Raw genomic sequence first — 111,689 nt, forward strand, 5'->3', positions numbered from 1 at the left:
GTGCGGCGCGAGCGTGCCGCCGAAGACCACCAGGAACGCGACGAGACCGAGGACGGCGAACGCGAACCGGCAGCTGGGGATGGCCCAGAGGGCCTTGAGGGTCCTCATCGCGCCCCCTTCGCCGCGGCGTCAGACGTACGACGAGCGGCCGGGTCGAGCGCCGTCTGCGCGACGTTCACGACGAGGCTGGCGATGACGACGACCAACGCCGTCACGAGCAGCGTCCCGAGCACCACCGGCACGTCCCCCTTCTCGGAGGAGTCCAGCGCGAGCTGGGCGATGCCCGGCAGGCCGAAGAGCTTCTCCGTCATCACCGCGCCCCCGACGACCAACGGGATGGCGAGCCCGATGACCGCGAGGGTCGGAGCGGCGGCGTTGCGGAGCACGTGGCCGAAGAGCACCCGGCGGCGGGAGAAGCCGCGCATCTGGGCACCGATCGCGTAGTTCTCGCGGAGCGCGCCGACGAGCGAGGTGCGCAGCTGGCGCGCGATCGAGGCGGCGACATCGAGGCTGAGGGCCAGCGACGGCAGGGCCGCGAACCGCAGCCACTGGGTCGGCGACTCACTGAAGGGCACGTAGCCGCCCGCCGGCAGGAGGTGCGCCTTGACCGCGAAGAGGACGATCAGCGCCATCCCGATGACGAACGGAGGCAGGGTGCCAAGGATCGAACAGACCACTGTCACGGCGCGGTCCAGGACGCCGCCGTTGCTCAGCGCCGCGCCGATCCCGGCTGCGCCGCCGATGAGGATGGCGAGGACGACCGCGAAGATCGCGATCGACAGGTCGACGGGCAGTGCCTGCTTGATGCTGTCGGTCACCGGGATCGTCGTGAACCACGAGACCCCGAGGTCGCCGCGGACCGCGTGGCCGAGCCAGTCGACGTACTGCGTCACCAGCGGCCGATCGAGCCCGAACTGGTGGTTCATCCGCGCGATGTCCTTCGGTGTCGCGGTCTCGCCGAGGACCGCCGCCGCCGGGTTGGTCTTCGCCATCGCGCCGAGCGCGAAGGTGATGACCGACGCGAGCAGGAGGACGACGACGGTGATCGCGAGCAGGTTGAGGAACCGGCGAGCCCAGCCGGTGACGCTGCCCGTCGTACGGCCGCCCGCCGCCCGGGACGGTGCCGCCGCGGGGACCGCGGTGTCGGTGGTGGCCTGGGCGACGCTCATGACGTCGTCACGCCCTCGAAGCGCTGCAGGCTGGGCAGGGCCGGGAGCGCCGAGACGCCCTTGCGGGCGATGACCCGGGGCGCGTCGTACAGGAAGGTGTTCGGGTAGGTGGTGACGGCGATCTTCGTGGCCTCTTGCAGGAGCGTCGGGTAGCTCGGGTCGTCCGTCGGCGTGGCGCTGACCTTCTTCAGCTGGGCGTCGAGCTTGGGGTCGTCCTGACGGTCGGGGTTCATCAGCCCCTCCTTCCCGAACAGCACCTGGAAGGCCTGGACCGGCGACTCGCGACCGGCGAAGCCGTCGTAGGTCAGTGCACGGGAGTGGTCGATGTAGACGATCTGGGTGTGCTGGGTGCTGGGGATCGTCTTGATGGTGAGGTCGATCCCGACCTCCTTGAGCTGCGCCTGGATCAGCTCGACCGCCGCGCTGTTCTGCCCCGAGTCGGTGAAGATGCCCGTCACGCCGCCGGAGAGCCCGGCGTCGGCGAGGATCTTCTTCGCCTTGTCCGGGTTGTACTCGTAGATCCCCTCGAGCTCGGGGTTGTAGCCGACGTACCCCTTCGGGAACGGCTGGTAGTTCACGTCGCCGATGCCGAAGTTGGCGACCTTCTTGATCTTCTCCCGGTCGATCGCGTACTTCATCGCCTCGACGACGGCGGGATTGTCGAACGGCGCCATGCCCGCGTGGACGTCGAGCACGTTGACGTACATCGAGTCCAGGATCTGGACGTCGAGACCGGCCTGCTTCGCCTGCTCGACCTGGGCGCCGCCGATCCGTACGACGTTGTACTGCCCGGACTGGACGGCGGCGATCGCGGTCGCTGCGTCCGGCTGTGGGTAGAGGTGGAAGGAGCCCACCTTGATCTGGTCGGCGAGCTGGTAGTTGGGGTTCTTCACGAGCTCGGCGTGGTCGTTCGGGACGTAGCTGGTCAGACGGAAAGGACCTGAGCCGGCGGGCTTGGTCGCAAGCGACTTCGCGTCCTTCTCGAAGACCGCCGGGTTGACGACCATCCCGGTCTTGCCCGCGAAGAGCGCAGGGATCTGGTAGTCGACCGAGGAGAGCTCCAGAACGACATCGACGTCGCCGTCGGCGGTGGCCTTCTTGATGGAGGTCATCTGCGGTGCGATCAGCGAGCCCTCCTCGGTACGGCCGCGCTCGATCGACTTGGCGACGGCCGTCGCGTCGAGCGGGGACCCGTCGCTGAACTTCAGCCCCTTCTTGAGGGTGAACGTCACCTGCGTGCCGGCCTTGTTGTAGGCCCACTTCTCGGCGAGCCACGGGACCGGGTTGCCCTTCTCGTCGAGGCCGGTGATGCCCTCGTAGGTCAGGGCGAGCATCTGCACGTCCGAGCCGGCCGAGGAGGTGACCGGGTCCCAGGTGGTGGGCAGCTGCCAGGCCCAGGTGATGCGCCCTGTCCCGCCCGCCCCGCCGGCTCCGGTCGACGAGCCGCCGCACGCCTCGAGCGCGAAGACGAGGGAGGCGCCGAGCCCGATCCCGAGGAGGCGGCGCCGGCCGAGCGCGGGATCGATGCTGGAGCGGGTGGAGCGGGCACCCTCGCGGGCGCGAGCCGTGTTGGCCATGTGGGTGGTGATCCTTTTCGTGCGGGGGATTGCTGACGAGACCCGAGACAGAGGAGGTACGCCGCTCAGACGGCCTGGGCCGAGGTGCGGCGGGCCGCGGTGTGGCGGTTCTCGGGGATCGGGAGTCCGAGGTGACCGCGCAGGGTGGTCGCGTCGTAGTCGCGGCGGAAGGCCCCGCGCTCCTGCAGGATGGGCACGACCTCCTCCACCACGCGGCGGAAGTTCGACGGGTGGTCGACGCCGACGTTGAAGCCGTCGCAGGCGCGCGCCTCCCACCACTCGACCAGCTTGTCGGCGACGGTGGCGGGCGAGCCGACGAACTCGCTCTTGCGACGCTCGCGGGTGGCCTCGACGGCCTGGCGCAGCGTCCAGCCGTTCTCCTGTGCGCGCTGCGTGATGCGCTGGGCCTGGGTGTAGAAGGAGCGCTCGCCGTACTTCAGGGTCTCGACGGGGAAGGGCGCGTCCAGGTCGTACTGGGTGAAGTCGTGCCAGCCGAACGGGCGGCCGAACTCCTCGAGGGCGGCCTGGAAGGTGTGGTCGCGGTCGTTGTTGGCGGCCTCGATCTCGCGGGCCTCCTCGTCGGTGTCGCCGACGACGATCTTGACCCCGGGCATGATGATCAGGTGGTCGGGGTTCCGGCCGAACCTCGCCTGTGCCCGGCCCTTGATGTCGTTGTAGAACGCCTGCCCGCTCGGGATGTCCGGGGCGTGGGTGAAGATCCCCTCGCCGACGCTCGCGCCGAGGTTGCGACCCTGGTCGGAGTCTCCGGCCTGGAAGATCACCGGGTGACCCTGGGGCGAGCGGACGAGGTTCAGCGGGCCGCGCACCGAGAAGTACTCGCCCGCATGGTTGAGCACGTGCTGCTTGCTGCGGTCGAGGAACACGCCGCTCTCCCGGTCCCGGACGAAGGCGTCGTCCTCGTAGGAGTCCCACAGCGCACGGGCGAGCTCGACGTACTCCTGCGCCCGGCCGTAGCGGGTGTCGTAGTCGTAGTGCTCGTCGAGGCCGTAGTTCGTAGCCGTGCCGGCGTCCCCGGTGGTGACGACGTTCCACCCCGCGCGGCCGTGCGAGATGAGGTCGAGACTGCCGAACCGGCGCACGAGGTTGAACGGGCTGTTGAAGCTCGTGGTGGCCGTCCCCACCAGGCCGAGGTGGGTCGTCTGCGTCGCGAGGGCGCTCAGCAGCGTGAAGGGCTCGAGCCGGTTGAGGTAGTGGGGAGGGCTGTACGGCGTGATGAACTGACTGTCCACGATGAACATCAGGTCGAACTTCCCCGACTCCGCCAGCCGGGCCATCTCGATGAACCAGTCGATGTTCACGCTGGCGTCGCCGGGGATCTCGGGGTCGAGCCACAGCGTGTGGCTGCCGGGCCCGCCGGTGCCGTACGGCACCGCGCCGAGGTGCATCTGCCGTGTCGCGGTCATCGACCCGCTCCCCACTTCGTCCGGCCACTTCTCTTCGCGTCCATTGTCGATCAAGATAGTCGTATTAACGATGCGACTCCAACGGCGGTTCGTGATGCCGACCGATCACGCTGCTTGATTAGTCGCGTAATCTGATCGACATGCCCAGGACCCTCGACATCGCTCCTCTACGCAGCCTGGTGGCGGTCGCGGACCGGGGCGGGTTCCAGCACGCCGCCGCGCACCTCCACCTGAGCCAGGGGGCGGTGAGTGGGCACGTACGCCGGCTCGAGGCGGCGGTCGGCCGGCCGCTGGTCGAGCGGCACGGCCGGGGGTCGCGGTTCACCGCCGACGGCGAGCGGCTCCTCGGCCAGGCGAGGCGCATCCTCGCCCTCCACGACGAGGCGCTCGCCGGCTTCGGCGTGGAGACCGACGAGACGATCGTGATCGGCTCGACCGAGCATGCAGCGGCGCAGCTGCTGCCGCCGCTGTCGGCGGCGCTGGAGCGGTCGGCGCCGGGCTACCGGTTCCACTTCCGCATCGACCGCGGGACGAAGCTGCGCGAGGGGCTCGCCGCCGGTCGCGTCGACCTCGCCCTCCTTCTCAACGTCACCGACGATCCCGACGCCGTCCCGGTCGGGCAGCTCGACCTGACCTGGTACTCCTCGCCAGCGTGGCAACCACCGCGGCCCCCGCAGCCGGTGCCGGTCGTCGCCTTCGACAACCCCTGCGCGCTGCGGACCCGTGCCCTCGAGACACTGGCCCGCCGGTCGATCCCTGCGGCGATCGGCGCGGAGGCGATCCAGCTCGCCGGCGTACAGGCGGCCGTCAGCGCCGGGCTCGGCGTGGCCCTCATGGCGACGCTGGGACAGACCCCGGAGGGTCTGGTGGCCAGGAACGACCTCCCTCCGCCCGAGCCGCTGACGCTCTACGTGTGCTCGCGGCCCGGGCTCTCCGATACCGCGGCACGGCTCGCCGCCGAGGCCCTGCGCCCGCTGCTCGACGGCCGGCGGGTCACGGTCGCGCAGGGCGTCTGACCGGCGGGGTCAGGCGGCGTCGGCCGCCTCGGCGGGCGGGGTGTGGGTGTGCGGCACGTGGATGAGGTCGATGGCGGCGTACAGCCGGTTCTTGAAGAAGTACGCCGCACCCACCGCGAAGCTGAGCGCGATGAAGAGGACGGCACCCCAGCGCAGCCACCAGGTCTCGCCGGTGAGGTCGTAGATCTCCGTGCGCGGCCACGCGAGGTTGACCGCCATGATGCCCTGGAAGACGACCGCGACGAGGTTCAGCGGGATGCCCCAGCGGCCGAGGGAGAACAGTGGCCTGCCGTCCTCGTCCACGCCGGCGGGGAAGCGGTCGGTGCCCCAGTGCCGGATCCGGGTGATGAGCAGCGGCAGCGTCACCCCGAGGTAGGCGATGTAGAGCATCGCGATGCACAGGCTCGACAGTGCGGTGAAGATCGTCGTGGAGTTGATGTTGACCATCAGCGCGATCGCCGCACCGGCGCCGACGACGATCGAGGTGTAGATCGGCGTGCCGGTGCGGGGCGAGACCTTGCCCAGATAACGGTGGAAGGGGAACGCCCGCTCCCGGGACATCGAGTACATCATCCGGGCGCCCGAGGTCTGGACGGCGAGCGTGCAGGCGAAGACGGCGACCGCGACGGCGCACAGGAGCAGTCGCCCGAAGACGTCGCCGAGGCGCTCGGTGATGACCCACGACAGGCCGCCCGCGGAGAGGTTGCCGTCGGTGAGGCTCGGCGCAGCCATCAGGGCGCCGAGGATGAGTAGGCCGCCGCCGATCCCGGAGGTGGTGAGCGCCCGGATGATCGTCCTCGGCGTGGTCTTGCGCGGGGCATGGGTCTCCTCGGCGAGCTCGCCGGCGGAGTCGAAGCCCACCATGACGTACGCCGCCATGAGCGCCGAGGCCAGCCAGGCGAACGTGTAGTGGCCGCCGCCTTCCCAGCCGGTGTGGTGCAGCACGACGCCGGGGCCGCGCTCGGAGAGGATGAAGAGCACGGCGATGAAGCAGACCACGCCGACGATCTCGACGGCGACCCCGATGCTGGTGGTCGCGGCCATCTGCCGGATGCCCAGGATGTTCACCACGGTGGTGAGGGCGAGCATGATCACGCCGAGGACGACGGCGTTCTTCGCCCCGGTCGGCGAGAGCACCGACGGGTCGGCACCGCTGCCGCCGACGAGCTGGAAGCCGGACCAGATGCTCGGCAGCACCGCCTGGATGGCGATGGCGGCGACCGCCACGGTGAGGATCTGGCCGATGATCATGATCCAGCCGGTGAACCATCCCCACGTAGTGCCGGCCAGGCGGCTCGACCACTGGAAGATGGCACCGGACACCGGCCATCGTCCGGCGAGCTCGGCGAAGCAGAGCGCGACGCACAGCTGACCGGCGAAGACGACCGGCCAGGCCCAGAAGAACGACGCACCGCCCAGGAAGAACCCGAGCCCGAACAGCTGGAAGACGGTCGTCAGGATCGAGACGAAGGAGAAGCCGGCCGCGAAGGACGCGAAGACGCCGACGCCGCGGTGGAGCTCCTGCTTGTAGCCGATGTCGGACTCGTCGATCGATTGACTCCCACTCATGGAGACCCTCCAAGGAACTGGATGAATCTCCCGGGCTTTTGTCCCGCCGTGGAACGGTCGGCCACCTCGCAGACCGCCTGTGTCTCTCGGACCAGCCCGGTGCCGGAGCACCGGCGGAACCCTAGACACGCCTCACCCGCGTGAGTCGCCCATCAGCGAAACCGCCGGCCGTTTCGAGGGCCCGCGCGTCGGCGTAAACACCTCGTTAAGGAGCGGCCGGGTCCCTGGACACCGGCGTACGACGCTTCCCAAGATGGCGGGCAGGAGCCGGTCATGGGCTCCCCGGACGAGGCGCGTCGTACCCGGCCTGCGACAAGACGACGCGGTGAGGAACGCTCATGACCGACCAGTCCCCCGACCCCGCAGGGAACTCCTTCGAGGGGGTCAACGACGAGGGCTACTGGGCCCAGCAGGCGGAGGGACGTCTGCCCGACCGGCGGCATCGCGAGGAGATCGAGCGGGGGCACGCGTACGGCCTGGAGGCCGCGCCGACCATCAACGACCGCAGCATCTCGACCTTCGTACGTGGTGAGCTGCCGCACTTCGCCGGCGAGACCGGCACCTTCTTGAAGAGCCCCTTCCTCGAGGACGTCCACGACGTCGGCGACGCCGAGGTGGCGATCTTCGGGGTCCCGCTCGACAGCGGGGCGACGTACCGTCCCGGGACGCGGTTCGGGCCGATGGGGATCCGGCGCTCGACCAACCTGTTCGGCACCTACTCCTACGAGCTCGGCGTCGACCTGCGCGAGCAGCTCAACATGGTCGACCTCGGCGACGTGTTCACGATCCCGGGGAACCTGGAGAAGTCGTTCGACCAGATCAGCCAGGCGATGGCCCATGTCGCCCAGAGCGGTGCCATGCCGGTCGTGCTCGGCGGCGACCACTCGATCGGCTTCCCGACCATCCGCGGGCTGGCGCCGTACATGGACGGCAACGTCGGCATCATCCATTTCGACCGGCACGTCGACACCCAGGAGACCGACCTCGACGAGCGGATGCACACCACGCCCTGGTTCCACGCGACCAACATCAAGAACGCGCCCGCGACGAACCTCGTGCAGGTCGGGATCGGTGGCTGGCAGGCGCCCCGCCCGGGCGTGAAGGTCGGCCGCGAGAGGGGTACCACGGTCATCTCGGTCGGCGACGTCGAGCGGGTCGGCATCGAGAAGGTCGTCGAGACCGCCCTCGAGGTGGCGTGGAAGGACGCGAAGGCGGTCTACCTGTCCTTCGACATCGACGTCTTCGACGCCGGCTTCGTGCCCGGCACCGGCTGGCCGGAGCCCGGTGGCCTGCTGCCGCGCGAGGGGCTGAACATGGTGCGGATGATCGCGGCCGAGGGGCTGGCCGGCATCGAGGTGGTCGAGTGCTCGCCGCCGTACGACTGGGCCGAGCAGACCGCCCTGCTGTCCTCCCGGGTCATCCTCGACAGCCTCGCGTCCATGGTGCGGGCCGGGAAGCTCGGCACCAAGGCCGCCTCGCTGGACCGGAAGGCCTGGGGCCCGTAGCCGCCGGCCCTCCGCGCCGGCCGGACGCGCCGAGAAGCAGAGAACCCGGGCCCAACCGGGCCCGGGTTCTCCTGCGATCGGTGGACCTGACAGGACAACTATCGAACCCCTCGCCTGAACTGGCCGGTTTGCTCAGAATCGAAAAGCCGCAGGTCAGACCCCATCTGCCCGAGGAGAACCGCCCCAAGCCGAAGCAGAAGCAAGTCCGCCTGTCGGGACAGCAGCAGAGCGAACTGGCGGATCGCTACCGAGCGGGCGCGCTTCAGCGAGAGGTGGCCCAGGCCTACGGAATCCACGTCGAAACAGTGCGGGCGATCATTCGTCGCTCAGACCGATCCTGATGACCTCCGACAGCGGCCCAGTGTCTCCCACGGTGCGGGCGACGTGGCAGGCACCGTGAAGCTGCCCCGTCCCGACCCTCTCCCACGCCATCCGTCGCCCCGTCTCCGCCAAGAGCTGGACGAAGAACTCGCGCTGCGTCCGGCCGTTGCCCTCACGGAACGGATGAGCGAAGTTGAGGTAGTCGTGCAGATACGTCACCTCGGCGACCAAGTTGTTGGAGTCGACTCTCCTGAGCCTGTCGCTCTCGGCGATCCGCGCAGCGACGTGGGCCACAGGGCGCTCGATCTCGAACGGCGGCATGAATGAGGTGTCCTCCCCCTCGCCCTTCGCAAGCCCGACCGTCCGCAAGTCGCCAGCCCACTCGTAGACGTCCTGGAAGAGCTGACGGTGGAGGGCCTTCAGATGGCCCAGCTCGTACGTCCGGGCCACGAGTTCCGGACGCTCCCGAAGCTCGGCGAGGCGGTACTCCAACAGGTCGTTCTCAGCGGCCCGCAGCTCCTCGACGGTCGTCGCTCCAACCTTGTTGCGGAGCACCTTCGAATTAGGCTCGATGAGGTAGCCGTCCCAGCGTGCCTGGGTGGTCGCCGACCTCCCACGGCCGCGGACCGCTCAAGCCAACCCGTACCGGGCGCGCACCCGCTCGCCAAGCTGATCGATGTCGATCTCCCCACGCACGTACGCATCCTGATCCGCACGCGTCGCATCCGTGCTCCGGGCACCCTCAAGCTCAGACGTGCGTCGCGCATCCGCGATCGCACGCTCGCGATCCGTGACCCGCACCCCTCGTGTGCCCATGGCCCCATCGTAGATCGCCGTGGGGACACTGCTCGGCATCCGCGACGCCCCGCGTCACATCGCGCAGTTCGACGCTCACCGTGGCCAGATGCGAGGCTGCGTCCGATGCCTTGTGATGCGACCTCGAGTGCCGCGACCACACGAGCCCGCGTGCGGCGTAGGTCAGCACCCACATGCGGGCCGGGTACCTGGTGCACGGGTTCCCGCAACGCGTCTTCGGCGACCGGATGCCACCGGGTGACCCGGACCGCGGGCGGAGAAGTCTCCGCCCGCGGCCTCCCTCATGTGCTTCGGGTGGTCGGGTCAGTGGATGCTGATCGTCTGGTGGAGCGGTAGGTCGCGTGAGGAGTTGCCGACGTAGACCGTGCGGGTGCCGGTGGCCGTCTTCCAGCCGTGTGCGGAGGCGGACCAGTAGGAGAGCGTCTCGCGTGGGATCTCGAGCCGGACGGTGGTCGATCGTCGCGGGGCGAGGGTGACGCGGGTGTAGCCGGCGAGAGCGCGCTTGGCGAACTCGACGCCGGCGGGGGTCGTCGTGGGGGCGCCGAGGTAGATCTGGGGTACGGCGTCGGCGCGGCTGGATCCGGTGTTGCGGACCGTGAGGCTCACCGCGAGCCCGCCGGCGCGGGTGCGGGTGGCGTGCAGGTTGCTGTAGGCGAACCGGGCGTAGCTCAGGCCGTAGCCGAACGGGAACAGCGGGGTGAGGTTCTGCTGGTCGTACCAGCGGTAGCCGACGTAGATGCCCTCGCTGTAGTCGGTCTCGCAGTTGGGGATCGAGCCGAAGCCGCCGGCTGCGGTGCACGGGGTGGTGGTGCCGGGGTCGACGCCGAGCGAGGTGCGCTCGGGGTGGGTCGGGTCGGAGGCCACGCCCTGGGCGGGCGAGACCGGCCAGGTGAAGGGCAGGTGGCCGCCCGGGCTGGCCTTGCCGGTGAGCAGGTCGGCGAAGGCCCAGCCGCCCTCGTCGCCGGGGAACCAGGCCTCGAGCACGGCCTTCACGCTGGACAGCCAGGGCATGTTGACCGGGTTGTTGGACTGCAGGACGACGATGGTGTTCGGGTTGACCGCCGCGATGTCGGAGATGAGCTGGTCCTGGCCTTCGGGCAGTGCAGTCAGCTGTCCGCCCGACGGGGTCGCGTAGGCGAAGACGACCGCGGTGTCGGCCTTCTGCGCGGCGGCGATCGCGGCCGCCCGGTTGGCGGCCTGCTGGCTGGGGGTGACCCAGAACAGGTGGAGCTGGACCGGGTCGCCGGAGACGTCGGGGGTGTTGCTGATGCTGAGGGTGTGCTGCCCGGCGGTCAGGGTGACCTGGGCGCGCATGTTGTCCAGCCCGTCGGTGGAGGCCAGGACGCCGTCGTCGCCGGCCTTGACGGTGCCGTAGCGTGGCCCGCCGCCGAGGAACCCGCCGCTACCGATCACGGTGGCACCGTCGATCGAGACGGAGCCGGTGGTGCCGAGCTCGCCGAGGTTGATCCAGTAGGTGCCCGCCTCGGGTGCGGTCAGGGTGCCGGTCCAGGTGTACGCGGTGCCGGCGGGCAGGGCGCTGTGGATCGCGTCGGTGAAGTTCACCTGCGGGTCGACCTGGGTGCTGCCGTCGGGGTTGGTACGCAGCAGTCCCGGTGCGCCGTCGTGCGAGAGCGCCGAGGCGGGGACCGGGGTGCCCGTGAGATCGTCGGCCACCGCGTACGTGATCCGTGCCGACGGGGCAGCCTTCTTCAGGGTGGTGGCGGTGCCGACCCACCGGTCGGCCCGCCCGGTCGAGCTCTCCCCGCCGCCGCCGGTGGCGATGGTCTGCCCGGCGCCCGGCCCGATCAGGGCCAGCGAGGACAGCGCCTTGCGGGACAGTGGGAGCCCCTTGCCGGAGTTCTTGAGCAGCACCGCCGCCTTCTCTGCGGTCGCCTGCACGACCTTGGCGTTGCCGTCGATGTTCTCGGGGGTGACAGTGTGCTTGGAGTGGCCGCTGAGCAGACCGAACCGGTCGTACTCGTACAGGATCCGGCCCACCGCGTCGTCGATGTCGGCCTCGGTGATGGTGCCCGAGGCTAGGGCGGCGGTCAGGTTGTCCTTGGAGAAGTACTGCGGGATGAACCCGCCCAGGCCGCCGCCGGGCATCTCCAGGTCCAGCCCGTCGGCGAGGAAGTCGGTGCCGTGGTTGGCGCCCCAGTCGGAGGTCACGAAGCCCTGGAACCCGAGGTCGCCCTTGAGCACGCCCTCGAGAGTGTCGGAGTTGCCGCACGCGGCAGCGCCGTTGACGGCGTTGTAGGAGCACATCACCGAGGCGACACCGGCATCGACGGCGTACTCGAAGGGCTTGGCGTAGATCTCGTGCAGCGTCTGGGCGTCCACGACCACGTTGCCGTTGGCGCCGTCGTAGGCGATGTAGTGCTTGGCCTGGGCCAGGGTGCCGGTGGACTGGATCCCCTCGATCTCACTCGCCGCGATCGTGCCGGTCAGCAGCGGGTCCTCACCGAAGGTGTTCCAGCCGCGGCCGGTGGTCGGGTCCCGGTCGATGTTGATGAACGGCTCCAGGACGACGTCCTGACCGAGGGCCCGGGCGTCGTCCCCGATCACCTTCCCGTTGGCGCGTGCGGTCGCGGTGTCGAACGTGGCCGCCACGCCCATGGTCGAGGTCATGCCGGTCGAGACCCGCCGGGTGGCCACGCCTGGCGGGCCGTCGGTGAGGCGCAGCGAGGGGATGCCGAGCCGCGGGATCCCCGGCAGGTAGCCGGCCTGGTACTCCGCCGTCGCCGCCGGCTCCTGCGCCCCGGAGAGCAGCGTCATCTTCTCGTCCAGCGTCAGCTGCCTCAGCAGCGACTGGACGCGCCGGTCCCGCAACGCCGACTCCGCCAGTGTCGGCTGGGCCGGCTTCGCCGCCTTGGTGATGGCGGAGGCGTGCGCCGCCGGCGCAGCGCCGCTGGCCGTGAACGGCAGCCCCGCGAGGCTGGCCGCGAGGGCAGCGGCCGCCACGGCCGCCGTGCGATGAGGTGTGCGGTGGGGGTGGTGAGTCGGCATTGACGTCCCTTCCGTCGAAGATGTGACGTATGTCACTTCTTCGTCCTATCCGTGGACAGGCCCTGGGTAAAGGGCTCAAAGGCCCCCGAACCAGCCGGAGGGCACGGCAGGTTGGGTCCCGCGAGCAGATGCGCCCACAGCCACCTGCCTGACGCGAACCCCGCACGAGCAGGGCCGTACCCGGGGTCGCACCTCCCTCGCGTCTTGGAGTCACCGTCGCGTACGACCTCGTCAGCCTCCCCCGCGCTCGATCATTCGAGCGGCAGCGGGTCACCGGCGACGTCGAGAAGCTGTCCGGCGGCCCCGGGCCGAGGCGTAACAGGTCGAAGACGACTTCGTCGACCCCACTACTGCAACTGCCGTGGGCGTCTGGCCATGCACCGCCCACTAGACAAACCCGTGCGTCCCGTGACCATCCCGGTCGCGTCATTGCGCCGCCAATGACCGCATCGAGCACGCCGGGCTCGCGACGTCTGCTTACTGGGCATCTCGCGGCGGTAGGCGCCAGCCGTCGGCCTCACACTCCGTCACCCGCACGATCGGCCACATGAAGAAGCGAACCCGGAAGACCTACGAAGTACGCGCAAGGGGCCTGAGCCGCGCTGAACCCGACGTCGACGCCATCGTGGCGGCTCTCCTCCATCACGTACGGACGAGCGATCCGTCGAAGGATCACCCAGCCGATGACGTGGCGACCCCAGAGGCTCCGGACGGGTTCGAGTCCCCTCACCCTCATTGACGTAGCGCAAACCTGGAGACGGCCCACACCGACGTAGGCGGTCGCAATAGATCACTCCCGCCCCCAGGCCCCAGAAACACGCTGAGGCGGACCGAGTGGCCCGCCTCAACGTTGGTTCCAACGGAGAACCTTTGGTGGAGCTGAGGGGACTCGAACCCCTGGCCTTCTCATTGCGAACGAGACGCGCTACCAACTGCGCCACAGCCCCAAGCGAGGTGAAACGTTAGCACCCCGGCGGAGACGACCTGAAATCAGGACCCGGCCGCTCGGCGGCCGTTGTCCTCGGCCCTCTTGGCCTCGCGCTCGGACTCCTCGGCCTCGCGGGCGAGGGCGGAGTCGGAGGCGTTGCGACCCGAGCTCCACACGCCGGTCGAGTCGAGGTCGATGGTGCGGACCGTACGACGGGGAGCCGGCGGCTTGGCGACGTACGTCGGCAGCGGGGCCTCGACCGGATCCCACTCGCCCTCGGCGCGCTGCGGCGCCTCCTCGGGCTCTGCGGCGGTCTCCGGCTCGGCCTCCGCGACGGCGGCGAAGCTGCCGGTCGGGTTGCCGTCGGCGTCGAGGACGGCGACGATCTCGCCGGTGTCGGGATCGAGCTCGACCGCGGCCGCGGGCGGCTGCGACGCCGCCCGCGGGACCCGCCTGGTGACGACTGCGTGCTCCTTGCGGACCATCACCCGGCACAGCACCAGCCAGGCGACGACGAGCGCGATCGGTGCGCCGAGCCAGATCCGGTCGACGTAGTCCAGGATCACCAGCGCCGCGACCGCGGCGACCGCGAGCAGCAGAACGCTGAGGACCGTGCGGCGGCGCCTGGTGGCACGGCGGGCTGCGGCCCGCCGGGCGCGCAGCTGGGCCGGGGTGAGGCGGACCGGGACGACGTCGTACACCTGCTTCTCGGCGGGTGCCGGCCTCTCGGTGGGTGCCGACTTCTTGTCCGGGGCCGGGCGCCGTTCGGTGACCAGGTCGGTCCTGCCCTTGTCGACCGGCTCGCGCCGGGCGAGGACCCGCATGGACCGGGAGAAGCTGGAGACCGCACGGCTGCGCAGGCTCTCCTCGTGGTGCTCGAGCGCCTTCGGGACGAGGTAGACAGCCCACGCCACGAACAGGGCGACGAAGATCAGCGAGCTCGGGTCCACACCGTGAAGGTTAGGAGCGCTAGCGCACGGCCCCCGGGATGTCCATAGGTGTGTCGCAAGACAACTTCTGTGGCAGGTGTGATTTCACCCGAGCAGCCGCTTGACCATCCCCTCGGGGCACTCCTCGACCGTCACGGCGTAGATCCGGTGGTCGCGCCAGGCGCCGTCGATGTGGAGGAATCGGGGCGCGTAGCCGATCTCGTTGATGCCCAGCTTCTCGACGACGCGCAGCGAGTTGGAGTTCTCCGGGCGGATGCAGATCTCGATCCGGTGCAGCCGCGCGGCGGTGAAGCAGTGGTCGATGACGAGCGCGACCGCGAGCGGCGTGATGCCGCGGCCGGCGTACCGCTGGTCGATCCAGTAGCCGACGGAGGCGAACTGCGCCGAGCCCCTGACGATGTTGTTGACCGTCACCTGGCCCGCGAACGCGCCGTCGACCTCGATCGCGAACGGGAAGGTGATGCCGGCGCGGGCCTGACGGCGGAGACGGCGTACGAGCACCGGGAAGCTGCTCGGCCGGGCGGTGACGCCGGGCGGCACGGTGGCGTCCCACGGGTGCAGCCAGGCGGCGGAGCGCCGCCGGGCCTCGGCCCAGGCGTGGGCGTCGGTACGCCGGAGGGGCCGTACGGTCACCTCGCCGTGGCGCAGGACCGCCGGCCAGCCCACCGTCATCAGTGATCGCTCCCGACCGCCTGCTCGACGGCGTGGGGAAGCACGGGGCGGAGCACCTCGACGGCGTCCTTCACGCCGCCGCGCGACCCGGGCAGGTTGACGACCACGCAGGCTCCCGCGAGCCCCGCGAGCCCGCGGGACAGCGCGGCGGTCGGCACCCCCTTGGCGACGCCGGCGGCGCGGATCGCCTCGGCGATCCCGGGGATCTCGCGGTCGAGGAGCGGGCGGGTCACCTCGGGGGTCAGGTCGGTCGGTGTCAGGCCCGTACCGCCGGTCGTGAGCACCACCCGCGCCCCCGACTCGACGGCCTCGGCGACGGCGGCACCGACCGGCTCCCCGTCGGGTACGACGACGGGCGCCTCCGCCGCGAAGCCGAGCTCCTCCAGGAAGGCCACGAGCAGCGGCCCGGTGGCGTCCTCGTAGACCCCCGCCGAGGCGCGGTTGGACGCCACGACGACGACGCCCTTGAGCTGTGCGTCGGCGGTAGGCTCGCTCATCGGCGCCAGTCCCCGGACTTCCCGCCGGTCTTCGACTCGACGCGTACGTCGGTGATGACCGCTGCCTTGTCGACCGCCTTGACCATGTCGACCACGGTCAGTGCGGCGACCGAGACGGCGGTGAGCGCCTCCATCTCGACGCCGGTGCGGTCGGTGGTCCTCACCGTCGCGGCGATCTCGACCGCGTCGTCGGCGACCGCGAGGTCCACGGTGACCCCCGAGATGGCGAGCGGGTGGCAGAGGGGGACCAGGTCAGGCGTCCGCTTTGCACCCATGATCCCTGCCACCCGGGCGACCGCGAGCGCGTCCCCCTTGGGCACGCCCTCGCCCCGCAGCAGCGCGACGACCTCCGCGGAGACGAGGACCCGGCCGGTGGCCGTGGCGGTGCGGGCGGTGACGTCCTTGCCCGAGACGTCGACCATCCGCGCCGCGCCGGAGTCGTCGACGTGGGTGAGCCGCCGGCCGGCGGCGTCCGGCGTACTCATCAGAACTCCTGGTCCAGCACGAGCACCTCGACGGGCTCCCCCGCCTCGATCTCGGTGGTGTCCTCGGGGATGACGAGGAGGCAGTTGGCGGTGGCGAGGTCGCCGATGAGGTGGGATCCGGGACCGCCGACGGGCGAGACGGTGGCGTGGGTGCCGTCGTAGTCGCCGCGCATGAACTGGCGCCGGCCCTTCGGCGAGGTCATCGCGTGGGTGATCTTCGCGGTCACGCTCGGCCGCAGCTCGGGCTTCTTCCCCATCAGTCGGCGAAGCGCGGGAAGCACGAAGTTCTCGAACGAGACGAACGAGGAGACCGGGTTGCCGGGGAGGCAGAAGATCGGGACCTGCTCCTCGCCGACCTTGCCGAAGCCCTGCGGCTTGCCCGGCTGCATCGACACCCCGCCGAACCACACCCCCTGCGGCGCGAGCGCCTCCTTGACGACGTCGTAGTCGCCCATCGACACCCCGCCGGAGGTGATGACGAGGTCGGCGCGGACGAGCTGGTCGTGGAGGGCGGTGAGGAAATCGCGCGGGGAGTCGGGGACGATCCCGACCCGGTAGGCGATCGCGCCTGCCTGGCGCGCGGCAGCGGCGAGCAGGAAGGAGTTGCCGTCGTAGATCGAGTCGTGGCCGAGCGGCTGGCCGGGCTCGCGCAGCTCGGAGCCGGTCGACAGGATGACGACCCGCGGCCGCGGGCGCGCGGCGACGTGGGAGCGGCCGACCGAGGCCAGCAGGCCGAGGTGGCGCGGGACCAGGACGGTCCCCTCCGAGACGACCACGTCGCCCACGGAGACGTCCTCGCCGGCGTACCTCACGTGCTGGCCGACGCTCGGCGACTGGTCGATGACGACCCGCGCGACACCGCGGTCGGTCCACTCGTACGGCACGACCGCGTCGGCGCCCGACGGCAGCGGCGCGCCGGTCATGATCTTGGCCGCCGCCCCCGGCGGGAGGGCGAGCAGGCTGGCCTGCCCCGCCCCGATCTCACCGACGACCGGCAGGTCGACGGGCGAGTCCGGAACGGCGCCGGCGACGTCCTCGGCGCGTACGGCGTACCCGTCCATCGCCGAGTTGTCGAAACCGGGCAGCGACACGCCGGCCCTGACGTCCTCGGCGCAGGCCAGACCCAGGCACTCCATGATCGGCTGCGGCGAGGCCGCCATCGGCTCGATCTCGGAGAGGATGCGCTCGCGGAACGACTCGGGGCTGATGGTCACTGCGCAGACATTACGACGCCCGCTACGACGACGCAGGCGGGGCGTCCTCGGTGAGCACCGTGTCGGACGCGAGCCGCTCGGCGCCGTCGGCGGTGAGCGACACGCTGCCGATCACCTGGACGCCGTGACCGAAGGTCCAGTCGCCCTCGACCCGCAGCGCCGCGGCCTTCCGCAGTGACGGCGCGCCCTCCGGGAACCGCTTGTCGAACTCGCCCACGAACTTGTAGTAGTCGCTGTCGAGGTCGATGTAGGGGATGTCGGTGGCGACCTGGTCGAGCACGTAGTCCGGGCCGATCTCGTAGACGTCCGAGCGCAGGACCAGCAGGTCGTTGGTCGTCTTGACCGGCACGAACCGGTCGCGGCCGACCTCGATGAGCGCGGAGTCGTCGAAGACCTCGATCGCGGCACCCATGGCGGTCTCGATCTGGATGACCTTCGGGGTCGTCTTGTCGCTCGGGTCAACGGTCTTCTCGTTGCGGATCATCGGCAGCCCGAGGATGCCCTCGCGGGCGTCCAGAGCCTGCTTCATCGCCCTGAGATCGAACCAGATGTTGTTGGTCGAGGAGTACTTGTGGCGGCTGAGGTCCTGCAGGGCCTTCTGGTCCTCGGGCGGCGTCTGGGCGGTCTCGCGGAGGATGATCCGGCCGTCGGTCTTGCGGACGGCGAAGTGGCCGCCCTTGCGGTCCGAGGGCGTACGGCGCACGGCCTCGATCGCGAAGGGCGCACCGCTCTTGGCGAACCACGCGGCGATCCGCTCGTCGGGGGTCGCACCGAGGTTGTCGGAGTTGGAGACGAAGATCCGCTCGTAGCCCTGCTCGATGAGCAGGTCGAGGATCCCGCGGTCGAGCAGCGCGGTGTAGATGTCACCGTGGCCGGGCGGACACCACTCCAGGTCGGGGTCCTTCGGCCACGAGACCGGCGACAGGTCGGAGGCCAGCAGTCGCGGTTCCATGTTCTGCCGGAACTCCAGCGGCAGCCCCTCCACCGGCAGGTCGGTGTAGCGCGCGAGCGCGTCGAGGGTGTCGCCCGAGGTGCGGAAGGAGTTCATGAAGAGGATCGGCAGCCGGACGTCGTACTTCTTGCGCAGGTGGAGGATCTGTCGCGCGATGACGTCGAGGAAGCTGAGGCCGCCGCGGACGCAGAGCAGCGACTTCGCGCGGTCCATCCCCATCGAGGTGCCGAGCCCGCCGTTGAGCTTGATGACGGCCGTCGTGCTGATGGCCGCGTGCGCCTCCTCGTCGGTGACCTCCACGTCGCTCAGCGACGGGATCTCGACGGGGTCGATCGTGGACTCCGGGATCATCCCGGTCTCCCCACGTTCGAGTTGGCGGTAGTAGTGGGCGAAGGTCTGTACGGCGACCTCGTCCACTCCCGCCTCGCGCATCTTCGCGACGGCCTTTGCCAAGCCTGGGCTACCCATAACCTTGATCGTAGGCTGATCCTGTGTCTGGTCCACAAACCCCTCCCGAGTCGGGTTCGTCAGCGCCCCTCGGATCGGGCACTCTTCTCAAGACTGCCCTGCGCGACCAGCTCCTCACCACCCGTCACCGGTTGGGTCTACCTCACATCGGGGATCGGGCCCGTGCACTGGCCGAGGTGGTCGCCGGATGCGAGGAGGTACGCCGGGCGGCGACCGTCGCGGCGTACGTCTCGATCGGGACCGAGCCCGGCACCGGCCCGCTGCTCGACCTGCTGGCCGACGCCGGCAAGCGGGTGATCCTCCCGTGCCTGCTGCCCGACAACGACCTCGACTGGGCGGCCTACGACGGTCGCCTCGTCCGTGCGGCGCGCGGGCTGCTCGAGCCGGCCGGCGAGCGGCTCGGCGTCGAGGCGATCGCCACCGCGGACGTCGTCCTCGTGCCCGGGCTCGCCGTCGACTCGGTCGGGCACCGGCTCGGCCGCGGCGGCGGGTCGTACGACCGGGCGCTCGCGCGCGTGCCCGTCGGCACGTTCACGTGCGTGCTGCTGTACGACGACGAGGTGGGCGTGCCGGTGCCGGTCGAGGCACACGACCGGAGGGTCGTGGCCGCAGCGACGCCCTCGGGAATCGTCCGGCTCGGCTGAGCGTTCGGTAGAATTGGCAGTCGCACCCGACGAGTGCCAAGTCTCTTGCAAGAGTTCGCCGAGGAGAACAGTGCCCACCTACCAGTACGCCTGCACCGAGTGCGGCCACGCCTTCGAACAGTTCCAGAGCTTCACCGAGGACTCGCTCACCGTCTGCCCCGAGTGCAACGGCCGGCTCCGCAAGGTCTTCAGCGCCGCCGGCGTCGTGTTCAAGGGCTCCGGCTTCTACCGCACCGACAGCCGCTCCTCGTCCAACGGCTCGAGCGGCTCGAACGGCTCGGGATCCGCCGGCTCGTCGAGCTCGTCGGACTCCTCCTCGTCCTCGTCGTCCTCCACGACCACCGCGTCGGCCGGCTCCTCCACCGACTGACCACGGCCGACCCGCGGCCTGTGGATGACCGGACGCACCGTCCGGCGATCCGGCCTACCGTCGGGGCGTGCTCTCCCGTCTCGGCTCCCTCCGCAAGCGCGTACGCCGCCGGCTGCTCGCCCACCGGCGCCTGCTCGCCTTCCTGCTGACCGCCGCGGCCGTGGCCGCAGGCCTCCACGCCGCCCGTCCGGCGCCGCCGCAGACCGTCGCCCTGACGGTCGCGGCCCGCGACCTCCCGGCCGGCACCGTCATCGCCCCGGCCGACCTCACGACCGTGCGGGTCCCGCCCGGCGGCGTACCCCACGGTGTTGTCGCACGGCCCGTCGGCTCCACCCTCGCGGCGCCGCTGCGCGAGGGCGAGCCGGTCACCGACCTGCGGCTCGTGGGGCCCGGCCTCGCGGTCGGCCATCCCGACCTCGTCGCTCTCCCGGTGCGCTTCCCGGACGCCGGGATGGCCGGCCTCCTCCACGTCGGAGACCGCGTCGACCTCTACGCCACCGACCCCGCGACGGCGCGTACGACGCCGGTGACCGACGACGCGCTGGTCCTCGCCCTCCCGGCCGACGACTCGGCCACGTCGGCAAACGTCACCGGAAACGGCGTCACGAACGCACTCGGGGGCCGTTTAGTCGTTGTCGGAGTCACCGAGAGCAGTGTCGAGACGGTCACGGCCGCGGGGGTCGGGGGGTTCCTCACCTTCGCGTACTGACATTAGTGTCGGGGCACTCTCGGGGGTCTCCCTTCACCTCACCACGAGTCAGGAGATAGCACACACATGACCGGCTTCAAGAACTTCCTGCTGCGCGGCAACCTCATCGAACTGGCCGTCGCGTTCATCATGGGCGGCGCGTTCGGCACCGTCGTCACGGCCACAGTCGCATTGATCATGGACCTCGTCGGCAAGGTCGGAGGTACGCCGGACTTCTCTAACTACACGCCCAAGGGCATCCACGTCGGCGCCTGGGTCACGGCCGTCATCGCGTTCGTCATCCTGGCCGCTGTCGTGTACTTCGTGATCGTGAAGCCGTACACCGTGGCGAAGGAGAAGTGGTTCCCCAGCCCGGAGCCCGGCACCCCCGAGGACGTCAAGCTGCTGCAGGAGATCCGCGACCTGCTCGCCTCGCAGAGCGGCACCAGCACGACCCTCTGAGCCGATCACCCGTCAGGTGCCGTCTCATCCTCCGTGGTGGGGCGGCACCTGCGATTTCAGCCAGGCGTCCGACGAGGACTCGCGATCCTCCGCGGCGGAGCCGGGGTCGCGCTCGTCGTCGGTCGTCTCGGGGAGCACGTCGCCGAAGATGCGCGCCAGCCGCCGGCGGCGCTTCCACTCCGGCTCACGTGCCTGCTCGTCGCTCACGTGCACAGGCCTGCCTGCTCGAGCTCGGCCTTCTTCGCGGCGTCCTGGCCGGAGCCGCCGGTGCTGCCGCTGCTGCCGGTGCCGGAGGATCCGCTGGACTCGCCGTCGGACTTCTTGTGGCCCTTCTTCTTGCTCGCACCGGGCGTGCTGCCGGCGTCGATCGCGCTGGCCGTCAGCCGCTTGGTGAGCGGCTTGTCCTTGCGCAGGCGCTTCCACACCCGGTTGGCCTCGGGCGTCCAGATCACCCGGGCCGGGTCGTCCGGGTCGTACTCCACCGGGATCGTCATGAACTGGATCTTGTTGAGCCCGATGTCCTTGAAGCCGTAGGCGAGCTCGCCCATCTTCTTCAGGTTGTCCATGCCCTTGTCGACCGTGAGGCCCTTGGTGGCCGCGTCGAGGAACTTCACGACCTTCACCGGGTTGGCGAGGGTGTTGGAGGAGAGCACCTGGGCGGCCATCGACCCGATGAACGCCTGCTGCCGCTTCGCCCGGCCGAGGTCGGAGCCGTCGCCGATGCCGTGCCGGATCCGGACGTAGTTGAGCGCCTGGTTGCCGGAGATGCGCCGGGTGCCGGCCTTGAGATAGATGCCGTGGGCGCGGTCGTCCCAGGTCTCCGGGATGCAGACCTCGACGCCGCCGATGGCGTCGACCATCGACTTGAAGCTCTCGAAGTCGACCACCACGAAGTGGTCGACCCGGATGCCGGTCAGGTGCTCCACCTGGGAGACGGTGCAGGCCGGCCCGCCGACCGAGAAGGCGGTGTTCCACATCTGGTTCTCGGCCGCGGGGATGGTGTCGCCGTCGTCGTTCTTGCACTCGGGCCGGTCGACCATCGAGTCACGCGGGATGCTGATGCCGTAGGCGTGCTTCCGGTCCGCGGAGAGATGGATCAGGATCGTCGTGTCGGAGCGCTGGCCGTCACCGGTGAGGTTGTCGATGTTGCAGCCGTTGCAGTCGCGGCTGTCCGAGCCCATCACCAGGATGTTGAGCGGCTCGTGCGGACCGCTCACCGCGACCTTGTCCGGCCGGTCGCCGACGATGTCGTCGTCGATGTCGAGGACGGTGAGGTTCCCGTTCAGGTGGCGGTAGAGGTAGACCATGCCCAGCCCGGTGATCAGCACCAGGACGAGGAGGCTGGCCCCCAGCACCTTGAGCACGGTGTGCTTCCGCGGGGGCGCCGCGCGCCGCTTGCCGCCCTGGGGACGCGTCTCCTGCGGGGTCACCGAACCGGACTGCTCGTCGCTGTGCAGCGTGGGCAGCTCGGGGAGGCGCACTGGATCACCGTCACTCGGGTGCGGGGGATGTGGTCGTCGACGCTGACAGACCATACGTGTAACGCTCAAGTGTGGCGGCGACCGTGCAGTAACCCCAAACCGGGAGCTCACCGCTCGCATGAAAAGATGGCCCACGCGCCCCGGTAGCTCAGTGGATAGAGCAGCCGCCTCCTAAGCGAAAGGTCGCGAGTTCGACTCTCGCCCGGGGCACTCGTTTGAATAGCGCACCCTTGGGGTGGCCAGCGCGGCCGTAGTCGAACGTCGTGGCTTCGAGCCCGCGCGCTCAGTGGCTTATCAGCGGATCTCGGTAGAGGACGACCTTGGTGCTGTGGGCACCGTAGGCCGACGGTGCGTCGTCGAAGTCGGCGAGCGTGGTGGTGACCTTCTCGGCGGCAAAGTCGTGCTCCTGCACCCAGGCGAGGAGGTCGGGCAGATGGGCTCGTGGATGGGAGACGCTGGCATGCAGCGTGATGTCGGTGGCGTACATGTGCATCACCGGCACACCAGTGCGGGCGCCGACGTAGTAGCCGACGGGGCACACCTCCCCGCCGGGCGCCGTCGAGCGGAGCGCATAACGTAGGGCCGCCCCACTGGACGCGGCTTCGATCACGAGGTCGTAGGCGTCGGCCTCGGCGGGCGGCTCGGGGAAGCCTGCGGCGAGGATGCCGACCGCGCCGGGAAGCCGTCCGCCTGCCCGTTCTACGGGGTTCGCCCCCAAGGACTCGGCGATGGCGAGCCGGCTCGTGCTGGCGTCCTGATAATCCACAACACTGGCGCCATGCGCTGCGGCGAGACCGGCCGCGTAGAGCCCGATGCTGGGCGCGCCACCACCGACCACCAGCACCTGCGCGCCGGGCCGGCGCTGGAGGAACGGGACCACGACCTGCCATGCGTTGGCGAGGTTGTCCGCTGCCGCGGCGACCCGCAGCGGATCGAGACCGTCGGGCAGCTTGACGAGCGTGTGCGAGGCGTACGGCACCCGGACGAGGTCCGCGATGGTGCCGCCGAACGGGCCCGAAGCCGCACCGAAGCCATAGGCCGCGAGCATGAGCTCGCCATCGTTGCCGTCGGTGCCGGTGGCGAACTCGCGGCGCGTCGTGACGCACTTCGAGGTCAGGCCACGCAGGCAGCTGGGACAGCTGCCGCAGGAGATGGACCAGGAGACGACCACCCGGTCACCGACGGTCAGGCCAGTGACCTGCGAGCCCAACGCGACAACCTCGGCGATGGTCTCGTGGCCGATCGGGAACGGCCCCTGGTACGGGATCGGACCGCAGATGCGACGGATCGCCGATTCCAACGCCCCCGACTTCAGGCCCGCTTGGAAGGCACGCGAGACCGGCTGATGCATCGGGAGGGTGTCACCGTCACAGCGGCTCGCCACGAAGGGGCGGACGATGGCGTCGGTCGGCGCCACCAGTTCGGGCTCAGGCTTCTCGAGCCAAGCCAGCTTTCCAGGAGCAAGGAAGTTCAGTTCACGCACCAGCGGTGTCCCGTCAATCAACTATGATAAGACGCATAACATAGCCTGACGGACGAGGGAGCGACAGACCGATGGCGACTGGAACACGGGACCGGATGATCGCCAGCACGGCCGTGCTGCTGCGCTCCCAGGGCATCGCCGGAACGTCGTTCCCGAAAGTGCTGGAACACGCGCGGGCGCCGCGCGGCTCGATCGGGCACCACTTCCCCGGCGGCAAGACTGAACTGCTGCGCGAGGCCATCGACCTCGCCGGAGCAGAGATCACCCGGCATCTGGTCACCGGTGCTGAAGCGGGAGCGGACGCCGCAACCATCGTCGACGGAATCTGCGACTACTTCGCCACCTGGCTGACCCGAACCGACTACACCGCCGGCTGCCCCGTCGCCGCAGCCGCCCAAGAGGCCTACGCCGACCCCGACCTGGGCGTGAGCGCACGGCAGGCGATCGAGGACTGGACCCTCGCCGTCACCGCGACCATGCCCGGCAGGAATGACGCCCGCGCTCTGGCGCAAGTCTGCATCGCCGCGGTCGAGGGCGCTGTCATGATGGCCCGCGTCACCCGGTCGACCGAACCCCTCGACTCTGTACGAGCACAGTTGCGACTCCTACTCACCAACCGCTGAATCCAAGCTTGAAGCCCGGCGCACCACATGGCGCCACACAGTCGCTCGATGCACCGCGTAAGTCCGGGCAACAGCAGGCGGTAGATCCTCCATCCGAGCACCGCGCCTCAGCGTCTTGACGGCTTGCTCGGCCGCCTCCACCACGTTTGAATACCGTCGCCCCAGGCGCATTCACTGCCCCGCTCGGGTGATCGTGACGCGCGCGCGTGCGGGGATGCGGGAGTCGTCCCAGCCGCGCGTGTCGAGCGAGACCGGAGCCGCGGCGACGGTGGCGACCGTCGTGGTCAGGAGTACGACGGCGAGCGGCTCGCCCGGGCAGCGGTGCCCGGACTCGGGGTGGCCGCCGCCCTGGGGGATGAGGTCGTACGGGCCGGGCAGGCCGTCGGCGTACCTCTCGCCGACGACCTCCTCCGGCCGCGAGTGCCGGGCGGGGTCGTGGTCGACACCGAGTACGTCGAGGACGATCCGCTGGCCGGCACGCACCGGGCAGCCGCCCCAGTCGCCGTCACGGCGGGCGACGGCCGCGAGCGCGGGCACGAAGGGGAACCGGCGGCGTACCTCCTGCGCGAAGGCTTCCGCACGCTCCGGGTCCTTGGCGATCGACATCCGCTCGTCGGGGTCGGCGGCGAGCGCGTGCACCGCGAAGGCGCCGAGGTAGGCGACGGCGACGGTCGGCCGCAGGACGTTGAGCAGCTCGACCGCGGCGACGGGGACCGGCAGGAGCCGGCCGTCGCCGCCCGTCCAGTGGGCGACCCGGCCGAGCGGCGTGGCCCGCGAGCCCTCGGCGCGGGCGCGGCGGATCTCGCCGCGCGCCCACCGGTCGCAGCGCAGCCGCGCCCGCCAGCCGTGGACGTAGGAGTGGCCGCCGAAGCCGTGGACGATCGCGGCGAGGTCCCGGCTCAGGGCGTCGCCGTCGCCGGCCGAGACGCCGGCCCAGTCGAGGACCGCCCTGCCGTACACCCGTGCCAGCAGGTCGAACGCGTCCCCGTGCCCCGCGTCGAGCTCGGCCTCGAGCAGCCGGCGGGCGGTCGCGGCCACGTCGTGGGCGGCTCGCTCGTCGAGCAGGTCGAGGAACTGCCGCTTGCGGTGCAGGTGCTCCTCGCCGTCGAGGCCGTGGATCGCCCCGCGGCCGAACAGCAGCCGGGCCAGCGGCGGAGGTACGGCGCCCTTCCGGCGTACCCACTCCTCGTCGTAGAACCGCTCGACCAGCTCCCGCCGGCGTACGACGACCGCCGGCCGCCCCAGCAGCCGGACCGGGAGCTCGTCGGACCCGCCTCCGTCGCGCCTCAGACGCGCGACGGAGGCATAGCCGTGGCGCCACCAGCCGACCGTCAGCTCGGACGTCGGGCGGGCGGTCGACCGGCGCCTCACTCGCGCGGCCCGTGCAGGTCGCCCTCGCCGTGCGGGTGCGGCCGCTCGGGGTCGTTCTCGATCTCGCGGCCGCGACGGCGGTCCATGAAGGCGGCCCAGATCTGGGCGCCACCGGTGAGGATCGCGAGCAGAATGAAGGCCCCGAAGATCCAGAACCACCAGGTGCTCAGCCACACGCTGGTCATGACGCCACCTCCTCGGTCATCCCGGCCCTGACCGCCGGCAGGACCTCCTTGCCGAACGTCGTGATCATGTCGCGGTAGTGCGGCCCGATCGCGGCGACGTAGACCTCCTCGAAGCCGGCGTCGACGTACGGCTTGAACGACTCCACGTGCCGACTCACGTCGGGACCGCAGACGAGGCTCTCGCGCGTCATGTCCGGCGTGACGAGCTGGGCCGCCTGCTCGAAGTGCTGCGGCGTGGAGAGCACCTGGGCCAGCTCACCGGGGAGCCCGGAGGTGCCCCAGAGCCGGTGGGCGTGCTCGACGCCCTCCTCCTCGGTCGGGGCGTACGCCGCCTTGAACCCGGCGCACGCGGGCTTGCCGCCCGAGGTGTCGCGGAAGAGCCGGAGCAGCTCCTCGTCGGGCGAAGTGGTGACGTAGCCGTCGCCGATCTCGCCGGCGAGCTCGGTCGCCTCGGGCCCGAAGCCGGAGACCCACACCTCGGGCGGGGCGTCGGGGAGGGTGTAGATCCGGGCGTTGTCGGCAGTGTAGAACCGGCCGTCGAAGTCGACGACCTCGCCGGTCCACAGCCTCCGCATCAGCTCGACCGACTCGCGCAGCATCTCCCGGCGTACGGCGGCCCGCGGCCACGCGTCACCGTGGATGTGCTCGTTCAGCGCCTCTCCGGTGCCGACACCGAGCCGGAAGCGGCCCTCGTGCATGACCGCCGCCGTCGCCGCCGCCTGTGCGGTGACGACCGGGCTGATCCGCATCGTCGGGCAGGTCACCGCGGTCATCACGGGAAGTCGGCAGATCTGCGACAGCGCACCGATGACCTCCCAGACGAAGGCGCTCTGGCCCTGCTCGTCGTTCCAGGGGTGGAAGTGGTCGCTGATCCACAGCGCCTCGAAGCCGGCCTGCTCGGCCAGCACCGCCTGCTCGAGGAGCTGCTGGGGGGAGAACTCCTCGGTGGAGAGGAAGTACCCGATCCTCGGGCTCTGAGTGCTCATGCGGTCCGGTAGCCGCCGCGTCAGCCACCCATGCGTCCGCGGTTGGCGATGATGACGGCCACGGGCGGCAGGACGGCGGCGACGACCGACATCCCCACCGCAGCCGGGACGGACCACAGCCGGACGACGTTCCAGGCCAGGACGATGAGCACGATGCAGGTGCCCATGATCCAGAAGTACGCCGCCTTCTGCTTGTCCTTCATGCCTGACCGGTACCCCGGCGCACCCTCACGACACGACCTCGAACCTCATCCCGGCCGCGACGAGCCGGGCGGTGAGCGCCTCGCCCATCGCCTGGGCGGTGGTCAGGCAGCCGGCCGCCTCCGGGTTGTCGTCCAGCGCGAGGCACAGCGCCGACTCGGCGAGCATCTTCGCGGTCTCGGAGTAGCCCGGGTCGCCGCCCGACACGCGGGTGTGGATGGCGCGGCCGTCGTCGGGGGCCTCGCCCACGAAGTCGACGGTGAACCACGAGCCGGCCCGCCGCTGCTCGCTCGGCCCGTCGCCCTGCTTCAGCTTGCCGCCGAGCCAGTCCCGCAGCGGAGGCACCTGGGCCGCGAGGGCCAGCCCGCCGGCCCCGACGAGTCCGCCGACGGCGTACCGCAGCGTCTTGGTGCCGGCGTAGTGGGAGTACCTGAACCGCGGCCCGTACGCCGGCAGCGCCGCTCCGCTGCGCGCGACGATCAGCGGGTCGATCGTCGGCAGCGGCACGAGCCAGTAGCCGAGCACCGGGTCCCTGCGGAGCCGTCCGGCGGCCGGCCGCGACGACCTGCCCTCCGGTCGTTGCTCGATCCGTTTGCGCGCCGCGGCAGCGGCGCGCAGCTGCCGCGCCCGCGACATCTGCCCGAGCGCGGAGTGGAGGGTGCCGCCGGAGATGCCGCCCTTGGCGCGTACGACGCCGCGCAACGTCACCGGGCCGGTGGCCCCGAGCCGGTCGACCGTGAAGAGCGCGCCGAGGTCGTGGGGCACCGAGTCGAACCCGCACGCGTGCACGATCCTGGCCCCGGTGCGGCGGGCGACGGCGTCGTACGCCACGAACATCGTGTCGACGAACTCCGCCTCGCCGGTGAGGTCGACGTAGTCGGTCCCGGCCTCCGCGCACGCCTTGACGACCGGCTCGCCGTAGGCGAGGTAGGGGCCGACCGTGGTGATGAGAACGCGGGTCCGCCCGGCCAGGGCGGCGAGGGAGTCGGCGTCGCCGACGTCCGCGACGACCAGCTCCGCGTCGGCGGCGGCCGGGTGCTCGGCCGCGATCCGCTCGCGCACCGCCTCGAGCCTGGCCTTGTCGCGGCCGGCCAGGCCCCAGCGGAGCCCCGCGGGCGCGTGCTCGGCCAGATAGACCGCGGTCAGGGAGCCGGTGAAGCCGGTGGCCCCGAGCAGGACGATGTCGAGCTCTCGGTCGAGGTTGCGCTCACTCATGCTGCGAACTGTGGCACAGACGGACTGAAGCAGTTTTCGCCATTCCACCCACGGCGGCCGTGGGCGCGTCGGATGATCGTCGCCATGGGCAAAGACCCCATCCGGGTGTTCCTGCTGGACGACCACGACGTCGTACGGCTGGGTGTCCGCACCCTCCTCGAGCTGGACGGCGACATCGAGGTCGTGGGCGAGGCGCGCACCGCCGCCGAGGCGCTGGAGAGGATCCCGCGGCTGCGGCCCCACGTCTGCGTGCTCGACGCACGGCTGCCCGACGGCTCGGGTGTGGAGGTCTGCCGCGAGGTGCGCTCGCTCGACCAGTCGATCCGCTGCCTGATCCTGACCAGCTACGACGAGGACGAGGCGATGGCCTCGGCGATCCTCGCCGGCGCGTCCGGCTACGTGCTGAAGCAGATCGAGGGCAACAGCCTGGTCTCCGGCGTACGCCTCGTGGCCAGCGGCCACACGCTCATCGACCCCGACGTGGCGACCCGGGTGGTGCGGGAGGTGCAGCTGCACCGGCGTACGACGGGCGCCGTCAGCGACCTCACCCCGCAGCAGGCGAAGATCCTCTTCCTGATCGCCGAGGGGCTCACCAACAGGCAGATCGCCGAGCGGCTCTTCCTCGCGGAGAAGACGGTCAAGAACCACGTGACCGGCCTGCTCGCGAAGCTCGGCGTCACCCACCGCACGCAGGCGGCACTGCTCGCCCACAGGCTGCGCTCCGGCGGCCCGGACGCGCCGGCGGCCCCGTAGGCTGTCGGTGGCCGGCGACCGGATGGCGGGACCACGATTTCGCAGGGGCGGGGTCGATGGAGTCTCATTTCTCCACCGGGGCACCCGGCCACCGGTTGCGAGGAGTGTGTGATGCAGTCGCGTGCCCTGCTGTCGGCCCACCGTGGCGCCGCCGCACAGCTCGGCCTGCGCGACAACTCCTGGGAGTCCTTGGAGGCGGCGGTCGCGCTGCCGGTGGACTACGTCGAGTTCGACGTGCACCGCACCCGCGACGGCGAGTTCGTGCTGCACCATCTCCCCTCCGTCCGCGACGCGGAGGGCAGGCGCCGGGCGATCACCGAGCTGACCTACCTCGAGATCGCCGAGCTGACCGGCCAGGAGCTGGTGCGCTTCGAGGACGCGCTCGCGCTCCTGCGCGCCAACGGCAAGCTCGCCCACATCGACTTCAAGTTCTCCTCGCCCTGGCCGCTCAACCTGCCGCCGTGGACGTCCTACGAGGAGGAGGCGGCGGAGATCGCCCTCCGCGTGATGGAGGACCCGACGTCGTTCATCCTGACCAGCCTCGTCGACGAGTCGGTCCGGCTGCTGCGGGACTGGGCCGACGTACGCTCCCCCGGCACGCTCGTCGGGCTCTCCCTCGGCCTCGGCGAGTGGCGGCTCGGACTCATCCGGCAGGTCAAGCTGCGTGCCTCGGAGGTCTTCCCCGCGCGGCGGCTCGAGCGCTGCCGCGCCAACCTGGTCGTCGTCCAGCACCGGCTGGCCGACGTCCGCGTCCTGCGCTGGGCCGCCCGCAAGAAGATCCCGGTCCTGGTGTGGACCGTCGACGAGCCGCGCAAGCTGAAGCGGTTCATGCAGGACCAGCGGGTGTGGATGGTCACCAGCAACCACCCCGCCCGCGCGAGCGTCGCCGAGGAGACGATCGACGTCGAGGCGGTCGCCTGACGCTCGTCCGTACGTCGGCTCAGACGACCGGCACGATCCACGACAGCCGGCTGCCGGCGGGGACGACCGGCTGCAGGCGGAGCGCGCCGCCGAGCCGTCTCGCCCGCGCCTCGAGCTCGTCCAGCCCCGCGCGGCCGGTGCGGGCGCCGTCGTCGGTGATGGTCAGCATCGCCCACCGGGGTGACGCGTCCACCTCGACCTCGACCCGGCGGGAGCCCTGCTGCCGGGACAGCCCCTGCAGCGCCTCGCCGAGCGCGGAGAGCAGCTCCTCGCGCAGCTCGTCGGGCAGCAGCGCGACGGTGCCGGTGAGCCGGAGCCGAGGGGCGAAGCCGAGCGCGCCGGTCCCCTGCTCGACGATCTCCCGGGCGGTCTGGTCGAGCTCGCGCAGCACCCCGGCCAGGCGGTCGCGCTCCTCGGCGACCCGCTCGTCGGCGTACCTCTCGCGGTCGTGGAGGTGTCCGATCGCGGTGCCGGCCGCCCGCAGCAGCAGGCTCACCCGCTGGGTGTCGTAGCCGACGAACGGCTCCACCCGGCCGCCGAGGTGGAGCGTGCCGAAGAGCCGGCCCTCGACGACGAGCGGCAGCGCGAGGGTGTGGCCGCGGTCGAGCTCGCCGGGGTCGCCGTGGGTGACCATCTCGTCGAGGTCGCCGTCCTTGCCGCTGACCCCGAGCATCGCGTGCTCAGCGCCGGTCACCGCGCACGACAGCTCGACGGTGCGGTGCAGGATGCCACCCACGTCGAGCTCCTCACCGATCGCGTGCACGGCGAGAGCGAGGAGCGTCGAGTCGCCGCTGCCGCGCCGCGGCCTGATGGCGGTGTGCTCGAGGTCGTCGTCGCCCTCGGCACCGCCGACCCGCAGCGGCTCGGGCGCCTGGGCAGGGGCGTCCTCGGAACGGTGTCGTCCTCGGGCCACTCCTTGCACGCCCGGGATTGTAGGTGCTCGCCGCCCCGCGGGTCTCGGCCGATCCCGACCCGAAGCCTGGCCGTCACACGGGAGCGGCACCGAGGGAACCACCGGGCCGGTCGGTTCCGTCATATCGTTCGCAAGCCGGACCTGGAGACTGGTGGACAGCGTGGACGCAGAGACGGAGGCGGCGTACAGCACGTACGTCGCCGAGCGCTGGCGCGACCTCGTGCGCGCGGCGGTGTTCCTCGGCGCCGCGCCGCACGAGGCGGAGGATCTCGCCCAGCAGACGTTGGTGCGGTGCTACGCGCAGTGGGCCCGGGTCAGCGGGGCGGACAACCGCGACGCCTACGTCTACCGGATGCTGCTCAACTGCCTGCGTGACGCACGGCGGAGCCGCTGGTGGCGCGGACGGGTCGACCGGGAGCCCACCGGTCCCGACCAGTCGGTCGGCGACAGCGCCGAAGCGATCGCGATCGCCGACGCCGTCCACCGGGCGCTCGCCCAGCTCTCGAAGCCCAACCGGGAGGTCGTCGTGCTCCGGTACTTCGTGCAGCTCACCGAGGCGCAGACGGCCGACGTCCTCGGCATCGCGCCCGGCACCGTCAAGAGCCGTCTGTCGCGCTCGCTCGCCCGGCTCGCCGCCAACAGCCACCTCCTCGACCTCGCCGGACGGACACCATGACCGACCTCGAACGACTCTGGGACGACCTGCCCACCTCCGCTCCCCCGGTCGAGGCGGTCCTGCGCGAGGGACGTCGGCCGGAGGCCCCTGGACCGGCTCTGCGTCGGCGGCGCCTCACCCGCCCGCTGATGGTGGCCGGCGCAGCCGCGGCGATCGGCGGCGCCTTCGTCGCCGGCACGCTCGTCGCAGACACCGGCGCCCCCACGTCGCCCGGCACCAGCGGACGCAGCGCGGCCGGGCCGGCCCTGGCCGCCTTCCAGGCCGATCTCCCGGCGGCGAACTCGTGCCGGCAGCTGCGCGCGGCGTACGTCGACCGCGCGCTCGGCGAGGTGACCGCGTGGGGCTGGCGCGGCGGCTCCCAGCCTCTCGGGACGAGCTACGTCCCACTGGGTGGCATGCTCGACGTGCAATCCTCCCGAGCGGCGACCGCCTCGCCCCTCGAGACCACCCGGCAGACGGCCAGCTCCACCGGGACCAACGTCCAGGAGCAGGGCGTCGACGAGCCGGACGCCGTGAAGACGGACGGGACGACGCTGGTCCGGCTCCGCGGCGACGAGCTGCTCGTCTACGACCTGAGCGGCACAAGGGTGAAGCGGCTGGGCTCGGTCGCCCTCCCCGGGCTCGAGGACGGCGAGCTGCTGCTGACCGGCGACACCGTCGTCGCGCTCGGGACCGACGCCACGGCGCCGCGGTACCCGGCCGCGGACGGTCCACGCCGCGGCACGCGGGTCCTCACCGTCTCGCTCTCCGACCCGGCGGAGCCGACGATCACCGACGACGTCAGCTACCGGTCGCGTCTGCTCTCGGCCCGGCAGCACGGCAGCACCGTGCGGTTGGTGATGTCCTCCGGACTGCCCGACCTCGGCTTCGTCACGCCGGGCAGGGGACGCACCCGGAAGCAGGCCCTCGCGACCAACCGCCGTCTCGTGCAGGACGCCCCGGTGACCGCCTGGCTGCCGACGTACGACACCGGGGCCGGCGCCGGCCAGTTGCTCGACTGCACCAACGTCGCGATCCCGCCCGACGCCCTGGGCCTCGACACGGTGAGCGTCGTGGGGTTCGACGCGGCGACGCCGACCCGGCCCGAGGCGATCGGGCTCGCCGGGGCCACCGACGTGGCGTACGAGTCCGGCGACGACCTCTACCTCGCGGCGACCCCCCCGGCGTGGCAGCAGTGGGCCGGGATGTCGGTCTGCCCGACGTGCCTGCCCGCGACCGTCCCCCCGAGCGGCGGCACGACCTACCTGTTCGACTTCGCGCTCGACGGCCCCCACGCGACCCATGTGGCGTCCGGCGAGGTCGAGGGCACCATCGCCGACCGCTGGTCGATGGACTCGGCCGACGGGATCCTGCGCGTCGCCGTCGGCCGCTCGAGCGAGACCGGCAACTTCAACTCGATCGTCACCTTCCGCCGACAGGGCACCCACCTCGTGCCCCTCGGCCGGATCGGCCACCTCGGCGTCGGCGAGGACATCAAGTCGGTCCGCTGGTTCGACGACCTCGCCATCCTGACGACGTACCGGCAGATCGACCCGCTGTACGTCGTCGACCTGCGCGACCTGCGCCGACCCCGGCTCGTGGACAGGCTGAAGGTCTCCGGCTTCTCGGCCTACCTCCACCCGCTCGGCGGGTGGCGGATGATCGGCGTCGGGGAGGGCAGCGACCGGCGCCTCCGCTCGTCAGCGCAGATCGGACTCTTCGACGTACGCGACCTCACACACGTACGCCGGATGGACGTCGCCCGCTTCGCCCCGGGCTCCAGCGCCGTCGCCGGCCAGGACCCGCGCGCCTTCACGTGGCTCCCCGGCCACCGCACCGTCCTCACGGTCGTGCGGCACGGCCGCAACGGCTACCTCGTCACGCTGTGGCTCCACCACGGGAGGCTGCACGTCTCCCGGACCCTGGTCGAGTACGGCGACGACGTGGCCTCGGTCCGCACGATCGGCCTCCGCGACGGCCGCGTCGTCCTCGTCACCGGCGAGGCGGTCCGCTTCTTCGACCTGCCGCCGCACCGGTGAAGAGCCGCCGCCGACGCACCCACGTGACCTTCGTCATCGTCGTACCGTAGAAGCATGTGCCGGAACATCCGCCCCCTCCACAACTTCGAGCCGCCCGCGTCGAGCGACGAGGTGACCGCGGCCGCGCTCCAGTTCGTCAGGAAGGTGAGCGGTACGACCCGTCCGTCGCAGTCCAACCAGGCGGTCTTCGACCGCGCCGTCGCCGAGATCGCCCACGCGACGCAGCACCTGCTCGACGACCTCGTCACGACCGCCCCGAAGAAGGACCGCGAGGTCGAGGCGGCGAAGGCACGGGCCCGCGCGGAGGCGCGGTACGCCCGATGAGCCTGCTCGACCCGGCGGCTCCGACGACCCGGGCACCGCAGGCGTACGACGCCGCCCTGGGCCTGCTCTCACGACGGCCGCTCGTGGTGCTCACCGGTGCGGGGCTGTCGACCGACTCCGGCATCCCCGACTATCGCGGTCCGGGGAGCCCGAACCGGCAACCGATGACCTACCAGGAGTTCGTCTCGGGCCCGGCAGCCCGGCAGCGCTACTGGGCGCGCAGCCACGTCGGGTGGGGCCGGATGAAGGTCGCCGAGCCCAACGCCGGCCACCGTGCGCTCGCCGCCCTCGACCCCGACCTGCTCATCACGCAGAACGTCGACGGCCTCCACGAGGCCGCCGGCTCGCGGCGCGTGGTCGCCCTGCACGGCCGGATCGACGAGGTGGTCTGCCTGCAGTGCCGGACCGTCAGCCGGCGCGACGACCTCCACCACCGGCTCGAGGAGCTCAACCCGGGCTGGGCGGCGGCGCACGCCGACGTCGAGGTGCGCCCGGACGGCGACGTCGACCTCGAGGAGACGGCCGGGTTCGTCGTCCCCGACTGCGAGATCTGCGGCGGCATCCTCAAGCCGCACGTCGTCTTCTTCGGCGAGAACGTCCCGAAGGAGCGGGTCGCGGTCTGCATGGACGCCGTCGACCGGCTCGCCGAGACCCGGGGCGCGCTGCTCGTCGCCGGCAGCAGTCTGGCGGTGATGAGCGGGCTGAGGTTCGTACGCCGTGCGGCCAAGTCCGCGACGCCGGTGGTCATCGTCAACCGCGGCACGACCCGGGGCGACGACCTCGCGGCGTACAAGGTCTGGGCCGGGACGAGCGAGTTCCTCGCCGACCTCGCGGCCGAGCGCCGCTGAGGCCCGTAGATCAGAGGCGCCGCACGAAGATGTGGTCGGCCGCCTCGGGGATGATCTCGGCGGTCTCGCCCGTCGACCCCAGCAGGACGCCCTCGGGCGTCGCCTGGACGGCGACGGTCTTGTCGGGCAGCGCGCCGACCCGGCGCAGGGCGCTCATCAGCGTCTCGTCCTTCTGCATCTCCTCCGAGATCCGGCGGACGAGGACAGTGGCCTTCTCGCCGGTGGCCGCCTTCGACAGTGGCTCGACCCCGGTCATGAACTCCTCCTTGACCGGGTCGCCGCCGAGCTCACCGAGGCCCGGGATCGGGTTGCCGTACGGCGACCGCGTCGGGTGGTCGAGCAGCTCGAGGAGCCGCTTCTCGACCGTCTCCGACATGACGTGCTCCCAGCGGCACGCCTCCTCGTGGACGAGCTCCCAGTCGAGGCCGATGACGTCGGTGAGGAGCCGCTCGGCGAGGCGGTGCTTGCGCATGACGCGGGTGGCCAGGCGCAGCCCCTCGTCGGTGAGCTGGAGGTGGCGGTCGCCCTCGACGGTGAGCAGGCCGTCGCGCTCCATCCGCGCGACGGTCTGCGACACGGTGGGGCCGCTCTGGTGAAGACGCTCCGCGATCCGCGCACGCAGCGGGACGATGCCCTCCTCGACCAGCTCGTAGATGGTCCGGAGGTACATCTCTGTGGTGTCGATCAGATCGCTCACGGGACCATTCTAGGATGAAGCAGTGACCTTCCCCGCCGACAGCGGCCGCACGCCTGCCGACACTGTGTTCGACCCCACCTCGTCCCCGGGCGCGGACCAGGGCACGGGCCAGGAATGGTGGCGGCATGCGGTCACCTACCAGGTCTATGTCCGCAGCTTCGCCGACGGCGACGGCAACGGCGTCGGCGACCTTCCCGGCATCACCGAGCGGCTGCCGTACCTCCGCGACCTCGGCGTCGACGCCCTGTGGCTGACGCCCTTCTACACCTCGCCCCAGAAGGACCACGGGTACGACGTCGTCGACTACACCGACGTCGACCCGCTGTTCGGGACGCTGGCCGACGCCGACGCGCTCTTCACCCGCGCGCACGAGCTCGGGCTGAAGGTCATCGTCGACCTCGTGCCCAACCACACCTCGAGCGACCACCCGTGGTTCCGGGCGGCTCTCGAGGCCGCCCCCGGCAGCCCGGAGCGGGAGCGCTACCTCTTCCGCGACGGGCGCGGGCCGGACGGAAGTGAGCCGCCGAACAACTGGCTCTCGGTCTTCGGCGGACCCGCCTGGACGCGGGTGGACGAGCCGACAACCTCGCCCCGGAAGGCAGGCGGCAGCGTGGCGGCGGAGCCGACACGCTCGCCCCAGAAGGCCCAGTGGTACCTGCACCTGTTCGACACCTCCCAGCCGGACCTGAACTGGCGCAACCCGGAGGTCGCGGCGATGTTCGAGCAGGTCCTGAGGTTCTGGCTCGACCGCGGTGTGGACGGCTTCCGGGTCGACGTCGCCCACGGGCTGATCAAGGAGGCGACGCTCCGCGACCAGGAGATCCCCGAGGTGCTCTCCCCGGCGGAGGTGCAGGAGTCCCGCGCCATGGTGGAGCGGACCGCCCGGGACGAGCCCATGTGGGACCAGCCCGAGATCCACGAGATCTACCGCTCGTGGCACTGCGTCCTCGCCGAGTACCCCGGCGACCGGATGCTCGTCGCCGAGGCCTGGACGCAGAGCCCGGAGTCGCTGGCGCGCTACGTCCGACCGGACGAGATGCAGCAGGCGTTCAACTTCGCCTGGCTGCTCGCGGACTGGTCGGCGAAGGAGTTCGAGGAGGTCGTACGCGGGACCCTCGCCGCGCTCGCCCCAGTCGGCGCCTCGGCCACCTGGGTGCTCTCCAACCACGACGTCGAGCGGCACCCGACCCGGTACGGCGGCGGCCGCGTCGGCCTCGCCCGCGCCCGCGCTGCCACGCTGGCGATGCTGGCGCTGCCCGGCTCGGCCTACCTCTACCAGGGCGAGGAGCTCGGCCTGGAGCAGGTCGACGTGCCCGAGGCGGCCCGGCAGGACCCCGCCTGGGTGCGCGCGGTGGCCGCCGGTACGACGATGCCGGACTCACGCGGGGACGTCGGCCGCGACGGCTGCCGGGTCCCGCTGCCGTGGTCGGGCACCACACCGCCCTACGGCTTCGGTCCCGGCGAGGCCGCGCCGTGGCTGCCGCAGCCGAACGACTGGGCGGAGCTGACGGTCGAGGCCCAGACCGGGAGGGCCGGCTCGACGCTCGAGTTCTACCGTGCGGCGCTCGCCGCCCGGCGTACGCATGCGCTCACGGCCGGCGACGAGGTCGAGCTGGTCGACGCCGGTGAGGACCTGCTGGTGATGAGGCGCGGCCCGCTGACGGTGGTGCTCAACGCCGGCTCCGACGCCAGCGAGCTCCCCGCCGGCTGCCCCGGGATGGGCCGGAGCGTCATCGCCAGCGGGGAGCTCGACGGGGATCTGCTGCCTCCCGACACCTGCGTGTGGCTCGTGTCGTAGGGCTCAGGACTGGGTCGTGTCCAGGGCCTTGTTGTAGCGCCCGAGGTCCTCGGCGAGCTGGTGGATCTCGGCGACCGTCCAGCCCTTCAGCCGGTCGGTGAACCACTGCTGCCGCTGCTCCTCGATCTTGGCGAGCCGGCGCCGCGCGTCGGCGCTGGCCGAGACCAGCGTCGCCCGCCCGTCCGCCGGGTCCGGCTCGCGGTCGAGGAGGCCGAGGTCGGTCAGGTGCTGCACGGTCCGGCTGATCGCGCCCTTGTCGACGTTGAACTCGCAGACCAGCGCGCTCGGCCGGATCGGGCCGTTGTCGGCGATCCAGCTGAGCATGAGGTACGAGCTGGGCTGGAGCTCGGGGTGGACCGCCGTGGCCCGCTCGCCGATCACCCGCTTGATCCGCCGCAGCAGGATGCCGACCTCGCGCTCCAGACCGTGGAGCGCGTCAGCCCTCGTCACCGAGCGGGTCATCGCCGGCCCGCTCCCCCGACCTCGAGCTCGGCGGCGACCTCGGGGTCGATCTGCTCCTCGGAGAGGTCCTTGATCGAGGTGCGCAGGACCTTCTCCTTGATCAGCAGGATCGCGAGCAGGGCGAGGACCGCGCAGGGCGTCGCGACCAGGAACAGGTCGCCGGTCGCCACGCCGAAGGCGTGCTCCACGACGCGCGCGATCGGCCCCGGCAGCGTGCTGACGTCCGAGAGGCTGCCGCTCTGGAGCTGCTCGGCGGCCGATGCGGGCACCTTGCCGCTCGTGATCAGCGCGGTGACGCCGTCGGTCGTCACGCTGGCGACGCGGTGGCTGAGCACCGCGCCGAGGGCGGCGATGCCGATGGAGCCACCCATCGAGCGGATGAAGGCGACCACGGAGGAGCCGGCGCCCATGTCCTCGTTGGCGAGGTTGTTCTGCACCGCGAGGATGAGGTTCTGGTTGGTCGCGCCGACACCGATCCCGACGACCGCCATGAAGACGCCGACCAGGAGGAGCGATGTGGTCTCGTCGATCCGGCTGAGCAGGGCGAGGCCGATGATCAGCATGACCGCGCCGAAGATCAGGAACCGCTTCCAGCGGCCGGTGGCGCTGATCAGGCGGCCGGTGATCATGGCCGAGGCTGCCAGCCCGACGACCATGCAGACGGTCATCAGACCCGCGTGGGTGGGGCTCATGCCGCGGGCGGTCTGGAAGTACTGCTGCAGGTAGACCGTCGCGCCGAACATGCCCATACCCACGAAGAACGAGGCGATGGAGGAGAAGACCATGGTGGGGTCGCGGTAGAGGCGCAGCGGGATGATCGGCTGCTTGGCGAACCTACCCTCCCACACCAGCGCGAGGGCCAGCACCACGAGGCCGCCGAGGACCATCGCGTACGAGCCCACCGAGTTCCACGCGAGCTGGTTGCCGCCGAGGGTGACCCAGACCAGCAGGATCGAGACACCGCCGACGAGGAGAACGGACCCGACGTAGTCGATGCTCACCTCGCGCTTGACCGTCACCACGTGCAGCGTCTTCTGCAGCACGATGAACGCGACGACCGCGAACGGGACGCCGATGTAGAACACGCCGCGCCAGCTGAGCGGGGAGTCGACGATCAGGCCGCCGATAAGAGGACCGAGGACGGTGGCGAGCGCGAAGGTCGCGCCGATGTAGCCGGAGTAGCGCCCGCGCTCACGCGGGGGGACCATGACGGCGATGATGGTCTGCATCAGCGCGACGATCCCGCCCATGCCGAGACCGGCGACGGCACGGCCGGCGATCAGCACGCCCATCGAGTTGGCCAGCCCGGCCACGGCGGAGCCGGCGATGAAGAGCACGAGGGCGACCTGGATGAGCAGCTTCTTGCTGAACAGGTCGGCGAGCTTGCCCCAGATCGGCGTGGTGGCGGTCATCGCCAGCAGCGCGGCGACCACGACCCAGGTGTAGCCGCCCTGGGTGCCGTGGAGGCGCTCGACGATGCGCGGCAGCGCGTTGGAGACCGACGTACTCGAGACCATGGCGACGAAGAGCGCCAGGAGGAGACCGGACAGCACCTCGAGGATCTGGCGGTGCGTCATCGTCGGCGTCTCGGCGCCGGGGGTCTGGACCTGCGTCAAGGAGGGCTCCATTTCTCACGATTGGTTGCTGACGGCAACTATATCGAGAATGGTTGACGTCAGCAACTTCTCGCGACCACGGCCGGCATCGGCGTACGCGCCGGAAATGCAGCGACCCGCAGGCGTGGTCACGAGGACCGCACCGGGGGACGTGCCCGGTTCGCCTGCGGGTCGGGTAGCTGCTTGGGATTCGCCAGCAGCATCGGGGTGGTCCCACCCCTCCTCAGCACTGCTGGGCTGCTAGCGGGCAGCCACCTCACGCGTCCGATAAGAATTCATTCCTCGGATCACCTCCTTTCCCGTGTGCCACGACTCTAGGCCGCGCACGGGCGGCGGCCAAGGAGTTATTCGTACGCCGTCGGGCCGCTCCGGCGGCTCTCAGGCGACCTCCTCGTCGGCCTCGACCGGAGCCGCGAACTGCGACTGGTACAGCCGGGCATAGGCGCCGCCGGCGGCGAGCAGCTCGGCGTGGGAGCCCTGCTCGACGATCGAGCCCCGCTCCATGACGAGGATCAGGTCGGCGTCGCGGATGGTGGAGAGCCGGTGGGCGATGACGAAGCTGGTCCGCTCGCTGCGCAGCGCCGACATGGCGTGCTGGAGCAGGAGCTCGGTGCGGGTGTCGACGCTCGAGGTGGCCTCATCCAGGATGAGGAGGTCCGGCTCGGCGAGGAAGGCCCGGGCGATCGTGATGAGCTGGCGCTCCCCGGCCGACAGGCTGCCGCCGTCGTCCGAGACGACGGTGTCGTAGCCCTCGGGCAGCGAGTGGACGAACCTGTCCACGAAGGTGGCGCGAGAGGCCCTCAGGATCTCCTCGTCGGTGGCGCCCGGGCGGCCGTACGCGATGTTGTCGCGGATGGTGCCCTCGAAGAGCCAGGTGTCCTGGAGGACCATGCCGGTGCGCGAGCGGAGCGCGGCGCGCGGCATCTCGGTGATGTCGACGCCGTCGAGCAGGATCCGGCCGCCGTCGAGCTCGTAGAACCGCATGATGAGGTTGACCAGGGTCGTCTTGCCCGCGCCGGTGGGTCCGACGATCGCGACCGTCTGCCCCGGCCTGGCGACGAGGGAGAGGTCCTCGATGAGCGGCTTCTCGTCGTCGTACCGGAACGAGACGTGCTCGAAGCGCACCTCGCCGCGCGACTCGACCGGCTCGGCCGACGCCTCGAGCGAGCCGCGCGCGTCGGGGATCTGCTCCTCGGCGTCGAGCAGCTCGAAGACCCGCTCGGCGGAGGCGACGCCGGACTGCAGCAGGTTCATCATCGAGGCGACGGTGGTGAGCGGCTGGGTGAACTGCCGGGAGTACTGGATGAACGCCTGCAGGTCGCCCAGCGAGAGCTGGCCGTTGGCGACCCGGAGGCACCCGACGACCGCCACGGCGACGAAGTTGAGGTTCCCGACGAACATCATCAGGGGCATGATCAGGCCGCTGATGAACTGCGCCCGGAAGGCCGCGTCGTACAGCCCCTCGTTCTGCTCCTCGAAGGTCCGCTCGACCTCCTTCTGGCGGCCGAAGACGGTGACCAGGTCGTGGCCGGAGAAGGTCTCCTCGATGTGCGCGTTCAGCGCCCCGGTCTGTCGCCACTGGCGTACGAACTGGCCCTGGGAGCGCTTCATCACCTGGCCGCTGACGACCATCGCGATCGGCACCGAGACCAGCGCGATGACCGCGAGCAGCGGGCTGATCCACAGCATCATCGCGAGCACCGAGACGACCGTCAGCAGCGAGGTGAGCAGCTGGCTCATGGTCTGCTGCAGCGTCTGGCTGATGTTGTCGATGTCGTTGGTGACGCGGGAGAGCAGCTCGCCGCGCGGCTGGCGGTCGAAGTACTCCAGCGGGAGCCGGTGGACCTTGTCCTCGATGTCGGTGCGCAGCTGCTTGACGGTGCCCTGGACGACGCCGTTGAGGATGAATCCCTGCAGCCAGCCGAGGATCGAGCCCGCCACGTACACGGCGAGCACGAGGAGCAGGGCGTGCCCGAGAGCGGTGAAGTCGACTCCGTGGCCGGGGACGACGTGGTCCATCCCGCCGAGCATCTCGGCGAGCTGCCCGTGGCCGTGCTCCTGCAGGTAGGCCTGCGCCTGGTCGACGGTCATCCCCTCGGGGAGCTGCTTGCCGAACGACCCGGCGAAGATCAGGTTGGTGGCGTGGCCGAGCAGTCGCGGGCCGAGCGTCGTCAGGACGACGCTGCCGACGGCGAGCAGGATGACGGCCGCCGCCTGGAGGCGGTAGGGCGCCATCCGGCGTACGAGCCGCCGCGCCGACGGGCCGAACTGCATCGCCTTCTGGCCGACCATGCCGCCGCCCATCGGGCCGCCCTGGCCCGGGCCGCCAGGGCGCGAGATCCGCTCGGTCGTCTGCATCGTCGCCGGCTTGCGCTGGTCGCTCATGCCGCCGCCTCCTCCGCGCTCAGCTGGGACTCGACGATCTCCTGGTAGGTCTCGTTGCCGGCGAGCAGCTCCTCGTGGGTGCCGCGGCCGACCACGACGCCGTCCTCGAGCACGACGATCAGATCGGCGTCGCGGATGGTGGTGACCCGCTGGGCGACCACGACGACGGTGGCCTCGGCGGTCTCGGGCCTCAGCGCCGCCCGCAGCCGGGCGTCGGTGGCGACGTCGAGTGCCGAGAATGAGTCGTCGAAGAGGTAGATCTCGGGCCGGCGTACGAGCGCGCGGGCGATCGCCAGCCGCTGCCGCTGGCCGCCGGAGACGTTCGTCCCGCCCTGGGCGATCGGGGCATCGAGGCCGGTGCCGTGCTCCCCCGCCATCGCCTCGACGAAGTCGCGCGCCTGCGCGACCTCGAGCGCGTGCCACAGCTCCTCGTCGGTGGCGTCCGACCTGCCGTGGAGCAGGTTGGACCGGACGGTGCCGGTGAACAGGAACGCCCGCTGCGGCACCAGCCCGATCCGGCGGTGGAGGGCGTCCGGGTCGAGGTCGCGTACGTCGACGCCGTCGACCAGCACCCGCCCGGCGGTCGCGTCGAACAGGCGCGGCACCAGGTTCATCAGGGTGCTCTTGCCGGCGCCGGTGGAGCCGATGACTGCGACGGTCTGGCCCGGCCGGGCCGAGAACGAGACGTCGGTGAGCACCGGCTGCTCGGCGCCGGGGTAGGTGAAGCCGACCGCCTCGAGGTCGAGACAGCCGTGCTGGGGCACCTCCGTGACGCCGTCGGACGGCGGGACGACCGTCGACTCGGTGTCGAGGACCTCGCCGATCCGGTCGGCGCAGACCGCGCTCCGCGGCACCTGCATCAGCATGAAGGTCCCCATCATCACGCTGGTGAGGATCTGCAGCAGGTAGGACAGGAACGCCGTCAGCGGCCCGACCTGCATGCCGCCCGAGTCGACCCGGTGGCCGCCGAACCAGATGACCGCGACGCTGGACAGGTTGACGATGAGCATCAGCATCGGGAAGAGCGTGGCGAGCCACCGTCCGGCACGCACCGACACCTCGGTCAGGTCGTCGTTCGCGTGCCCGAAGCGCGTCCGCTCGACGGGCTCGCGGACGAAGGCCCGGATCACCCTGATCCCGGTGATCTGCTCGCGCAGCACGCGGTTGACCACGTCGATCCGCTTCTGCACGAGCCGGAAGTTCGGGACCATCCGCGAGACCACGAACCCCACGCAGACGACCAGGACCGGCACGACCACGACGAGGAGCCAGGAGAGCTTCACGTCCTGGTGGAGTGCCATCAGTGCGCTGCCGACCATCATGATCGGGACCGTCGCGGCGAGCGTGCAGGAGAGGTAGGCCAGCATCTGGACCTGCTGGACGTCGTTGGTGTTGCGGGTGATGAGGGACGGCGCCCCGAAGCGAGCGACCTCGCGCCCGCTGAAGGACCCGACCCGGTGGAAGACGGCAGCGCGCAGGTCGCGGCCGAAGGCCATCGCCGTACGCGCGGAGAACCAGACGGCGCAGACCGAGGCCAGGATCTGGAGGACGCTGACGCCGAGCATCACCGACCCGCGGCTCAGGATGTAGCCCGTGTCGCCGCGTGTCACGCCGTTGTCGATGATGTCGGCGTTGAGGTTGGGCAGGTAGAGCATCGCCCCGGTCGAGAGGAACTGCAGCACCACGACGGCGGCGAGGTTGCGCTTGTAGGGCCGGAGGAACTCGCGCAGGAGTCGCAGGAGCATTCAGCTCTCCTTCTTGCGTACGCCGTTCAGCACGACGTCGACGATCTCGTCGGAGGACAGGGGCTGCTCGGACCGGGAGAGCCCGGGCATCCAGGTGCCGATCGTGAGCGCTCGCAGCACGCGTGCCGCCTGACGGGGCGGCAGCCGCAGCTCGTCCGCGTGCGGCTCGAACAGGAGGACGGTGAGGTTCTCGACCAGCTGCTTGTTGGCCTCGAGGAGGAACGTCGGCGGTCCGCTCGGCCGTTCGACCGGCTCCTTCATCAGGGCCGAGCGCACGGCCATCATCACCATCAGCGCCTCCTGGGTCCGCTTCGCCAGCCGGCCCACCACGTGACGGACCTTGCTGTCGAGGTCGGGGAGGTCGGCCAGCTCACGCGCCATCGCCTCGCCGCCGCCCGGCGGGTTGATGGTCTCCTCGGCCACCGCCCAGAACAGCTCCCGCTTGTCGGCGAAGACCCGGAAGATCGTCCCCTCGGCGATGCCGGCCGCCTCGGCGATCAACCGCGTCGTCACGTTGCCGCCGTGCTCGATGAGGAGAGGACGGGTGGCCGCGACGATCGCCGCCCGGCGATCCTCGGCCGAGAGCGGCTTGGCGCGCGTACGACGTGTCTGCACGCCGCCGAGCATAAATGAGTGAGCACTCACTCACAACCGCTTTTGTCGACCTCAGTTGCCGCGCTCGCGGCGCCGTGCCTCCTTGCAGTACTCCCAGTCCTCGTCGCTCAGCCGAGGCGCGTCCGGCAGACCCTCGCCACCCGGCTCGTGCCGCAGGGGTACGCCGCCGGCGCCGATCACCGCATCGAACACCCGGTCGCTCAGCGGGGCACCCGGGTTCTCCTCGAGCCACCGCTTCACGTCCTCGGCGAGCCTGTGCCACCAGTGCTCGGTCGTGTCGTCCATGGCCCGGAGTATGTCACCGGGCCGCCGGCGGACGCTCTTGTCACGGCGAGCGTACATGTTCGATTCTGTGGGAACCTGTCGTTGGCGGAGGGGTGGGCACATGCTGGCTGAGCAGCGCAGGCGCAGGATCCTCGCCGAGCTGCGGCGCTCGGGCGCGGTCAAGGTCGCCGAGCTCACTGACCTCCTCGGCGTCTCCGACATGACGATCCGCCGCGACCTCGAGCAGCTCAGCACCGACGGTCTCGCCGAGAAGGTGCACGGCGGCGCGGTGCTCATCGGCTCGGCGACCTTCGAGCCCGGCTTCGCGGCGAAGAGCCACCTCGCCGAGCCGGCCAAGCGCGCGATCGCCGCGAAGGCCGCCACCCTGGTCCGGCCGGGCAGCGCCATCGCCCTCTCGGCAGGTACGACGACATGGTCGATGGCCCCCCTCGTCGCACGCGTCCCCGGGACGACCGTCGTGACCAACTCCCCCGAGGTCGCCGACGCCGTGACCACCGAGAACCCGCAGGCCACGGTCATCCTCACCGGCGGCATCCGTACGCCGAGCGCCGCGCTGGTCGGCCCGATCGCCGACCGCTCCATCACAGGTCTCCACGTCGACCAGCTCTTCCTCGGCGTCCACGGCATGGACCGCCGCGCCGGCTTCACGACCCCGAACCTCGCCGAGGCGGAGACCGACCAGGCGCTCATCGCGGCCGCACGCGAGGTGATCGTCGTGACCGACAGCTCGAAGTGGGGCGTGGTCGGGTTCGCCGACATCGCACCGCTGTCGATCGCCGACGCGCTGATCACCGACAGCGACCTCCCGGAGCGGGCGGTCGCCGAGCTCCGCGAGCACGTGGGCACGGTCGTCGTCGTCGACGTCTGAGCCGGCGGCGTACCGCCTCTGGGGGATCTTCCGCAGAGGGGCCGAAGGTCCGTTGACAGTGATGCAGGTCACACGCTTGACTGACGTGGGTTCCTGTCGGAACACGTTGGACTCTGTTCGAGCTAGGAGGGCGTCGTGTCAACGGAGACACCAGAGGCACACACAGGTTTCACGCGCCGGTCACTGCTCCAGGGCAGCCTGGCGGCGATGGCTCTCGGGGGCTCCGGGCTGCTCGCGGCCTGCGGGAGCAGCAGCAGCGGCGGCACCAGCTCGTCGAAGACGGTGACCATCGGATCGAACTACTCCGACCCCGGCGTCAGGAAGGCGTTCGCCTCGGTCGCCGCCGCCTTCCAGAAGTCGAGCGGGCTGACCGCGAAGGTCAACACCGTCGACCACAACACCTTCCAGAACAAGATCCAGACCTACCTGCAGGGCACGCCGGACGACGTCTTCTCGTGGTTCGCCGGGTACCGGATGAAGTTCTTCGCTGCCCAAGGGCTCGCCTCCCCCATCGACGACGTCTGGGACAAGATCGGCGACAGCTTCCCCGACTCGATCAAGAACGCCTCGAAGGCCGATGACGGCCACTACTACTTCGTCCCGCTCTACAACTACCCGTGGGTGATGAACTACCGGAAGAGCGTCTGGGACCAGCACGGCTACGAGGTGCCGACCACCTGGGACGACCTGATCGCGCTGTGCAAGCAGATGAAGTCCGACGGACTGACGCCGATCTCCTTCACCGACAAGGACGGCTGGCCGGCGATGGGGACCTTCGACATCCTCAACATGCGGATGAACGGCTACCAGTTCCACGTCGACCTGATGGCCCACGACGAGTCCTGGACGGACTCGAAGGTGGTCGCCGTCTTCGACCAGTGGAAGCAGCTCTTCCCCTACTACAGCTCCGGCCCCAACGGCCTGACCTGGGAGGAGGGCGCCCAGGCGCTGCAGAACAAGAAGGCCGGGATGATGTTCCAGGGCGCCGGACAGGTCGGGCAGCAGTTCAGCGCGGCCAACCTGCCCGACCTGAAGTTCTTCCCCTTCCCCGAGATCGACCCGGCCTACCCCACCGACAGCGGGATCGACGCACCGATCGACGGCTTCATGATGTCGAAGAGCCCGAAGAACAAGGACGGCGCCACGAAGTTCCTCGAGTACCTCGGTACGGCCGACGCCGAGGCGACCTACCTCAAGTCGGACCCGACCGACGTCGGGACCGCGCTGGACTACGACGAGAGCAGCTACAACCAGCTGCAGAAGGACTCGGCCGACATCATCGCCAAGACGAAGAACATCGCCCAGTTCCTCGACCGTGACACCCGGCCCGACTTCGCGTACCCGGTCGTGCAGAACGCGCTGCAGAGCTTCATCAACGACCAGGACAGCAACGCGGTCTGCAAGTCCCTCGAGGACCAGGCCAAGACCATCTTCGTCTGAGCCGAGGTCGCTCTCGATGAGTCACGCCCCGGCAGCGGCGGATCCGCGACGGACCCGCCGCGGACGGTCGCGCCTGCGCCACCTCACCCGCCGCGACAAGGTCGTCGTCGGCGTGATGATCGCGATCCCGCTCCTGCTGGACCTCGCGTTCATCTGGGGGCCGGCGGTGGCGACGGTCCTGTACTCCTTCACGAACGCCACCGGCGCGGCGCCGGTGAAGTGGATCGGCTGGACCAACTACCACACGCTGGCCACGATCGACCCGTCGTTCTGGCCCGCCGTACGCCACAACGCGCTCTGGCTCGGGGTCTTCATCGTCATCGCGACGCCGCTCGGGATGCTCTTCGCGGTGCTTCTCGACCGCGGGCTGCGGGGCAGCCGGATCTACCAGAGCATCTTCTTCCTGCCGGTCATGCTCTCTCTCGCCCTGATCGGGATCATCTGGCAGGTCGTCTACACGACCAACGGCGGCCTGCTCAACACGCTGCTCGGCCACGAGTCCGGCGGCATTGACTTCCTCGGCGACCCGAAGATCAACCTGTGGGCGGTCCTCGCCGAGGCGACCTGGCGGCAGGCGGGCTACGTGATGGTGCTCTACCTGTCGGGCCTGAAGGCGGTCGACCCCGCCTTGAAGGAGTCGGCCGCGCTCGACGGCGCCAACGGCTGGCAGACCTTCTGGCACGTCGTCTTCCCGGTGCTGCGGCCGATCAACGCCGTCATCATCGTGGTGACGGTCATCGAGTCGCTGCGCGCCTTCGACCTCGTCTACATCACCAACCAGGGCGGCATCGGGCTGCAGCTGATCTCCGCGATGATCACCCAGCAGATCACCGGGCCCGGCAACCGGATCGGCTACGGCTCGGCCCTCGGCGTGATCCTGCTGCTCGTCTCGATCGTGCCGATCTGCGTCTTCCTCGTGATGCAGTTCCGGAAGGGTGAGCAGGAGTGAGCGCGCGTACGTCGGTCCGCGGCCGCCGGGTCGGCGCGCAGGTCTTCCTCTTCGTGGCCGCCGCCGTCTGGATCATCCCCGTCCTCTGGGCGGTCTACCTCTCGCTGCGCCCGCTCGACGAGACGAACAAGTACGGCTACGTCTCGTGGCCGCGCTCGCTCACCTTCCAGAACTTCAAGGACGCCTGGACGCAGGGCAACGTGCAGCACTACTTCTGGAACTCCCTGATCATCACCGTGTTCGCCGTCGTGCTCACCCTGCTGCTCTCCTCGGCGCTCGCGTTCGTGGTGGCCCGGCTCCACCTGCCCTTCGGGCTGCCGCTGCTGCTGCTCTTCACCGCCGGCAACCTGCTGCCGCAGCAGGTCTTCCTGGCGCCGCTGTTCAAGATCTACAACGCGGTCGCCGTGCCGTACTGGCTGAGCGACTCCGGCAAGCTCTACGACTCGCTCGCCGGGCTGATCCTGATCAACGTCTCGTTCCAGGTCGGCTTCTGCGTCTTCGTGCTGAGCAACTTCATGCAGACGATCCCGCGCAGCATCACCGACGCCGCGCTCATGGACGGCGCCGGGGCGTGGACGCAGTACTGGCGGATCACCTTGCCGCTCTGCCGGCCGGCGCTCGCCGCGATGGCCACGCTGCTGACCACCTGGATCTACAACGACTTCTTCTGGGCGCTGGCGCTGATCTCGACCGGCACGAAGTACCCCATCACCACCGCCCTCAACGACCTCAAGGGCACCTACGCCGTCGACAACAACCTCCTCGCCGCCGGCTCGCTGATCGTGGCGGCACCCACGCTGATCGTCTACCTCCTGCTGCAGCGGCACTTCATCGCCGGGCTGACCCTCGGCAGCACGAAGGAGTAGCGGACGGGGCCGCGTCAGGGCTGCCGGATGACCGCGACGTCGCCGGCCTTGACCACGTGCGGGGCGCCGGTGCTGCCGCCGAGCAGGTCGACGCCGTCGATCGGGACGATGACCGTCTCGTGGGTGTGGTTGACGACGAAGAGGTACGACGCCTCGGCGCCCAGCCGGCGTACGGCCTCGACACCCGCGGGCAGGCCCTCGACGACGGGCTCGACCGCGCCGAGCACCTCGTCGGCGACCTCGTCGAGCGCCTCGGCGGTCAGCTCGGTGCCGACGTACCACGCCATGCCCCTGCCGACCGCGTGGCGGGTGATCGCGGGCGCCCCGGCGCACGGCCCGACGGCGTACGACGCCACGACCTCGGCGCCGGTCGCGCGGCCGAGCTCGCTCCAGACCCGGCCGACGCCCTCCTTGAGACCGGCGAGCGGGACCGTCTCCCCCTCGGGCAGCGGGTGGAACTCCTCGACGCGTATGCCGAGCAGGTCGCGCAGGGCGCCCGGGTAGCCGCCCAGCCGGATGTGGTCGTGCTCGTCGACGATCCCGGAGAAGTAGGTGGCCACCAGCGTCCCGCCGCCGCGGACGTAGGCCGTGAGCCGGGCGACGGTGGCGTCGTCGAGGAGGTACTGCACGGGCAGCACCACCACGTCGTACCCCTCGAGGCCGTCGGCCGGGCCGATGACGTCCACGCCGATGTTGCGGCCCCAGCAGACCTTGTGCCACGCCCGGGCGGTCACGAGCGGGTCGACGTCGACCGACGGGTGCGAGTCGAGCGTGGCGGCCCACCACGACGGCCAGTCGAAGAGCAGCGCGACCGACGCGGGTGCGACCCGGCTGCCGGCGACCTCGGCGATGGCGCGGACGTCGTCGCCGAGGCGGCAGACGTCGCGCCACAGCCGGCTCTCAGTGCCGGCATGCGGCACCATCGCGGAGTGGAACTTCTCCGCGCCGCCGCGGGAGGCGCGCCACTGGAAGAACATCACGCCGTCCGCACCGCGGGCAAGGTGCTGGAAGGAGTTGCGCCGCATCTCGCCGGGCACCTTGGCGAGGTTGCGCGGCTGCCAGTTGACCGCCGACGTCGAGTGCTCCATGAGAAGCCACGAGCGCCCACCGGCGAGGGACCGGAGCAGGTCGGCGGTCATCGCGAGGTGCTGGGTGCGGTCCGGCTCGGCGCCGATCAGGTAGTGGTCGTTGGAGACGATGTCCTGCTCGGCCGCCCAGCCGCGGTAGTCGAGCGGCTTGAAGAAGCCCATGAAGTTGGTCGTCAGCGGGGCGTCGGAGTGCTCGCGGACGGCCGCGGCCTCGGCGCGGAAGAGGTCGCGCTGGGCATCGGAGGAGAACCGCCACCAGTCCAGCTGCTGGCCGGGGTTGGCGAAGGAGTTGTAGGACACCTCGCGGGGCGGCCCGATCTGCTCCCAGTCGGTGTAGTGCTGGCTCCAGAACGCCGTCGCCCAGGCGTCGTTGAGCGCATCGAGCGACCCGTAGCGGTCGCGGAGCCAGTCGCGGTAGGCCGCCGCGGAGACGTCGCAGTAGCAGTGCCAGTTGTGGTCGGCGTACTCGTTGCTGACGTGCCACATCACGACGGCGGGGTGGTCGGCGTACCGCTCCGCCATGGCGCCCGCCATCCGGACGGCGGCCCCGCGGAACGCCGGTGAGGAAGGGCAGTAGGCCTGGCGGCTCCCGAACGTGCGGCGTACGCCGGCGCCGTCGACCAGCGCGGCGTCGGGATGCTCGAGGAGGAACCACGGCGGCGGGCTGGCGGTGGCGGTGGCCAGGTCGACATGGATGCCCCCGGCGTGCAGGCGGTCGAGCACCCGGTCGAGCCAGCCGAAGTCGTGCTTGCCGGGCTCCGGCTCGAGCAGCGCCCACGAGAAGATGCCGACGCTGACCATCGTCACGCCCGCGGCCCGCATGAGCGCGACGTCCTCGTCCCAGACCTCCTCGGGCCACTGCTCGGGGTTGTAGTCGGCCCCGAACGCCAGCCGCCCGCCGAGCGCCTCGGTCAGCTCCGCCATGCCGTCGCGCTGTGCGGTCACGGCGCCAGCCGCTCCGTCACCCAGCCCGAGGGCTGGTCGGTGGCGCGCCGGTAGCGCAGCCGGTCGTGCATCCGGCCGGGCCGGCCCTGCCAGAACTCCACCGCCTCGGGACGTATGACGTAGCCGCCCCAGAACGGCGGCAGCGGGACGTCCTGCCCGTCGTAGCGCGACTCCAGCTCGGCGTACGCCGTGTCGAGCGCCTCGCGGCCGGCGACGACGGTCGACTGGCGCGACGCCCACGCGCCGAGCTGGGAGCCGCGCGGTCGGGTCGCGAAGTACTCCTCGACCTCCGCGCGCGGCAGCTCGGTCGCGACGCCGTCGATGCGGACCTGGCGCTCGAGCGGGTGCCACGGGAAGAGCAGCGCGACCCGCGGGTTGGCGGCCAGCTCCGTGCCCTTGCGCGAGCCCAGGTTGGTGAAGAAGACGAAGCCGCGCTCCCCGAAGCCCTTCAGCAGCACCATCCGCGAGGACGGCGTGCCGTCCGGCGCGGCGGTGGCCACGACCATCGCGTTGGGCTCGTGGATGCCGGCATCCCGCGCCTCGGCGTACCAGCGCTCGAACATCGTGATCGGGTCGGGCGCCAGGTCGTCCTCGGTCAGGCCGCCGCGGGTGTAGTTCGCGCGGGCGCCCGCCACCTCCTCGGAGAGACTCACGCCCCCAGGCTAGTGGTGCTCCGGTCCGGCGTGAGCACACCGCGTACGCCGGGAAGGTCGGTCGTGCTGGTTCCCGCCGTCCCGGAGGACGCCCCGACCGCCCGGATCCCGGGTGGGGCAGAATGCCGGACGACGAAAACGAAGAAGGAGCTGGCATGACCGAGGTACACCACGGTCTCGAGGGCGTCGTCGCGTTCGAGACCGAGATCGCCGAGCCCGACAAGGAAGGCTCCGCCCTGCGCTATCGGGGCGTGGACATCGAGGACATCGTCGGCCGGGTCCCGTTCGAGAACGTCTGGGGCCTGCTGATCGACGGCTCGTACGCCCCCGGTCTGCCACCCGCCGAGGCGTTCAACCTGCCGGTCCACACCGGCGACGTACGCGTCGACGTCCAGGCCGCCATCGCCATGCTGGCCCAGACCTTCGGCTTCCGGGCGACGTACGACATCACCCCGGAGCAGGCCCGCGCGGACCTCGCCCGGGTCGCCGTCATGGTCCTGTCGTACGCCGGCCAGTCGGCCCGCGGGCTGCACCTGCCGGTGGTGCCGCAGGCCGAGGTCGACAAGGGTGCCACGCTCGCCGAGAAGTTCCTCATCCGGTGGCGCGGCGAGGCCGACCCGAAGCACGCGCACGCGATCGACGCGTACTGGTCCTCCGCGGCCGAGCACGGCATGAACGCCTCGACGTTCACCGCCCGCGTGATCACCTCGACCGGTGCCGACGTCGCGGCCGCCTTCTCGGGTGCCATCGGCGCGATGAGCGGCCCGCTCCACGGCGGCGCCCCGTCCCGGGTGCTCGGCATGATCGAGGAGGTGGAGAAGTCCGGCGACGCCGAGGCGTACGTCAAGCGGCTGCTCGACAACGGCGAGCGGCTGATGGGCTTCGGGCACCGGGTCTACCGCGCCGAGGACCCGCGGGCGCGCGTGCTGCGGCGTACGGCGCGCGAGCTCGGCGCCCCGCGCTTCGAGGTTGCCGAGGCGCTGGAGAAGGCGGCGCTCTCGGAGCTGCGCGCCCGCCGCCCCGACCGGGTCCTGGAGACCAACGTGGAGTTCTGGGCGGCCATCGTCCTCGACTTCGCCGAGGTGCCGGCGAACATGTTCACCTCGATGTTCACCTGTGCCCGCACCGGTGGCTGGTCGGCCCACATCCTGGAGCAGGTCCGCACCGGCCGCCTCATCCGGCCCTCGGCCCGCTATGTCGGCCCCGGGCCGCGCCCGGCCGACTCGGTCGAGGGCTGGAACCCGGAGTGGGCCGACTGACGGGTCCCCTCCCGACGCTGAGGACCGACCGGCTGCTGTTGGAGCCGGTCGGACCTTCTCATCTTCCCTCTCTCGTCGAGCTCAACAGCGACCCGGCGGTCATGGAGTTCATCCTCGGCCGCGGCGCGACGCCCGCGGAGACCGAGGAGGAGTGGGCACGCCGTCTGGGGTCTCAGACGGACCCGGACCGTGGGCTCGGCTACTGGGCCGGCGTCGTCGACGGGTCCTTCGTCGGCTGGTGGTCGGCGAGCTCCTTCCGATCGGACCCGTCCATCGCCGGAATCGGCTATCGGCTCGGCCGAGCGTGGTGGGGACGCGGCCTGGCGACCGAGGGCGCGCGGGCGATGGTCGAGCAGGCCTTCTCCGTAGCCGGGATAGAGCGGGTGGTCGCGTCGACGATGGCCGTGAACACCCGCTCGCGCCACGTGCTTGAGAAGGTCGGGCTGGTGCACGTCGACACGACGTACGAGGAATGGGCCGATCCGCTCCCCGGCGCCGAGCTGGGAGAGGTGATCTACCAGATCACGCGGGACAGGCGGGGCGGCGCCGGCCACCGCACGTGACACGGCCGGCGCCCAGGCAGCGCCCAGCCCGGTCACAGGTAGGTGCGGTGGGCTGACTCCACGCCCGTGACCGAGGAGTGACCGCGGATGCATCCACCGGAAGCCAGCGACCCCGCCGACCTCCCCGACGACCTCCACGTCCTCTTCAGCCACGTGCTCGCGTCCTTCGTCGCCGAGGCCGACTCCGCACGGGCGCGCGGGGACGTCCCGGGGTTCCGGTTCTGGTGCGGCCAGCTCGACATCGTCGATGCGATGCGGCGTGACCTGGTGGACGACCCGCGCGAGGCCCCCGAGGTCAGGCGGTTCCTCCAGCGGGCGCTGCGAGCGCTGTGACTGTCGACGACGGCAGCGGCTTGCCGAGGAAGGTGATGGCGACGTCGGCGAACTCCCGGGTGCCGTAGAACCCGAACGGCTCGACGTCGACGTAGCCCGCGGAGCGGTAGAGGGCGATCGCCTCGTGCTGGGCGGGGCCGGTGCTGAGCACGAGAGCCTCGTAGCCGGCCGCCGCCGCGGCGTCCTCGAGATGGGCGAGCATGCGCCGCGCGTACCCACGGCGGCCCTGCTCGGGGACGACGTACATCCGCTTGAGCTCGGCGGTCCGCGTCGTCCCGAGCGCGGGTACGCCGGCGCCCCGCCAGGCGCCGGTGGTGACCGGCACGCCGTCGACGTAGCCGACGAAGAAGGCCCCGCTGGGCGGGGTGAACATCGCCGCCTCGGTCGGGTCGTCGTCGCGGCCGCCGTAGATCCGGAGGTAGTACTCCTGCACCCGCTCCACCAGCAGCCGGGCGTCGGGGTGGTCGTAGGGGACCTGGCGGATCTCGGGCGTCACCACGTCATTCTCCGACCCGCCCTCAGTCTCCCGCCAGCGAGTTCCCGCACGCGTCGCAGAACCGCGCCGCGGCGTCGTTGCGTACGCCGCACCGGGAGCAGTACGGACCCGTCCTGCCGTCGTCGCGCAGACCGCCGGCGATGTCGCCGGTGAGGCTGCGGACGGCCTGGGAGCCCTCGCCGGCGAGGTAGTTGACCTGGGCGCGCAGGAAGCCGATGTTGAGGCACTGCAGCCCGATCCCGAAGAGCGCGAAGCTGCCGACGGTGCCGAAGCCCCAGCCGGCGGGACTGGGCGCGTCGAAGCTGTCGTCGGTCATGGCGTCGAGGAGGTGCTTGCCGCACCACAGGAACAGCACGACGCCGAGCATCGTGAGGACGACGCCCGCGACCCGCGCCGTGGTGCGGATGGTGGCGTTGGTGCGCGCGGTGCCGGGGTCGACGGCCATGTGGACTCCCCTGGGTGGTGGTCGGTGGCGGCTGGGACAATTCCCGTGACACCCCGAAGCAAACCAAAGGTTGCCCGATGCCCACGCCGAATCTGCAGATTCCCGCCGACCTCCTGCCCGCCGACGGCCGGTTCGGGTCCGGGCCGTCGAAGGTGCCGGCGGGCCGGCTCGAGTCGCTTGCCGCGACCGGCGCCTCGCTGATGGGCACCTCCCACCGGCAGCAGCCGGTCAAGGACCTCGTGCAGCGGGTGCGCACCGGACTGCGCGAGCTGTTCTCGCTGCCGGGCGACTACGAGGTGGTGCTCGGCAACGGCGGATCGGTCGCCTTCTTCGATCTCCTCACCTACGCGATCGTGCGCGAGCGCAGCCAGCACGCGGTCTTCGGCGAGTTCGGCCGGAAGTTCGCCGCGGCCTCGTCGGCCGCCCCGTGGCTGGCGGAGCCGGCCGTGGTGGAGGCGGCGCCGGGTGGCCTGGCGCTGCCGGCGTACGACGCCGGGGTGGACGTCTACGCGTGGACCCACAACGAGACCTCGACGGGCGTGATGGCGCCGGTCGAGCGCCCGAAGGGCGCGACCGCCGACCAGCTCACCGTCCTCGACGCGACCTCCGCGGCGGGCGGGTTGCCGCTCGACCCGGCCGCGGCCGACGTCTACTTCTTCGCGCCGCAGAAGTCATTCGCCTCCGACGGCGGGCTCTGGCTCGCGCTGCTCTCCCCCGCCGCGATCGCTCGCGCCGAGGAGATCGCGGCATCCGGGCGCCACATCCCGGCGTTCTTCGACCTCGTCGGCGCGATCAAGCAGTCCCATGCCGGGCAGACGGTCAACACCCCCGCGGTCGCGACCCTCTTCCTGATGGCCGAGCAGCTGGACTGGATGAACGCGAACGGCGGGCTGGCCGGGATGGTCGAGCGCACCACCGCCTCGGCCGAGGCGCTCTACACCTGGGCGGAGAAGTCGTCGTACGCCGCGCCGTTCGTCCCCGAGCCGGCCCACCGCTCGCTCGTCGTCGGCACCGTCGACCTCGACCCGTCGATCGACAAGGACGTCCTGCGCGCTGTGCTGGTCGCCAACGGCGTGGTCGACCTCGACGCCTACCGCGGGATCGGCACCAACCAGCTGCGCGTCGGGATGTACCCCGCCGTCGACGCGGCCGACGTCGCCGCCCTCACCGCCTGCATCGACTGGGTCGTCGAGCGGCTGTGAGCCTCACGCGAGCAGCGCGGCGAGCCTCTCGAGGTAGAGCGTCCAGCCGCCGGGGCCTTCGAGGGCGGCGGTGAACGACTGCCAGCCCTCGCCGTGGCGGTCGAGGTTGCGGTGGACGAGCTCGACGTGGGTGCGACCGGGGCCGGCCTCGGTGAACGTCACCTCGACCTCGCTGGTGTGGTCGAGGAGCTCCTCGAGCTGCCACTGCGGGCTGATGTCCCAGCTGATGACGAACCGGTGCGGCGGGTCGAAGGCCAGCACCCGCGCCCACCGGCACACCGAGCCGTCGGTTCCGCGGTCGTAGACGCTGCCGCCCACCTTCCGCTCGAACACCGTCTCCTCGATCGGGACGTCGAGCATGTTGTGCTCGCGCGGCTTGATCTGGTCGAACTGCTCGGTGAACACCGAGAACGCCCGCTCGACGGGCACCTCCACGTCGATCGCCATCTGGATCGACGTCGCTGCTGCTGACGCGGTCATGGGTCAGTTCCTCTCACTCTGGTCTGGTGTCTCTGTCTCTGCTGTCTGATTCGTTGTCCGTGTCGTCCGTGTGCTGTCCGTCCTCGGCGAGGCGCTTGAACGTCAGCAGCGCCTGCGTCCAGAAGCCCTCCAGCTCCGACCGCAGCTCGGCGAGCCCGTCGGCCCGGGCGGCGTAGATGTGCTCCTTGCCCTTCCGACGCACCTGCACCAGCCGTGCCTCCTTGAGGACGCGCAGGTGCTGGGACACCGCCGGGCGGCTGATCGGCAGCCCGTCCGCGAGCTCGGTGACCGACCTCGGGCGCTCGAGCACGCGGACGAGGATCCCTCTCCTGGTCCGGTCACCCAGAGCGACCCACGGGTCCGCGACGGCCGTCATGACCCGTAAGCTACGACTTACGCATCTCTGTGTCCAGACCCCCCGGCGACGGACGTGAGAGAGTGTTCGCCGTGGGAGACCTCCCCCGGGCGGCCCGCTTCTTCGCGAGCCTGTACGCCGACAGGGCAGCGCGCCAGTACGCCGCCCGGGTCCGCGGCGACCTGCCGGCGAGGCTCGCGATGCGCGAGGGCCGACTCGACCCCTACCCCGTCTACGAGCGCGTCCGCGAGCGCGGCACGTTCGTCCCCAACCGGTTCGGCGGGCTCGCGACGGCCGACCACGCCGTGTGTGACGAGATCCTGCGCAGCCGCCGGTTCGGCGTACAGCCGGCGGCATGGACCTACGACCCGACCGACCCGGAGCTCGCGGGGCCGTCGATGCTCGGGGCGAACCCGCCCGACCACGGCCGATTGCGGCGGGTGGCGGCGCCGGCGTTCGGGCCGCGGGCGATCGACTCCTACCGGCCGCTGATCACCAAGCGGATCCACGAGCTCGTCGACGCCGCCGAGCGCGAGGGCGAGTTCGACTTCGTCGCCCGGGTCGCGTCACCGCTGCCGATCGCGGTGATCACCTCGCTGCTCGGGATCCCCGGCGAGCACGAGACCGAGTTCGTCAGGTACGGCATGGCGATCGGCGGCGCGCTGACCGGCGTACGCGGCATCAGGCACGCCCGCGAGCTGCAGCGGGCCGACGCCGCGCTGGACGCGATCTTCACCGAGCTCGTCGCGCTGCGCCGGCACGAGCCCGGCGACGACGTGATCAGCACGATCGTGGCCGCCGACGAGCTCCACCCCGCCGAGCTCAAGCCGCTCTGCACCCTGCTGCTGATCGCGGGCTTCGAGACAACGGTCAACGCGCTCGGCAACGCGGTCCTCGCGTTCGCCGCCCACCCGGGCGAGTGGGAGCGGCTCGTCGCCGAGCCGTCGCTGGCGACCGAGGCGACCGAGGAGGTGCTGCGCTACGACTCCTCCGTGCAGCGCACCGACCGGTTCTCCTTCGACGACACCGAGATCGCCGGGCAGCCGATCAGCGCCGGGCAGAACGTCCAGATCCTCATCGGCGGCGCCAACCGCGACCCGGCCGTCTTCGAGGACCCCGCCCACTTCGACCTCACCCGACCCAACGCGTCCTCCCACCTCTCCTTCTCCAGCGGCATCCACTACTGCCTCGGGCAGCCGCTCGCCCGGCTCGAGCTCGCGATCGCCCTCGAGGCGCTCGCCACCCGGCTCCCGCGGCTTCGGGTCAGCGGCCGCCCGCGCTACCGGCCGTCCACCCTCCTCCGCGGGCCGCTCCGGCTGCCGGTCGCGGTGGGGTGAGGGCGCGGGGTGGGCTGGGTTTCCCCGGCTGGCAGGGGAAATCCGATGTTGTGGGGTGTTCAGACACCCCACAAGGTCAGGTTTCCCCGGTCGGCCGGGGAAACCTGGGCCACCCTCACAGCCGCGCCCGGATCGCGTCGAACGTCGCCTGGCCGAACGCGACGAGGCGGGCCTCCTCGACGGCGGTCTCGGCGGAGCGGAAGACCTCGAGCGCGGCGGCGATGGCGTCGTCCTTGGGCCAGCCGTAGACACCCGCGCTGACCAGCGGGAAGGCTACCGACGCCGCGGACAGCTCGTCGGCGACCTCGAGCGCGCGGACGTAGCAGGACGTGAGCTGGTCCCGGGTGCCACTGCCGTGGACCGGGCCGACGACGTGGATCACCCACCGCGCGGGCAGGTCCCCGGCGGTGGTCCAGCCGGCGTCGCCGGTGGCGAGGCCGTCCGGGAAGCGGCGGATGCAGTCCTCCAGGATCGCCGGACCGCCGGCACGGTGGATGGCGCCATCGACGCCTCCCCCGCCGCGCATCCGCCGGTTGGCGGCGTTGACGACCGCGTCGACCTCCTGCGCGGTGATGTCGCCCTCGACGACGGTGATCTCCATCAGTCCTCCTCCCGGATCAGTCGCAGGGTGGCGCTCTCGAGCGCGGCCTGCCGCTCGTCCGTCGTCTCGAACCTACGCCGGGTCGCCGACGCGATGGTGCGGCCCTCCTCGTACGCCGAGACGACCCGCGGGTCGACGTACGACCTCCGCGCGAGCGCGGGAGTGTTGCCGAGGAACTCCGCCACCTCCCGCATCGCCCCGCTGATCGCCCGCTTCCGGGACGCCTTCGACTCCCCCGGCTCGTCGGTCTCGGCGAGGGCGGCCGCTGCGAGGACCGTCGCGTGCCAGGTCCGGAAGTCCTTCGCCGTCGCCTCGACGCCGGTGGTCTCGCGGACGTACTCGTTGACCAGCTCGGGCAGCATCGCCCGCCACCGCCGGCCGTCCCGGTAGGCCAGCAGCGTCGGGTCGGTGGCGCGTCGGCGCCGCATGACCTCGATCGCCTCGGTCACGGTCGCGTCGTCGATCTCGATCCGGTGGTCGATGCCGGACTTCCCGGTGAAGCTGAACACGAGCCGGTCCTGGTGCCGGCGCACGTGCTGTCGCTGCAGCGTGGTCAGCCCGAAGCTGCCGTGCTGGTCGGCGTACACGTCGTTGCCGATCCGGAAGTAGCCCAGGTCGAGGAGGCGTACGGCGACGGCGCACGCCCGCTCCAGCGGCATGCCGTCCCGGCCGAGGTCGGCGAGGACCCGGTCGCGCGTCTTCGCCAGCGCCTCGCCGAACACGAGGACGCGGTCGTACTTCGCGGCGTCGCGGCGGGTCCGCCAGTCCGGGTGGTAGAGGTACTGCCGCCGCCCGGCGGCGTCGGTTCCGACCGCCTGCAGGTGCCCGTTGTCGTACGGCGTGATCCACACGTCGGTCCAGGCCGGCGGGATCACCAGCGACCGCACCCGCTCCACCGCCTCCGGCGGCAGCCGGTCGCCGTGCTCGTCGAGGTAGGCGAAGCCCCTCCCCGCCGGTCGCCGCGTCCAGCCCGGCTGGTCGGGATAGGTGCGCCTCAGCCGGACCATGCCCTGTCGGTAGCCACCGCGTCGCCAGGTGATGCTCAGCGGGGGCGCAGCGAACGGAGGAGTACGCCGATCGCAACCAGGCCGACCAGCCCGCCGAGGGCCCAGGGCCACCAGGAGCGCTCGGTCTCCTCCTCGGCCTCGGAGTGCTGCTGGTTCGCGGGCGACGGAGACGACGACTGGGACGGAGACGGCGACTGGCTCGGTGAGGACGGGACGGACGGGCTCGGCGACGCCGAGCTCGACGCGCCCTGCAGGGCTGCGCGGGCGTCGGCGGGCAGCGGGACGGTGATGACCTCGGCGTGGAGGCCCTCGCTGCCGGCGTAGACCGTGCCGTCGGCGGCGATTCCGATCCCCTCGCCCTGCGGCTGGCGGGGCAGGTCGAGGTCGGCGACCTCGCGCATCGCGGGCCAGGTGTAGATCTCGGCGGCGCCGTAGCCGCGGACGATCACGTGCTTCCCGTCCGGCCAGAACGCCCCGTCGGTGGCGACCGGCAGCACCGGGGCGAGCGCGCGGAGCCGGTTCGGGTGCTCGGTCGACAGGTGCGCCGGGGCGGCGTACAGCGTGCCGCCGAGCCAGCTCTTCGAGGCGACGTAGAGCCGTCCGGTGGCCGGGTCGCAGAGCAGCGTCTCGGCGTCGTGGGCGCCGTCGGGGTAGACGAGGTCGTAGACCGCAGGCGAGACGCTCCGGTCGCCCCGCCCGACGGGGACCTTCGCGACCTGCACGGAGTCGCGGACCGAGCGGTTGTCGCCGATGTCGCCGACCCAGACGTCGCCGTCGGGGGCGGGTGCCAACGCCTCGACGTCGGTCGGGTCCGGCGACCAGGTGGTCACACCGACCGTCCGGCCGCTGCCGTCGACGGTGAAGACGCGACCGGTGTCGCCGGAGTCGTTGGTGGTCGCGAAGAGCCCGCCGGGGAGTACGACGAGCGCGCTCGACTCGTCGATCGCGCTGTCGGCGAAGCGGAACACGATGTGCTCCCTGTCCGCCGGCGCAGCCGCCGCCCCGAGGAGCAGCGGCACGACCACGAGGCCTGCCAGGACGCGGGCGATCATCCGCGCGGGCTGATCCCGAGCAGCTCGCCGAGCTTCGGCCTGACGGCCCAGGTGGCCACCAGGTCGTCGTACTCCTTCTTCACCGAGCCGCCCTTCACGGGGTTGCCGGTGCGGACCGCGCGGAGCATCGTGTTGCGCGGGGTGTGCTGGCTCTCGACGAACTGCACGACCTCGACCCGGTAGCCCGACAGCCGCAGCAGCGACGCCCGCAGGGCGTCGGTCAAGGTGTCGGCGAACCGTTCGCGGAGGATGCCGTGCCGGGTCAGCATGGCGTACGGCGCCGGGGTCGGCGCCCTGCGGAGCTGGGCCGCGATGTCGTGGTGGCAGCAGGGAGCGGCGAGGACCAGCGGCGCCTCCCACTCGACCGCACGGGCGAGGGCGTCGTCGGTGGCGGTGTCGCAGGCGTGCAGGGCGAGTACGACGTCGGGCCGCTCATCGACCTGGACGCCGTCGATGGTCCCGGCCACGAACTCCGCCTGGATCCCCAGCTCGGCGGCGACCTTGCTGTTGTGCTCCCGGGACTGCTCCTTCGCGTCGACGCCGGAGACGACGACCGGCATCCCCTTGACCTCGGTGAGATAGCGCTGGGCGGCGAAGGTGAGATAGCCGTTGCCGCAGCCGAGGTCGACGATCCGCAGCGGCTCGTCCGCGGACGGCTTACGCAGGTGACCCTTCGTGCGCGCATCGGTGATCGCCGCCTCGAGCTGGCGCAGGAACTCCTCGACCTGGCGGAACTTCGCCTGCCGGCTCGGCTTGATCCGGCCGTCGCCGTCGGCGAGGCCGAGGACCCCGAAGAGCGGGTCGCTCTCGGAGAGGAGCCGGTCCTTGGCGCGGTCGTGGCTGCGGTCGATGGCGGCCTCGCCGTCGGCGTCCGCGGGCGTCCGCGGGGTCGTGTGCACCAGCGCCTCGAGGCGCTTGGTGACGCGGAGGGCGTGGTGCTCGGCGGCGGTCTGGACGTTCCAGTGCCCGAACGGCTCGTCGAGGAGCGCATCGACGACCTCGCGCGCCTCAGCGCCCACCGCGTGGTTGGAGGTGTGGGCCTGCGTGTCGTCGTACGCCGTGACCTGCAGGTGGCGGCCGGCCCTCAGGTCGACGTACCGGAGCTCGACGCGGCGCCATCGCGGCGCCCTGCCCGGCTCCTGGGACCGCTTCTGCCGCCCCGAGGCGACCGCCTTGACCAGCACGTCGGGGTCGAGCATGAGGCTGCGCATCCGGTTGAGCGCGCGGAGCAGCGGCTCGCTCACTTCTGCACCACCGCCGCGATGAGGACGATCAGGAGGAGGACCACCAGCGCGCCCGGGATGATCAGGCGGCGATGGCGGGGATTCACGCCTCGATTCTAGAAGCCGGGCCCCGAGCGGCCCGCATCGGCGGTGGCACGACGACCCGGGCCGCCGCCCGCTCCACGATCACAGCAGGTCGGCGAGCCCGCCGAGGTCGCCCACGACGTACGCCGGCGGGGCCGTCGCGCCGAACGGGCGCCGCCCCTCGCGAGCGACGAAGGCGGCGTCCAGACCCGCCGCGGCGGCGCCCGCGACGTCCCAGTCGTGGGCGGCCACGAGGACCGCGGTGTCGGCACCCTCGCGCTCGAGGACCATCCGGTAGGGCTCGGGCGCCGGCTTGAGCCGCCTCACCTCGTCGGCCGAGTAGACCGCGTCGAGCAGTTCCCGCAACCCGCTGCCGGCCACCTGCGCCTCCGCGACCTCGAGGACCGAGTTGGTGAGCGCGACGAGGCGGTGGCCGGCCTCCCGCAGCCGGCGGAGGGCGGGCGCGACGTCGGGGTGCGGCGGCAGAGCGCTGATGCCGTCGGCGAGCCGGCGGACCTGGTCGTCGGTCGCCTCACGTCCGCGCTCGGCCGCGAGGTCGCGCAGCGCAGCGCCGGCGAGCGTCCCGAACGGGACGTACTGCCCCACCGCGGTCACCGTGAGCGCACTGCGGATCATCCGGTCGAACCACGCCCGGCGCGGCCCCGAGCCGCCGGACTGCTCGCCGAGCGCCTCGGCGACCACGGGATCGATGGCGGCGAGGTCGAGCAGTGTCTCGTTGACGTCGAAGACGAGCAGCATGTCTCTCTCACCCCCGCGACGCGAAGAGCTCCGCGAGGTGCATCGTCGGCACCTGCGCGAGGTCGTCGAGCTGGACCCGGCAGGACATGCCGTCGGCGAGTACGACGGCCCCGGGGTGCTCCCGCACGGCCGGCATCAGGTTGGTCTCGGCGATGGCGACGGAGACCTCGTAGTGGCCCTCCTCGACGCCGAAGTTCCCCGCGAGGCCGCAGCAGCCGGCCACCTTGATCACGGTGGCGCCGGCTCTCTCGAGGAGCTTCTGGTCGGCCGCCCAGCCGAGCACGGCGCTCTGGTGACAGTGCGGCTGCGCGACCACCTCGACGCCCGTCAGGTCCGGCAGCGGGAGGTCGAGCCGGGTGACGAGCTCGGCGAAGGTCAGCATGCCGTCGGCGACCACCTTCGCCTCCGGCGCGTCGCTCAGCTCCAGCGAGTCGCTGCGCAGCGTCGCGAGGCAGGACGGCTCCAGCCCGATGACCGGCACGCCCGAGGCGACGTACGGCGCCAGCGTCCGCACCGTCCGGTCCATGATCCTGCGGGCCTGGTCGAGCTGCCCGGTCGTCACCCAGGTGAGGCCGCAGCAGGCGTCGTCGTCGATCACCTTCACGGTGAGCCCGCGGGCCTCGAGGAAGCGGATCGCCGCGAGGCCCGAGCGCGGGAAGAAGTGGTCGGTGAACGAGTCGGCCCAGATCCACACATCGGGCTTCTCGGGCCGCTTCGCCGTCGCGGCGGACCGCTTCAGCGTCTTTCGCGCGAACGCGGGGATCGACCGGCGCGGGTCGATGCCGGCGGTCCTCTTCGCCATCGCGGCGACCGGACCGAGCCTCATCGACGCGTTGGCGACCCCGGCCATCGGTGCGGCCAGCCGCGCCCACGTCGGGAGCCGCCCGAGCAGGTAGTGGGACCGCGGCCGGCGCTTGCGCGAGCCTGGGCCGTCGTAGGTCTGGTAGAGCGCCTCGGACTTGTACGTCGCCATGTCGATGCCGGTCGGGCAGTCGGAGGCGCAGCCCTTGCACGCGAGGCAGAGGTCGAGCGCCTCGTGGACGGCGTCGTCGCCGAGCCCGTGGACGAGTCCGCCATCGAGGGCCTCCTGCAGCACCCGGGCGCGACCGCGGGTGGAGTCCTTCTCGTCGCGGGTGGCGAGGTAGGACGGGCACATGACGCCGGTGGTCTTCGGCGCCACGCACTTCCCGACGCCGGTGCAGCGGTGGACGGCTGCGCCGAGGTCGCCGCCGTCGTGGATCATCCGCAGCCCCGGCCGCTGCAGGGTCGCGCGCGGCCGCACCGGGCGGAGGTCGTCGGTGATCGACGCCGTGGCCCAGGAGTCGGGCGCCGTGATGTTGCCCGGGTTGAGCAGGTCGTCCGGGTCGCAGATCCGCTTCGCCCCGGCGAAGAGCGCGAGCGAGGTCTCGTCGTACATGTAGGGCAGCAGCTCGGACCGCACCCGGCCGTCGCCGTGCTCGCCCGAGAGCGATCCGCCGTACGACGTCAGCTTCTCCGCGCAGGCCGTCAGGAACTCGCGGAACACCTGCGCCGACTCCGGTCGGCCCGGCTCGAAGGGGAAGTCGATGCGGCAGTGGATGCAGCCGTCGCCGAAGTGGCCGTACGGGTAGCCGTGCAGGCCGTAGGAGCCGAGGATCTCGTCGAAGTCGCGCAGCCAGGCGCCGAGGTGCTCGGGCGGAACGGCGGCGTCCTCCCAGCCGGAGTGGGCGGGAGTCGGCAGGCTGACCCCCGCGAGCCCGGCGCCATCCTCGCGGATCCGCCACAGCGCGGCGGCCTCGGCGGCGTCGGCGACCAACCGCGACTCCAGGGCGCCGGACGCGGCAGCGAGCCTGTCGGTCAGGTCGCGCGCGTCGGCGCCCGCGACCTCCACGAACAGCCAGCCGGCGCCCTTCGGCAGGTCGGGCACCGGCTTGCCCAAGCTGTGGACGAGCTCGACGATCCGGGCGTCCATGCCCTCGCAGGCGATCAGGCGGCCGGAGGCGGCCGCGAGCAGGGCGGGGACGGCGTCGGCGGCCTCGGCCATGGTCGGGTAGCCGAGCACCAGCAGCAGCCGGCCGGGCTCGTCGGACACGAGCCGCACCGTCGCCTCGAGCACGGTCGCGAGGGTGCCCTCCGAGCCGACCAGGAACCGCTCGAGCCGGCCGCCGTTCTCGGGCAGCAGGTGCTCGAGGCTGTAGCCGCTGACCTGCCGCCCGAACCGGCCGAACCGCGTGCGCACGTGGGCCAGGTTGTCCACCGCCAGCCCGAGCAGCGCCTCCCGGGTCGGGCTGGCGCCGGCCGAGCCGCCGGCGTACGACGCCTGCTCGCCGTTGCCGAAGAGCACCGTCATGGCCTCGACGTTGTCGACCGTCCGCCCGTAGCCCAGCGCCCGTGAGCCACAGGCGTTGTTGCCGATCATCCCGCCGATCGTGCAGCGGGTGTGGGTGGAGGGGTCCGGCCCGAAGCGGAGGCCGTACGGCGCCGCCGCACGCTGCAGGTCGGCGTGGACGACCCCGGGGTCGACGGTCGCGGTGCGGGCCTCGGGGTCGATGCTGATCCGGCGCAGGTCGCGGGTGTCGACGACGATGCCGGGACCGACGGCGTTGCCCGCGATCGAGGTGCCTGCGCCGCGCATGGTCACCGGCACGCGCAGCTCGCGGGAGGCATCGTGGACGGCGAGCAGCTCCTCGACGTGCTGTGGTCGGCAGACGACCTGCGGGATCACCCGGTAGAGGCTGGCGTCCGCGGAGTAGAGCGCCCGGGCCAGGGTCGAGTCGTCCACCCCGCTGAGGCCCCGGCTGCGGAGCTCAGCGGCCAGGTCCACCGCAGTCGCCGTCACGGGGTCATCCTCCCAGATCGACCTCGCGATCCGGACGGACGGTCCGGTGCCTCACGGCGCCGGTCGGGCGAAGCGCTCGCCGCTGGCCCTCTCGTACGCCCGTGCGGCCCGCAGCACGAGCGCGTCCCGGTGCCGTGCGCCGACGAGCTGGAGCCCCACCGGGAGGCCGGCCTCGGTGAGCCCGCACGGGACGCTCGCGGCGGGCTGCTGGGTCATGTTGAAGGGGAAGGTGTACGGCGTCCAGCTCGTCCACAGCTGCGACGGCCAGCCGTCGGGCGCCGGCCGGCCGCGCTCGAAGGCGGTGATCGGCATCGTCGGGGTCACGAGCACGTCGTACGTCTCGTGGAAGCGGCCCATCGTCTCGCCCATCGCCATCCGCACCTCGGTGGCGCCGAGGTAGTCGGCGGCGCTGCCGTGGCCCCACCTCTCGATCCCCTCCACCAGGCCGGGGTCGACCTGGCCGAGCGCCTCCTCCGGATAGCCGGCGAGGACCCGCGCGGCGCCGTTGAACCAGAGCACGTGGAACGCCTCGACCGGGTCGGCGAAGCCGGGGTCGACCTCCTCGACCCGGGCGCCGGCCTCCGCGAGGAGGTCGACGGCGGCGCGGACCAGTCGCTCGACCTCGGGGTCGTTCCGGGCGTAGCCCAGCGTCGGCGAGTAGGCGACCCGCAGGCCGCTGACGCCGTCCTCGAGCCCGTCCAGGAACGACCTGGTGGGGGTGGGCATGGCCGCCCAGTCGCGGGCGTCGAACCGGGTCATCACGTCGAGGAGCACGGCTGTGTCGGTGACGGTCCGCGTCATCGGGCCGGCATGTGAGAGCGTGCCGAACGGGCTCGCCGGCCACCACGGGATCAAGCCGTACGTCGGCTTGATCGTGACCGTGCCGGTGAACGACGCCGGGATCCTCACCGAGCCGCCACCGTCGGAGCCGATCGACCACGGCCCCATCCCGAGCCCGACGGCGGTCGCGCTGCCGCCGCTCGAGCCGCCGGACGTCATCGCTGTGTCCCACGGGTTCCCGGTCGAGCCGAACCGGGCCGAGTCGGTGACGCCCTTCCAGGCGAACTCGGGCGTCGTCGTCTTGCCGAACAGGACCGCGCCGGCCTCGCGGAGGCGTGCCACCGCCGGCGCGTCGACCTGCCACGGGCCGCGCTCGTCGATCAGGTGCGTGCCGCGCAGGGTGGGCCAGCCGACGGTGTAGAAGATGTCCTTGACCGAGGTCGGTACGCCGTCGGCGCGCCCGCGCTGCTCGCCGCGCTGCCAGCGCGCCGCCGACTCCGCCGCGGAGGCCAGCGCCCGCTCCTCGTCGACGAGGACGAAGGCGTTGACCGCCTCGTCGCGCGCCGCGACCGCGTCCAGCACCGCCCGGGTGGCCTCGACCGGCGTGAACTCGCCGGCCTCGTAGCCGGCGACGAGCTCGGTGGCGGTCAGCTCTGCGAGTCCCGTCATGGGCTGCCTTCCCGGGACGGCTCCGCGACCACGAAGCCCTGCTCCTTGTCGACGACGTTGACGAGCGGCTCGCCGTCGAGCCACCGCGCCGCGTTGTCGCTGAACTGTCCCGCCAGTGTCTCGCGCCAGCCCAGCGCGTCGCCCGACATGTGCGGCGAGACGGTTACTCCCGGTGTCGACCACAGCGGGCTGTCGGCGGGCAGCGGCTCGGTCGCGAAGACGTCGAGAGAGGCCGCGGCGAGATGGCCGCTCCGCAGCGCCTCGAGGAGCGCCTCCTCGTCGACGATCGGCCCGCGGCCGACGTTGACGAGGTGGCTGCCGGGCTTCATCGCGGCGATCACGTCGGCGTCCACCAGCCCTCGGGTCTGCTCGGTCAGCGGCGCAACGACGACGACGTGGTCGGCCCGGCCGACGTGGGCCGCCAGATCCCCGCTCGGCACGACCTCCCCGAAGTCGGGGTCGCCACGGCGCGCCGTACGCCCCGCGCCGGTGACCTCCATCCCGACCGCCCGCAGCACCCGCGCGATCCTGCGCCCGATCGCGCCGGTGCCGACGACCAGGGCCGTCGACCCCACGACGGTCCGCGTCTCGCGGTGTTCCCAGCGCCGCTCCGCCTGCCGGGCATAGGTGCCGGGCAGGTCCTTCGCGACGGCGAGGATCATCGCCAGGACGTACTCGGCGATCGGCTGGTCGAAGACACCGCGCGCGTTGGTCACCACGACGTCCGAGGCGACGAGCTCCGGGAAGAGCAGCCTGTCGACGCCGGCAGCAGCGAGGTGGACCCAGCGGAGCCGGTCGGCCCGCGACCAGGCGTCGCGTACGACGTCGGAGAAGAAGTCCCACAAGAAGAGCGCCTCGGCCCCGGGGAGTGCGTCCGCGAGCCCGTCGGGGCCGACGTAGCGGACCCGGAAGCGCTCCTCCACGGCCGCCATCCCCGGGGGCCGGTCGCCGTCGGGAGGACAGAGCACGACGAGCGTCGGTCCTCGGGTCTCCATGGTCCTCCGTCCTCGTGCTGGTTGGGTCCGTGCGGGCGTCAGGGCGACAGGCGCCGCTCGGCCGCAGCCAGGGCGGCGCGCACCACCGGCAGGAGCTCGACCTGCCCGGCCGCGACGTCGGCGAGCGGCACCCACGCGACCGCGTCGGTGGTGCCGTCGGCCTCGACGACCCGCGGCTCGCCCTCGCCGACCGTGGCCGCGAAGACGAGGTGTACGCCGTGGAACTCCTCGTGCCGTCCGTTGGGCGCCGTCCCGGTCACCGCGACGTCGTCGACCTCGAGGACCTCCCCGACGGTGCACGCGAGACCGGTCTCCTCGCGCACCTCGCGGGCGAGCGCCGCCCGCGGGCTCTCGCCGAAGTCGACGCCCCCACCGGGCAGGGTCCAGGAGCCGGAGTGGTAGCCGCGCGGCGAGATCCGGGTGAGCAGCACGCTCCGCTGGCGGCCGGCGCCGCGCAGCACGACGGCGTACGCCGACACCCGCTGCATCCGCGTCGGCGCGTGCCCCTCGAGGGCCTCGTGGACGAGCGAGACCGTCGGCACCGTCCCCGACAGCACGTCGGCGACCCTGACCCAGGCGGCCTCCATCGTCGAGCCGCCGACCTCCGTCGTGTGTGGCTCGGGCGCGTCGACGGGCACCCAGCCGTCGTACACGATGCGCAGGCTGTGGGCGTCAACCCGCCGGCCCACCCGCCATGCGCGCGCCTGGTGGAAGGAGTAGACCCACGCGGTCTCGCCGATCTCGACCGGGAGTCCGGTCTCCTCGTAGACCTCCCGCACCACCGCGTCCCGCGGGTCCTCGCCGTGGTCGAGCCCGCCGCCGGGGAGCGTCCAGAGCTCCTCCTCGGTCACCGAGCCGGCGAGCCGGCTGAGCAGGATGCTGAGGTCGGCGCCCTCGCCGCGGAGGATGACGGCGTACGCCGCCACCCGCTGCACCTGCGGCAGCCTGCGCCGCCGCCCCTGACCGCGCGCCATCAGCCGACCGCCATCAGGTGAACGGCGGACGGTGGTCGAGCGCGATCGACCGGCGGCCGGCCCAGCGCCACAGCCGCGCGGCGCGGTCGCGGTCGTCGTCGGTGACGAGGTTGCCCATCCACCGCAGCGCGAGTGTCATCAGGGCGTTCGAGCGCATCCCGGCCGGTCCGAGCGCGGGCACGAGGCGCGGCAGCGTCGCGATCCCGGCGAGTCGGCGTGCTATCGAGAACGCCTCGCCGTAGTGGCTCCGCAGCAGCGCCGGCCAGGCGGTCGCAAGATGCCCGGTAGGGCCGGTCGAGACCATCGTCTCGGCGACGAGGCGCCCGGTCTCCAGCCCGTAGTCGATCCCCTCGCCGTTGAGCGGGTTCACGCAGCCGGCTGCGTCGCCGATCAGCGCCCAGTTCGCGCCGGCGACACCGGTCACCGCGCCGCCCATGGGCAGCAGCGCCGACGCCTGGTCGCGCAGCTCGCCGTGGAGCTCGAACGGCTCCCGGCACTGGTCGGCGTAGTGCCTCATCAGCGGCTTGATCGCGACCTGGGCCGGGCGCCTCGCCGTGGCGAGCGTGCCGGCGCCGAGGTTCACCTCGCCGTTTGCCCCATCGGTCGTACCCAGCGGGAAGATCCAGCCGTAGCCGACCAGCGCGGCCCCGGTCTGGTCACGAAGCTCCAGGTGGCTGCTGATCCACGGGTCGTCGGAGCGCCCCGAGCCGACGTACGACCTCCCGGCGACGCCGTAGACGGTGTCGCGGTGCCACTCCCGCCCGAGCGCCTTCCCGATCGGCGAGCGTACGCCGTCGGCGACGACCAGCCGGCGGCAGGCGACCTCCACGGTCCCGCCGCGCTCGTCGCTCGAGCCTGCCGAGCCTGTCGAGCCCGTCGGGGCCCGGAAGACCACGGCGGCGACCCGCTCCCCCTCCATGCGTACGCCGAGGGCCCGCAGGCCGTCGACGGCGGTGGCACCGCTCTTGATGGCCACGGCGCGCAGGTGGTCGTCGAGCTCGGTCCGCGGCACCGCCGACCCCCAGTCGGGCAGGCTGCCGCCCGGCCAGCGCAGCTCGAGCGTCTGCCCGAACCCGTACGCGCGCAGCCCGCGGTTGACGGGGTGGGCGCGCAGCCAGTCCTCGAGGCCGAGGCCGATCAGCTCGGCGGTCGCGCGCGGCGTCAGGCCGTCGCCGCAGGTCTTGTCGCGCGGGAAGGTCGCCGCGTCGGTGAGGAGCACGTCGACCCCCTGGCGCGCGAGCCAGGCGGCCGCGGCCGACCCCGCCGGGCCCGCCCCGACGACGAGCACGTCGGTGGAGGCGGGGAGCGGGGTGGTCACGCTCGAAGGCTACCGGGCGGTTCGGCCCGCCCCGCACCTACGGGTGCCGGTAGGACCGGTGCGAGACGGTCTCGACGTCCGCGCTCGCGCAGCCGGTCGTCGGATGGACGACGTACTGTGACCGCGTCGCGTTCGGCACGTAGACGCGGAAGCCGTCGACGTGCGTCGGCTTGCACCGACCGCGCGGGAAGCCCGCCGCCGCGACCTCGTCGACGGCGCTGCGGACCGTCCGGCCGGGCTTGACGAGCAGCGTGTACGCCGCGCCGTCCCGAGCGGCGGCCGCACCGATCTGGGTGCCGTCGCCGTGGCCGACGTACGAGAGACCACCGAAGCCGCCGGTGCGGCAGGTGTGGCCGGAGACGTTGCGCAGCACGATCCAGCCGTAGCGGTGCCCCGCCCCGGAGTCGCTGTAGCGGTAGCTCGCCTTCAGGTCTGCGTTGCCGCAGGCGGGCGTCGAGGCCGAGGTGTCGACGGGCATCGCGTACGCCGCGGCCGGGGCCAGCAGCGTCGTCGCTGCCAGCGCGGACATGATCAGAGGATTCCTGTTCATGCCCGTAGGACGTGAACGAGCCCGTCAGAGTTGCAGGATCAGGCGCGGGCCTTGTCGTACGCCGCCCGGTTGGCGTCCACCTCATCCATGTGGGCCTCCGCCCAGTGCTTGAGGTGGCGCATCGTCTCGAACAGCGACGCGCCCAGCTCGGTCAGCTCGTAGTCGACCCGCACCGGCACCGACGGCGTCACCTCGCGGCTCACCAGGCCGTCGCGCTCGAGGCCGCGCAGCGTCTGCGTGAGCATCTTCTGGCTCACCCCGGCGATGCGCGACGACAGCTCCGAGTAGCGCATCCGGCCGCCGAGACCCAGCGCGACCAGCACGAGGCTGACCCACTTGTCGGAGACGGTGTCGAGCAGCCGTCGGCTCGGGCAGCTGGCGACGAACGCGTCGTACCGCGGGACGTCGGTCGTGGTTGTGCTCATGGCTTACCTCCTGGTGCCCAGGGCACTTCAAAGTGCCTACTTCCCAATAGAGAGTAGAGCACCGACAGTAGTGCAGGAAACGAACTGTCCGAGGAGAAGAACATGAAGGCACTCATCGCCCGCGAGGGCTTCACGGAACCACGGCTCGAGGAGGCCGAGCCCGCGGCGCTGGCACCCGGCGAGCTGCGGGTGGCGGTCGTCGCGGCACCAGTCAACCTCGTCGACACCGCGATCGCGGCCACCCACGGCCCCTTCCCTTTGCCCGAGGCCGTCGGCCTCGGCTGGGACCTCAGCGGGACCGTGGTCGAGGTCGGTGCGGAGGCGACCGGCTTCGCGGTCGGAGACCGGGTCGCGGGGATGCACGCCCGCGTCGCGGCGCCGGTGCGGGCGCACGCCACGGAGACGGTCCTCCTCGCCGAGGAGACCGCGCCGCTGCCGGACGGTCTCGACCTCGAGACGGCGGCGCTCGTGCCGGTTCCGGCACTCACCGCGCGCCAGGCCCTTGACCTGCTCGGTCACCAGCGCGGGACGCTGCTGGTCACCGGCGGCACCGGCGGCGTCGGCTCGTGGGCGATCGCGCTGGCCGCCCGGGACGGCTGGACCGTGACCGGTTACGTGCGCGCCGGCCGCGAGCAGGCCGCGCGTGCCGTCGGCGCGGACGACGTCACCACCGAGCTCACACCTGGCGAGTACGACGCCGTGTTCGACGCCGCCAACCTCCAGGAGCCCGCACTCGCGGCGGTCCGTGACGGTGGCCGCTTCGTCGGGGTCAGCCCCGCCGCGATGCTGAGCTCCGACCGCGGCGTCGACGTCTCGGCTGTCAGCGTCCATGCCGACAGCGCCGCGCTGGCGGGCCTGCTCGGTTTCGCGGCGACCGCTGGCGGTCCGCTGCTCAGGGTTGCGGGCCGCTCTCCGCTCGCGGACGCCTCGGCGGCGTACGCGAAGGTTGCCGCCGGCGGCCTCGACGGCCGCTGGCTGCTCCTCCCCTGACCGCGAGTCGGTGCAAATGGTCCTCGTGGGCGACTGGATCTCGACGCGACAAGACCCCGCCGTCGCAAGCTCCGGCGGGGTCTTGTCTTGCTCGATCTGGTTCTTACACCAGAACCTCGGCGCTTCGCGCCTCAGTTCTGGTACGAACCAAAGTCGAAGTCGTCCAGGGCGACGGCCTGGGCGCCGTTCGCACCGAACTCGTAGTCGTAGGAGTCGTAGCCCGTGACGGCGTACGCCGCGGCGCGGGCCTCCTCGGTGGGCTCCACCCGGATGTTGCGGTACCGCTCGAGGCCGGTGCCAGCCGGGATCAGCTTGCCGATGATGACGTTCTCCTTCAGACCGCGCAGGGCGTCGGAGCGGCCGTTGATCGCCGCGTCGGTAAGGACGCGGGTGGTCTCCTGGAAGGAGGCCGCCGACAGCCACGACTCCGTCGCGAGCGAGGCCTTGGTGATGCCCATCAGCTCCGGACGACCCGAGGCCGGGCGACCGCCCTCGGAGACCACGCGGCGGTTCTCCGCCTCGAACTCGGTCCGGTCGACCAGCTCGGCCGGCAGGATGTTGGTGTCACCCGAGTCGAGCACCGTGATCCGGCGCAGCATCTGCCGCACGATGATCTCGATGTGCTTGTCGTGGATCGACACACCCTGGCTGCGGTAGACCTGCTGGACCTCGTCCACGAGGTGCTGCTGCGTCCGGCGGACACCCAGGATGCGCAGGACCTCCTTCGGGTCGGGCGTGCCGACCGTCAGCGCCTGGCCGACCTCGATGTGGTCGCCGTCCTGCACCCGCAGACGCGAGCGGCGGGACACGACGTATTCCTTGACCTCCGAGCCGTCGTCCGGGGTGACCAGGACCTTGCGGGCCTTGTCGGTCTCCTCGATCTCGATGCGGCCGGCCACCTCGGAGATCGGGGTGACGCCCTTCGGCGTACGGGCCTCGAAGAGCTCGACCACGCGGGGAAGACCCTGCGTGATGTCGTCGGCCGAGGCCACACCACCGGTGTGGAAGGTACGCATCGTCAGCTGCGTGCCGGGCTCACCGATCGACTGGGCCGCGATGATGCCGACCGCCTCGCCGATGTCCACGAGCTTGCCCGTCGCCAGCGAACGGCCGTAGCACTTCGCGCAGGTGCCGGTACGGGCCTCGCAGGTGAGGACCGAGCGGACCTTGACCTCGGTGATGCCGGCGCGGACCAGCTCGTCGATCTTGACGTCGCCGAGGTCCTCGCCCGCGGAGGCGAGCACCTCGCCCGTGTCCGGGTGGAGGATGTCCTCCGCCGCGGTCCGGGCGTACGCCGCGGTCTCGGCGTTCTCGTCCTTGACCACGACGCCGTCGGGGTCGCGACGGCCGATGACCTTGGGGAGGCCGCGCTCGGTGCCGCAGTCGTCCTCGCGGATGATGACGTCCTGGGAGACGTCGACGAGGCGACGGGTGAGGTAGCCGGAGTCCGCCGTACGCAGCGCGGTGTCGGCCAGACCCTTGCGAGCACCGTGGGTCGAGATGAAGTACTCGTGGGTCGAGAGGCCCTCGCGGAAGTTCGACTTGATCGGCCGCGGGATGATCTCGCCCTTCGGGTTCGCCACCAGACCACGCATGGCGCCGACCTGACGGATCTGGTTGAAGTTACCGGAGGCGCCCGAGATGACCTGCATGTAGATCGGGTTCTTCGGGTCGAAGGCCTTCTCCATGGCCTCACCGACCTTCTTGCCGGCCTCGGTCCAGATCTCCACGAGCTCCTGACGGCGCTCCTCGTCGGTGACGAGGCCGCGCTCGAACTGCTTCTGCACCTTCTCGGCCTGGGCCTCGAACCCGGCGAGGATCTCGGCCTTGTCCGGCGGGGTCGTGACGTCGTCGATGGAGACGGTGACGCCCGACCGGGTGGCCCAGTGGAAGCCGTTGTCCTTGAGCGCGTCGAGCGACGCCGCGACCTCGACCTTGGTGTAGCGCTCGGCCAGGTCGTTGATGATCGCGCCGAGCTGCTTCTTGCCCACCTCGTAGTTCACGAAGGGGTAGTCGGCCGGCAGGGTGTCGTTGAACGTCACCCGGCCGAGCGTGGTCTCGAGCAGGATCGGGTCGCCCTCGGTCCAGCCCTCCGGCAGCTCGAGGCCGACCGGCGGCACGATGTCGTCGAGCTTGATCCTGATCTTCGACTGCAGCGTGATCTCGCCGCGGTCGAACGCCATGATCGCCTCGGCCGGCGACGAGAACGCCCGGCCCTCGCCCGGCTGGTCGTCGCGCTCGGTCGTCAGGAAGAACAGGCCGATGATCATGTCCTGGGTCGGCATGGTCACCGGACGCCCGTCCGACGGCTTGAGGATGTTGTTGGTCGAGAGCATCAGGATGCGGGCCTCGGCCTGCGCCTCCGCCGACAGCGGGAGGTGGACGGCCATCTGGTCACCGTCGAAGTCCGCGTTGAACGCGGTGCAGACGAGCGGGTGGAGCTGGATGGCCTTGCCCTCGATCAGCTGCGGCTCGAACGCCTGGATGCCGAGGCGGTGCAGGGTGGGTGCCCGGTTGAGCAGCACCGGGTGCTCGGTGATGACCTCTTCGAGGACGTCCCACACGACCGGCCGGGCGCGCTCCACCATCCGCTTGGCGGACTTGATGTTCTGAGCGTGGCTCAGGTCGACCAGGCGCTTCATCACGAACGGCTTGAAGAGCTCCAGCGCCATCTGCTTCGGCAGACCGCACTGGTGCAGCTTGAGCTGCGGACCGGACACGATGACCGAGCGACCGGAGTAGTCGACGCGCTTGCCGAGGAGGTTCTGGCGGAACCGGCCCTGCTTGCCCTTGAGCATGTCGGAGAGCGACTTCAGCGGGCGGTTGCCCGGCCCGGTGACCGGGCGGCCGCGGCGGCCGTTGTCGAACAGCGAGTCGACGGCCTCCTGGAGCATGCGCTTCTCGTTGTTGACGATGATCTCGGGGGCACCGAGGTCGAGGAGCCTCTTCAGGCGGTTGTTGCGGTTGATGACCCGGCGGTACAGGTCGTTGAGGTCGGAGGTCGCGAAGCGGCCACCGTCGAGCTGCACCATCGGGCGCAGGTCCGGCGGGATGACCGGGACGGCGTCGAGCACCATGCCGGCCGGCTTGTTGCCGGTCTTGCGGAACGCGTCGACGACCTTGAGCCGCTTGAGGGCACGGACCTTGCGCTGGCCCTTGCCGGTGGCGATGGTCTCGCGCAGGGCGTCGACCTCGGCGTCGATGTCGAAGGTCTCGAGGCGCTTCTGGATCGCCGTGGCGCCCATGTGGCCCTCGAAGTACTTGCCGAACCAGTTCTTCATCTCGCGGTACAGGAGCTCGTCACCCATGAGGTCCTGGACCTTGAGGTTCTTGAACGTCTCCCACACCTCGTCGAGGCGGGCGACCTCACGATCGGTCCGGTCGCGGAGCTGCTTCATCTCGCGCTCCGCGCCGTCCTTGACCTTGCGCTTGGCGTCGGCCTTGGCACCCTCGGCCTCGAGGGCGGCGAGGTCGGCCTCGAGCTTGGCGGAGCGGTCGTTGATCGCGACGTCGAGGCGGTTGGTCAGCATCTTGCGCTGCTGGTCGACCTTGGCCTCGAGCGAGGACAGGTCGCGGTGACGGGCGTCCTCGTCGACGTAGGTGATCATGTAGGCGGCGAAGTAGATGACCTTCTCCAGGTCCTTCGGCGCCAGGTCGAGGAGGTAGCCGAGACGGCTCGGCACGCCCTTGAAGTACCAGATGTGGGTCACGGGCGCGGCGAGCTCGATGTGGCCCATCCGCTCACGACGCACCTTGGAGCGGGTCACCTCGACGCCGCAGCGCTCGCAGATGATGCCCTTGAAGCGGACCCGCTTGTACTTCCCGCAGTAGCACTCCCAGTCGCGGGTGGGGCCGAAGATCTTCTCGCAGAAGAGGCCGTCACGCTCGGGCTTGAGGGTGCGGTAGTTGATGGTCTCCGGCTTCTTGACCTCACCGTGGCTCCAGGCGCGGATGTCGTCCGCGGTGGCCAGGCCGATCTTCAGCTGGTCGAAGAAGTTAACGTCGAGCACTTTGGCTGCTGTCCTTCGGTAGTTCTGTAGAGCAAAGAGTGTGGGACCGAGTGGGGCGGGGCGCCGCTTTCGTGTACGGCGCCCCGCCGGCTCACTCAGACTTCTTCGACCGAGCTGGGCTCGCGGCGCGACAGGTCGATGCCGAGCTCCTCGGCGGCGCGGAACACGTCCTCCTCCGCGTCACGGAGCTCGATCGAGCTGCCGTCCTGGCTCAGGACCTCGACGTTGAGGCACAGCGACTGCATCTCCTTGACGAGGACCTTGAACGACTCCGGGATGCCCGAGTCGGGGATGTTCTCGCCCTTGACGATCGCCTCGTACACCTTCACGCGACCGGGGACGTCGTCCGACTTGATCGTCAGCAGCTCCTGGAGGGCGTAGGCGGCGCCGTACGCCTCCATCGCCCAGACCTCCATCTCGCCGAACCGCTGGCCGCCGAACTGGGCCTTACCGCCCAGCGGCTGCTGCGTGATCATGGAGTACGGACCAGTGCTGCGGGCGTGGATCTTGTCGTCCACGAGGTGGTGCAGCTTCAGGATGTACATGTAGCCGACGGCCACCGGCTCCGGGAACGGCTCGCCGGAGCGGCCGTCGAAGAGCCGGGCCTTCCCGTCCGCGCCCACGACCCGGAAGCCGTCGCGGTTCGGGATGGTGGCGCCGAGCAGACCCGTGATCTCGTCCTCGCGGGCACCGTCGAACACCGGGGTGGCGACCTTGGTGCCGGGCTCCGCCTTGTCGGCGTGGATCTTGATCAGGCGCTGCTTCCAGTCGGCGTCGTCCGAATCGCCGGAGAGGTTGAGGTCCCAGCCCTGCTTGGCGAGCCACCCGAGGTGGATCTCGAGGATCTGGCCGATGTTCATGCGTCGGGGCACACCGAGCGGGTTGAGCAGCACGTCGACCGGGGTGCCGTCCTCCATGAACGGCATGTCCTCGATCGGCAGGATCTTCGCGATGACGCCCTTGTTGCCGTGCCGGCCGGCGAGCTTGTCACCCACGGAGATCTTGCGCTTCTGCGCGACGTAGACGCGGACCAGCTGGTTGACGCCCGGCGGGAGCTCGTCGCCCTCCTCGCGGTCGAAGACCCGGACGCCGATGACCGTGCCGGACTCGCCGTGCGGGACCTTCATCGAGGTGTCGCGGACCTCGCGCGCCTTCTCACCGAAGATCGCGCGGAGCAGGCGCTCCTCCGGGGTCAGCTCGGTCTCGCCCTTCGGGGTGACCTTGCCGACCAGGATGTCGCCGTTGGTGACCTCGGCGCCGATCCGGATGATGCCGCGCTCGTCGAGGTCGGCGAGCATCTCCTCGGAGACGTTCGGGATGTCCCGGGTGATCTCCTCGGGGCCCAGCTTGGTGTCGCGGGCGTCGACCTCGTGCTCCTCGATGTGGATCGAGGTGAGGTAGTCCTCCTGCACCAGGCGCTGGGAGAGGATGATCGCGTCCTCGTAGTTGTGGCCCTGCCACGACTGGAAGGCGACCAGCAGGTTGGCACCGAGCGCCATCTCGGCACCCTGGGTCGCCGGGCCGTCGGCGATCGGCGTACCGACCTCGACCCGCGCGCCCTCGTCGACCAGCGGGTGCTGGTTGACGCAGGTGCCCTGGTTGGAGCGCTGGAACTTCGACAGCTTGTAGGTCGTGTAAGTGCCGTCGTCGTTGAGCGTCTCGATCAGGTCGGCGGTGACCTCCTTGACCACACCGGCCTTCTTGGCGACCATCACGTCGCCGGCGTCGACGGCCGCGCGATACTCGATGCCGGTGCCGACCAGCGGCGAGTCGCTGCGGACCAGCGGCACCGCCTGACGCTGCATGTTGGCGCCCATGAGCGCGCGGTTGGCGTCGTCGTGCTCGAGGAACGGGATCAGCGCGGTCGCCACCGACACCATCTGGCGCGGCGAGACGTCCATGTAGTCGACCTCGGACGCGAGCAGCTCGGAGACCTCGCCGTCGCGCTGGCGGACCAGGACGCGCTCGTTGACGAAGCGCATCTCCTCGTCGAGGGCGGCGTTGGCCTGCGCGATGACGTAATGGTCCTCGTCGTCGGCGGTGAGGTAGTCGATCTGGTCGGTGACCCGGCCGTCGACGACCTTGCGGTACGGCGTCTCGACGAACCCGAACGGGTTGATCCGGCCGAACGACGCGAGCGAGCCGATCAGACCGATGTTGGGACCCTCAGGGGTCTCGATCGGGCACATCCGGCCGTAGTGCGACGGGTGGACGTCACGGACCTCCATGCCGGCGCGGTCACGGGAGAGACCACCCGGGCCGAGGGCCGAGAGACGACGCTTGTGCGTCAGGCCCGCGAGCGGGTTGTTCTGGTCCATGAACTGCGAGAGCTGCGAGGTGCCGAAGAACTCCTTCAGCGCCGCGACGACCGGGCGGATGTTGATCAGGGACTGCGGCGTGATCGCCTCGACGTCCTGGGTCGTCATCCGCTCGCGGACGACGCGCTCCATGCGGGCCAGACCGGTGCGGAGCTGGTTCTGGATCAGCTCGCCCACGGTGCGCATGCGGCGGTTGCCGAAGTGGTCGATGTCGTCGGCCTGGATGTCGATCGTGCCGGCGGGCATCTCCAGCTGGGTGCGGCCGTCGTGGAGGGCCACGACGTACTTGATCGCCGCGACGATGTCGTCGACGGTCAGCGTCTGCTGGTCGAACGCCTCGTTCAGGCCGAGCTTCTTGTTGACCTTGTAGCGGCCGACCTTGGCGAGGTCGTAGCGCTTCGGGTTGAAGTAGTAGTTGTTGAGCAGCGTCTGCGCGGCCTCACGCGTCGGCGGCTCGCCCGGGCGCAGCTTGCGGTAGATGTCGAGCAGCGCGTCGTCCTGGCCGGTGGTGCTGTCCTTCTCCAGGGTCAGCATCATCGACTCGTAGTCGCCGAACTCCTCGCGGATCTGCTCGTTGGTCCAGCCGAGGGCCTTGAGTAGGACCGTGACGTTCTGCTTGCGCTTGCGGTCGAGGCGTACGCCGACCAGGTCGCGCTTGTCGATCTCGAACTCGAGCCAGGCGCCGCGGCTCGGGATCAGCTTGGCGGTGAAGATGTCCTTGTCGGACGTCTTGTCGGCGGTGCGCTCGAAGTAGACGCCCGGCGAGCGGACGAGCTGCGAGACCACGACGCGCTCGGTGCCGTTGATGATGAAGGTGCCCTTGTCGGTCATGAGCGGGAAGTCGCCCATGAAGACCGTCTGGCCCTTGATCTCACCGGTGTCGTTGTTGGTGAACTCCGCCGAGACGTAGAGCGGCGCGGAGTAGGTGAAGTCCTTCTCCTTGCACTCGTCCACGGTGTACTTCGGGTCGTAGAACACCGGGTTCTCGAACGAGAGGGACATGGTCTCGGAGAAGTCCTCGATCGGGGAGATCTCCTCGAAGATCTCCTCGAGGCCGGACTTGGTGCTGGCGTCCTCGCCCGCGTCGATGCGGGCCTGGACATGCTCCTGCCAGCGCTCGTTGCCGATCAGCCAGTCGAAGCTGTCGGTCTGGAGGGCGAGGAGCTGAGGGAGCTGGAGAGGCTCAGAGATCTTTGCGAAAGAGATGCGGCGTGGGCTGGTAGAACCCGAGGAGGTGCTGCGCGCGGCCAAGAGGAATCCTTCGACGAGGTTCGCAGGTGGAGATCACACGTGCCCACCACTCCGACAGCCACCGGGCAGGCTGAAGGGCATCTGAGGGCATGCGCAAAGCACAAGACTACCCGAGCCCAGGGCGCGTCTCAACATCCGGAGCCCGGTCGACCTCGATGGAGACGTAACACCGCCGACGATGATGCGCCGTCCCCGTCCCCAGGTCAAGCACATCCGGCGATTCGCCGCGACGTGGTCTGCGCCAGGTCGCGGCGGGCGATCACCGGTTTCGTCACTTCGATCCCGGGGTCGTCGTCATGTCGTCGACCAGCCAGCGGCCGCCCTCGTAGGCCATCGTCAGGGTCACGTAGTTCTGGTACGGGATCGGCTTCGAGGTCTTCGCGTTGGTCGTCGGGCGGTCCACGAAGAGCAGGACCTGCACCCGGTCCGAGGACACGTGGACGACGCCGGCGTCGACCGGCGGGTTCGTCTTCACGACGGTCTTCGTGTGGGGCGCGTTCTCCTTGATGAGCGCGAAGATCTGGTCGTAGTGCTTGCGATAGGCCGCGGTCATGTAGGCCCGCGCCTGCTGCTGGTCCTTGGTGAGGTGGCGGTAGTCGTAGGACAGCACCGGAACGACCGCCTGCTTGGCCGCGCTCAGCGCCGCCTGGGCGTTCTCCTCGATCTGCGTCACGTGGTCGTGGCTGATCGCCTGGCCGTAGCTGTCGTCGAGCGTGCTCGTCGTGTGGTTGCGGTTCTCGGCGGTGATGACGCCGCCCGCGCCGCTCTCGGCACCGCCGCGCGTCATCGTGACCACCGCGGCCACCACCGCGGCCACGGTCAGCACCGCCACCGCGGCGAGGACCCAGAGGGGTACGACGGGGAGCGTACGAGCCTTCGCCGCCGGCCCCGTTTCGTCGGTCTCGGTCTCGGCCTCGGTCTCCGGCGCCGGTGCCGCATCGACCCCGGCGGTCTCCGTCGGGGTCTCCGTCGGGCCCTCCGTCGTCGCCTCCGTCTCGGGCTCGGCGTCGGCCTCCGGCTCCGCGGCGTCGGTCCGCGCCTCCTGCTCGGCCAGCCCGGCGTCGTACGCCGCGCGCTTGTCCTCGTCCAGCAGCACCGCCGCGGCCTCGCTCAGCCTGCGGAACCGGCGGTCGGTGGGGTCGAGGTCGGCGACCGCGGCCTTCCAGGCGGCGCGGATCTCGTCCGTGGAGGCGGTCGGCTCGACGTCGAGGAGGTCGTACCAGGTGGGGCTCATGGTGACTGTCACTGTGCCACCCCCGAACCACCGGTGCTCGTCGGCGCCTGCTCGGCGGCGCCCCAGTTGTCGACCAGCCAGTCGCCGTGGCTCTTCACCAGGTCGACCTCGACCCGGAAGATCTGGTTGCCGGCCTTGACCCGCTGCGTGGAGTTCTTCGACTTCGGGTAGGTGACCGTGAGCTGTCCGGCCACCATGACCGTCGCGGTGTCGTCGTCGATGGCCGGCACGCCCGTCGCGTAGACCTCGGCCGAGCGGCCGGCGCCCTGCGTGGAGACGGTCGCCTCGGCGTACGGGACGTTCTGCTCGAACTGGGTGCGGAACTTGGCGGTCAGCATCTTCTCCACCGCGCTGCGGTAGGACGGCATGGTCTTGCCGTCCTTGCCGAGCATGGAGGGGTCGTAGGTGTTGACGGTGACGATGAACTTCTTGGCAACGGCCTGCACCGTCTCCCGGTCCGAGACCAGCGACTGCGAGCCGTCGGCCGACTCCCCGTCACCGGCGATGTGCCAGCCGAGGTAGCCGAGCGAGGCGAGCAGCAGCGCCGCGAGCACGGCGAGCACGCCCCAGCGGACGCGGACCGCGGAGCGCGAGGGCTCGGGCGGACGCGCGGGCGCGGACGGTCGTTCGATGGTTGCCGTGGGCATGTGTCACTTCCCAGCAGTCAGCGGTTGGAGATAGAGCCACTTCCAGGAGTCGCTCCCCAGGGTGGCAGGTGCCGGCTTGTCGGCCGAGCTGGCACCGGTGCCGCTCGCCTGGTCGTCGGTCGCGTCGCCCCAGGTGAGCTTCCCAGTCTTCTCGTCGTACGACGCCACGACGGGCGCGCGGTAGGCGGCACCTGCCCTGGGCGCGTTCTGGGCGCCGCGGGCGTTGCTCTCCGAAGCCGGCTCGGAGCAGTGCGCCTTGGTGTTCATCGGTCGGTCGCCGCGCTCCTGCGGCGGCCGGGTCTGGGTGCTCTCGTAGCCGGCGTGGCAGGGCGGGGTGCTCGTCAGGATGAGCCCGAAGTGGGCGTTGTAGGGCCCGTTGCCCGGCTCGTGGTCGACGACCGTGAAGCCGCCCTCGACGACGTAGGGGTAGACCACGAGCACCTGCCGCAGGCCGGGGAGGTTCTCCTGGACGATGCGGCCGGTGGTGATGACCTCGGACAGGAGCTCGCTGAGGTCGACGCGGTTCTCCTCGAGGAAGGTGCGCAGCTCGGTGGCGCCGGCAGCGCCGTTGCGGATGAGCGAGACCAGGTCGTCGTTGGAGCCGGCGAGCGTGCCGGAGAAGAGGGCGAGGTTCTTCGAGAAGCTCCTGATGGCCGACTCGTTGTCCATCTGCGTGCGCAGCACCGTGTTGCTGTCGCGGAGCAGGTCGGAGGTGACGTCGAAGTTCTCGTTGGCCGTCTGGACGAACGCCGTGCCGGTGTCGAGGATCTGGCCGAGGTCGGTGCCGGCGCCGTTGAACGCCTTGCCGAGCTCGTCGATCGTCACCGTCAGCGACTTCTTGTCCACCGAGTCGACCGTGCGCGACGAGTCGGCGAGCAGCTTCTCGGTCGGCAGCGGGGTGCTGGTGTCCTGCTGCGCGATCTGGGAGTGGTCGGCGAGGTAGGGACCGGCGTCGGTCTGCGGCTGCAGCTCGACGTACTGCTCCCCGACGGCCGACCGGTTGCCGACCACCGCGAGAGTGTCGGAGGGGATCTTGTCCCACTTGTTGTCGATGTCGAGCGAGACGTCGACGCCGTCGGCGGTCAGCGCGAGCTTGCCGACCTGGCCGATCTTGACGCCGCGGTAGTCGACCTCGCCACCCTGGTAGATCCCGCCCGACTGCGCGAAGTGCGCGACGACGGTGTAGTGGTCCTTGAGGAACAGGGACCCCAGCCGCGCGTAGCGGGCGCCCACGAAGCTCACGCCGACCAGCGTGATGAGCACGAAGATGAGCAGCTGCACCTTGGTACGACGGGTGATCATCGCGTGCCTCCCTCCGTGTCGAGCGGGTCACCGGTGTCGAGACCCGGGACCATCAGTGCGACGAGCGAGGGGTCGAAGGCCTTGTCGAGCTGGTCGATGCTCACCCGCTGCGTGGCGTACGCCGTCGGCGCGCGGTTGGAGCCGCCTCCCAGGAGTCCGCCGAGGCCGCCCAGGACCCCGCCGCCGTCACCGCCCGAGCTCGAGCCGGATCCGGTGCCGGATCCAGCGGACCCGGTGGAGTCCCCCGAGCCGGCCGACGAGCACAACACCGGCAACAGCTTGCAGGGGTCGAGTCCCTTCTGCAGCTGGCCGGAGATCCCGCCGAGCAGGTCCTTCAGCGTGCTCGTCAGGCTCTGCGGAAGCTGGGCGCACTCGGCCGGGAGCGGAAGCGGCACCTGGCCGTCGGCGAGCTTGTTCTGCAGCACGTGCTGGCACTGCGACAGCGACTTGGCGAGGTCGCTGTTGCACAGCTTGCTGACCGGCCAGTCCAGGATGTCGTTGAGCTGGCCGCCGTAACGCTTCCTCAGCTCGTTCACCGTCATGCAGACGTTCTGCGGGATGTCCGGGAGGTTCTTCAGGCTCTGCATGTCCAGGTCGAGCGTGACGTCGAGGTTGACGTAGTCCCCCATGTGGAGGTTGCGCGCGACCTGCGGGTTGTTGCCGACCGCGGCGTCGACGAACGGATAGGTCAGGAACGTGTTGAAGGAGTTGACGAAGTGGTCGCCCGAGTTGGCGAGCTCGGTGAGCACCGGCTGCAGGTCGCGTACGACGGCGACGGTGTTGTCCTTCGAGGCGTTGATGACCTTCACCCCGGTGTCGCCGAGGTGGTCGAGCGCCTTGAGCATCGTGACGAGGTCCTTGCGCTGGGCGTCGATGCTGGTCAGCGCGGAGGGCAGCTCGTCGAGGGTGGCGTCGATCGTCTTCTCCTGCTTGTGGACCGACTTGGAGAGCCGGTTGACCGAGGCGATCGCGTCGACGATGTCCTGCTTGTTGTCATCGAGGTTGGTGACCAGCTTGTTGACCTGGTCGAGCACGGACCGCGCGGAGTCCTCGCGGCCTCCGAGCGCCTTGTTGAGCTCGGTGGCGATGGTCTTGAGCTGCGCGACGCCGCCGCCGTTGAGGATCAGGCTGAGCGCGCCGAGCACCTCCTCGACCTCGGGGTTGCGGCCGGTGTTGGCGAGCGGGATGGTGTCGCCGCTCTTCAGCCGCGGCCCGGAGTCGCCGGAGGCGGGGGCCGAGAGGGCGACGTACTTCTCCCCCAGGAGGCTGGTCTGCTGGATCTCGGCCCGGGCGTCGGCCGGCAGGTCGGTGTCCTTGCGCAGCTCCATGGTGACGACCGCGACCCCGTGGTCGAGCTCGACCTTCGTCACCTTGCCGACGGTGAGGTCGTCGACCTTGACGGTGGACTGTGGCACCAGGTCGAGGACGTCGGCGAACTGCACCTTCACCGTCAGCGGGTCGCTGCCGGTGTCGGCGCCGCCCGGGAGCGGGAGGTCGTAGACGGAGAACCCGCAGCCGCCCAACGAGAGGGTGCCGACGAGCAGGGCGATCAGGATCGTGGAGAGGCGCCTCACTTCGGCACCTCCACGAGTCCGCCGAGCGTCGGGTCGGTGGGGACGCCGTACGACGACCCGGTGCCGGCCCCGAACGGGACGCCCCGGGGCAGCAGGCCCTTGACCACGTTGCAGGACTTCCCGCTCTTGTCGGCCTGGTAGAGGATCCCGCACAGGAACGTCGACGGGTCGGACGTGATCTGGTGGGCGATCTCGGTGAGGTTGGCGTTCGTGTCGAGCGTCCCGGTGTCGGGGTTGTAGGCCTGGTAGAGGTTGTTGAGCGCCAGCGGCGCGTCCTTGAGCGTCTCGGCCAGGCTGTCGCGGCGCTTGACCAGCACCTTCGCGACCCGGTTGAGACCGGAGATGTTGGACCGCAGCTTGGCCTTGTTGTCCTTGACGAACGTGGTGACGTTGCCGAGCGCGATCGACAGGTTGTGGAGCGCCGTCGCGAGGTCGTCCCGCTCGCCGGCCAGCATCTTGGAGACCGAGTCCAGCGAGGTGGTGAACTTCCGGACGGTCGTGTCGTTCTTGGCCAGTGTGCCGACGAAGGACTCGAGCTGGCGCGCCGACCCGAAGAGCTGGTCCTTGTTGTCGTCGAGCGTCTTGGTGAGGGTGCCGAGGTCGTGGATCGTGGAGTTGACCTTGGTGCCCTGGCCGCCGAAGTTGCGTGCGGTCTGCTGCAGCAGGTCGGTCAGCGCGCCGTTCTTGTTGGCGCCGGTCGGGCCGAGCGCGACGACGAGGTTGTCGAGGCTGCTGTAGATCTGGTCGAGCTCGAGCGGGACCGCCGTACGGTCGGTGGACAGCTCGGCGCCGTCGGCCATCACCGCGCCCTTGGTGTAGGCCGGGGTGAGCTGCACGTAGCGGTCGCCCACGATCGAGGGCGCCACGATGACCGCCTTCGCGTCGGCCGGCACCTGGACGTCGGAGTCGTAGTGCATCGTGACCACGACGTCGGTGCCGTCGGGCGTGACCTTGTCGACCTTCCCGACGGGTACGCCGAGCACCCGGACATCGCTGCCCTCGTAGATCGACACGGTCCGCGGGAAGTGCGCCACCAGCTCCTTCTGGTCGCTGCCGTGGAAGAGCAGGTAGACGCCGCTCGCGAGCACGAGCGCGGCGATGACCAGCGGGACGACCAGCTTCTTGAGGATCACTGGGTCACCGCCGGGACGGGAGGAAGGTTCTGGATGTAGGAGTCGAACCACGGGCCGTTGCCGAGCACGTTGGCGAAGACCCGGTAGAACGGGCCGGCCAGCCGCAGCGTCTCGTCGAGGTTGTCCTCGTTCTTGTTCAGCACGTCCACGACGCTGTCGAGGTGGTCCAGGGCCGGCTTCAGGTCGGCCTTGGTGTCCTTGATCAGCCCGTTGAGCTGCTGGGAGAGCTCGGTGGTGGAGACCAGCAGGTTGTGGACCGCCTGGCGGCGCTTCACCAACGCCCCGAACAGCGCGTTGGCGTCCTTCATCAGGGCGACGAGGTCCTGGTCGCGCTCGTCGAGGGTGCTCGTGACGGTGTCGAGGTTCTTCAGGAGCGTGTTGATCCGCTCGTCCTTGGCCGCGAGGTTCTTCGAGAGGCGGGAGACGCCGTCGAGGGCCTCCCGGAACGACGTCGGGGTCGTCCGGGTCAGGTCGGAGAGCGTCGTCAGCGACTTCGCGAGCTGGTCGGTGTCGATCTTCCCGGCCGTGTCGGCGAGACCGCTGAACGCCTGGACCACGTCGTACGGCGACTGCGTCCGGCTCTCCGGGATCGTCGACCCCTTGTCGAGCTGGCCGGGCCCGGCCGGCTGGAGGTCGAGGAACATGTCGCCGAGCAGCGTCTTGACCTTGATCGCCGCCCGGCTGTCGGTGCCGAACCCCGAGTCGGTCTTGACCTTGAAGCCGACCTTCACCTTGTTGCCGTCCAGCTCGATCGAGCTGACCTTGCCGACCCTGACACCGGCGATCCGGACCTCGTCGCCGGACTGGAGGCCGCCGGCCTCGGCGAAGTCGGCGTAGTAGGTGGTGCCACCGCCGATCAGCGGCAGGCTGTCCGCCTTGAAGGAGAGGCCGATCAGCAGCGCGATCACCATGATGGAGACGGCGCCGATCTTGACGGGGTTGCGCTCATGGAAGGGGGTCATCCGAGGTTGCACCTCGCAGAGCCGACGGAGTAGTTCACCGGCAGCTTCGTCCCGCCGGGCAGGATCACGTTGCCGTTGAAGCTGCACAGATAGAAGTTGAACCACGAGCCGTAGGTCGCCGTACCGCCGATCTTGTTGAGCTTGATCGGCTCGATCTGGAGCTCCTTGTCCATCTGTGCCTTGTCGGCGTCGATGTAGCCGGCGAACTTGCGCAGCTGCTTGATGTCCTCCACGAACGGCGAGCGGATGTCCTTGACCAGGTCGGCGGTCTGCACCGAGAGGTCGGAGATCTGGTCGAGCGAGCCGAGGATCGCGCCGCGGTCCTGGGCGAGGCCGTGGACGAAGGTCCGGAAGGTCACGATGAGCGAGGAGAGCTGCTTGTCGCGCTTGCCGACGTGGTCGAGCACCTGGTTGAGGTTGTCGATCAGCTCGTTGATGACCTGGTCGCGGTCGGCCAGGGTCGAGGTGAGCGAGGCGGTGTGGGCGAGCAGGCTGTCGAGGGTGCCGCCCTCGCCCTGGAAGACCTGGACGATCTCGTAGGACAGCTGATTGATGTCGTTGGGCGAGAGCGCCTGGAAGAGCGGCTTGAAGCCGTTGAACAGCACGGTCAGGTCGAGCGCGGGGCTGGTCTGGGAGACCGGGATCGTGTCGCCGGGGCTGAGCGCCTTGCCGTCGGCGATCTCGTCGCTGATCGCGAGGTAGCGCTGCCCGACGAGGTTGCGGTAGCGGATCGCGACCTTGGTCGTCGGCGCCAGCCGCTCGCCGGCGTCTACGCTGAAGGTCACCAGCGCACGCGTGCGGTCGGTGATCTCGACGTTCTTGACCGTCCCGACCTTGACGCCGGCGATGCGGACGTCGTCGCCCTTGTTGACGCCGGTGGCGTCGACGAACACCGCCTTGTAGTCGTTGGACTTCTCGAAGGTCAGGTTGCCGATGGTGACGACGAGGAGGCCGGTGGCGAGGGTCGTGACGACCGCGAAGACGACCAGCTTCCACAGGTCCGACATCGTGCGCTTGTCGAGGAGCTTCGGCATCAGTTCAGCCCCACCTTCGCGCCGCGGGCCATCGGGCCGACGAGGAGGGCGCCCAGGTCGGGCACCTGCTTGGCGGAGACGCCGAGCCCCGGGGCGATCAGCTGGTCGAGGACCTCGGTCTCGGCCGGCGAGCCGGCGTACGACATGCCGGTGGTGTAGTCGACAGGCGCCCGGTCGGTGCCCTTGCCGGTCGGCGAGTCGATCCCGTCGTTGAGGTTCGGGACCACCGTGAGCGGGTTGGACTGGCTCCACGGCGGGTTCGGCAGGTGGCCGCAGGCGGGGCCGCGGTCGTCGCCGTAGCGCGGCTTGTCGGCGGTGGTGTAGCCGCGCGGCTGGCGCGGCAGCGTCTCCAGGGTGATGTGGAGCGTGTAGTCGCGGAACGCCTCGCTCACCCGACCGCCGAGGTTGTCGAGGCCGCCGAGGAGGCAGGGGAACTCCGGCGAATAGCGCGCCAGCACGCCGACGACCGGCCGGCTGACCCGGCCGAGCTCGATGAGGTTGTCGCCGTTGTCGCGCAGGAACTCGTCGGCGGTGTGCGAGAACGAGGTCACGTCGGTGAGCAGGGTGGTGAGCTCCTTCGAGTGGCTCTCCAGCGTGGTCGCCGTGGTGATGCTGTTGCGGAGGATCTGCGCGATCTCGGGCAGCGCGTCGCTGTAGGTGTCGGAGACCCGCGACGCCATCCGCAGGTCGCTGATCAGCTGCGGCACCTTCGGGTTGAACCGCTTGAGGTAGCTGTCGAGGGTCTCGAGCGTGGTGCCGAGCTTCTCCCCCCGGCCCTCGAGCGCGGTCGCGATGGCGTTGAGGGTGGTGTTGAGGTCGGCCGGCTGGATCGTGCGGAGAAGCGGGTAGATGTCGCGGAGCACCTTCTGCAGCTCGATCGCGACGTGGGTCTTGCTGATGACCGCGCCGGGCTCGATGTGGGAGTCGGCCGTCGCCGTCGCCCCCTTGGGCGCGACCAGCGAGACGTACTTCTCCCCGAACAGGGTCTTGGGCAGGATCGCCCCGGTCACGTCGGCGGGGATGGTGTCGAGCTGGGACGGGTAGATCCCGAGCTTCAGCGTCGCGCCCTTGTCGGTGGCGGCCATGTCGAGGACCTCCCCGACGAGGACGCCGCGGATCTTGACGTCGGCACGATCGGGGAGCTGCAGGCCGATCCGGTCCGTGCGCAGCGTGATCTCGTCGTAGTGGCTGAACTTCTTGGTGAAGATCGCATAGGTCAGCCACACGGCGAACAGCAGCAGGCAGAGGAAGATCACCCCGAGCACGCGGAAGCGCTGCCTGCCGAACAGCGAGCGCATGGTGACCCGACGCGGCGCCGGACGGGAGGCGGGCTGCGTCGCCGTACGCGCCATCGTCTGGGTCATCCCGCGAGCCTCACCGTCGTCGTGGTGCCCCAGATCGCCATCGACAGGAACAGGTCGATGACCGCGACCGAGACGATGCTCGTGCGCACGGCCTTGCCCACCGCGACGCCCACGCCGGCGGGCCCGCCCGAGGCGTTGTAGCCGTGGTAGCAGTGGATGAGGATCACCACCACCGAGAAGACCAGCACCTTGCCGAAGGACCACAGCACGTCGCCGGGTGGCAGGAAGGTGTTGAAGTAGTGGTCGTAGGTCCCGGTGCTCTGGCCGTAGACCATCGTGACGGTGATGCGGGTGGCGACGTACGACGACAGCAGCCCCAGCACGTAGAGCGGGACGATCGCGACCAGGCCGCCGAGGATCCGGGTGGTCACCAGGAACGGCAGCGACGGGATGGCCATCACCTCGAGGGCGTCGACCTCCTCGGAGATCCGCATGGCGCCGAGCTGGGCGGTGAAGCCGCAGCCGACGGTCGCGGCGAGGGCGATGCCGGAGACCAGCGGCGCGATCTCGCGGGTGTTGAAGTAGGCGGACACGAAGCCGGAGAAGGCGCTGGTGCCGAGCTGGTTCAGCGCGGCGTACCCCTGCAGGCCCACCTCGGTGCCGGTGAAGAACGTCATCGCGACGATGACGCCGACCGTGCCGCCGATGACGGCGAGCGCGCCGGACCCGAGGGTCACCTCGGCGAGGATCCGGAGGATCTCCTTCTTGTAGCGGCGTAGCGTCCGCGGCGACCAGGCGAGCGCGCGCAGGTAGAACGCCAGCTGGGCGCCCAGCTGGTCGAGCGACTTCGCGGGCTTCTCGTAGACGGCCTTGATGTTCGCCATGGCCCTCACCCGGTCTTGCTCGGCACGAGCTGGAAGTAGATGGCGGTCATGACGAAGTTGACGATGAAGAGGAGGAGGAAGGTGATGACGACCGACTCGTTCACCGCGTCGCCCACGCCCTTCGGGCCGCCGCCGGCGTTCATGCCCTTGTAGGCGGCGACGATCGCGGCGATGAGCCCGAAGACGAGCGCCTTCGCGAGGCCCTGCCAGACGTCGGCCATCTGCGCGAGCGCGGTGAAGCTGGCGATGTAGGAGCCGGGCGTGCCGTGCTGGAGGATGACGTTGAAGACGTAGCCTCCGGCGACGCCGACGACGCTGACGAGGCCGTTGAGGAAGACCGACACGAGCATCGCCGCGAGCACGCGCGGCACGACGAGGCGCTGGATCGGGTCGATCCCGAGCACCATCATCGCGTCGAGCTCCTCGCGGATCTTGCGGGCGCCGAGGTCGGCGGCGATCGCGGACCCGCCGGCGCCGGCGACCAGCAGCGCCGTCGCGATCGGCCCGGCCTCGCGGACGACCGCGAGGACGGAGGCGGAGCCGACGAAGGACTGCGCGCCGAACTGCTTGATCAGCCCGCCGACCTGGAGCGCGATCACCGCGCCGAACGGGATGGCGACCAGCGCGGTGGGGACGATGGTCACCGACGCGATGAACCAGGCCTGCTGGATGAACTCCCGCAGCTGGAAGGGTCGACGGAACAGCCCGCGCCCGACGTCGAGGCCGAACGCGAAGAGCTTGCCAGCGGTGCCGACGGGGGCCAGCACCTTCGCCGAGGTGATGGCAGACATCAGGCCCGGGCCCCTCCGGCCAGCACCGAGTCGGGCATGAAGGACCCGGGCGGCGGCGTGATGCCGTGCTCGCGGCACCACTGGCCCGGCGGACGCTGGCTGCGGCGCGGGATGCCGTTGGACGGCTCGAGCTGGAGCGGGATCGGCGGGAGCGGGGGCAGATCCATGTCCTTCTCGGCGGCGAGCTCGTCGGCGTCCTTCTCCTCCGACATCCCGATCGGGCCGACCTTCTGCGCGTTGAGGAACTGGCGTACGACGGGCTCCTCGGAGCTGAGCAGCATCTCGCGCGGCCCGAACATCGCGAGGTGCTTGTGGTAGAGCAGGCCGATGTTGTCGGGCACCGTCCGCGCGGTGTTGATGTCGTGGGTGACGATCAGGAAGGTCGCGTCGATCTGGGCGTTGAGGTCGACGATCAGCTGGTTGAGGAACGAGGTGCGCACCGGGTCGAGGCCGGAGTCCGGCTCGTCGAAGAGGATGATCTCGGGGTCGAGGACCAGCGCGCGGGCGATGCCGGCGCGCTTGCGCATCCCGCCCGAGATCTCGCCGGGGAGCTTCGTCTCCATCCCCACGAGGCCGACGAGATCCATCTTCTCCATGACGATGTTGCGGATCTCGGACTCGGACTTCTTGGTGTGCTCGCGGAGCGGGAAGGCCACGTTGTCGTAGAGGTTCATGGAGCCGAACATCGCGCCGTCCTGGAAGAGGACGCCGAAGAGCTTGCGGACCTCGTAGAGCTCGCGCTCGGAGCAACTGGCGATGTCGACGCCCTCGATGAGGATGGAGCCGCGATCGGGCTTGATCAGGCCGATGAGGGTCTTCAGGAGCACCGACTTGCCGGTCCCGGACGGGCCGAGCATCACGCAGATCTCGCCGTGGGGGACGGTCAGCGTCACGTCGCCCCAGATCAGCTGCTTGCCGAAGCTCTTCGTCAAGCCGTCGATCGCGATGTCAACACCCATGGTCGGGCTGCTCCCTTCCTCCGACTGTGCAGGGCCCTCCATCCCCACTGCCCAGTAACAACGGGCGATTGTGACCGGGGTTACGGGCCAGTTGCGACGCACGTCACTGGGAGGTACCCGCCCCCGGCCCGGGCAAGGCGCCCACCCTAGACGGGCCCGGTCCGGGCGGGTCAAAACGGAGCCCGGAAATCGGCCGAGGGCGGCCACCGGAGTGGCCGCCCTCGGGCGGTGCGATCGCGGTACTGCCGAGCAGTTCCCTGCTGGGCAGCCTGGCCGATCAGGATGCGGGACGGGTCCCGCGGTGCTTCACGCGATCAGAGAGCTCTGCTCGCGGCGATCAGAGATCGCAGGTCACTTGAGGGTGACGGTGGCGCCGGCGCCCTCGAGGGCCTCCTTGGCCTTGTCGGCGGCCTCCTTGGAGACCTTCTCGAGGACCGGCTTCGGGGCGCTCTCGACCAGGTCCTTGGCCTCCTTGAGACCGAGGGAGGTCAGGCCGCGCACCTCCTTGATGACGTTGATCTTCTTGTCGCCGGCAGCCTCGAGGATGACGTCGAACTCGTCCTGAGCCGCAGCGGCCTCGCCGCCCTCGGCGGCGGCACCGCCGGCCGCGGGAGCGGCAACAGCGGCAACGGGGGCAGCAGCGGTGACGCCGAAGGTCTCCTCGAAGGCCTTCACGAACTCCGACAGCTCGATGAGGGTGAGCTCCTTGAACGCGTCGAGCAGCTCGTCGGTGGTGAGCTTCGCCATGGTGGCGTTTCCTTTCTGTGTGGCCCGCCTCAGTCGTACGACGGTGGGCCGGGGTTTCAGGTGGTGGTGACCGGGACGCTGAGCGGTGGCTCAGGCCTCGGCGGTGTCGCCCTCGTCAGAAGCTGCCTCGGCGGTCTCCGCGGCGGGAGCCTCCTCGGCGGCCTCATCAGCGGGGGCCTCGGTCTCGGCAGCTGCCTCGGCAGCCTCCTCGGCCGGGGCCTCCTCGGCGGCGACGGCCGGAGCCGCACCACCTGCGAGGATCGTGGGGTCTTCAGCGGCCTTCGCCTCGAGGGCGGCAGCGAGCTGCGCGGCCTTCGAGGGCAGGGCGTTGAAGGCGTAGAGTGCCTGCGAGAGCGTCGCGGTGAACGCGCCCGCAAGCTTGGAGAGCAGCACGTCGCGCGACTCGAGGTCCGCCAGCTTGGCGATCTCGGCGGCGTCGAGCGACTTGCCCTCCAGGACCCCGCCCTTGATCACAAGGTTGGGGTTGGCCTTGGCAAAGTCACGCAGACCCTTGGCCGCCTCGACGACGTCGCCCTTGATGAAGGCGATCGCGGTCGGGCCGGTCAGCAGGTCGTCGAAGCCCTCGATCCCCACCTGCTTGGCGGCGATCTTGGCCAGCGTGTTCTTGACCACGGCGTAGTCGGCGTTCTCACCGAGGGAGCGACGGAGGTCCTTCAGCTCCTTGACGGTGAGGCCGCGGTACTCGGTCAGCACGGCACCGCTCGCGGCGCTGAACTCGTCAGCGATCTCCGCAACGGCGGCCTGCTTGTCTGCCCGCGCCATGGGTCTCCTTCCGGACTTGTCGAGATGCCGGGAAGGGGCCGGGAAAGAAAGACGCCCTGAGCGCAGGCTCAGGGCGTGGACACTTCGCCGCGAGGGCTGGTCGTGCTCTTCACCTACGCTGGCCGTCCGCCTTTCGCGGAACCTTCGATCGGGTGCATGCGCACCTGACGACCGGCGGTCTCTGGTTTCATCCACAAGTATGCGGGGCCGGCCCAGCGGGGACAAATCGCGGACCGCGCGGGAGACCCACGGGACGATCGCCCGGCTGTTCGTCAAGGGATGCAGACGAGTCGACACTCCCCCGGCGGAGCTCCGCATGGGAAGTGACTGCTCGGCCGCATACCTTGACGAACAGACGACACCTCAGCCCTTCGTCCGCGCGCGATGGGCGGCGGCCTTGACCCGGCTCTGGCAGCGGGTGGAGCAGAACCGCCTGCCGGAGTTCTTCGACGTGTCGACGAAGACTCGATCGCACGGCGCGGCGGAGCAGACGCCGAGTCGACCCGCGAGGTCCGAGCCGATGGCGAGCGCGAGCCCGGCGGCGATCCCCGCACCCCAGCCGACCACGATCCCCGGGTCCCGACCGTGGAAGTGCAGCGTCCAGCCACCGCCGCGGGCGGCGTCGAGGCGCGGGACCGCGCCGTACTCCTCGAGGAGGGCGTTCACCACGTCGGCGGCCGCGGCGACGTCGCCGCTGGCAGCCGAGTCGAACACCTGCCGCACCCGCGCCGCGAGCGCGGTCAGCTCGTCCGCCTGCCGCTCGGTGACGGCCGGGCGGTAGTCGTCGCGCTCGAGGATCGCGCGCACGACGGCGGCGCGCTCGCGCGGTGGCGGTGGCTCCACCGAGCGGGCGCCGTCGTGACCCGGGGTGAGGGCGTTGACGAGCCGGCAGGCCACGTCGGTCACCACCGGAACGTGACTGTCGAAATGTATTTGACCGGTCACAACGACATCGCCTAGCGTCCCGCTCATGACTGCCATTCTGCCATTGACCAGTCACGATGACACGCGCTGGCCGCGTGACCTGGTCGCGCTCGTCGCGGCGCGGGCGGTCAACCAGCTCGGGGCGTTCGCGATGTCGTTCCTGGCGGTGACGCTCGTCGAGGCGTACGGCGCGTCCCTGGCGACCGCCGGCCGCGTCGTGGCGCTCTTCGGGCTGGCGACGATCCCCTCGCGCCTGGTCGGCGGCCGGATGGCCGACCGGCTCGGCCGGCGCCCCACCATCGTGGTCGGCCTGGTCGGCTGCGCGGCGGCGCTCACCGTCATCGCCGCGTCACCGGGGGTGGTGGGCGCGGCGGTCGGTGCCGTGCTGCTCGGACTGGCCTTCGAGATCTACGAGCCGCCGAGCCAGGCGCTGTTGGCCGAGCTGGTGCCGGCCGAGCGCCGGCCGCAGGCGTTCGGGCTCCTCGGCGCCGCGCTGGCCGCGGCGACGGTCGCGGCCGGGGGCCTCGCCGCCCTCCTCGGCGGCGTCGACCTGCGGCTGCTGTTCGTGGCCGACGCGGCCACCTGCCTTGCGGCCGCCGCGCTCGTCGTGCTCCTCGTGCGCGAGCCCACCCACGAGCCCGCCGACGAGCCGGCCGACGAGCGGGCCGACACGGATGCCAACGGCAGCCCGTGGCGGGACCGGCGCCTGCTGGTGATGCTCGCGGTCGGGACCGGCAGCGCCCTGGCCTGGAACCTCGCCTCGACGATGCTCCCGCTGACGGTCGCCGCGCGCGGGATCGACCCGGCCCGCACCGGGTGGATCCTCGCAGCCGCCGCGGTCGTGACGATCGGCGGCCAGCGCCTCCTCCGGCGCGCCGCCGCCAGGCCGTTCCTCCTGATGGCGCTCGGTCTCGTCGTCGTCGCGTGCGGCTTCGCCGTCGTGGCGTACGCCGACGCCCTGGCGCTCCTCGCCGCCGGCTACGCCGTCGTGGCCCTGGGCCAGGTGTTCCTGCTCGGCCCGCCGTACGCCGTCGTGGCCGGGCTGTGCGACGACCGCTCGCGCGCGGGCTATCTGGCGGCGTTCGGGACCTGCTGGGGCCTCGCCCAGACCCTCGGCCCGCTCGCGTCGACCCGGCTGTTCGCCGCCGGTGCGCCGGTCGTGTGGCTCGCGGGCGCCGCGCTCTGCCTGCTGCTCGCGGCGGTCCAGCCGATCGCCGCCCGCGCCGTCACGCCCGGCCGCTGACCCGCGCTGCCCGGCGTACGGGACGACGAAGGCCCGCCGCCCACGAGGGGCGACGGGCCTTGGTCCCGAACGATCAGGCCTCGTCCTCGGCCGCGACGTTCTTGGTGCGGTTCGGGTCGACCTGGACACCGGGGCCCATGGTCGTGGAGACGGTGACCTTCTTGACGTACCGGCCCTTGGAGCTGGCCGGCTTGAGGCGGAGGACCTCCTCGAGCGCAGCGGCGTAGTTCTCCGCGAGCTGGCTCTCCGGGAAGGAGGCCTTGCCGATGATGAAGTGGAGGTTCGCGTGACGGTCGACGCGGAACTCGATCTTGCCGCCCTTGATGTCGGTCACGGCCTTGGCCGGGTCCGGGGTGACGGTGCCGGTCTTCGGGTTCGGCATCAGGGAGCGGGGGCCCAGGACGCGGCCGAGGCGGCCGACCTTGCCCATCATGTCCGGCGTCGCGACGACGGCGTCGAAGTCGAGCCAGCCGCCGGAGACCTTCTCGATCAGGTCGTCGGCACCGACGAAGTCGGCGCCGGCGGCACGGGCGGCCTCGGCCTTGTCGCCCTGCGCGAACACGAGCACGCGGGCGGTCTTGCCGGTGCCGTGCGGCAGGTTGACGGTGCCGCGGACCATCTGGTCGGCCTTGCGCGGGTCGACGCCGAGCCGCATGACGACGTCAACGGTCTCGTCGAACTTCTTCTTGCTGGCGTTCTTGGCGATCTTGATCGCCTCGAGCGGCGCGTAGAGCTCGTTCTTGTCGAACGTCTCCGCAGCCGCGCGGTAGGTCTTGCTGCGCTGCATGATTCTTCCTCTGCTTTCGAAAGTCGTGGTGAATGGGCCAGCGCTGGCCCTCCCACTGAGTGATCAGTCGGTGGTGACGCCCATCGAGCGGGCGGTGCCCTCGACGATCTTCATGGCCGCCTCGATGTCGTTCGCGTTGAGGTCGGGCATCTTGGTCTGGGCGATCTCGCGCACCTGGTCCTTGGTCAGCTTGCCGACCTTGTCCTTGTGCGGGACCGAGGATCCCTTGGAAAGCCCGGCGGCCTTCTTGATCAGCTCGGCGGCCGGCGGGGTCTTCGTGATGAAGTCGAAGCTGCGGTCCTCGTAGATCGTGATCTCGACCGGGATCACGTTGCCGCGCATGGACTCCGTCTGGGCGTTGTAGGCCTTGCAGAACTCCATGATGTTGACGCCGTGCGGACCGAGGGCGGTACCGACCGGCGGGGCCGGGGTCGCGGCACCGGCCTGGAGCTGCACCTTGACCAGCGCAGCGATCTTCTTCTTCGGAGGCATTCCTTGTTCTCTTCCTTCTCGTGGTCATGACGAGGGCGTACGGCGTACCCCTCTGCCACACGGGCTGCTGAGGCTCAGACCTTCTGGATCTGGCTGAAGCTCAGCTCGACCGGGGTCTCCCGGCCGAAGATCTCGACGAGGGCCTTGACCCTCTGGGACTCCGCGTTGAGCTCGGTGATCGTCGCGTGGAGCGTGGCGAACGGGCCGTCCACGACCATGACGGAGTCACCCACGCCGAAGTCGGCGACCTCGACGGGCTTCTTGGCGGTCGTCGTGCCACCGGCCGGAGCGGCGCCCTCGGCGGCGGCCTTCTCGGCCTCGGCCTGCGCCACGACGGCGGGGGCGAGCATGCTCTCGACCTCGGCCATCGACAGCGGGACCGGCTGGTGGCTGTGGCCGACGAACCCGGTGACGGACGGCGTGTGGCGCACGGCCGCCCAGGACTCGTCGGTGAGGTCCATGCGGACCAGGACGTAGCCGGGCAGGACGGTCCGCTTGACCATCTTGCGCTGGCCGTTCTTGATCTCCGCGACCTCCTCGGTGGGGACCACGATCTCGTGGATGTAGTCCTCCATGTTGAGGGAGACGATGCGGTTCTCGAGGTTCGACTTCACCCGGTTCTCCATGCCGGAGTAGGTGTGCACGACGAACCAGTCGCCCGGCTTGCTCCACAGCTCGCGGCGGAACGCCTCGAGCGGGTCGTCCTCGGCGGCCTCGGCCCCGTCGCCCTCGACGGCCTCGTCCTCGGCGTCGATAGTCTCGTCGCCGGCCTCCTCGACCGCCTCGTCGAGCTCGGCGTCGAAGGTGTCGGGCTCGATGACCTCGTCCGTGCCGTCCGAGACCACGTCGCCGGGCTCAGCAGTCTCCTCCTGCGCGGCGGCAGCGTCGGTGGACGGCTCGACCTCGGGGGTCCCCGACGTCACCGTCTCTTCGGTGTAGTCCTGCTCAGACACGCGCTGCTCCATACCTTCGATTGCTACTTGTGTGCGGCCCGGCTCGCTCTGCCCCGGCCGCGGACGGTCAGTCCCGGCCGCCGAAGACCCAGAAGGCCAGCTTGCCGAGGCCGAGGTCCAGCGCCGCGGTGATCGCCATCATCACGCAGACGAACACCAGCACGACGAGGAAGTACGTCGTCAGCTGCTGCTGGGTCGGCCAGACCACCTTGCGGAGCTCGGCCACGACCTGCCGGTAGAACACGGGGAGGGTTGTGCGCTGTTCCTTCTTGCGCTCCCGCGGAGTGGGGACCGCCTTGCTGTCGGTCACGCCGTCACCTCACCTTGAACTTCCGGTCCGTCTTGCAGGGCACGAGGGACTTGAACCCCCAACCTTCGGTTTTGGAGACCGATGCTCTGCCAGTTGAGCTAGTGCCCTCCGGTGGCATCAGCTGGATCACGACCGTCTCAGGGCGCGGCTCAGCATCTGGCGAATCCACCAAGCGAGGAGTCTACGGGTCCGGTCTGCCCGACACCAAAAGAGGGCCGCCGACGGCGTACGACGGGGCCGGGACGGGATCGGGACCGGCTCGAAACCGATGCGCTCGAAGCCCCCCGCTCCCCGTAGCATGGTCGCCATGACCTCCCTTCCTCGCGAACGACGTGTCTCCCAGCGGATCGGCGCCATCGCCGAGAGCCAGACGCTGAAGGTCGATGCGAAGGCGAAGGCGCTGAAGGCGGAGGGGCGGCCCGTCATCGGGTTCGGCGCCGGCGAGCCCGACTTCCCGAGCCCGGACTACGTCGTCGAGGCTGCGGTCGAGGCGGCCCGCGACCCGAAGAACCACCGCTACAGCCCGGCCGGGGGGCTGCCCGAGCTCAAGAACGCGATCGTCGACAAGACCAAGCGCGACTCCGGGCTCGACATCACCGCCTCCCAGGTTCTCGTCACCAACGGCGGCAAGATGGCCGTCTACGAGGCGTTCGCCGCGCTGCTCGACGAGGGCGACGAGGTCCTCCTCCCGGCGCCGTACTGGACCACCTACCCGGAGGCGATCAAGCTCGCCGGCGGCGTCCCGGTCGAGGTCTTCGCCGACGAGCAGCAGGACTACAAGGTGACCGTCGAGCAGCTCGACGACGCGCTGACGAAGAACACCAAGGTGCTGCTCTTCGTCTCCCCGTCCAACCCGACCGGCTCGGTCTACACCATCGACGAGATCAAGGCGATCGGCGCCTGGGCCGCCGAGAAGGGTCTCTGGGTCGTCACCGACGAGATCTACGAGCACCTGACCTACGACGCCCCGGGTTTCAAGCACAGTGAGACGGGGTCGCTGCCGGTGCTGTGCCCGGAGGTCGCCGACTACACGATCGTGCTCAACGGCGTCGCGAAGACCTACGCCATGACCGGCTGGCGCGTCGGCTGGCTGATCGGCCCGGCCGACATCGTGAAGGCGGCGACCAACCTCCAGTCCCACGCGACGTCCAACGTCGACAACGTCGCCCAGCGCGCCGCCCTCGCGGCCCTCACGGGCGACCTGTCGGCGGTCGCGGTGATGAAGGAGGCCTTCGACCGCCGCCGGAAGACGATCGTCTCGATGCTCAACGAGATCGACGGCGTGGTCTGCCCGACCCCGAAGGGCGCGTTCTACGCGTTCCCGTCCGTCAAGGGGCTGCTCGGCAGGGAGTACGTCACCAACGCCGGCCCGAAGGTCATCGAGACCTCGTCCGACCTGGCCGACTACATCCTGGAGCAGGCCGAGGTGGCCATCGTCCCCGGCGAGGCGTTCGGAGCCCCGGGCTACCTCCGGCTGTCGTACGCCATGGGCGACGACGACATCGTCGAGGGCATCACCCGGCTCCAGAAGCTGTTCTCGTGAGCCGCTGAGTGCGCGATGTCCGGGCGCTGCCGAAGGCGCATCTGCACCTCCACTTCACCGGTGCGATGCGCCACGGCACCCTGCTGGAGCTCGCCGAGCGCGACGGGATCCACCTGCCCGACCAGCTGGTCTCCGAGTGGCCGCCGCCGCTCAGCGCGGCGGACGAGAAGGGCTGGTTCCGCTTCCAGCGGCTCTACGACGTCGCCCGGTCGGTGCTGCGCACCGAGGCAGACGTACGCCGGCTGGTGCGCGAGGCGGCCGAGGACGACGTGGCCGACGGCGGGCGGTGGCTGGAGATCCAGGTCGACCCGTCGGGCTACGCCGCGAGGTTCGGCGGCATCACCGCGTTCACCGACCTCGTGCTCGACGCCGTCGCCGAGGCGTCGCGCGAGACCGGCATCGGGATGGCGGTGATCATCGCTGCCAACCGGACCCGCCACCCGATGGACGCGCGCACCCTGGCCCGGCTCGCCGCGCAGTACGCCGGCCGGGGGGTCGTCGGGTTCGGGCTCTCCAACGACGAGCGGCGCGGCCGGACCGAGGAGTTCGACCACGCCTTCGCGATCGCCGAGCGGGCGGGGCTGCTTCTCGTGCCGCACGGCGGCGAGCTGCGCGGTCCCGACCACATCCGGACCGTGCTCGACTCGCTCCGCGCGGACCGGCTCGGCCACGGCGTACGCGCCGCGGAGGACCCCGAGCTGCTGGACATCATCGCGACGACCGGCGTACCCCTCGAGGTCTGCCCGACCTCCAACGTCTCCCTCGGGGTCTACTCCGACCTCACCTCGGTGCCGCTGCCGCAGCTCCTGGAGGCGGGCGCGACGGTCGCGCTCGGCGCCGACGACCCGCTGCTCTTCGGGTCCCGACTCGCGGCGCAGTACGCCACCATGCGCGCCGCCCACGACCTCTCCGACGAGACCCTCGCCGACCTGGCGCGGATGTCCGTGACCGCCTCGGCAGCGCCGGAGGCGACGAAGAAGGTGATCCTGGCCGACATCGACGCCTGGCTGCAGGGAGAGCCGGAGTGAGGTGCGGCTACTTCGACGCGGGCGTGTGCCGGTCGTGCCACTGGATCGAGACGGCGTACGCCGACCAGCTCGAGCGCAAGCAGAGCCGCGTCGCCGAGGCGCTGGCCGCCTTCGACGGCCTGCGCTGGGAGGAGCCGGTCCGCAGTCCCGACGAGGCGTTCCGCAACAAGGCCAAGATGGCGGTCGCGGGCACCGTCGAGGAGCCGACGCTCGGGATCCTCGGCCACGACGGCCGGGGCGTCGACCTGCTCGCCTGCGGCCTGCACTCCCCCGGGCTCCAGGCGGCCCTACCCGTGCTGAGCCGGTTCGTCTCGACGGCGCGACTGACGCCGTACTCCGTCCCCGAGCGGCGCGGTGAGCTCAAGCACGTCATCGCCACCGAGTCGCCCGAGGGCGAGCTGATGGTCCGCTGGGTGCTGCGCTCGACCGAGGCGGTCGGCCGGCTGCGCAAGCACCTCCCGGCGCTGCGTGACGAGCTGCCGGTGGCCGTCGCCTCGGTCAACCTCCAGCCCGAGCACAAGGCGGTCCTCGAGGGCGAGGAGGAGCTCTTCCTGACCGATCAGGAGACGCTCACGATGCGGGTCAACGGCATCGACCTGCAGCTGCGGCCGCACAGCTTCTTCCAGACCAACACCGAGGTCGCGGCGGCGCTCTACCGGCACGCGCGCGACCTCGTCGACGCGGCCTGGCCGGCGTCGGTGTGGGACCTCTACTGCGGCGTCGGAGGCTTCGGCCTCCATGTCGCCCGGCCGGGCCGGACGGTGCTCGGCGTCGAGTCGAGCGGGCAGGCCGTCGAGTCGGCGCGCGCCACCGCGGAGAGGCTCGGCCTGCCCGGCACGACCTGGGTCGCCGGCGACGCCACGGCGTACGCCGCGGGCTCACGGGACGCGCCCGACCTGGTCGTCGTCAACCCGCCGCGGCGCGGCATCGGCCCGGAGCTGTCACAGTGGCTGGAGCGGTCCGGCGTGGGCCACGTCGTCTACTCCTCCTGCAACGTCGACACCCTCGCCCGCGACCTCGGCGACATGCCGTCGCTGCGGCCGGTCTCCGCCCGGCTGCTCGACATGTTCCCCAACACCGGCCACCACGAGGTCCTCACGCTGCTGGAGCGCCGCTAGAGCGAGACGCCGAGGAGGACGGGCTCGTTGACCAGCTCGATCCCGAAGCGCTCCTTGACCCCGTCGCGGACCTCGCGGGCGAGATCGAGCAGGTCGGCCGTCGTGCCCTGGCCGCGGTTGGTGAGCGCGAGGGTGTGCTTGGTGGACAGCGAGACCCGGCCCCCGGACTGCTGGGCCCCGTAGCCCTTGCCGAAGCCGGCGTGGTCGATCAGCCAGGCAGCGGAGGTCTTGACGGTGCCGTCGGGCTGGGGGTACGCCGGCGCGCCGTCGGGCACGCGGTCGGGCTCGACCACGGGGTTGGTGAAGAACGACCCGGCCGACCAGGTGTCGTGGTCGGCCTCGTCGAGGACCATCCCCTTGCCGCGGCGCAGGCCGAGGACCGCCTCGCGCACGTCGCGCGCGGGCACCCGGGCTCCCTGGTCGACCTCGAGGGCGCGGGCGAGCTCGGCGTAGGCCACCGGGACCCCGAGGTCGCCGAGCCGGAACTGGAACGTCACCGAGAGCACGACGAAGCGGCTGCCCCAAGGATCGAGATGGTCGGCCTTGAAGCGGGACCACCGGTAGGCGAACCCGCACTCCGCGTTGGCGAAGGTGCGGATGCCCCGCAGCCGGCGGTCCCAGACCCGCACGGAGGCGATCGTCTGGGAGACGTCCTGGCCGTAGGCGCCGACGTTCTGGATCGGGGTGGCGCCGACGCTGCCGGGGACCCCCGACAGCGCCTCGACGCCGATCCACTCCTTGTCGACGGCGAGCGCGACGACGTCGTCCCAGGTCTCGCCGGCCGCGACGGTGACGAGTACGCCGCCGCAGGACGGGTCGTCGGTGTCCGGCGTGATCCCACTGGTCGCGACCTTGACGACGAGGCCGTCGAAGCCCTCGTCGGCGACCACGAGGTTGCTGCCGCCGCCGAGCACGAGCACCGGCCGCCCGGCCGCGTCGGCGGCCGACACCGTGTCGGTCAGCTCCTGCTCGGTGGTCGCGACGACGTACTCCCCCGCGGGGCCGCCGAGGTGGAGGGTGGTGTGGTCGGAGAGCAGCTCCGGGGACGGGTCAGCCACGGGCTCCCTCCCGTACGACGGCCCGCGGGTTGCCGAGCACCTTCTGGCCCTCGCAGGTGACCTCGAGCGCGATGGTGACGAGACCGTCGGCGACGGACTTCACGGTGCCGGCGACGGTGACCTCGGTGCCCTTGTCGTCGTCGGGTACGACGACGGGGTTGGTGAACCTCGCGCCGAGCTCGACCACCTCGGCCCCGTCGGTCCACTCCGCCACCGCACGTGCGACCAGGGCCATGGTGAACATGCCGTGGGCGATGACGCCGGGCAGGCCGACGGAGGTGGCGACCCGGTCGGACCAGTGGATCGGGTTGAAGTCGCCGCTCGCGCCGGCGTACCTCACCAGGCTCGCGCGGGTGACCGGGAAGACCTTCGGCTCGAGGCGCTCGCCGGCGTCGTACGCCATCAGGCCTCCCCTCGGTGGACCAGGGTCGCGGTGGCGGTGCAGACCAGCGCGCCGGTCTCGTCGTTGAGCTCCGAGACGGTGCCGATGATGTCGTTGCCGCCGATCTGGCGCAGGCTCGCGACCGACAGTGTGGCGGTGAGGACGTCGCCCGGGGCGATCGGGCGTTCGTAGGCGAACCGCTGCTCGCCGTGGACGATCCGGGACAGCTCGACCCCGACCTCGTCGAGGAAGGCGTTCATCGCGTCGAAGGCGAGGACGATCGGGAAGGTCGCCGGGACCGGGTCGCCGCTCTCCCAGCCACGGCCCGCGGCGTCCGCGAACTCCCTGACCTTCTCCTCCGAGACCCGGTAGGGCCGGGTCGGCGGGAAGGCGCGTCCCACGAGCGACTGATCCACAGGCATGCCCACACCCTAGACACCGCCGGCCCCCGCGGACGCGACGAGGGCCCGTCCGGATCGGACGGGCCCTCGTGACGTTGCCGGATCAGCGAAAGGCTGGGATCAGCGGGTCTCGCGGTGCGGCTGGTGCTGGCGGCAGCGCGGGCAGAACTTCGACAGCTCGATCCGGTCGGGGTCGTTGCGTCGGTTCTTCTTGGTGATGTAGTTGCGCTCCTTGCACACGGTGCAGGCAAGCGTGATCTTCGGGCGAACGTCGCTGCTCTTGCTGGCCACGGGAAGTCCTCTTGTTGCTGATCAGTTGCGGTTGCGGCTGGTAGCGGGGGCGGGGATCGAACCCGCGACCTCACGATTATGAGTCGTGCGCTCTAACCGCCTGAGCTACCCCGCCTCGAAACGAGTTTCGGCTCCGCGCAATTCCCTGCGGCGAACGCCTTCACCCAGAGCCCCTTTACGGAATCGAACCGTAGACCTTCTCCTTACCATGGAGACGCTCTGCCGACTGAGCTAAAGGGGCAACGGACGAGAACATTACAGGGGTGCCGAGGAGGGCGACAAATCGGTGCGATCAGCCTGTGATGGAGCCGAACGGACGGGTCTGCTCGAGCTCGTACGCCAGCTCCAGGAGGGTCGCCTCCTGGCCGTGGCCGGCGCCGAACATCATCCCCTGCGGCAGCCCCTGCGCGGTGGTCTGGAGGGGCAGCGAGACGGCGGGCGCGCCGGTGACGTTCTGCCACGGCGTGAAGGCCACCCAGTCCATCAGCCGGCCCATCACCGTCTCGTAGTCCTGGGTCGGCGCGAGGTAGCCGACCGGTGGGGTCTGATGGGCGACCGTGGGGGTCAGCACGACGTCGTAGGTCCGGTGGAACTCCTCGGCGAGGTGCTGCGCCTTCCGCAGGCGTACGACGGCGGCGGGAAGGTGGTGGAGCTGGCGTCCGGTGTGGGCCGCCAGACCGAGGGTGAGGCTGTCCAGCTTCGCCTTGTCCCAGGTCTTGCCGCGCATCGCACCGGTGTTGACGAGGGTGAGCGCGAGGGAGCCCCAGTAGAGGATGAAGTCGTCGGGGAGGGTCGCCGGGACCGGCGCCTGGGTCTGCTCGACGGTGTGGCCGAGCTCCTCGAGGAGCGCGGCGGTCTTGAGGGTGAGCTCGCTGACCTCGGGGCTCGCCGCCCGGCCGAGCGCCTCGGTGAAGACCGCGATCCGCAGCCGGCGGCGGCCCGGGCCGGTGACGTCACCGATCGGCGGGAGCGACAGGTCGCGGTGGACCTTCTCCGCCTCGCGCAGGAAGACGGCGGTGTCGCGGACGGTGCGGGTGAGGACACCGTCGGCGACGATCCGGACGGGCAGGACCGCGAAGTACTTGTCCTGCGCGACCCGGCCGCGGGTGGGCTTGAGGCCGACGAGGCCGTTGACCGAGGCCGGGATCCGGATCGAGCCGCCGCCGTCGTTGCCGTGGGCGAGCGGCACCGCCCCGGCGGCCACGAGCGCGCCCGCGCCCGCGGACGAGGCGCCAGCGACCCGGTCGGTGTCCCACGGGGTGCGCACCGCGCCCAGCCGGGGGTGCTCGGCGGTCCCGGAGAAGCCGTACTCGGAGAGCTGGCTCTTGCCCAGCGAGACCAGCCCCATCTTCATCAGCATCTTGGTCAGCTCGCCGTTGCGGCGGGCCGGGCGGGCGGCGTACGCGTCGGTGCCGTGGCGGGTCGGGACGCCGGCGACGTCGACGTTGTCCTTGATCAGCGTGGGTACGCCGGCGAAGAAGCCACTGCGCCGGCCGCGAGCCTCGACCCGGGCCCGGTCGAAGGTGCGGTAGGCCATCCCGCCGAGGAGCGGGTCGACCCGGTCGATGCGCGCGATCGCGGCCTCGACGGCCTCGAGAGGCGTGACCTCGCCGGCCTGGATGGCCTCGGCGAGGCCCACCGCGTCGCGCGCGCCGAGCGCGTCGTCGGTGAAGGCGTGCACGCGAGCCATGGGGACAAAATACCGGGCGGCTACTCCGACGGGAGGGTGGCCAGGTGCCGGTCGACGTTGAACGGCGAGAGCACGTGCTCGATCGCGATCGCGGCGCAGCCGACGAGGCCGGCTGAGTCGGAGTGGCGGGCCGGCTGGAAGACCAGCTCCCGTGTGGCGAGCGCGGTCGAGCGGGCGTAGACGCTCTCGCGCACGCCTGCGGTGTAGAGGTCGAAGGCCCCGCCCATGTCGCCGCCGATCACGACCACCTCGGGATTGAGCAGGTTGATCGCGATGGCGAGCAGCTCGCCGACGTACCGCCCGGACTCGCGGAGCAGCCCGCGCGCGACCGCGTCGCCGGCCAGTGCCGAGGCGACCAGGTCGCGGACGTGGGTGGCCTCGACGCCGGACTCGACGAGCCTCGCGACGAGCGCCCAGCCGCCGGCGACGGTCTCGAGGCACCCGGTGGCACCGCACCGGCAGGGCAGGTCGTCCGCGGCCTCGAGGCGGGTGTGGCCGATCTCGCCGACCGCACCGAGGTGGCCGTGGAGGACGCGCCCGTCCGCGATGACGCCCATGCCGAGCCCCGTGGAGGCCTTGAGGACGAGCGCGTTGCGCGGTGCCGGACCGGGGCCGAACAGCTCCGAGCGGGCGAGCGTGTCGGCGTCGTTGGCCAGCACGAGGGGGGCGTCGGTGAGCGGCTCGAAGTACGGCGCCAGCTCGACGCCGTCCCAGCCGCCCATGACGGGCGAGTCGAGGCTGACCCGCCGGACCGGGTCGACGACGCCCGGCAGGCTCATGCCGATGCCGAGCACAGGCGGCTCGACCGCCTCGAGCATCTTGCGGAGGCGGTCGACGAGCTCCGGCATCAGCTCCTCGGCGGAGATCCCGACCTGGTGGTCGCGGGTGTCGCCCGCGAGCTCGCGGCCCTCGAGGTCGAAGATCGCGAGCTGGCTGCGGCTGCGGCCGACCGCGACGGCGAGGACGACCCCGGCGTCCTGGTTGAAGACGAGGGCGCCGGGTGGGCGGCCTCCGGTGGAGGCCAGCTCCTCGCCGAGCACAACCAGGCCGGCGTCGACGAGCGCGGAGACCCGGGCGACCACGGCGGTGCGGGACAGCCCGGTGAGCCGTCGCAGGTCGGTGCGGGTGACGGCCCGACCGGTCCGGATCAGGTCGAGCACGTCACCGGGCGTCGCCGTACCGGCGATGGCGGTCTCCGCGGTTTGCTCCGGCATGTCGGGAATCCTAGGCCCACTTTGATCGGCAAAAAACCGATGTTGTGCCTTGGATCGATCCATCTGTGGCCTACCGTGGTCATATGCCGCTCTCTCGAGCCACCTCACCGGCCTCGCATCCGCTTCCCGAGCGCTGCGACTTCACCGTCTTCGGCGGCACCGGTGACCTCGCGCTGCGCAAGCTCCTGCCCGCGCTCTACCAGTGCGACCTCGAGGGCCGGCTCCCCGACGACACCCGTGTCGTCGCGGTCTCGCGGGCGTCGTACGACGACGAGGGCTACCGCTCGCTGGCGCGCGCCGCCCTCGCGGAGCACGGCCCCGGCGACGAGCAGGACCCGGCGGCGGTGGAGCGGCTCCTCGGTCGGCTCCACCACGTCACCCTCGACGTGACCGACGAGCACGACTGGCACCACCTCTACGGCGTGCTCAAGGACCGCGAGGAGTTCGCGAGCACCGTCCGCGTCTTCTACCTCGCCGTCGCGCCGCGGCTCTACGAGACGATCTGCGACCACCTCGGCCGCGGCGGCCTCGCCGCCGAGCCGGCGCGGGTGGTGCTGGAGAAGCCGATCGGCCACGACCTCGCCTCCGCGCGCCAGGTCAACGACGTGGTCGGCGGCGTCTTCGACGAGTCCCAGATCTTCCGGATCGACCACTACCTCGGCAAGGAGAGCGTCCAGAACCTCCTGGTGACGCGCTTCGCCAACACCTTCCTCGAGCCACTGTGGAACTCCCAGTGGGTCGACCACGTCCAGATCACCGTCTCCGAGACGCTCGGGGTCGGCGACCGCGGCGCCTACTACGACCAGGCGGGCGCGCTGCGCGACATGGTGCAGAACCACCTGCTCCAACTGCTCTGCCTCGTCGCGATGGAGCCGCCGATCGAGGTCGGCCGCGAGGACGTCCGCGATGAGAAGCTCAAGGTCCTGCAGGCACTCGCCCCGATGACCCCCGAGGACGTCGACCGCGACATCGTGCGGGGCCGCTACCGGGCCGGCCACGTCGAGGGCGAGTCGGTGCCGTCGTACGCCGACGAGGTCGGCGCCGACGAGTCGCTCACGGAGACGTTCGTCGCGCTGCGCACCGAGGTCCAGAACTGGCGCTGGGCCGGCGTCCCCTTCTACCTGCGCACCGGGAAGCGGATGGACCAGCGGCTCTCCGAGATCGCCATCGTCTTCAAGGAGCCGCCGACCGATGTCTTCCCGCACCGCGAGGGGCTGACCGAGCCGAACAAGCTGACCATCCGGGTCTCCCCCGACGAGGGCATGAAGCTCCATCTCACGGCGAAGGAGCCCGGCCCGGGCGGGTACCGGATGCGGCCGGTCTCACTGGACCTGAGCTACGCGACGGCGTTCGCGAAGCGCTCACCCGACGCCTACGAGCGGCTGCTCATGGACGTCATCCGCGGGATCCCGACGCTCTTCATGCGCCGCGACGAGGTCGAGGCTGCGTGGGCGTGGTGCGAGCCGATCCTGCGTCACTGGGAGTCCACGGGACTCCCGCCCAAGATGTATCCGGCAGGCTCTCAGGGCCCGTCAGCGGCCTTCACGCTCATCGAGCGCGACGGTCGCTCGTGGCAGGAGTACCTCCCGGAGTAGACGTCCGGTCGGCCGGCGTACGAGGGGGATGCCGGCCGGCCGACGGAGCCCGCGCTCAGCCGGCCGGCGTACCGCGTCGGAAGCACGCGGGGTCGTGCGGGTCGAAGATGCCGATCGCCTGCATGAGCGCGTGCATGGTCGTGGGCCCCACGAACACGAAGCCGCGCCGCTTGAGCGCCTTGGAGAGCGCCACGGACTCCGGCGAGATCGTCTCGGCGGGGTCGACGGCACGCTCGGGCGCGAAGGAGAGGACGAGGTCCTCGAGCCCGCCCTCGTCGCGCAGCGCGACTGTCGCACGCGCGTTGGTCACGGCGGCGGCGATCTTGAGCCGGTTCCGGACGATGCCCGCGTCCTGCATCAGCCGGGCCTGGTCCGACTCGTCGTAGGCCGCGACCGCCTCGGCATCGAAGTCCTTGAACGCGGCCCGGAACGCTGGCCGCTTGGCGAGGATGGTCGACCACGACAGCCCGGACTGGAACGCCTCGAGCGTGAGCCGCTCGAGATACGCCGCCTCGCCGCTGACCCGGACGCCCCACTCGCGGTCGTGGTAGTCCCTCATCGGGCCCGGGCCGCCTGCCCAGACGCACCTGGCCACGTCGTCGGTCCGGTCGTCGGTCATCCTGCCCCCAGCTCCCTTCCGGCCTGCTGCATCGCCTCGACGAGCCCGTCGGTCGCGGCGCCGGCGAACCTGTCGGCCGGCCCGGACACCGACAGGGCCGCCACGATACGTCCCGGTACGCCGACGGGTACGGCGACGCAGCGCACCCCGGTCTCCTGCTCCTGCTCGTCGACCGCCCACCCGCGCTCGCGGACACGGTCGAGCTCGACCGCGAACGCGTCGGGGTCGGTGATCGTCGCCGACGTACGCGACGCCAGGCCGGTGCGACGGAGCAGGGCGGCCGCCCGGTCGCGTGGCAGCGCGGCGAGCAGCACCTTGCCGACGGCGGTGGAGTGCGGCGGCACGTGGCGGCCGACCTCGGCGAACATGCGCAGCGTGTGGGGCGAGGAGACCTGGCCGACGTAGACCACGTCGTCCCCTTCGAGCACGGCCAGGTTGGCGGTCTCCCCCGAGAGCCGAACGAGGTCGGCGAGGAAGGGGCGGGCGCTGCGGACCAGCGCCCGCTGGGCGGCGTCGGCCAGCTGGAGGGCCCCGGTGCCGAGCGAGTAGCGGCGCGACCCGTCCCGGCGTACGAACCCGCGGGCGTGCAGCCCCTGCAGCAGCCGGTGGACGGTGCCGGGCGCCAGGCCGGTCCGGTCGGCCAGCTCGCCCACGCCGAGGGTGCCCTCGGCGTGGGCGAGCGTCTCGAGGAGGTCGAGGGCACGGTCGAGCGACTGCACCGTCCCCGCGGGACGTCCCCCGACCTCCTGCACCATGGGCCCGAGCCTACGGAACCATCCAGCCGAGGACGCCGGTCGCCTGGAGCCCGACGAGGACGCACATGAAGGCGACGAACACGACACTCCAGCCGACGACCTTCCGGAAGATGTCGCCCTCCCGGCCGGCCAGGCCGACCGCGGCCGCGGCGATCGCGAGGTTCTGCGGGCTGATCATCTTGCCGAGGACGCCGCCGGAGGAGTTGGACGCCGCCATCAGCAGCTCGTCCAGCCCGGCCTTGGACGCGGTCTGCACCTGCAGCGCCCCGAACAGCGCGTTGGCCGAGGTGTCCGAGCCGGTCACCGCGACGCCCAGCCAGCCGAGCAGCGGCGAGAGCACGGCGAACGCCCCGCCCGCGCCGGCCAGCCACGCGCCGAGCGAGGCGGTCTGTCCGGAGAGGTTCATGACGTACGCCAGCCCGAGGACCGCCATCACGGTGATGATCGCGGAGCGCAGGTCCCAGTACGTCTTCCCGTAGGTGCGTACGGCGGTCGCCGGCTTGATCCGCAGGATCGCCGTCGTGATCAGGCCCGAGATGAGCAGGATCGTTCCGGCGGCGGGCAGCCAGTTGATGTTGTAGACCGTCGTCGACACCGGGTCGCCGGCGGTGTTGAGCACGTGCAGGCCGGGCCAGTTCGCGGGATGGGTGAACGGCTCCTTCGCCAGCTGGTCCTTGATCGCGGTGATGTTGGTGACGACGAACAGCACGATGATGACGACGTACGGCGCGTAGGCGAGCATCACGTCGCGGCGGCTGTCCACGGGGCCGGTGTCGGCGGTGCCGGAGCCGGCGGTGCCGGAGCCGGCGCCGCTGGATCCGCCCGGTCCGGCAGCGCCCCGGGGGACGGTCGCTGTCGTCGTACCTCCGCCGGCGGAGCCGGAGACCGCGACGGCCTCGGTCACGGTGACGACGGCGTCGGAGTCGCGCGGCGTGGGCGCATGGACGGTCGGGGCGGTGACCAGCTCACGCGCCTGCCAGACGCGCAGGAACCCGACGAGCACGAGTGCCGAGAAGAGCGAGGCGACGATGTCGGCGAGGGTGACGGAGATGAAGTTGGAGGAGACGTACTGCCCCACGCCGAACGCCACGCCCGCCACGACCGCCGGCAGCCAGCACTGCCGCAGGCCGCGGCGGCCGTCGACGATGAAGACCAGCGCGAGCGGCACGAAGATCGCGAGGATCGGGGTCTGTCGGCCGACCATCGAGCCGATCGTGTCGACGCTGAGCCGCGGGTCGGTGCTGGCCCCCGAGGCGACCGAGGACAGCGTCGTGATCGGGACCGCCATCGCGCCGAAGGCGACCGGGGCGGTATTGGCCACCAGGGCGACGGTCGCCGCCTTGAGCGGCCGGAACCCGAGGGCCATCAGCATGACGACGGTGATCGCCACCGGCGTGCCGAACCCGGCCAGCGCCTCGAGCAGCGCGCCGAAGCAGAAGGCGATGATGACCGCCTGGATCCGCTGGTCCGGGCTGACCTTCGCGAAGGTTCGCTGCAGCACGGCGAAGTGCCCGGTGGCGACAGTCAGGTTGTAGACCCAGATCGCGTTGACGACGATCCACAGGATCGGGAAGAAGCCGTACGCCGCGCCCTCGCTGCCCGCGAGCAGCGCCTGGGTCGTGGGCATGCTGAAGGCGGTGATCGCGATGATCACGGCCACCACGAGGGCGATGACGCCGGCAAGCCAGGCGCGTACGCGCAGGCCGCCGAGGAGGACGAACAGCACGATGAGCGGGATCGCACCGCACAACGCGCTCAGCCCGAGCGATCCGCCGACCGCCTCGAGATCTTGCTGGAACATGTCGACTCTCCGATGAGGATGTCCCCCGTCGCGGGGGGTGGGGGTTACGCGGGAGTGGTGGACCGAGCAGACCTCAGCCGGTCGGGAGCGAGGCCGTGGATCGAGGCGTCGAGGACCTCGACCAGGTGGGCCATGCCCATGGAGTGCCCCCGCGCCGCGATCGCGGAGGTCACCTGGAGCAGACAGCCGGGGTTGGCGGTGACGAGCACCTCGGCGCCGGTGTCGACGATGGTGGCGGCCTTGCGCTCCCCCAGCTCGCCGGCCGCCTCGGGGTGGAGGATGTTGTAGATCCCCGCCGAGCCGCAGCACAGCTCGGGGTCCGCGATCTCGCGCAGCTCGAGCCCGGGGATGCCGGCGAGCAGCCGCCGCGGCTGCTCGCGCACGCCCTGGGCGTGGGCGAGGTGACAGGCGTCGTGGTAGGCCACGGTGAGCGGCAGCGGGTGCCGCTGCGCCCGGGGACCCAGGTCATCGAGGAGCTCCGCGATGTCGAGGACCCTCTCTTGGAAGCGCACCGCCCGCTCGGCGTACACCGGGTCGTCCGAGAGCAGCCGGGCGTAGTCCTTCAGCGTCGACCCGCAGCCGGCGGCGTTGATGACGACGCGCTCCACGCCCGCGCGCTCGAAGGTGTCGATCACCCGGCGCGCGTAGCGCTGCGCCTCCTCCTCGCGGCCGTTGTGGACCGAGAGGGCGCCGC

Annotated in this window: 107 protein-coding genes, 5 tRNA genes, 1 pseudogene and 2 riboswitches (2 of these 115 running past the window's edge); of the genes and pseudogenes, 32 read left to right on the forward strand and 81 right to left on the reverse strand. The window is 70.9% G+C overall.

What is annotated here, in order from left to right; genetic code table 11:
* The 4 genes from ABLE53_RS20355 to ABLE53_RS20370 form a co-directional block, all read right to left on the reverse strand.
* Positions 1-108 carry the beginning of an ABC transporter permease gene (locus tag ABLE53_RS20355; RefSeq protein ID WP_348860977.1) on the reverse strand. It extends 819 nt beyond the left edge of the window, so 108 of the gene's 927 nt are visible here — the first part of the coding sequence; its start codon is at positions 106-108; the stop codon falls past the left edge of the window.
* On the reverse strand, positions 105-1,169 hold the full coding sequence (locus ABLE53_RS20360) for an ABC transporter permease (RefSeq protein ID WP_348860978.1): 1,065 nt from the start codon (positions 1,167-1,169) through the stop codon (positions 105-107). Before ABLE53_RS20360 ends, ABLE53_RS20355 begins: the two co-directional genes overlap by 4 nt.
* The gene (locus ABLE53_RS20365; protein WP_348860979.1) at positions 1,166-2,746 is read right to left on the reverse strand and encodes an ABC transporter substrate-binding protein; all 1,581 of its coding nucleotides are present in this window, start codon (positions 2,744-2,746) and stop codon (positions 1,166-1,168) included. The genes ABLE53_RS20360 and ABLE53_RS20365 overlap by 4 nt, the downstream gene beginning before the upstream one ends.
* Positions 2,747-2,811: 65 nt before the next feature.
* Positions 2,812-4,170, reverse strand: coding sequence for an LLM class flavin-dependent oxidoreductase (locus tag ABLE53_RS20370; RefSeq protein ID WP_348860980.1), 1,359 nt, complete (start codon positions 4,168-4,170; stop codon positions 2,812-2,814).
* Between the two features lie 140 nt (positions 4,171-4,310).
* On the opposite strand from ABLE53_RS20370, the gene ABLE53_RS20375 reads away from it, so the two are divergent.
* On the forward strand, positions 4,311-5,186 hold the full coding sequence (locus ABLE53_RS20375; protein WP_348860981.1) for a LysR family transcriptional regulator: 876 nt from the start codon (positions 4,311-4,313) through the stop codon (positions 5,184-5,186).
* A gap of 9 nt (positions 5,187-5,195) precedes the next feature.
* Here ABLE53_RS20375 and ABLE53_RS20380 read toward each other — a convergent pair whose 3' ends face one another.
* Positions 5,196-6,755, reverse strand: a complete 1,560-nt coding sequence (locus ABLE53_RS20380; protein ID WP_348860982.1) for an APC family permease — start codon at positions 6,753-6,755, stop codon at positions 5,196-5,198.
* Between the two features lie 25 nt (positions 6,756-6,780).
* A riboswitch (guanidine-I (ykkC/yxkD leader) is annotated at positions 6,781-6,891 on the reverse strand.
* 124 nt (positions 6,892-7,015) lie between these two features.
* Positions 7,016-7,082, forward strand: a riboswitch (guanidine-III (ykkC-III) riboswitch).
* Between the two features lie 11 nt (positions 7,083-7,093).
* Between ABLE53_RS20380 and ABLE53_RS20385 the strand changes: the two genes are divergently transcribed.
* Both ABLE53_RS20385 and ABLE53_RS20390 read left to right on the forward strand, forming a co-directional pair.
* A complete protein-coding gene (locus ABLE53_RS20385) occupies positions 7,094-8,260 on the forward strand; it encodes an agmatinase family protein (RefSeq protein WP_348860983.1) in 1,167 nt (388 codons plus the stop codon).
* Positions 8,261-8,340: 80 nt separating this feature from the next.
* Positions 8,341-8,601: a hypothetical protein gene (locus ABLE53_RS20390; protein WP_348860984.1), complete on the forward strand. Its 261-nt coding sequence runs from the start codon at positions 8,341-8,343 to the stop codon at positions 8,599-8,601.
* Here the strand turns inward: ABLE53_RS20390 and ABLE53_RS20395 are convergent.
* From ABLE53_RS20395 to ABLE53_RS20440, 10 genes are all read right to left on the reverse strand, one after another.
* Positions 8,576-9,136, reverse strand: a complete 561-nt coding sequence (locus ABLE53_RS20395) for a Fic/DOC family protein (RefSeq protein WP_348860985.1) — start codon at positions 9,134-9,136, stop codon at positions 8,576-8,578. The two genes, ABLE53_RS20390 and ABLE53_RS20395, sit on opposite strands and share 26 nt — an antisense overlap.
* 75 nt (positions 9,137-9,211) lie before the next feature.
* Positions 9,212-9,397, reverse strand: a complete 186-nt coding sequence (locus ABLE53_RS20400) for an antitoxin VbhA family protein (protein WP_348860986.1) — start codon at positions 9,395-9,397, stop codon at positions 9,212-9,214.
* 303 nt (positions 9,398-9,700) lie between these two features.
* On the reverse strand, positions 9,701-12,358 hold the full coding sequence (locus tag ABLE53_RS20405; RefSeq protein WP_348860987.1) for a beta-glucosidase family protein: 2,658 nt from the start codon (positions 12,356-12,358) through the stop codon (positions 9,701-9,703).
* Between the two features lie 916 nt (positions 12,359-13,274).
* Positions 13,275-13,350 (reverse strand) — tRNA-Ala (locus tag ABLE53_RS20410).
* 43 nt (positions 13,351-13,393) lie between these two features.
* Entirely contained in the window at positions 13,394-14,281 is an 888-nt protein-coding gene (gene sepX / locus ABLE53_RS20415) for a divisome protein SepX/GlpR (RefSeq protein WP_348860988.1), read from the reverse strand.
* 84 nt (positions 14,282-14,365) lie between these two features.
* Positions 14,366-14,953, reverse strand: coding sequence for a GNAT family N-acetyltransferase (locus tag ABLE53_RS20420; RefSeq protein WP_348860989.1), 588 nt, complete (start codon positions 14,951-14,953; stop codon positions 14,366-14,368).
* Positions 14,953-15,450, reverse strand: a complete 498-nt coding sequence (locus tag ABLE53_RS20425; protein WP_348860990.1) for a MogA/MoaB family molybdenum cofactor biosynthesis protein — start codon at positions 15,448-15,450, stop codon at positions 14,953-14,955. The genes ABLE53_RS20420 and ABLE53_RS20425 overlap by 1 nt, the downstream gene beginning before the upstream one ends.
* Positions 15,447-15,935 carry a cyclic pyranopterin monophosphate synthase MoaC gene (gene moaC, locus ABLE53_RS20430; protein ID WP_348860991.1) on the reverse strand — a complete coding sequence of 163 codons (489 nt, stop codon included), beginning with the start codon at positions 15,933-15,935 and terminating at the stop codon, positions 15,447-15,449. Before moaC ends, ABLE53_RS20425 begins: the two co-directional genes overlap by 4 nt.
* Complete coding sequence (glp, locus tag ABLE53_RS20435) at positions 15,935-17,149, reverse strand: molybdotransferase-like divisome protein Glp (RefSeq protein ID WP_348860992.1); 1,215 nt, start codon at positions 17,147-17,149, stop codon at positions 15,935-15,937. Before glp ends, moaC begins: the two co-directional genes overlap by 1 nt.
* Positions 17,150-17,171: 22 nt before the next feature.
* Positions 17,172-18,569 (reverse strand): UTP--glucose-1-phosphate uridylyltransferase, encoded by a 1,398-nt coding sequence (locus tag ABLE53_RS20440; RefSeq protein ID WP_348860993.1) that lies wholly within the window; start codon positions 18,567-18,569, stop codon positions 17,172-17,174.
* A gap of 98 nt (positions 18,570-18,667) precedes the next feature.
* Here ABLE53_RS20440 and ABLE53_RS20445 point away from each other — a divergent pair, with 98 nt between their 5' ends.
* The 4 genes from ABLE53_RS20445 to ABLE53_RS20460 all read left to right on the forward strand — a co-directional run bounded on the left by ABLE53_RS20445 (position 18,668) and on the right by ABLE53_RS20460 (position 20,733).
* Positions 18,668-19,213 carry a 5-formyltetrahydrofolate cyclo-ligase gene (locus tag ABLE53_RS20445; protein ID WP_425474901.1) on the forward strand — a complete coding sequence of 182 codons (546 nt, stop codon included), beginning with the start codon at positions 18,668-18,670 and terminating at the stop codon, positions 19,211-19,213.
* A gap of 70 nt (positions 19,214-19,283) precedes the next feature.
* Positions 19,284-19,583, forward strand: coding sequence for an FmdB family zinc ribbon protein (locus tag ABLE53_RS20450; protein ID WP_348860995.1), 300 nt, complete (start codon positions 19,284-19,286; stop codon positions 19,581-19,583).
* Positions 19,584-19,650: 67 nt separating this feature from the next.
* Positions 19,651-20,292 (forward strand): RcpC/CpaB family pilus assembly protein, encoded by a 642-nt coding sequence (locus ABLE53_RS20455; RefSeq protein WP_348860996.1) that lies wholly within the window; start codon positions 19,651-19,653, stop codon positions 20,290-20,292.
* Positions 20,293-20,358: 66 nt separating this feature from the next.
* Complete coding sequence (locus ABLE53_RS20460; protein ID WP_348860997.1) at positions 20,359-20,733, forward strand: MscL family protein; 375 nt, start codon at positions 20,359-20,361, stop codon at positions 20,731-20,733.
* Positions 20,734-20,757: 24 nt separating this feature from the next.
* On the opposite strand, the gene ABLE53_RS20465 is transcribed toward ABLE53_RS20460, so the two are convergent.
* A complete protein-coding gene (locus ABLE53_RS20465) occupies positions 20,758-20,940 on the reverse strand; it encodes a hypothetical protein (RefSeq protein WP_348860998.1) in 183 nt (60 codons plus the stop codon).
* Positions 20,937-22,214, reverse strand: a complete 1,278-nt coding sequence (locus tag ABLE53_RS20470; protein WP_348860999.1) for an LCP family protein — start codon at positions 22,212-22,214, stop codon at positions 20,937-20,939. The genes ABLE53_RS20465 and ABLE53_RS20470 overlap by 4 nt, the downstream gene beginning before the upstream one ends.
* 137 nt (positions 22,215-22,351) lie before the next feature.
* Between ABLE53_RS20470 and ABLE53_RS20475 the strand changes: the two genes are divergently transcribed.
* Positions 22,352-22,424: transfer RNA gene (locus ABLE53_RS20475), tRNA-Arg, on the forward strand.
* Positions 22,425-22,497: 73 nt separating this feature from the next.
* Here ABLE53_RS20475 and ABLE53_RS20480 read toward each other — a convergent pair.
* Positions 22,498-23,697 carry an alcohol dehydrogenase catalytic domain-containing protein gene (locus tag ABLE53_RS20480; RefSeq protein WP_348861000.1) on the reverse strand — a complete coding sequence of 400 codons (1,200 nt, stop codon included), beginning with the start codon at positions 23,695-23,697 and terminating at the stop codon, positions 22,498-22,500.
* 95 nt (positions 23,698-23,792) lie between these two features.
* Between ABLE53_RS20480 and ABLE53_RS20485 the strand changes: the two genes are divergently transcribed.
* A complete protein-coding gene (locus ABLE53_RS20485) occupies positions 23,793-24,320 on the forward strand; it encodes a TetR/AcrR family transcriptional regulator (protein ID WP_348861001.1) in 528 nt (175 codons plus the stop codon).
* 171 nt (positions 24,321-24,491) lie between these two features.
* On the opposite strand, the gene ABLE53_RS20490 is transcribed toward ABLE53_RS20485, so the two are convergent.
* The 5 genes from ABLE53_RS20490 to ABLE53_RS20510 are packed head-to-tail and all read right to left on the reverse strand — an operon-like array spanning position 24,492 to position 28,278.
* The gene (locus ABLE53_RS20490) at positions 24,492-25,691 is read right to left on the reverse strand and encodes a cytochrome P450 family protein (RefSeq protein WP_348861002.1); all 1,200 of its coding nucleotides are present in this window, start codon (positions 25,689-25,691) and stop codon (positions 24,492-24,494) included.
* Positions 25,688-25,876: a hypothetical protein gene (locus tag ABLE53_RS20495; RefSeq protein ID WP_348861003.1), complete on the reverse strand. Its 189-nt coding sequence runs from the start codon at positions 25,874-25,876 to the stop codon at positions 25,688-25,690. Before ABLE53_RS20495 ends, ABLE53_RS20490 begins: the two co-directional genes overlap by 4 nt.
* A complete protein-coding gene (locus tag ABLE53_RS20500) occupies positions 25,873-26,862 on the reverse strand; it encodes a TIGR03557 family F420-dependent LLM class oxidoreductase (protein WP_348861004.1) in 990 nt (329 codons plus the stop codon). Before ABLE53_RS20500 ends, ABLE53_RS20495 begins: the two co-directional genes overlap by 4 nt.
* A gap of 20 nt (positions 26,863-26,882) precedes the next feature.
* A complete protein-coding gene (locus ABLE53_RS20505) occupies positions 26,883-27,065 on the reverse strand; it encodes a DUF3099 domain-containing protein (protein WP_348861005.1) in 183 nt (60 codons plus the stop codon).
* 25 nt (positions 27,066-27,090) lie between these two features.
* The gene (locus ABLE53_RS20510) at positions 27,091-28,278 is read right to left on the reverse strand and encodes a saccharopine dehydrogenase family protein (protein ID WP_348861006.1); all 1,188 of its coding nucleotides are present in this window, start codon (positions 28,276-28,278) and stop codon (positions 27,091-27,093) included.
* Positions 28,279-28,362: 84 nt separating this feature from the next.
* On the opposite strand from ABLE53_RS20510, the gene ABLE53_RS20515 reads away from it, so the two are divergent.
* Positions 28,363-29,031 (forward strand): response regulator, encoded by a 669-nt coding sequence (locus ABLE53_RS20515; RefSeq protein WP_348861007.1) that lies wholly within the window; start codon positions 28,363-28,365, stop codon positions 29,029-29,031.
* Positions 29,032-29,142: 111 nt separating this feature from the next.
* Positions 29,143-29,952 (forward strand): glycerophosphodiester phosphodiesterase, encoded by an 810-nt coding sequence (locus ABLE53_RS20520; RefSeq protein WP_348861008.1) that lies wholly within the window; start codon positions 29,143-29,145, stop codon positions 29,950-29,952.
* Positions 29,953-29,971: 19 nt separating this feature from the next.
* Here ABLE53_RS20520 and ABLE53_RS20525 read toward each other — a convergent pair whose 3' ends face one another.
* Positions 29,972-30,874, reverse strand: coding sequence for a sensor histidine kinase (locus ABLE53_RS20525; RefSeq protein ID WP_348861009.1), 903 nt, complete (start codon positions 30,872-30,874; stop codon positions 29,972-29,974).
* Between the two features lie 151 nt (positions 30,875-31,025).
* Here ABLE53_RS20525 and ABLE53_RS20530 point away from each other — a divergent pair, with 151 nt between their 5' ends.
* Genes ABLE53_RS20530 through ABLE53_RS20545 form a run of 4 tightly spaced genes read left to right on the forward strand, consistent with a single transcriptional unit; the run spans position 31,026 to position 34,731 of the window.
* Positions 31,026-31,541, forward strand: coding sequence for a SigE family RNA polymerase sigma factor (locus ABLE53_RS20530; RefSeq protein ID WP_348861010.1), 516 nt, complete (start codon positions 31,026-31,028; stop codon positions 31,539-31,541).
* Positions 31,538-33,559, forward strand: coding sequence for a beta-propeller domain-containing protein (locus tag ABLE53_RS20535; protein WP_348861011.1), 2,022 nt, complete (start codon positions 31,538-31,540; stop codon positions 33,557-33,559). The genes ABLE53_RS20530 and ABLE53_RS20535 overlap by 4 nt, the downstream gene beginning before the upstream one ends.
* Positions 33,560-33,613: 54 nt before the next feature.
* On the forward strand, positions 33,614-33,883 hold the full coding sequence (locus tag ABLE53_RS20540) for a DUF2277 domain-containing protein (RefSeq protein WP_348861012.1): 270 nt from the start codon (positions 33,614-33,616) through the stop codon (positions 33,881-33,883).
* Complete coding sequence (locus tag ABLE53_RS20545) at positions 33,880-34,731, forward strand: NAD-dependent protein deacetylase (RefSeq protein WP_348861013.1); 852 nt, start codon at positions 33,880-33,882, stop codon at positions 34,729-34,731. The genes ABLE53_RS20540 and ABLE53_RS20545 overlap by 4 nt, the downstream gene beginning before the upstream one ends.
* Before the next feature lie 10 nt (positions 34,732-34,741).
* Here ABLE53_RS20545 and ABLE53_RS20550 read toward each other — a convergent pair whose 3' ends face one another.
* Entirely contained in the window at positions 34,742-35,428 is a 687-nt protein-coding gene (locus ABLE53_RS20550; RefSeq protein WP_348861014.1) for an iron-dependent transcriptional repressor DtxR, read from the reverse strand.
* A 22-nt stretch (positions 35,429-35,450) separates the two neighbouring features.
* Here ABLE53_RS20550 and ABLE53_RS20555 point away from each other — a divergent pair, with 22 nt between their 5' ends.
* Positions 35,451-37,226: a glycoside hydrolase family 13 protein gene (locus tag ABLE53_RS20555; protein ID WP_348861015.1), complete on the forward strand. Its 1,776-nt coding sequence runs from the start codon at positions 35,451-35,453 to the stop codon at positions 37,224-37,226.
* Positions 37,227-37,229: 3 nt separating this feature from the next.
* Here ABLE53_RS20555 and ABLE53_RS20560 read toward each other — a convergent pair whose 3' ends face one another.
* From ABLE53_RS20560 to ABLE53_RS20585, 6 genes are all read right to left on the reverse strand, one after another.
* Positions 37,230-37,688 carry a MarR family winged helix-turn-helix transcriptional regulator gene (locus ABLE53_RS20560; RefSeq protein WP_348861016.1) on the reverse strand — a complete coding sequence of 153 codons (459 nt, stop codon included), beginning with the start codon at positions 37,686-37,688 and terminating at the stop codon, positions 37,230-37,232.
* A complete protein-coding gene (locus ABLE53_RS20565; protein WP_348861017.1) occupies positions 37,685-39,304 on the reverse strand; it encodes an MDR family MFS transporter in 1,620 nt (539 codons plus the stop codon). The genes ABLE53_RS20560 and ABLE53_RS20565 overlap by 4 nt, the downstream gene beginning before the upstream one ends.
* Positions 39,305-39,682: 378 nt before the next feature.
* Entirely contained in the window at positions 39,683-41,689 is a 2,007-nt protein-coding gene (locus ABLE53_RS20570) for an ABC transporter ATP-binding protein (protein WP_348861018.1), read from the reverse strand.
* Positions 41,686-43,434: an ABC transporter ATP-binding protein gene (locus ABLE53_RS20575; RefSeq protein WP_348861019.1), complete on the reverse strand. Its 1,749-nt coding sequence runs from the start codon at positions 43,432-43,434 to the stop codon at positions 41,686-41,688. Before ABLE53_RS20575 ends, ABLE53_RS20570 begins: the two co-directional genes overlap by 4 nt.
* Complete coding sequence (locus ABLE53_RS20580) at positions 43,435-44,049, reverse strand: TetR/AcrR family transcriptional regulator (protein WP_348861020.1); 615 nt, start codon at positions 44,047-44,049, stop codon at positions 43,435-43,437.
* Positions 44,050-44,100: 51 nt separating this feature from the next.
* Positions 44,101-44,334 carry a hypothetical protein gene (locus ABLE53_RS20585; protein ID WP_348861021.1) on the reverse strand — a complete coding sequence of 78 codons (234 nt, stop codon included), beginning with the start codon at positions 44,332-44,334 and terminating at the stop codon, positions 44,101-44,103.
* 100 nt (positions 44,335-44,434) lie between these two features.
* Here ABLE53_RS20585 and ABLE53_RS20590 point away from each other — a divergent pair, with 100 nt between their 5' ends.
* The 4 genes from ABLE53_RS20590 (at position 44,435) to ABLE53_RS20605 (ending at position 48,457) form a co-directional block, all read left to right on the forward strand.
* The gene (locus ABLE53_RS20590) at positions 44,435-45,202 is read left to right on the forward strand and encodes a DeoR/GlpR family DNA-binding transcription regulator (RefSeq protein ID WP_348861022.1); all 768 of its coding nucleotides are present in this window, start codon (positions 44,435-44,437) and stop codon (positions 45,200-45,202) included.
* A 207-nt stretch (positions 45,203-45,409) separates the two neighbouring features.
* Entirely contained in the window at positions 45,410-46,642 is a 1,233-nt protein-coding gene (locus tag ABLE53_RS20595; RefSeq protein ID WP_348861023.1) for an ABC transporter substrate-binding protein, read from the forward strand.
* A 16-nt stretch (positions 46,643-46,658) separates the two neighbouring features.
* Positions 46,659-47,591, forward strand: a complete 933-nt coding sequence (locus tag ABLE53_RS20600; RefSeq protein WP_348861024.1) for a carbohydrate ABC transporter permease — start codon at positions 46,659-46,661, stop codon at positions 47,589-47,591.
* On the forward strand, positions 47,588-48,457 hold the full coding sequence (locus tag ABLE53_RS20605; protein ID WP_348861025.1) for a carbohydrate ABC transporter permease: 870 nt from the start codon (positions 47,588-47,590) through the stop codon (positions 48,455-48,457). The genes ABLE53_RS20600 and ABLE53_RS20605 overlap by 4 nt, the downstream gene beginning before the upstream one ends.
* 14 nt (positions 48,458-48,471) lie before the next feature.
* Here the strand turns inward: ABLE53_RS20605 and ABLE53_RS20610 are convergent, their stop codons facing one another.
* Together ABLE53_RS20610 and pdxH are read right to left on the reverse strand one after the other, a co-directional pair.
* On the reverse strand, positions 48,472-50,490 hold the full coding sequence (locus ABLE53_RS20610) for a beta-galactosidase (RefSeq protein WP_348861026.1): 2,019 nt from the start codon (positions 50,488-50,490) through the stop codon (positions 48,472-48,474).
* A complete protein-coding gene (pdxH, locus tag ABLE53_RS20615; RefSeq protein ID WP_348861027.1) occupies positions 50,487-51,143 on the reverse strand; it encodes a pyridoxamine 5'-phosphate oxidase in 657 nt (218 codons plus the stop codon). Before pdxH ends, ABLE53_RS20610 begins: the two co-directional genes overlap by 4 nt.
* 155 nt (positions 51,144-51,298) lie before the next feature.
* Here pdxH and ABLE53_RS20620 point away from each other — a divergent pair, with 155 nt between their 5' ends.
* The 3 genes from ABLE53_RS20620 to ABLE53_RS20630 all read left to right on the forward strand — a co-directional run bounded on the left by ABLE53_RS20620 (position 51,299) and on the right by ABLE53_RS20630 (position 53,298).
* Positions 51,299-52,402 (forward strand): citrate synthase 2, encoded by a 1,104-nt coding sequence (locus tag ABLE53_RS20620; protein WP_348861028.1) that lies wholly within the window; start codon positions 51,299-51,301, stop codon positions 52,400-52,402.
* The gene (locus ABLE53_RS20625; protein ID WP_348861029.1) at positions 52,390-52,965 is read left to right on the forward strand and encodes a GNAT family N-acetyltransferase; all 576 of its coding nucleotides are present in this window, start codon (positions 52,390-52,392) and stop codon (positions 52,963-52,965) included. The genes ABLE53_RS20620 and ABLE53_RS20625 overlap by 13 nt, the downstream gene beginning before the upstream one ends.
* An 87-nt stretch (positions 52,966-53,052) precedes the next feature.
* Complete coding sequence (locus ABLE53_RS20630) at positions 53,053-53,298, forward strand: hypothetical protein (RefSeq protein WP_348861030.1); 246 nt, start codon at positions 53,053-53,055, stop codon at positions 53,296-53,298.
* Here the strand turns inward: ABLE53_RS20630 and ABLE53_RS20635 are convergent.
* Both ABLE53_RS20635 and ABLE53_RS20640 read right to left on the reverse strand, forming a co-directional pair.
* Positions 53,261-53,794 carry a GNAT family N-acetyltransferase gene (locus tag ABLE53_RS20635; protein WP_348861031.1) on the reverse strand — a complete coding sequence of 178 codons (534 nt, stop codon included), beginning with the start codon at positions 53,792-53,794 and terminating at the stop codon, positions 53,261-53,263. The two genes, ABLE53_RS20630 and ABLE53_RS20635, sit on opposite strands and share 38 nt — an antisense overlap.
* A 22-nt stretch (positions 53,795-53,816) precedes the next feature.
* The gene (locus tag ABLE53_RS20640; RefSeq protein WP_348861032.1) at positions 53,817-54,239 is read right to left on the reverse strand and encodes a zinc-ribbon domain-containing protein; all 423 of its coding nucleotides are present in this window, start codon (positions 54,237-54,239) and stop codon (positions 53,817-53,819) included.
* A 77-nt stretch (positions 54,240-54,316) separates the two neighbouring features.
* On the opposite strand from ABLE53_RS20640, the gene serC reads away from it, so the two are divergent.
* The gene (gene serC, locus ABLE53_RS20645; RefSeq protein ID WP_348861033.1) at positions 54,317-55,441 is read left to right on the forward strand and encodes a phosphoserine transaminase; all 1,125 of its coding nucleotides are present in this window, start codon (positions 54,317-54,319) and stop codon (positions 55,439-55,441) included.
* 3 nt (positions 55,442-55,444) lie between these two features.
* Here serC and ABLE53_RS20650 read toward each other — a convergent pair whose 3' ends face one another.
* Entirely contained in the window at positions 55,445-55,921 is a 477-nt protein-coding gene (locus ABLE53_RS20650; protein WP_348861034.1) for an SRPBCC family protein, read from the reverse strand.
* A 13-nt stretch (positions 55,922-55,934) separates the two neighbouring features.
* Positions 55,935-56,297: an ArsR/SmtB family transcription factor gene (locus ABLE53_RS20655; RefSeq protein ID WP_348861035.1), complete on the reverse strand. Its 363-nt coding sequence runs from the start codon at positions 56,295-56,297 to the stop codon at positions 55,935-55,937.
* A gap of 71 nt (positions 56,298-56,368) precedes the next feature.
* Between ABLE53_RS20655 and ABLE53_RS20660 the strand changes: the two genes are divergently transcribed.
* Positions 56,369-57,613, forward strand: coding sequence for a cytochrome P450 (locus ABLE53_RS20660; RefSeq protein ID WP_348861036.1), 1,245 nt, complete (start codon positions 56,369-56,371; stop codon positions 57,611-57,613).
* Between the two features lie 115 nt (positions 57,614-57,728).
* Here the strand turns inward: ABLE53_RS20660 and ABLE53_RS20665 are convergent, their stop codons facing one another.
* Positions 57,729-58,217: an O-acetyl-ADP-ribose deacetylase gene (locus ABLE53_RS20665; RefSeq protein ID WP_425474902.1), complete on the reverse strand. Its 489-nt coding sequence runs from the start codon at positions 58,215-58,217 to the stop codon at positions 57,729-57,731.
* Positions 58,214-59,221, reverse strand: a complete 1,008-nt coding sequence (locus ABLE53_RS20670; protein ID WP_348861038.1) for a DNA topoisomerase IB — start codon at positions 59,219-59,221, stop codon at positions 58,214-58,216. Before ABLE53_RS20670 ends, ABLE53_RS20665 begins: the two co-directional genes overlap by 4 nt.
* Before the next feature lie 128 nt (positions 59,222-59,349).
* Here ABLE53_RS20670 and ABLE53_RS24865 point away from each other — a divergent pair.
* Positions 59,350-59,427 (forward strand): annotated as a pseudogene (locus ABLE53_RS24865) (hypothetical protein); the annotation flags it as partial.
* An 842-nt stretch (positions 59,428-60,269) separates the two neighbouring features.
* Here ABLE53_RS24865 and ABLE53_RS20680 read toward each other — a convergent pair.
* The 9 genes from ABLE53_RS20680 to ABLE53_RS20720 form a co-directional block, all read right to left on the reverse strand.
* Positions 60,270-61,517, reverse strand: coding sequence for a class I SAM-dependent methyltransferase (locus tag ABLE53_RS20680; RefSeq protein ID WP_348861040.1), 1,248 nt, complete (start codon positions 61,515-61,517; stop codon positions 60,270-60,272).
* A 165-nt stretch (positions 61,518-61,682) separates the two neighbouring features.
* A complete protein-coding gene (locus tag ABLE53_RS20685) occupies positions 61,683-62,339 on the reverse strand; it encodes a haloacid dehalogenase type II (protein ID WP_348861041.1) in 657 nt (218 codons plus the stop codon).
* 7 nt (positions 62,340-62,346) lie between these two features.
* Positions 62,347-65,157: an FAD-binding and (Fe-S)-binding domain-containing protein gene (locus tag ABLE53_RS20690; RefSeq protein WP_348861042.1), complete on the reverse strand. Its 2,811-nt coding sequence runs from the start codon at positions 65,155-65,157 to the stop codon at positions 62,347-62,349.
* Positions 65,158-65,208: 51 nt separating this feature from the next.
* On the reverse strand, positions 65,209-66,606 hold the full coding sequence (locus ABLE53_RS20695) for an amidase (protein WP_348861043.1): 1,398 nt from the start codon (positions 66,604-66,606) through the stop codon (positions 65,209-65,211).
* Positions 66,603-67,601, reverse strand: coding sequence for a D-2-hydroxyacid dehydrogenase (locus ABLE53_RS20700; RefSeq protein WP_348861044.1), 999 nt, complete (start codon positions 67,599-67,601; stop codon positions 66,603-66,605). The genes ABLE53_RS20695 and ABLE53_RS20700 overlap by 4 nt, the downstream gene beginning before the upstream one ends.
* Positions 67,602-67,639: 38 nt before the next feature.
* Positions 67,640-68,575 (reverse strand): NUDIX hydrolase, encoded by a 936-nt coding sequence (locus ABLE53_RS20705; RefSeq protein ID WP_348861045.1) that lies wholly within the window; start codon positions 68,573-68,575, stop codon positions 67,640-67,642.
* A 13-nt stretch (positions 68,576-68,588) separates the two neighbouring features.
* Entirely contained in the window at positions 68,589-69,893 is a 1,305-nt protein-coding gene (locus tag ABLE53_RS20710) for a geranylgeranyl reductase family protein (protein ID WP_348861046.1), read from the reverse strand.
* A gap of 37 nt (positions 69,894-69,930) precedes the next feature.
* Positions 69,931-70,422, reverse strand: a complete 492-nt coding sequence (locus tag ABLE53_RS20715) for a DUF4232 domain-containing protein (RefSeq protein WP_348861047.1) — start codon at positions 70,420-70,422, stop codon at positions 69,931-69,933.
* A gap of 59 nt (positions 70,423-70,481) precedes the next feature.
* Complete coding sequence (locus tag ABLE53_RS20720; RefSeq protein WP_348861048.1) at positions 70,482-70,868, reverse strand: winged helix-turn-helix transcriptional regulator; 387 nt, start codon at positions 70,866-70,868, stop codon at positions 70,482-70,484.
* 102 nt (positions 70,869-70,970) lie between these two features.
* On the opposite strand from ABLE53_RS20720, the gene ABLE53_RS20725 reads away from it, so the two are divergent.
* A complete protein-coding gene (locus tag ABLE53_RS20725) occupies positions 70,971-71,858 on the forward strand; it encodes an alcohol dehydrogenase catalytic domain-containing protein (RefSeq protein ID WP_348861049.1) in 888 nt (295 codons plus the stop codon).
* 131 nt (positions 71,859-71,989) lie between these two features.
* Here the strand turns inward: ABLE53_RS20725 and ABLE53_RS20730 are convergent, their stop codons facing one another.
* The 16 genes from ABLE53_RS20730 to ABLE53_RS20805 form a co-directional block, all read right to left on the reverse strand.
* Positions 71,990-75,868 (reverse strand): DNA-directed RNA polymerase subunit beta', encoded by a 3,879-nt coding sequence (locus tag ABLE53_RS20730; RefSeq protein ID WP_348861050.1) that lies wholly within the window; start codon positions 75,866-75,868, stop codon positions 71,990-71,992.
* A gap of 95 nt (positions 75,869-75,963) precedes the next feature.
* Positions 75,964-79,437, reverse strand: coding sequence for a DNA-directed RNA polymerase subunit beta (rpoB, locus tag ABLE53_RS20735; protein ID WP_348861051.1), 3,474 nt, complete (start codon positions 79,435-79,437; stop codon positions 75,964-75,966).
* Positions 79,438-79,708: 271 nt separating this feature from the next.
* Entirely contained in the window at positions 79,709-80,671 is a 963-nt protein-coding gene (locus ABLE53_RS20740) for a J domain-containing protein (RefSeq protein ID WP_348861052.1), read from the reverse strand.
* Between the two features lie 8 nt (positions 80,672-80,679).
* Positions 80,680-81,318, reverse strand: a complete 639-nt coding sequence (locus ABLE53_RS20745; protein WP_348861053.1) for a hypothetical protein — start codon at positions 81,316-81,318, stop codon at positions 80,680-80,682.
* A 3-nt stretch (positions 81,319-81,321) separates the two neighbouring features.
* Entirely contained in the window at positions 81,322-82,620 is a 1,299-nt protein-coding gene (locus ABLE53_RS20750) for an MCE family protein (RefSeq protein ID WP_348861054.1), read from the reverse strand.
* Positions 82,617-84,194 (reverse strand): MCE family protein, encoded by a 1,578-nt coding sequence (locus ABLE53_RS20755; RefSeq protein WP_348861055.1) that lies wholly within the window; start codon positions 84,192-84,194, stop codon positions 82,617-82,619. The genes ABLE53_RS20750 and ABLE53_RS20755 overlap by 4 nt, the downstream gene beginning before the upstream one ends.
* Positions 84,191-85,327 carry an MCE family protein gene (locus tag ABLE53_RS20760; protein WP_348861056.1) on the reverse strand — a complete coding sequence of 379 codons (1,137 nt, stop codon included), beginning with the start codon at positions 85,325-85,327 and terminating at the stop codon, positions 84,191-84,193. Before ABLE53_RS20760 ends, ABLE53_RS20755 begins: the two co-directional genes overlap by 4 nt.
* Positions 85,324-86,289: an MCE family protein gene (locus ABLE53_RS20765; RefSeq protein ID WP_348861057.1), complete on the reverse strand. Its 966-nt coding sequence runs from the start codon at positions 86,287-86,289 to the stop codon at positions 85,324-85,326. The genes ABLE53_RS20760 and ABLE53_RS20765 overlap by 4 nt, the downstream gene beginning before the upstream one ends.
* On the reverse strand, positions 86,286-87,323 hold the full coding sequence (locus ABLE53_RS20770; RefSeq protein WP_348861058.1) for an MCE family protein: 1,038 nt from the start codon (positions 87,321-87,323) through the stop codon (positions 86,286-86,288). The genes ABLE53_RS20765 and ABLE53_RS20770 overlap by 4 nt, the downstream gene beginning before the upstream one ends.
* Complete coding sequence (locus tag ABLE53_RS20775) at positions 87,323-88,687, reverse strand: MCE family protein (protein WP_348861059.1); 1,365 nt, start codon at positions 88,685-88,687, stop codon at positions 87,323-87,325. Before ABLE53_RS20775 ends, ABLE53_RS20770 begins: the two co-directional genes overlap by 1 nt.
* On the reverse strand, positions 88,684-89,511 hold the full coding sequence (locus tag ABLE53_RS20780; RefSeq protein WP_348861060.1) for an MlaE family ABC transporter permease: 828 nt from the start codon (positions 89,509-89,511) through the stop codon (positions 88,684-88,686). The genes ABLE53_RS20775 and ABLE53_RS20780 overlap by 4 nt, the downstream gene beginning before the upstream one ends.
* Positions 89,512-89,516: 5 nt before the next feature.
* On the reverse strand, positions 89,517-90,302 hold the full coding sequence (locus tag ABLE53_RS20785; RefSeq protein WP_348861061.1) for an MlaE family ABC transporter permease: 786 nt from the start codon (positions 90,300-90,302) through the stop codon (positions 89,517-89,519).
* Positions 90,302-91,261 carry an ABC transporter ATP-binding protein gene (locus ABLE53_RS20790; protein ID WP_348861062.1) on the reverse strand — a complete coding sequence of 320 codons (960 nt, stop codon included), beginning with the start codon at positions 91,259-91,261 and terminating at the stop codon, positions 90,302-90,304. Before ABLE53_RS20790 ends, ABLE53_RS20785 begins: the two co-directional genes overlap by 1 nt.
* Before the next feature lie 351 nt (positions 91,262-91,612).
* Positions 91,613-92,008 carry a 50S ribosomal protein L7/L12 gene (gene rplL / locus ABLE53_RS20795; RefSeq protein WP_348861063.1) on the reverse strand — a complete coding sequence of 132 codons (396 nt, stop codon included), beginning with the start codon at positions 92,006-92,008 and terminating at the stop codon, positions 91,613-91,615.
* A 90-nt stretch (positions 92,009-92,098) separates the two neighbouring features.
* The gene (gene rplJ / locus ABLE53_RS20800; RefSeq protein ID WP_348861064.1) at positions 92,099-92,791 is read right to left on the reverse strand and encodes a 50S ribosomal protein L10; all 693 of its coding nucleotides are present in this window, start codon (positions 92,789-92,791) and stop codon (positions 92,099-92,101) included.
* A 363-nt stretch (positions 92,792-93,154) separates the two neighbouring features.
* Positions 93,155-93,697: a CGNR zinc finger domain-containing protein gene (locus ABLE53_RS20805; RefSeq protein ID WP_348861065.1), complete on the reverse strand. Its 543-nt coding sequence runs from the start codon at positions 93,695-93,697 to the stop codon at positions 93,155-93,157.
* A gap of 64 nt (positions 93,698-93,761) precedes the next feature.
* Here ABLE53_RS20805 and ABLE53_RS20810 point away from each other — a divergent pair, with 64 nt between their 5' ends.
* A complete protein-coding gene (locus ABLE53_RS20810; protein WP_348861066.1) occupies positions 93,762-94,958 on the forward strand; it encodes an MFS transporter in 1,197 nt (398 codons plus the stop codon).
* Positions 94,959-95,031: 73 nt separating this feature from the next.
* On the opposite strand, the gene rplA is transcribed toward ABLE53_RS20810, so the two are convergent.
* The 5 genes from rplA to ABLE53_RS20835 all read right to left on the reverse strand — a co-directional run bounded on the left by rplA (position 95,032) and on the right by ABLE53_RS20835 (position 97,608).
* Positions 95,032-95,745, reverse strand: a complete 714-nt coding sequence (gene rplA, locus ABLE53_RS20815; RefSeq protein WP_348861067.1) for a 50S ribosomal protein L1 — start codon at positions 95,743-95,745, stop codon at positions 95,032-95,034.
* 63 nt (positions 95,746-95,808) lie between these two features.
* Positions 95,809-96,237, reverse strand: coding sequence for a 50S ribosomal protein L11 (rplK, locus tag ABLE53_RS20820; protein ID WP_348861068.1), 429 nt, complete (start codon positions 96,235-96,237; stop codon positions 95,809-95,811).
* Positions 96,238-96,311: 74 nt separating this feature from the next.
* On the reverse strand, positions 96,312-97,202 hold the full coding sequence (nusG, locus tag ABLE53_RS20825) for a transcription termination/antitermination protein NusG (protein ID WP_348861069.1): 891 nt from the start codon (positions 97,200-97,202) through the stop codon (positions 96,312-96,314).
* A gap of 55 nt (positions 97,203-97,257) precedes the next feature.
* Positions 97,258-97,500 (reverse strand): preprotein translocase subunit SecE, encoded by a 243-nt coding sequence (secE, locus tag ABLE53_RS20830; protein WP_348861070.1) that lies wholly within the window; start codon positions 97,498-97,500, stop codon positions 97,258-97,260.
* A 35-nt stretch (positions 97,501-97,535) separates the two neighbouring features.
* Positions 97,536-97,608: transfer RNA gene (locus ABLE53_RS20835), tRNA-Trp, on the reverse strand.
* A gap of 199 nt (positions 97,609-97,807) precedes the next feature.
* On the opposite strand from ABLE53_RS20835, the gene ABLE53_RS20840 reads away from it, so the two are divergent.
* From ABLE53_RS20840 to rlmC, 3 genes are read left to right on the forward strand one after another with little or no spacing between them, the layout of a single operon-like run.
* Positions 97,808-99,043, forward strand: a complete 1,236-nt coding sequence (locus ABLE53_RS20840; protein WP_348861071.1) for a pyridoxal phosphate-dependent aminotransferase — start codon at positions 97,808-97,810, stop codon at positions 99,041-99,043.
* 8 nt (positions 99,044-99,051) lie between these two features.
* On the forward strand, positions 99,052-100,071 hold the full coding sequence (locus tag ABLE53_RS20845; RefSeq protein ID WP_348861072.1) for an adenosine deaminase: 1,020 nt from the start codon (positions 99,052-99,054) through the stop codon (positions 100,069-100,071).
* The gene (gene rlmC, locus ABLE53_RS20850; protein ID WP_348861073.1) at positions 100,068-101,189 is read left to right on the forward strand and encodes a 23S rRNA (uracil(747)-C(5))-methyltransferase RlmC; all 1,122 of its coding nucleotides are present in this window, start codon (positions 100,068-100,070) and stop codon (positions 101,187-101,189) included. Before ABLE53_RS20845 ends, rlmC begins: the two co-directional genes overlap by 4 nt.
* Here rlmC and ABLE53_RS20855 read toward each other — a convergent pair.
* From ABLE53_RS20855 to ABLE53_RS20890, 8 genes are all read right to left on the reverse strand, one after another.
* Positions 101,186-102,247: a UDP-N-acetylmuramate dehydrogenase gene (locus ABLE53_RS20855; protein ID WP_348861074.1), complete on the reverse strand. Its 1,062-nt coding sequence runs from the start codon at positions 102,245-102,247 to the stop codon at positions 101,186-101,188. The genes rlmC and ABLE53_RS20855 overlap by 4 nt on opposite strands.
* Positions 102,240-102,650, reverse strand: a complete 411-nt coding sequence (locus ABLE53_RS20860; RefSeq protein WP_348861075.1) for a MaoC/PaaZ C-terminal domain-containing protein — start codon at positions 102,648-102,650, stop codon at positions 102,240-102,242. The genes ABLE53_RS20855 and ABLE53_RS20860 overlap by 8 nt, the downstream gene beginning before the upstream one ends.
* Positions 102,650-103,051 (reverse strand): FAS1-like dehydratase domain-containing protein, encoded by a 402-nt coding sequence (locus ABLE53_RS20865; RefSeq protein ID WP_348861076.1) that lies wholly within the window; start codon positions 103,049-103,051, stop codon positions 102,650-102,652. Before ABLE53_RS20865 ends, ABLE53_RS20860 begins: the two co-directional genes overlap by 1 nt.
* 99 nt (positions 103,052-103,150) lie before the next feature.
* Positions 103,151-103,321, reverse strand: a complete 171-nt coding sequence (rpmG, locus tag ABLE53_RS20870; RefSeq protein ID WP_348861077.1) for a 50S ribosomal protein L33 — start codon at positions 103,319-103,321, stop codon at positions 103,151-103,153.
* Positions 103,322-103,359: 38 nt separating this feature from the next.
* Positions 103,360-103,436, reverse strand: a tRNA-Met gene (locus ABLE53_RS20875).
* Positions 103,437-103,489: 53 nt separating this feature from the next.
* Positions 103,490-103,562, reverse strand: a tRNA-Thr gene (locus ABLE53_RS20880).
* Between the two features lie 51 nt (positions 103,563-103,613).
* Positions 103,614-105,011, reverse strand: coding sequence for an amidase (locus ABLE53_RS20885; RefSeq protein ID WP_348861078.1), 1,398 nt, complete (start codon positions 105,009-105,011; stop codon positions 103,614-103,616).
* 20 nt (positions 105,012-105,031) lie between these two features.
* Positions 105,032-106,225, reverse strand: coding sequence for an ROK family transcriptional regulator (locus tag ABLE53_RS20890; RefSeq protein WP_348861079.1), 1,194 nt, complete (start codon positions 106,223-106,225; stop codon positions 105,032-105,034).
* A gap of 83 nt (positions 106,226-106,308) precedes the next feature.
* Here ABLE53_RS20890 and zwf point away from each other — a divergent pair, with 83 nt between their 5' ends.
* Positions 106,309-107,820: a glucose-6-phosphate dehydrogenase gene (zwf, locus tag ABLE53_RS20895; protein WP_348861080.1), complete on the forward strand. Its 1,512-nt coding sequence runs from the start codon at positions 106,309-106,311 to the stop codon at positions 107,818-107,820.
* A 55-nt stretch (positions 107,821-107,875) separates the two neighbouring features.
* On the opposite strand, the gene ABLE53_RS20900 is transcribed toward zwf, so the two are convergent.
* The 4 genes in view from ABLE53_RS20900 to ABLE53_RS20915 are tightly spaced (at most 44 nt apart) and all read right to left on the reverse strand, a layout consistent with a single transcriptional unit that may run on beyond the window.
* Positions 107,876-108,439 carry a DNA-3-methyladenine glycosylase I gene (locus ABLE53_RS20900; protein ID WP_348861081.1) on the reverse strand — a complete coding sequence of 188 codons (564 nt, stop codon included), beginning with the start codon at positions 108,437-108,439 and terminating at the stop codon, positions 107,876-107,878.
* A complete protein-coding gene (locus tag ABLE53_RS20905) occupies positions 108,436-109,194 on the reverse strand; it encodes an IclR family transcriptional regulator (RefSeq protein WP_348861082.1) in 759 nt (252 codons plus the stop codon). The genes ABLE53_RS20900 and ABLE53_RS20905 overlap by 4 nt, the downstream gene beginning before the upstream one ends.
* A gap of 10 nt (positions 109,195-109,204) precedes the next feature.
* On the reverse strand, positions 109,205-110,995 hold the full coding sequence (locus ABLE53_RS20910; protein ID WP_348861083.1) for an L-lactate permease: 1,791 nt from the start codon (positions 110,993-110,995) through the stop codon (positions 109,205-109,207).
* Between the two features lie 44 nt (positions 110,996-111,039).
* Positions 111,040-111,689 carry the 3' end of a (Fe-S)-binding protein gene (locus tag ABLE53_RS20915; protein WP_348861084.1) on the reverse strand. 739 nt of this gene lie beyond the right edge of the window, so 650 of the gene's 1,389 nt are visible here — the last part of the coding sequence; the start codon falls outside the window, past its right edge; it ends in the stop codon at positions 111,040-111,042.

The sequence above is a fragment of the Nocardioides asiaticus genome, assembly GCF_040049175.1.
Classification (GTDB): domain Bacteria; phylum Actinomycetota; class Actinomycetes; order Propionibacteriales; family Nocardioidaceae; genus Nocardioides; species Nocardioides cheoyonin.

Bases quoted from the DNA above. Each gene is read 5' to 3' on its own strand.
- ABLE53_RS20360 (WP_348860978.1), bottom strand. From the start codon at position 1,169: ATGAGCGTCGCCCAGGCCACCACCGACACCGCGGTCCCCGCGGCGGCA.
- ABLE53_RS20365 (WP_348860979.1), bottom strand. From the start codon at position 2,746: ATGGCCAACACGGCTCGCGCCCGCGAGGGTGCCCGCTCCACCCGCTCC.
- ABLE53_RS20370 (WP_348860980.1), bottom strand. From the start codon at position 4,170: ATGACCGCGACACGGCAGATGCACCTCGGCGCGGTGCCGTACGGCACC.
- ABLE53_RS20375 (WP_348860981.1), top strand. From the start codon at position 4,311: ATGCCCAGGACCCTCGACATCGCTCCTCTACGCAGCCTGGTGGCGGTC.
- ABLE53_RS20380 (WP_348860982.1), bottom strand. From the start codon at position 6,755: ATGAGTGGGAGTCAATCGATCGACGAGTCCGACATCGGCTACAAGCAG.
- ABLE53_RS20385 (WP_348860983.1), top strand. From the start codon at position 7,094: ATGACCGACCAGTCCCCCGACCCCGCAGGGAACTCCTTCGAGGGGGTC.
- ABLE53_RS20400 (WP_348860986.1), bottom strand. From the start codon at position 9,397: ATGGGCACACGAGGGGTGCGGGTCACGGATCGCGAGCGTGCGATCGCG.
- ABLE53_RS20420 (WP_348860989.1), bottom strand. From the start codon at position 14,953: ATGACGGTGGGCTGGCCGGCGGTCCTGCGCCACGGCGAGGTGACCGTA.
- ABLE53_RS20425 (WP_348860990.1), bottom strand. From the start codon at position 15,450: ATGAGCGAGCCTACCGCCGACGCACAGCTCAAGGGCGTCGTCGTCGTG.
- moaC (WP_348860991.1), bottom strand. From the start codon at position 15,935: ATGAGTACGCCGGACGCCGCCGGCCGGCGGCTCACCCACGTCGACGAC.
- ABLE53_RS20440 (WP_348860993.1), bottom strand. From the start codon at position 18,569: ATGGGTAGCCCAGGCTTGGCAAAGGCCGTCGCGAAGATGCGCGAGGCG.
- ABLE53_RS20460 (WP_348860997.1), top strand. From the start codon at position 20,359: ATGACCGGCTTCAAGAACTTCCTGCTGCGCGGCAACCTCATCGAACTG.
- ABLE53_RS20485 (WP_348861001.1), top strand. From the start codon at position 23,793: ATGATCGCCAGCACGGCCGTGCTGCTGCGCTCCCAGGGCATCGCCGGA.
- ABLE53_RS20495 (WP_348861003.1), bottom strand. From the start codon at position 25,876: ATGACCAGCGTGTGGCTGAGCACCTGGTGGTTCTGGATCTTCGGGGCC.
- ABLE53_RS20500 (WP_348861004.1), bottom strand. From the start codon at position 26,862: ATGAGCACTCAGAGCCCGAGGATCGGGTACTTCCTCTCCACCGAGGAG.
- ABLE53_RS20505 (WP_348861005.1), bottom strand. From the start codon at position 27,065: ATGAAGGACAAGCAGAAGGCGGCGTACTTCTGGATCATGGGCACCTGC.
- ABLE53_RS20510 (WP_348861006.1), bottom strand. From the start codon at position 28,278: ATGAGTGAGCGCAACCTCGACCGAGAGCTCGACATCGTCCTGCTCGGG.
- ABLE53_RS20515 (WP_348861007.1), top strand. From the start codon at position 28,363: ATGGGCAAAGACCCCATCCGGGTGTTCCTGCTGGACGACCACGACGTC.
- ABLE53_RS20520 (WP_348861008.1), top strand. From the start codon at position 29,143: ATGCAGTCGCGTGCCCTGCTGTCGGCCCACCGTGGCGCCGCCGCACAG.
- ABLE53_RS20535 (WP_348861011.1), top strand. From the start codon at position 31,538: ATGACCGACCTCGAACGACTCTGGGACGACCTGCCCACCTCCGCTCCC.
- ABLE53_RS20540 (WP_348861012.1), top strand. From the start codon at position 33,614: ATGTGCCGGAACATCCGCCCCCTCCACAACTTCGAGCCGCCCGCGTCG.
- ABLE53_RS20545 (WP_348861013.1), top strand. From the start codon at position 33,880: ATGAGCCTGCTCGACCCGGCGGCTCCGACGACCCGGGCACCGCAGGCG.
- ABLE53_RS20560 (WP_348861016.1), bottom strand. From the start codon at position 37,688: ATGACCCGCTCGGTGACGAGGGCTGACGCGCTCCACGGTCTGGAGCGC.
- ABLE53_RS20570 (WP_348861018.1), bottom strand. From the start codon at position 41,689: ATGAGCGACCAGCGCAAGCCGGCGACGATGCAGACGACCGAGCGGATC.
- ABLE53_RS20575 (WP_348861019.1), bottom strand. From the start codon at position 43,434: ATGCTCCTGCGACTCCTGCGCGAGTTCCTCCGGCCCTACAAGCGCAAC.
- ABLE53_RS20585 (WP_348861021.1), bottom strand. From the start codon at position 44,334: ATGGACGACACGACCGAGCACTGGTGGCACAGGCTCGCCGAGGACGTG.
- ABLE53_RS20590 (WP_348861022.1), top strand. From the start codon at position 44,435: ATGCTGGCTGAGCAGCGCAGGCGCAGGATCCTCGCCGAGCTGCGGCGC.
- ABLE53_RS20595 (WP_348861023.1), top strand. From the start codon at position 45,410: ATGGCTCTCGGGGGCTCCGGGCTGCTCGCGGCCTGCGGGAGCAGCAGC.
- ABLE53_RS20600 (WP_348861024.1), top strand. From the start codon at position 46,659: ATGAGTCACGCCCCGGCAGCGGCGGATCCGCGACGGACCCGCCGCGGA.
- ABLE53_RS20620 (WP_348861028.1), top strand. From the start codon at position 51,299: ATGACCGAGGTACACCACGGTCTCGAGGGCGTCGTCGCGTTCGAGACC.
- ABLE53_RS20630 (WP_348861030.1), top strand. From the start codon at position 53,053: ATGCATCCACCGGAAGCCAGCGACCCCGCCGACCTCCCCGACGACCTC.
- ABLE53_RS20640 (WP_348861032.1), bottom strand. From the start codon at position 54,239: ATGGCCGTCGACCCCGGCACCGCGCGCACCAACGCCACCATCCGCACC.
- serC (WP_348861033.1), top strand. From the start codon at position 54,317: ATGCCCACGCCGAATCTGCAGATTCCCGCCGACCTCCTGCCCGCCGAC.
- ABLE53_RS20650 (WP_348861034.1), bottom strand. From the start codon at position 55,921: ATGACCGCGTCAGCAGCAGCGACGTCGATCCAGATGGCGATCGACGTG.
- ABLE53_RS20655 (WP_348861035.1), bottom strand. From the start codon at position 56,297: ATGACGGCCGTCGCGGACCCGTGGGTCGCTCTGGGTGACCGGACCAGG.
- ABLE53_RS20670 (WP_348861038.1), bottom strand. From the start codon at position 59,221: ATGGTCCGGCTGAGGCGCACCTATCCCGACCAGCCGGGCTGGACGCGG.
- ABLE53_RS20685 (WP_348861041.1), bottom strand. From the start codon at position 62,339: ATGCTGCTCGTCTTCGACGTCAACGAGACACTGCTCGACCTCGCCGCC.
- ABLE53_RS20695 (WP_348861043.1), bottom strand. From the start codon at position 66,606: ATGACGGGACTCGCAGAGCTGACCGCCACCGAGCTCGTCGCCGGCTAC.
- ABLE53_RS20700 (WP_348861044.1), bottom strand. From the start codon at position 67,601: ATGGAGACCCGAGGACCGACGCTCGTCGTGCTCTGTCCTCCCGACGGC.
- ABLE53_RS20705 (WP_348861045.1), bottom strand. From the start codon at position 68,575: ATGGCGCGCGGTCAGGGGCGGCGGCGCAGGCTGCCGCAGGTGCAGCGG.
- ABLE53_RS20715 (WP_348861047.1), bottom strand. From the start codon at position 70,422: ATGTCCGCGCTGGCAGCGACGACGCTGCTGGCCCCGGCCGCGGCGTAC.
- ABLE53_RS20720 (WP_348861048.1), bottom strand. From the start codon at position 70,868: ATGAGCACAACCACGACCGACGTCCCGCGGTACGACGCGTTCGTCGCC.
- ABLE53_RS20725 (WP_348861049.1), top strand. From the start codon at position 70,971: ATGAAGGCACTCATCGCCCGCGAGGGCTTCACGGAACCACGGCTCGAG.
- ABLE53_RS20740 (WP_348861052.1), bottom strand. From the start codon at position 80,671: ATGAGCCCCACCTGGTACGACCTCCTCGACGTCGAGCCGACCGCCTCC.
- ABLE53_RS20745 (WP_348861053.1), bottom strand. From the start codon at position 81,318: ATGCCCACGGCAACCATCGAACGACCGTCCGCGCCCGCGCGTCCGCCC.
- ABLE53_RS20750 (WP_348861054.1), bottom strand. From the start codon at position 82,620: ATGATCACCCGTCGTACCAAGGTGCAGCTGCTCATCTTCGTGCTCATC.
- ABLE53_RS20765 (WP_348861057.1), bottom strand. From the start codon at position 86,289: ATGACCCCCTTCCATGAGCGCAACCCCGTCAAGATCGGCGCCGTCTCC.
- ABLE53_RS20770 (WP_348861058.1), bottom strand. From the start codon at position 87,323: ATGCCGAAGCTCCTCGACAAGCGCACGATGTCGGACCTGTGGAAGCTG.
- ABLE53_RS20775 (WP_348861059.1), bottom strand. From the start codon at position 88,687: ATGACCCAGACGATGGCGCGTACGGCGACGCAGCCCGCCTCCCGTCCG.
- ABLE53_RS20780 (WP_348861060.1), bottom strand. From the start codon at position 89,511: ATGGCGAACATCAAGGCCGTCTACGAGAAGCCCGCGAAGTCGCTCGAC.
- ABLE53_RS20785 (WP_348861061.1), bottom strand. From the start codon at position 90,302: ATGTCTGCCATCACCTCGGCGAAGGTGCTGGCCCCCGTCGGCACCGCT.
- ABLE53_RS20790 (WP_348861062.1), bottom strand. From the start codon at position 91,261: ATGGGTGTTGACATCGCGATCGACGGCTTGACGAAGAGCTTCGGCAAG.
- rplL (WP_348861063.1), bottom strand. From the start codon at position 92,008: ATGGCGAAGCTCACCACCGACGAGCTGCTCGACGCGTTCAAGGAGCTC.
- rplJ (WP_348861064.1), bottom strand. From the start codon at position 92,791: ATGGCGCGGGCAGACAAGCAGGCCGCCGTTGCGGAGATCGCTGACGAG.
- ABLE53_RS20810 (WP_348861066.1), top strand. From the start codon at position 93,762: ATGACTGCCATTCTGCCATTGACCAGTCACGATGACACGCGCTGGCCG.
- rplA (WP_348861067.1), bottom strand. From the start codon at position 95,745: ATGCAGCGCAGCAAGACCTACCGCGCGGCTGCGGAGACGTTCGACAAG.
- rplK (WP_348861068.1), bottom strand. From the start codon at position 96,237: ATGCCTCCGAAGAAGAAGATCGCTGCGCTGGTCAAGGTGCAGCTCCAG.
- nusG (WP_348861069.1), bottom strand. From the start codon at position 97,202: ATGGAGCAGCGCGTGTCTGAGCAGGACTACACCGAAGAGACGGTGACG.
- ABLE53_RS20840 (WP_348861071.1), top strand. From the start codon at position 97,808: ATGACCTCCCTTCCTCGCGAACGACGTGTCTCCCAGCGGATCGGCGCC.
- ABLE53_RS20860 (WP_348861075.1), bottom strand. From the start codon at position 102,650: ATGGCGTACGACGCCGGCGAGCGCCTCGAGCCGAAGGTCTTCCCGGTC.
- ABLE53_RS20865 (WP_348861076.1), bottom strand. From the start codon at position 103,051: ATGCCTGTGGATCAGTCGCTCGTGGGACGCGCCTTCCCGCCGACCCGG.
- ABLE53_RS20885 (WP_348861078.1), bottom strand. From the start codon at position 105,011: ATGGCTCGCGTGCACGCCTTCACCGACGACGCGCTCGGCGCGCGCGAC.
- ABLE53_RS20890 (WP_348861079.1), bottom strand. From the start codon at position 106,225: ATGCCGGAGCAAACCGCGGAGACCGCCATCGCCGGTACGGCGACGCCC.
- zwf (WP_348861080.1), top strand. From the start codon at position 106,309: ATGCCGCTCTCTCGAGCCACCTCACCGGCCTCGCATCCGCTTCCCGAG.
- ABLE53_RS20900 (WP_348861081.1), bottom strand. From the start codon at position 108,439: ATGACCGACGACCGGACCGACGACGTGGCCAGGTGCGTCTGGGCAGGC.
- ABLE53_RS20905 (WP_348861082.1), bottom strand. From the start codon at position 109,194: ATGGTGCAGGAGGTCGGGGGACGTCCCGCGGGGACGGTGCAGTCGCTC.
- ABLE53_RS20910 (WP_348861083.1), bottom strand. From the start codon at position 110,995: ATGTTCCAGCAAGATCTCGAGGCGGTCGGCGGATCGCTCGGGCTGAGC.